Source organism: Actinorhabdospora filicis, assembly GCF_030269765.1.
GTDB lineage: Bacteria > Actinomycetota > Actinomycetes > Mycobacteriales > Micromonosporaceae > Actinorhabdospora > Actinorhabdospora filicis.
In genome coordinates this window covers 455,136-570,478 of sequence record NZ_BSTX01000001.1, presented here as the reverse complement: position 1 = coordinate 570,478, position 115,343 = coordinate 455,136, and the positions used below count along the sequence as shown (strand labels likewise).

The window sequence follows — 115,343 nt, the reverse complement described above, 5'->3', positions numbered from 1 at the left end:
CTGCGAGAACACCTCGCGCATCACCGAGGACGCGATGGGGGTGACCATCATGGCGACGACGAGCCCGGCCAGCAGCGTGGAGCGCGTGTAGACCGTCTCGGAGGCGAGCGGGTCGGCCGGGTCGACGCCGTCCACCGCGAAGGGCCCGTAGCCGATCCAGGTGGCGATCCAGCGGGCCACGCCCAGCACGCTGCCCTCCATGAGGAACGCGCCCCACAGCCCGTAGACCACCGACGGCACCGCCGCCATCAGGTCCACGAGGTTGACCAGGAACCGCTTGAGCCGCGCGGGCGCGTACTCGGAGATGTAGAGGGCCGTGCCGACCGACAGGGGCACGGCGATGGCGATGGCCACGGCGGCGATGAGCAGCGTCCCGGTGAGGACGGCGGCGATCCCGAAGCGGCCGCCCTCGGGCGCCCACTCCTCGGTGGTGAAGAACGACCACCCGGCCACGTCCAGCGCCTCCCGGCCCCGGATCAGCAGGAACCCGCCGACCAGCAGCATCATCAGCAGGACGGTCATGCCCGCCGAGCGCGCCACGCCTCGGAAGACCCGGTCGGCGGGTCCGGCGCGCTGCGTCAGCCGCCGCGGGACGGCTCGCGCGGGCGGTTTCGTGGGCGTCAGGGTCGCGGTCATGCCGCCCGCCCGTTGATCCGCACGACCCGGATCCCGTCGGTCACCTCGGCGACCGGAACCGATTCCAGGAATCGTCCCAGGTTGTAGGAGCATTCCCGGGCACGCAAATAGGAACGGCTCGACTCGGCGACGGCGATGTCATCGAGGACCAGTACCCAGCTCACCCGGCCGGACCTTTCGTCAACGAGATTGGCAGAAGAAAGCCGTGCCAGTCCGGCTTGTAAATAAGCCACGGCGGCACGGCATTCCTGATAGGTGGCATGACTTTCCCGTCCATTGCCGAGACGTCTGTTGTTGGCCGATATCAGCGTCCAGCGCACGGGCGCCCCGCCTAGGCGGGACAAGGGCACCCCGTCGGGACGCGCGGTCTGGAAGACGAAGCGTGCGTGCTGCACTGAGATACCCTCCCGGGCACTGGTCGCGGCACGGAGAACGCGCCTTGCGCACCCCGTCCCGCACGGCGGCGCGCGAGCGCCACCGCGTCGCGTGCGGTATCGCGGTAAGCGTGTTCAGGAGGGGTTACGGCGACCGCAGGCCAACCTTCACGACGGACACGGAACACGTGAACGTGCGGTGTGCGGGAGAATGCGCGGAATGGTTCGGACCGCGCCCGGCCTAATCGTAACGGTAAGGACCGAGTCCCTTGTGGACGGAGTGTGACGGAATGGGGGAGTGGTGCGACTTTCCGGCCGGTAAGCGACCGTCGATACCGGTTTCCCTCCCGGGTGCCCACGCTCCGTGGCCGCCGGTGTGGGAGGGTCGCGCGATGACCTCCGCCGCCGACCTCGTCACCGCCCGCCTGCGGCTCCGCGCGCCCGAACCCGCCGACGTCGCCGCCTACCACCGGCTGTGGACGAGCGCCGACGTCCGCCGCCACCTCGGCGGTCCCGTCGCCGCCGACCGCCTCCCGGCCTACGAGCGGTCCCTGGCCACCACGCCGCACCTGTTCAGCGTGGTCACCGCCGATGACGGCGTCATGATCGGCTCGGTGGTCATCGACCCCGGCTCGCGTTTCGAGGCCCGCCGGGAGCTGTCCTACCAGTTCCTGCCCGAGCACTGGGGGCGCGGCTACGCCCGCGAGGCGGTGCGCGCGCTGCTGGCGTGGGCCTTCACGGCCGTCCCCTCGCCCGATCCGTCGATCATCGCGGTGACCCAGGTGGCCAACACCCGCTCCCGGGGGCTCCTGGAGAGCCTCGGGATGCGGCGGGTGGAGACCTTCGAGGAGTTCGGCGAACCCCAGGCGATGTACGCCCTCACCGCCCCCGACCTGCGCGGCTGATCCTCCTCGCGTCCCGCCGCGACTCGTGCTACGGTTCCCGGCACGGCATCGAAGGAGCCGAGTAACTCCCCGAACCACGGCCGAGAGAGCCACCGGCAGCTGTGAAGGTGGCCCGCTGGGCGGGGAGCGAAGACCCTCCTGAGCCGCGGGAAGAAACGCGCTCCGGCGCGGAGTAGAACCCGCCGCCTGGCCCACGACACGGGCGTCAGTCAAGGCCGCGCGCAGCCGGCGCGCGGTGAAGGTGTGGTGGCACCGCGACTACCCCGTCGCCCACACCTCCGGGGATTCCTAGCGAATCGAGGAGGTGTGAGAACCGATGTCCGTTGAAAAGACCATCGCGCCCGTCCCCGAGGCGACCGCCGACCCCCCGAGGGTCCTGTCGTCCGAACTGGCCGGGCACGTCGGCGAGCGCGTGCGCGTCGCCGGGTGGCTGCATCGCCGCCGGATCCTGAAGTCGGTGGCCTTCGCCATCGTCCGCGACCGCGCGGGCCTGTCCCAGGTCGTCGTCCGCGAGCCGGGCGTACTGGAGGAGCTGACCGAGGAGACCGTCGTGGAGTGGACGGGGACGGTCACCGCCAACCCCGACGCCCCCGGCGGCGTCGAGCTGACCGGGGCGGTCCTGCGGCTGAGCGGCGAGATCGCCGAACCGCCACCCTTCGACCTGTACCGCCCGGAACTGCGCGCGACGCTCCCGACGGCCCTCGACAACGCGCAGGTCGCGCTGCGGCACCCACGCAAGCGCGCGCCCTTCGAGATCCAGGCCGCCGCCGTGCGCGGTTTCCGCGAGGCCCTCGGCGGGGCCGGGTTCACCGAGGTGAACAGCCCCAAGATCGTGGGGACGTCCACCGAGTCCGGCGCGAACGTGTTCGCCATCGACTACTTCGGGCGCCCGGCGTTCCTGGCGCAGAGCCCGCAGTTCTACAAGCAGACCCTGGTGGGCGTCTTCGAGCGCGTCTTCGAGGTCGGGCCGGTCTTCCGCGCCGAACCGCACGACACCGTCCGGCACCTCGCCGAGTACGTGTCCCTCGACGTCGAGCTGGGCTTCATCGACTCCTACCGGGACGTCCAGGCCGTCCTGGAGTCGGCGATCCGCGGCATGCTCGCCTCGGTCACCGCCCACGCCGCGCCCGCCGTGGAACTGCTCGGCGTGGACCTGCCGGTCATGCCCGAGCGGGTCCCGTCGGTCCACTTCAGTCGGGCGCTGGAGATGGTCGGCGAGTCGGCCGGCGCCGACGACCTCGCCCCCGCGCACGAGCGCTTCCTGGGCGAGTGGGCCAAGCGCGAGCACGGCTCCGACTTCGTCTACGTCGTCGGCTACCCGATGAGCAAACGGCCCTTCTACACCCATCCCGACCCCGAGCGTCCCCACTACAGCGCGTCCTTCGACCTGCTGTTCCGGGGCACCGAACTGGTCACCGGCGGGCAGCGTCTCCACCGGTACGGCGACTACCTCGCCGCGCTGGCCGCGCGCGGCGAGTCGCCCGAACCCTACGAGGGCTACCTCGCGGCGTTCAAGCACGGCATGCCCCCGCACGGCGGGTTCGCCATCGGCCTGGAGCGTTTCACCGGACAGCTCACCGGCGCGGCCAACATCCGCGAGGTCACGCTGTTCCCGCGCGACCTGCACCGCCTGACTCCCTAATGGACGGCACGCGCGGGACGGTTCCGGCCGTCCCGCGCGTGCCGTATCGTGAGGAGGGAAACCACCCACAAGGGACAAGCCGGACCCGTCGGCCTTCGCGATGGGCCGTGGCCACGGCGGTCCCGCGCCCTCCCGGAAGGTGGCGCCTCCGCATGGCCAGTGACGTGATCTTCGCGATCTCCCGCACCACCGCCGTCCCCGAACCGGCCCCCACCCGCGTGTTCTCCGTCGAGGGCCAGGAGATGGGCGCCACCGTCCTCGACCTCGGCCCCACCTCCGGCGACCTGGCCACCGCCGTCGACCACTCCACCGGCGACCAGTGGTGGATCACCGGCGACGAGGTCGTCTCCCAGCGCTCCGGCGTCCACGCCGGACTGTCCATCCCCCGCGGCAAACGCGGACTGGCGTTCCGCCGCGACGGGCGCGGCTTCTTCTTCTCCCTCGAATACCCCGGGCGCGTGTTCTTCTTCCACTCCCGCAACCCCGGCGAACCCGACGCCTACCGCGTCGACGCCGACTTCGAACCCGTCGACCTCGCCTTCGACATCACCGGACGCGCCCTCCTGCTCGGCGCCCGCGGCGAACTCGCCGAGATCGCCGACACCGCCGGTCCGGTGTGGACGGTCGCGCGCGCCTGGACCATCGACGGCGAGGCGGAGTCCTTCACCGGCCTGGCCAGCGCCGGGGAGTACCTGTGCGTCAGCGGCGAGGACCGCGAGGGCTCCTTCGTCACCGAGATCATCTTCAGCGGCGACCGCGTCACCCTCGAACCGCCCTTCGACCTGGGCGCCGTCGGATACGTCGCCGACCTCGGCTCACTCCACCTGCCCGACCGCCTCGCCCCCTCCTAGCGCGCCCCCACGAGATCGCCCGGCCGATCTAGGATCGGCCCCCATATGACTCACGAAGAGAACGACACCGAAGAACTCACCATCGAGCGGATCTTCGCCGAGCACGCCGAAGCCGCCTCCGAGACCGCCGCGGTCTACTCCCTCCTCTGCCGGGCCGTCGCCGATGACCCCACCCTCGCGGCCGCCCTCGACGGCGCGCCCGCCGAACGGTGGGCGAAGGCCGACGCGCTCATGACCGCCGTCTCGGCCGTCCTGCGCGAAGACCCCCACCCCCTCGCCCGGCACCTGCCCACCTTCGGCGGCACCCCCGGACCCGGCGCCGAGGTCGTCGCCGACTTCACCGACCTCGTCCGCACCCGCCACGAGGCCCTGGCGCGCAAGACCCCCGAGGGCACCCGCTGGAACGACCCCGCCGCGGCCGCGGTGTTCCACGCCGCCATCACCCGTGTCGCCGCCACCGACGCCCGGCCCCTCGCACTCATCGAACTGGGCTCGGCCGCCGGCCTCACCCTCCGCCCCGACGCGTACGGATACGACTACGGGCACACCGTCGTCGGCGCCGACCGGCCCCTCGTGCTCTCCATCGAACTACGCGGCGAACCGCCCGCCCACCTCACCACCCCCATCCACGTCGGCGCCCGCGTCGGCATCGACCGAGCGCCACTCGACGTCAGCGACCCCGCGCACGCCGCCCTCCTGCGCGCCTCGGTCCGCTTCGACCGCGCCGAACTCCTCGACCGCCTCGACCGGGCCATCCCCCTCACCGCCGCCGACCCGCCCACCCGGCTCACCGGCGACATCGTCGACCTCCTGCCCACCGCGCTCGCCGAAACCCCCGCCCACCTCCTCCCGGTGATCTACGGCGGCAACGTCATGTGCTGCATGAACGACCGCCGCGAGCGAATCCCGCGGATCCTGGCCGACTCCGGCCGCGACGCGGTGTGGATCAGCCAGGAACACGCCCGCAACGCGCTCGCCCTCATCAGTGAGAGTGAAGCCGACGGGTACGACAAGTTGGACATCCTGCTCACCGCGGTGACCTACCGGGCCGGAGAGATCGCCGAGGCCGCCATCCTGGCCACCGTCGGCTGGTACAACGCCTGGCTCGACTGGAACCCGCGTGAGGTGACGCTCACCGCGTGACCCCCGTGCGCAGAACGGCCCGGCAAGGTTAGGCTCACCTAAGCCGATTGGAGGGCCATGCCGGACCGCCTGCACGCCGAAGACCTCGTCCTCGCCTACGACCGCCGCGTCGTCGCCGAGGACCTCTCCGTCACGATCCCCGACGGCTCCTTCACCGTCATCGTCGGCCCCAACGCGTGCGGCAAGTCCACCCTCCTGCGCGCCCTGGCGCGCATGCTCAAACCCAAGGCCGGCACCGTCCACCTCGACGGGCAGCTCATCGGCTCCTACCCGGCCAAAGAAGCCGCCCGCCGCCTCGGCCTGCTCCCGCAGACCGCCACCGCCCCCGACGGCATCACCGTCGCCGACCTCGTCGCCCGCGGCCGCTACCCCCACCAGAGCCTCCTGCGGCAGCGCACCTCACACGACGACCACGTCGTCGCCGAGGCCATGGCCGCCACCGGCGTCGCCGCGCTCGCCGAACGGCCCGTCGACGAACTGTCCGGCGGACAGCGCCAGCGCGTCTGGATCGCCATGGCCCTCGCCCAGGAGACCCCGATCCTGCTGCTGGACGAACCCACGACCTTCCTCGACATCGCCCACCAGGTCGACGTCCTGGACCTGTGCGCCGACCTCAACCGCCGCCAGGGCCGCACCCTCGTCGCCGTCCTCCACGACCTCAACCTCGCCTGCCGCTACGCCACCCACCTCATCGCCATGACCGGCGGCCGCATCGTCGCCGAAGGCGCGCCCGGCGACATCGTCACCGCCGGCCTCATCGAAGAGGTCTTCGGACTGCGCTGCCGCGTCGTCCCCGACCCCGAGACCGGCACCCCCCTCGTCGTGCCCGCCGCCCCCGCCACGCTGAACTCCGCCGCCGCCTGACCTGGCGAAACGGAAACCGCGTACGGGAATGTCGGCCGCGCATGGCACACTTGCCGACCATGCGCGAAGAGCTCAGACAGACCGAAGTCGACCTCGGCGGCCTGGTATCGGTGCTCGCGGCCCACCTCTACTCCACACCCATGGTGGCGCTGCGCGAGCTGGTCCAGAACGGGCACGACTCGGCCACCCGGCGGCGCCTCGAAGACCCCGCCGCGCCCACCGGACGCATCATCGTGCGCGGCGACGCCGACACCACAAAGACCGGCGCCGCCACCGTGTCCGTCACCGACGAGGGCGCCGGGCTCACCGAAGACGAGATCCACTCCTACCTCGCCACCGTCGGCACCGGCTACACCCGCCTCCTGCGCGACGTCACCGGCAGCGAGGACCTCATCGGCGCCTTCGGCCTCGGGTTCCTGTCCGCCTTCGCCGTGGCCGACGAGGTCACCGTCCACACCACCTCGCACCGCGAACCCGGACGCGGCCACCGCTACCACTCCGTCGGCGGCGAGACCTACGCCGTCACCGAGGCCCCCGCCCGCGCGCCCGGCACCGAGGTCACCCTGCGCCTCAAACCCGACTACGCGCACCTCGCCGACACCCAGACCCTCCGCGAGGTCCTCACCCGCTACTGCGCGCTGCTGCCCATCCCCGTCCACGTCGAAGACGACGCCACCCCCGTCAACGACGTCCCACCTCCATGGCGCGACGGCGGCGCCGAACCCATGGTCTTCGCCGCCCGCTTCGCGCAGCGCCTCGCGCCCCTCTGCGCCATCCCCGTCCACCTCGACGGCGACACCGAGGCCACCGGGCTCCTCTGGATCCAGGACGCCGCCACCTACGGCAGCAGCGACAACCGCGACCTCTCGGTGTGCCTGCGCGGCATGATGCTCTCCCACGACGCCCGCGACCTCCTCCCCACCTGGGCCGGATTCATCGGCGGCGTCATCGAATCCACCCGCCTCACCCCCACCGCCAGCCGCGAGGACCTCCAGCGCGACGACCGCTACCGCGACGTCCAAAAAGGACTCACCGAGGCCATCGTCAACGGCATGTTCGAGATCGCCCGCACCCAGCCGGGCACCTGGCAGCGCGTCCTCAACCGCCACGGCAACGAACTCCTCGGCGCCGCACTCGCCGACGACCGCCTCTTCGACCTCCTCGCCGACGACGTCCCCGTCCCCACCTCCAGCGGCGACCGCCTCACCGCCGGCGCCCTCCGCGCCGCCGGAAACGGCACCATCCACATCGCCACCGGCGACAGCGGCGGCTTCACCGAAATGCTCTACCGCGCCATGCAGGTCCCCATCGCACGCGGCGACCACTACGCCGTCCTGCCGTTCCTGCGCCGCTACGCCGTCGCCCGCTCCTGCCCCACCATCGAACTCGGCACCGGCGACGGCGACAAGCGCCTCTTCAAAGACGCCGAACCCCTCCCCACCGCCGAACAGGACTGGCTCACCGCCGTCCTCACCGACGACGGCGAACAACTCGTCCCCGCCCGCTACGCACCCGCCGCGCTGCCCCTCGTCCTCGTCCCCGACGCCGAAGTCGCCCTCAAACGCCGCATCGAAGCCGACGAGACCGCCGCCCGCATCCCCAGCGCCGCCCTCGCGCTCGCCCGCGACTTCACCGCCAAAACCGACGGGACCGTCGCCGCGCGCCTCTACCTCAACCTCGACAACATCGCCGTCCGCCGGCTCCTCCAAGCCCACCGCGACGACCACCCCGGTCGCACCACGGCGGCGGCGCTCCTCCGCTCCATCAAGGTGATCATGGCCGCCACCGCCGGAGACCACCGCGGCGACCTGTCCGCCGCCCTCGTGGGCGTCGGCAGCGCCATCGAACGCCTCGTCACGGGGGACGGGGCATGACCACCGTCGACTACCACCACGAAGGAAGCCGATGACCACCGACATCTGGGCGTGGGTCCACCAGACCCACGCCGACCTCGTCGAAGCCGGCCACTACCGGCTCGCCGAGGCCGTCGCCGAGATCTCCGGGCACGCCGTCAACGGCCGCCCCGACGAGGTCGACGCCATCTTCCCCGAAGCCCTCGCCACCGCCCGCGCCCTCGACCTCCCCTGGGTCGAGGTCTACCTGCGGCACTGGCGCCTCCAGTCCCTGGTCAGCGAACGCCAGCAGGGCGTCAAGGCCCTCTCCGAGGCAACCTCCCTCCTGGAGTTCGCCCACCGCGAGGAAACCCGCGAATGCCCCCAGTCGGTGTGCGTCGTGCAGGACTTCTGCATCTGCCACGCCCGCATCGACGGCCCCGGCTACGTCCGCGAACGCCTCGCCATCCTCGACGAGACCCTCCCGCGCATCGAACCCGAGCGCAACTGCTTCGACTGCCTCACCCGCGAATACTGCGCCGCCCTCGACGACGACGGACGCAAAGAGGACGCCCTCGCCCACCTCCTCGCCGGCGAGGCCAAGCACCGCGCCGCCGGCGGCGACCCGTCCCTGTCGATGCACCTCAAGCACGCCGACCTCCTCGGCGAACTCGGCCGCCCCGCCGAAGGACTCACCGTCCTCGACAAGGCCGAGGCAGCCCAGCGCAAGAAGCCCTACGGCCTCGACGAGGACGACGAGCGCAGCCTCGCCATGCAGCGCGCCGAACTCCACGCCCGCCTCGGCGACGCCGAAGCCGCCCTCGCACAGCTCCTCCACATCGACGAACCCCAGGCGCACGCCGACCTGCGCCTCCAGTGGGCCACCACCGTCGAACTCCTCGTGGCCCTGGGCGCCTTCGAGAACTCCACCGCCATCGGCCGCGCCATGAACACCTGGATCGCCTACCTCGACGAGGTCGGCGCCCACCGCCGCTGCCTCGACCTGCTCGTCATCGCCGGGCGCCTCGCCGTCGCGCGCGGCTCCCGCGCCGTCGCCCTCACCCTCGCCGGATTCGGCGAGCGCAAACTCGCCGACCTGCGCCGCACCGACGGCATCACCGAGGAACTCGCCGCGCTCCGCGCGTCCGCCGAGGCCCTGCCCGCCACGGTCCTGCCCGTCCCCGTCGCCGACATCCCCGGCCACCTGGAGTCCCTGGGCACCCAGAACCCCGACGGCTCCTACCGGCCCGCCGACCCCGAGGCCAACCTCGCCATCCTCGCCGCCGCGCACGAGGCCGAACCCACCGACGACCACGTCGTCGGGCTCCTCTCGCAGTACTACACCGTCCTGGGCCTGCCGGGCGAGGCCGCGCGGCTGCTGTGGACCCGCGTCGAAGCCGACCCCGACGACGACGGCATGGCCTCCGCGCTCGGCGACGTGCTCCTGCGCGCCCGCGACGAAGAGGGCATCGCCCGCCTCGCCGGGCTGCTCGCCGCGAACAACCCGACGCGCTCGCACTGGCTGCGCGGCAACTGGGCGATGTCGCAGGGCGACTGGGCCGAGGCCGCCCGCGAGTGCGCCGAACTGGTCGCCATCGACGACACCGTCCTGAACACGCGCCGCATGTGGGCCGCCGCCGCGCGCCGCATGGGCGACTTCACCACGGCCCAGCGGCTGTGGGCGGAGCTGTTCGAGCGCGCCGACGAGGAGGCCGAGGACCCGGTCCTGCGCGCCCACCCCAGCGACCGCTGGGGCATGATCATCGCCGCGACCGCCAACCGCGACTGGGCCGCCGTCCGCGAGCAGTGCGCGGTCCTGGACATCGACCTCGACGAGCCCGAGGGCCCCATCGAGGAGATGTGGCACCCGGTGGACCTGCGCTACGACGGTCCCCAGGGCGGCATCGCGGTCTACTCGGTGCGGACGGGACCGGCGACGGCCCGGGTCCTCACCGTCACCCAGCGCGACGCGGCCCTCAACTACGGCGACGTCGTCGTCCTCGACCCCGAGTCGCACGACTCCCCGCCGGAGGACGAGGAGGAGCGCGAGGGCTGGTACCCGACGTGCTCGGCGGTGACGCTGCTGGAGCCGGGCGGTTTCCGCTCCTACCTGGTCGACGGCGCCCACCCCGGCGAGGACGAGCTCGGCGCGATCGTCGGCGCCCTCCGCGAACGCGGCTGGGGCGTGTGGGTCTACACCGACGACAGCTACGTGCTGGAGCCGGAGATCGAGGGCCTCGGCGAACTCCAGGGCGTCGCCTTCGGCGTGGCCGTCCCGCCGGCGGTGAGCTCCGCCGACGCCGACACCGTCCTCACCGAACTGACCGCCGGATGGCGGCACCCGATGTCCTGGCTGAAGCTGGCCGAGGACGCCGGAGCCGACACCGCCCGCCACGAGAAGATCACCGCCGACTACAGCCTGTAGCCCACGGACGCGCGAAGGCCCGCCCCCGGCCGGGGGCGGGCCTTCGTCTTCGCCATTTGAGAACGCCGTCCAGGGCAGGTCTTAGGGGATCAGCTTCGGGAGGTGCCGCTCCACGATCGGCAGGACCTCCTCGACACTCACCTCGCGGCCCAGCTCCTTCGACAGCGACGTCACCTCGGCGTCGACGATGCCGCACGGCACGATCGCGTTGAAACCGTCGAAGGAGTTACAGCAGTTCAGCGCGAAGCCGTGCATCGTCACCGCCCACCGCACGCGCACCCCGATCGCGGCGATCTTCCGCGCCGGGCCCCGGTCGTCGGCCGGAACCCACACGCCCGTCCGCTCGGGGATCGGAATGGTGTGGACGCCCAGCTCGGCGCACACGTCGATGAGCACCTGCTCCATCCGCCGCACGTAGGCGACGACGTCGAGGGGCTTGGGGAGCCGCACGATCGGGTAGCCCACGATCTGCCCGGGACCGTGCCAGGTGATCAGCCCGCCCCGGTCGACCTCGACCACCGGCGTCCCGTCGTTGGGACGCTGCCACTCCTCGGTGCGCTTGCCCGCGGTGAACACGCTCGGGTGCTCCAGCAGCAGGACGGTGTCGGGCCGTTCGTCGGCCATCCGCTCGGCGTGCAGGGCGCGTTGCTCGTCCCACGCGGCCTGGTAGCCGACGAGTCCGCGCCGCTGGATCTGTAGCGGTCCGTCACTGTGGCCGGGCCGCGCTGCCGCCGTCTGTGTCACGACGGCAACGGTAGTCCCAACGGGCGGTTATGGCCGAAAAAATGCCACTGGGGTCTCCGTCACACGCTCACCGATTCTCGCTAGGCTCCTCCACATGCTCAAGCCTGCCAAGCTCATCGTCGTGATCCGCTCGCCCTTTTTAAGATCGAGATCATCTCTTCGGCGCCTGCTCATCGTCCTTACGGGCCTGTCACTTCTGTCGGCGGCGGCCTGCGCGGCGCCGACCGAGCCGAAGTCGCAGTCGCCGTCCCGGTACGTGATCGCGCAGGCTCCCGACGACGCGCTCCCGGCCGAGATCGAGAAGATCAAAGAGGTCGGGCGCCTCCTGGTCGGCACGCGCTTCGACCAGCCCCTCACCGGCCTCCGCAACGCCGCCACGGGCCGCATCGACGGCTTCGACGCCGAGGTCGCCCGCATCATCGCCCAGCGCATCTTCGGCACCGTCGAAGAGGGCCGCAACCTGGAGTTCGTGGAGACCCTCGCCAAGAGCCGCACGGAGTACCTGTCCAACGGCGAGGTCGACATGGTCATCGCGACCTTCACCATCACCCAGCAGCGCATGCAGGAGGTCGACTTCGCCGGCCCCTACTTCACCGCCAACCAGGACGTCCTGGTGAAGGAGGGCTCGACCATCAAGACGATGGACGACCTGCAGGGCAAGAAGGTGTGCGCGGCGAAGGGCTCCACGTCGCTCCAGCGCCTCAAGGAGGTCAAGGGCGTCACTCCCGTCGAGCTGAAGGACTACTCCAGCTGCGTCGCCGCCCTCGACGGCGCCGACCCGGTGGACGCGGTCAGCACCGACAACGTGATCCTGCAGGGCTTCCGCGAGTCGACGCCCGGCGCCTACCGCGTCCTGAACGTGTCGCTGGGCCAGGAGCCCTACGGCATCGGCCTGAAGCACGGTTCGCCGGAGCTGCGCAAGTTCATCAACGACACCCTCACCGAGGCCATCTCGAACGGCGACTGGAAGCGCGCCTTCGACGCCACGTTCGGCCACACCGGCATGAAGGTCCCCGACCCGCCGACCGTCGGCACCTGACGGCGGGACCACCACCGCCCGGGGCCTCATGGCTAGCCCCGGAGCGGGGAAACAGGCGGGCGAACAGGGCTGACGCGGCCCGTCCCACACCGGGACGGGCCGCGCTCGTGCGTCCGCGGAAAAACCCCTTGCCCCCATCGTCAAGATCCGCTAATGTCCCTGACCGGAAGTTACGGCGCCGGCCCCGAGGGGTCCGCGCGAGTGAGAGAGAGGAGGCGCCGACGATGACTGCCGCTGCGCGGCCGATGCCGCATGTCCTCCCCGCCCTCCTCACCGAGGGCCGCTAGTCCGCCATAGCGGCGATCCTCCCCGCAGTCCTCTGGTGACGCGGGTCAAGACTTCCTCCTTAGGAGATCCAGCAGTGCGTTCTGACGATTCCTTCGTCCGTATCAAGTCCCGTGGCAAGAAGCAGTCCTCCGAGGACTTCTATTACGCAGAGGCCGAGCGCTTCGACGACGCCGTCGACGGCGACTTCGAGGAGTTCGACCCCGAGAAACCCCCGGTCGGCGACCGCTGGACCACGTGGGACCAGTCCGAGCCGCTCCAGCGCGCCCCGAAGCCGTGGCCGTCGTGGCTCATCACCGACCTGGGCGCCGTCGACCTCGAACACGGCATCCTCAAGACCGGCAAGGAAGCCGACGTCTTCCTGATCGAGCGTTTCGTGCCCGACACCGACCGGACGGTCCTGCTGGCCGCCAAGCGGTACCGCGACGCCGACCACCGCATGTTCAGCCGCAGCTCGGAGTACACCGAGGGCCGCACCGTCCGCAAGTCGCGCGACCAGCGCGCGATGGAGAAGGGCACCAAGGTCGGCCAGGAGATGCTGGCCGGGCAGTGGGCGGCCACCGAGTGGAACGCGCTGGTGCGCATGCACCGCGCGGGCGCCTCGGTCCCGTACCCGGTGCAGATCGTGGGCACCGAGGTGATCATGGAGTTCGTGGGCACCGACAAGCAGGCCGCCCCGCGACTGGAGAACATCCGGCCCGAGCGGGCGGAGCTGGACGATCTGTGGGAGCAGCTCGTCCACAACATGACCATCATGGCCCGCGACGGCTTCGCCCACGGCGACCTGTCGTCGTACAACATCATCGTCCACGAGGGACGGCTGGTGATCATCGACATGCCGCAGATCATCGACGTGGTCGCCAACCCGCGCGGGCGGTTCTTCCTGGAACGCGACGTCCGCAACGTGGGCGCCTGGTTCGTCTCGCGCGGCCTGGACCCCAAGTACGTCGACATGCTGGTCGCCGACCAGTTCGCCGACGCCAGACTCACCTGAGTCACCCGAGGAGGGGCGCCACCTCCTCTCCCAGACGGCGGATCACGGCGCCGGTGACGTCCGGGTCACCGGTGCCCTCCACCATCAGCAGCGCGTGCCGGACGCCGGTGCGCTCCGCGGAGCGCGCCAGCACGCCCGCGCAGTACCCGGGCGGGCCGACCGGGTGCATCCCGATGAGGGATTCGACGTAGGCGTCCGGGTCGCGTGCCGGCCCGGGCGTCCCGTCGACGCGCACGTATCCGGCGGTGCCCTCGGCGATCCAGCCCGGCATCGCCGAACGCAGCGCGGCCGCCGCGCGCCTGCGCGAGTCGTCCACATGGCACAGATGGGCCGCCGCGTGCTCCGCGGCGCCCGGGTCGTGCCCGTGCTCGCCGGCGATCCGGCGCCAGCGGTCCAGCATCGCCGCCTTTTCCTCGTCGCCGATGTGCATGCCCAGGATCAGCGGGATACCGCGCGCCGCGGCGATGTCCACCGTGGACACCGACGTTGCGGCCACCCACATCGGCAGCGGGCCCTCCGGGCGGGGGACCACCCGGACCTCGCGGAACTCGTGGAAGCGGCCCGAAGCCGCCACCCGCGGTTTGCCCGACGTCCAGTCGCACAGGACGTCGAGGGATTCGGCGAAGCCGTGCTCGAAGCGGTCCAGGCCGGTGTCGAAGACCTCCAGGTCCACCCACGGGCCACCGCGCGCCACGCCGAGCCGGAACCGGCCGCCGGACAGCGCGTCCAGCATCACCGCCTCCTCGCCCAGCGCCACCGGCTGCCGGTTCGACAGGACGCACGCCGCCGCGCCGACGGTGATGCGGCTCGTGCCGCCCAGCAGGACGCCCGCCGCGACCGTCGCCGACGGGCACACGCCATAGGAGATGAAATGGTGTTCGGCCAGCCACACGCCCGGCAGGCCCGCCTCCTCGGCGAGCCGACCGAAACCGAGCGTGTTCCGCAGGGCCGTGTGCGCGGGCGTACCGGGAAAGCCCGCGCCCACCAGGAACAGACCTAAGTCCATCGTGGACGCCCCACTCTTCATTTGGGCGCCGGGGACGGCGGTGAAGGCGCCGCCGCCCCCGGCACGTGTCAGCAGTCCCGCAGCTCGGGGGACTGGTTGCGCAGCTGGCCCACGGGCGAGATGAACTTCCGGTAGCGCTCGGAGTCCACCGCCGAGGGGCGGAACGCGGCGACCCGGTGGCAGTTCTGGAACGCCAGCTTGACGCCGAAGTGCCGCTCCAGGCCGCCCCGGATGGCGTCGGAGGCGAGGGCCCGCAGCAGCTGGCCGCGCGCCTTCTCGTCCGGCGGGGGCGTCACGTTGTCGGCGAACGGCTCGTCGGACGTGCCGAGATCACCCACGACCCGGCTGATCGTCTCCCAGGCGAACGGCAGAGAGGTCCGCACGCATTCGACGAACTCGGCGTCGGTGACCTCACCGCGCTCGGCCTTCTCCAGCAGGTCGGGCGATACATCGAGGGACATTGTCGCTCCTTTCGGTCGGTGGCACGTGGTCCAGTTGAGCGCAACCGGCGCGCACGTACTGTCGGGTGGTTGTCACGGATCCGTGATCAACGCAGGACCGGGGCCGTCTCCAGCAGTTGCGGGCCGAGGACGTACTCCGGGTCGATCTGGGCCGACAGGTCGGCGCCGGCGCGCTCGCTGCCCCACGCCTCGGCGTTGCGGCGGTGGAACTCGTGGGCCTGCCGGGTGAACTTGATCCAGTCCTTGCCGGCCGAGTCCAGTAGCGCCTTCGCGGTGTCCAGGACGGTGAGGTTGGCCGGTTCCAGGTCGGTGATGTCGAGGTGTTTGCCCCGCTCACCGGCCTTGACGAAGGCGGAGCGGCCGACCCAGCCGACGAGGGCGTCGCCGACGTGCTCGCGCAGGAAGTCCACATCGGACTCGTCGTCGACCTTGTTGCCGATGACGGCGATGCGCACGTCGAAGTCGGCGGCGTATCCGGCGTACTGCTTGAACACGCCGACGCTGCGGACGGTCGGCTCGCACACCAGGAAGGTGGTGTCGAAACGGGTGAACATGCCCGAGGCGAAGGCCTCCGCCCCGGCGATCATGTCGACGATGACGTACTGGCCGGGCAGGTCGACGATGTGGTTGAGCAGCAGCTCCACCGCGCCGGTCTTGGAGTGGTAGCAGGCCACGCCCAGGTCGTTCTCGGTGAAACCGCCGGTGACGGCGAGCCGGACGCCGCCGATCTCGGTGGTCAGGTCCCGCAGGATCGGGTCCCCGGCGGCGACCCGGACCAGCCGGGAGCCGGGGCCGGGCGGCGTGGTCTTGAGCATCTGCTCCGCCGAGGCGATGCGGGGGTTGTCCCCGCGCAGGTGCTCCTTGATGCGCGGCAGGGCGTCCCCGAGTGTCGGGAGCGCCACCGCGTCCATCTCGGCCATGCCGAGCGCGCACGCCAGGTGCTGGTTGACGTCGGCGTCGATGGCGAAAACGGTGTTGCCCTGCCGGGCGAGACGACGGGCGAACAGGGAGGCCAGTGTCGTCTTGCCACTGCCGCCCTTGCCCACGAACGCGACCTTCACGGTCGATCCTCCTCTAGACGAACTTGGCATTCAGTTTCAATAAGAGCGGGGGGCGAGTCAAGCATTTCGGGGCGTGTCGGGCGCGTCCTTAACGGTGAAAGGGTGAGTTTCCGTTCACCGTTCGCGTGCCGGGGCGAATCGGGCGCGGCAATCTTCGCGACATCTTCACAACTCCCCGGCGGCGTCCCCACAACCCGCGCCTACTGTTGCCCCCATGCCCGGTACAGACCCCCGAGACGCCCGGCGGCGCGTCCTGATCGTCGAGGACGAGCCGATCATCGCCGCCTCCGTCGCCGCCCGCCTCGGCGCCGAGGGATACGACACGCGCGTCGTCCACGACGGCCTCGCCGCCGTCGCGGCCGCCGCCGAGTACCGGCCCGACGCGCTCGTCCTGGACGTCATGCTGCCCGGCATCGACGGCCTGGAGGTGTGCCGCCGCGTGCAGGCCGACTCGCCCGTCGCCGTCCTCATGCTCACCGCCCGCGACGACGAGACCGACCTGCTCGTCGGGCTCGGCGTCGGCGCCGACGACTACCTCACCAAGCCCTTCTCGATGCGCGAGCTCACCGCCCGGCTGGCGGCGCTGCTGCGCCGCGTCGGACGCGGCGCGGCCCCGTCCCGCCCACCGGCCCTGACCATCGGCGGCCTCGCCATCGACCCCGCCGAGCGGCGCGTCCGCGTCGAAGGCGAGGAGGTCCACCTCACCGCCACCGAGTTCGACCTGCTGGCGCACCTGGCCGCGCGGCCCCGCGCCGTCCACACCCGCGAGCAGCTCCTCCAGGCGGTGTGGGGACACGCGGCGGCGTCCGGCGCGCGGACCGTCGACACCCACGTCCGCGCCCTGCGCCGCAAACTCGGCGACGGCGTCATCCGCACCGTCCACGGCGTCGGCTACGCGCTGGAGGCACCCCGATGAAAGTGCCCGCCTTCCTCGACAGCCCCCGCGCCCGCGCCGCCGACACCGGCCCCCTCGGCAAGCTCTGGATCTGGCTTGGCGACGTCGCCCCCCGCCCCCTCGACCCCATCGGCTCCTTCAAGATCAAGATCACCATCCTGCTCGTCGGCTCCGGCTGCTTCGGGCTCCTCGTCTTCTGGGCACTCCTCGGCTTCCTGCCCTGGAAGATGGCCACCATCGCCATCGCCGGAGCCGTGTTCGTCTCCCGCGTCCTCGCCCACGGCATGACCTCACCCCTGCGCGAGATGACCGCCGGAGTCCGCCAGATGGCCCGCGGCGACTACGACGTCCGCGTCCGCGCCACCTCCCAGGACGAGGTCGGCGTCCTCGCCGAGGCCTTCAACCACATGGCCGGGGACCTCGCCACCGTCGACCGCGAACGCCGCGAACTCATCGCCAACGTCTCCCACGAACTGCGCACACCCATCACCGCGCTCCACGCCGTCCTGGAGAACATCGTCGACGGCGTCTCCCAACCCGACCCGGACACCCTCCGCACCGCCCTCGCCCAGACCGAACGCCTCGGCCGCCTCGTCGGCGAACTCCTCGACGTGTCCCGCCTCGACGCCGGAGCCGTCCCCCTCCGCCGCGCCACCTTCGACGTCCGCCCCTTCCTCCGCCAGGTCGCCGCCGAACAGGCCCTCCACACCCATTCCGACATCACCATCGACGTCCAGGCCCCACCCCGCCTCACCGCCCACGCCGACCGCGCCCGCCTCCACCAGGTCGTCGCCAACCTCCTCGACAACGCCGTCCGCCACAGCCCACCCGGCGGCACCATCACCCTCAGCGCGGCCTCCGCCGACCACGACCTCCTCCTCGAAGTCGCCGACCAGGGCCCCGGCATCCCCGCCGGCGACCGCCTCCGCGTCTTCGAACGCTTCACCCGCGGCGGCAACGCCGGACGCAACGACGGCGGCACCGGCCTCGGCCTGTCCATCTCCCGCTGGATCGTCGACCTGCACGGCGGCCGCATCGCCGTCGCCGACACACCGACCGGCTGCCTCATCCGGGTGCGACTGCCCCGCGCCTGACACACCCCACCACCCCCAACCGGACCACCGTCCGGCCCCAGCCGTTACCCCCTGCCCGGGGACCGGTCGCCGCGCCGTGCCCGTGCGCGGCGCCCGGTCCCCACCTCCACCGCAGAGAGGAACCCCCGATGACCGAGCACCAGCAGCCCCCGCCGTGGCACGAGGCAGCCCCCGACCTCCGCGCGAAACTGCCGAAGCCGGGGGAGGAGACCGGAGCGGCCGCCGAGGCTCCCGCCCCGCCCGACGCAGTCCCGTCCGACGCCGCGCCGCGCCCCGACGAGGCCCCCGACACCGTCCCGTCGGCGCCCGGCGGCGCGGCCCCGTCCGCCCCGTCACCCGCCCCGTCCTGGGACGTCGCGCCGCTGCGCCGCACCCACGGCGCGGCCCCGACGGTGCCCCACGGCGCCGCCCCGACGGCGCCCGAGCCGTCCCGCACCGCGCCGCCGAACCCCCGGCGTCCCCGCGCCGCGACGCCGCCCCACGCCGCGCCGATCCCCATGCCGCCGCTCCGCCCCGCGCCACTCCACCCCGCCCTGCCCTACGCCGCCGCCCCGTCGGTACCTCCGCCCACCCCCTGGCCCGCCCCCGAAACCCACTTCGACACCCACATCCCCATCGCCACCGGAACCGCCCCCGTCACCGCGCTCGCCGCCCTCGCCCTCGCCGCCGTCCTCTTCACCGCCGCCGCGACCGCCGGCGGCCTCGGCCTCGGCGTCCCCATCGCCGGAGCGGCCCTCCTCGCCGCCTGCCTCCCCCTCGCCCCGCGCGACCACCGCGCCGCACGCGCCACCGGCGCCGTCCTCGCCATGGCCCTCCTCACCGTCCCCGCCATCCGCGACGCGGGCTGGGTCAGCGTCCTGTGCCTGTTCACCGGCATCGGCGCCATCGCCGCCACCCTCGCCCCGCCCTACCGCCTCACCGGCTTCCTCCTCGGCCCCATCGGCGCGGCGGGCGGCTTCCCCGCCGGCGCCCTCTGGGCCTGGCGCGGCCTCGCCAACATCCCCGGACGCCGCCACACCGGCCGCGTCGCCCGCACCGCCCTCATCGCCACCGCCGTCGTCATCCTCTTCGGCGCGCTCTTCGCCTCCGCCGACGCCGGCTTCGCCCGCGTCGTGTCCTTCGTCATCCCCCAAGACGCCGGCGAGGTCATCGTCCGCGTCCTCGTCTTCCCCCTCGGCGCGCTCCTCGCCCTCGCCCTCGCCCACACCGCCGTCAGCCCACCCCGCTTCGACCTCGTCGGCGCCCGCCCCTCACGCCCCGTCCGCCGCTGGGAATGGGCCGTCCCCGTCCTCCTCCTCGACGCCCTCTTCGCCGCGTTCGTCGCCGTCCAGGCCGTCACCTTCTTCGGCGGCGACTCCTACGTCCAGGCCACCTACGGACTCACCTACGCCGAATACGCCCGCGGCGGCTTCTGGCAACTCTGCTGGATCACCGGGCTCACCCTCGCCCTCATCGCCGTCGTCATGCGCAAGGCACCCCGCCGCGACCGCGGCGACCGCGACCTCATCCGCGTCCTGCTCGGCGTCCTGTGCGCCCTCGGCATGGTCGTCATCGCCTCGGCCCTCTACCGCATGTCCCTCTACGCCGGGGCGTACGGACTCACCCGCCTGCGCGTCTGGATCTTCGCCGTCGAAGTCTGGCTCGGCCTCGTCTACCTGCTCGTCATGCTCGCCGGACTACGCATGCGAGGACGCTGGCTCGCCCGCGCCGTCGCCGCCTCCGGAGCCGCGATGCTCATCGCGCTCGCCACGGTCAACCCCGACGCGCTCATCGCGCGCTGGAACATCCGCCAGTACGCCGAGACCGGCACCCTCGACACGGCCTACCTGGCGTCCCTGTCGGAGGACGCGCTACCCGAGATCGACAAGCTCCCCACCGCCGAGCGCGACCGCGTCCTCGCCCGGCACCACTGCGAGCCCGACGCCGACGGGTTCTTCTCCTGGAACCTGTCCCGCTCCCGGACGCCCGGCTGCTGACCGCCGCTAACCCAGGTCGGAGGGATCGGTGTTCGCCCCGCACAGCACCACCGCGACCCGCTCGTCCTCGCCCGGCAGGTACGCGCCGGACGTGAGCGCCGCCAGCGCGCACGCCGCGCCGTGCTCGACCACGAAGCGGTGCTGCTTCCACAGCCACCGCCGGGCGTCCACGATCGCGCTGTCGGGCACCAGGACACTGTGCACGTCGTGCCGCACCGCCGCGTCGAACGCGATGCCCCCGACGCGGCGCGCGCCCAGCGAGTCCACCGCCACACCCGACACGTGCACATCGACCGGCGCGCCCGCGGCGAGCGCCCGGTTCAGCGTCGGGCAGTCCATCGGCTCCACGGCCACCACACGCGCGTCGGTCGCCGCGGCGATACCCGCCATCAGGCCACCCCCACCGGTGGCGACGACGATGGTGTCGACCTCGCCGATCTGGTCCTCCAGCTCCAGCGCGACGGTCCCCGCCCCGGCGACCACGTCCGGCTGGTCGAAGGCGTGCACGTAAAGCGCGCCGGTGTCCGCGGCGCGCTTCGTGGCGGCCTCGTAGGCCTCGGCGTACTCCCGGCCCCGCAGCATCACCTCCGCGCCGAGCTCCCGCAGCTTCTCGACCTTCACCGCGGGCGCGTTCTCCGGGACGTACACCGTCGCGGCGACCTCCAGCTCACGCGCCGCGTACGCCGCCGCGAGACCGGCGTTCCCCCCGGACGCGGCGACGATCCCCGTCCCCCCGTCGAACTCGCCGCTCTCGAAGGCGGCGAGGATCCGGTTGAACGCCCCCCGCGTCTTGAAGCTGCCGGTGTGCTGGGTGAACTCCAGCTTGAGCCAGCCGATGTCGCTGCGCATGACGGGCGTGCGGCGGGCGCGTCCGAGGACCCGCTCCTGCGCGGCCTCGACGTCGGAACGGGTGACCATGGCGTGACTCTACCCGGCTTCGGAGCAGGTCACATCGCGTGCGCGGGAGCGGAAAGGATCGGTGGGGGTGGGGTGTGGGGGATGGGCTGTGGGGGTGGGGTGCGGAGGTGGGGCCGAGGTCCGGTGAGGTGCTGCGCCGGGGTGGGTCTTCGCGTCGGTGGGGGGTGGACGGGGCGGGCCCGGGGTGGCTTGTTGGCTCCGCCGGGCCGGGCCGGGCCGTGGACGTCGGCCGCGCGCCGTCCGGCCGCACTGTCTCGCTCGCCCCTGCCCCTGCCCCTGCCCCCGCCCCCGCCCCCGCACCGCACTCGCCCCCGTCGCCGTGGCGTGTTGTCCCCCGTGGGTGCGGTTCACGCAGGGGCTGCGGTCCTGGCTTCCCGCCGGGCCTTGGTCGTGGCCGCGCGCCGTCCGGCCGCACCGCCCCTGCCCCCGCCCCGCACCGCCCCTGCCCCCGCGGCGTGCTGTCCCCGTGGGCGCGGTTCACGCAGGGGCTGCGGTCCCGGTTTGCCGCCGGGCCCTGGTCGTGGCCGCGCGCCGTCCGGCCGCACCGTCTCGTCCCGCAGTCGGCGTGGCGTCTTGTCCCCGGTCGGTGCGATCCACACGGGCCTGTGGTCCCGGCTTTCCCGCCGGGCCGTGGTCGTCGGCCGCGCCGTCCGCCGAGTGGTCTCGTTCGGCCCCATCACCGCGGCGTCGTGCCCCGTCAGTGCCGTTCACGGGGCCGGCCGTCGCGGCGTTCCCGATGAGCCGTCGTCGGCCGCACGCCGTTCGGCCGTCCCGCCGCATCTCCGCCTCGTCGCCGCGCCGTCCCGCCCCATCAGCGCCGTCCACGTTGAGGCCGGCCGCGTCCCGCCGTCGCCGCGCCGTCCCGCCCGGCGGTCGGCGCCGTTCGGCCGCACCCTCTCGTCCGCCGCGCTGCTCCGTCCACGCACCGCCCGGCCGTGCCCCCGGCGTCCACCTCTCCCTCGGCGCGCCCCGGGTCCTCAGTGGATCGAGGTCCCCCACGTCCACCCGTGCCCCTCGCAGTGGCGGCACATCCCCAGCACCGGCACCGAGCCGACCTCGCCGGGCTCCAGGTCGATCGCGCGCAGTGGCCCGACCGCCTTGTACTCCCGCCACGTGCGGCCCGTCCCCTGGCACGCCGCGCACGCCGACGGTGCGGCTCCGGGCGGCGGATCGGCCGGGTCGTGGCCCGGGAAGGCGGTGTACTCGTCGGGGGACATCCCGGCAGCCTATCCGGCCGGTGGGCGCTGGCAGCGGGGGCAGAAGTACGACGAGCGGTTCATGAACGCCTCCCGCGCGATCGGCGTCCCGCACCGGCGGCACGGCTCGTCGGCGCGCCCGTAGGCGTTCAGCGAGCGGTCGAAGTACCCCGACTGCCCATTCACGTTCACGTACAGCGCGTCGAAGCTCGTCCCGCCCGCCACCAGCGCCTCGCCGAGGACATCGCGGACGTGCGCGAGCAGCTCACGCGCCTTGGGCCGGGTCAGCTTCTCCGTGGCGCGCCGCCCGTGCAGCCGCGCCCGCCACAGCGCCTCGTCGGCGTAGATGTTCCCGATGCCCGAGACCAGCGTCTGGTCCAGCAGCGCGCGCTTCACCTCGGTGTGCTTGCGCCGCAGCGCCGCGATGAACGCGTCATCGTCGAACGCCGCGTCCACCGGGTCGAGCGCGATGTGCGCGATCTCCCCGGGGAGCTCGGCCCCGCCGTCCGACACCGACAGGCCCCCGAAGGTCCGCTGGTCGACGAACCGCAGCTGCGGGTCCCCGTCGGTGAAGTCGAGGGTCACCCGCAGGTGCTTCTCCGGCTCCGCCGCCGAGGGCTGCACCAGCATCTGCCCCGACATGCCCAGGTGACACAACAACGCGTCACCGGTGTCCAGCGGCAGCCACAGGTACTTGCCGCGCCTGCGCGCGCCGGTGACCGTCGCGTCCCGCAGCGCCTCGGCGAAATGCGCCGCCCCCGGCGTGTGACGGCGGATCGCCCGCGCGTGCGCGACATGGACATCGGCGACGGTACGACCCGCGACCCAGCGCTCCAGGCCCTGCCGCACCGTCTCGACCTCGGGGAGTTCCGGCATGCGCCGGACTATACGGCCGCCGTTAACACCTCCGCCTGCTCGGGCAGCCGCGCCGGCACCAGCCCGTGCCACAGCGAGAACGCGATCGCCGCCAGCCGCGAATGCACATTCAGCTTCCCGAGGACGTTCTGCACGTGGGACCGCACCGTCGTGATCGACACCCCCATGTCCGTGGCCATCGCGCGCGTGTCCTCACCGTGCACGATCCGCTCCAGCACCTCGAACTCCCGCGGCGTCAGGTACGTCGCCAGCCGCCGCGCCGAGGCCGCGTCCATCTCCTGGTCCGGACGCATCGCCGCCCGCAACAGAATCGGGTCGTACCGCGTCCCCCCGTCCCCGACCTCCTCGATCGCCCGCACGACCGCGTCCAGCCGCCGCATCGTCGACGACGCCCCGACCGCGCCCGCGGCCACCAGATCCCGCACCACCCTCGCGTCCCCCCGCCCCGTCAGCGCGAAGACGCTCACCTCCGGATGCCGCGCCGCCAACCCCCGCGCCCGCACCGCGGCGCCGAGCTCCAGCACGCATACACGTGGAGAGTAGGTGTCGATCGCCTGGGTGAGTCCACTGTCGGGAACGGTGATGACATGGTGGCCCCGCGCCGCGAGCACGGAGGCGAGAGCGTCTCCATACGCGCGCTGGGCATCACAGACGACGAGTTCCATCGTGCCTCCATGGGGGAGAACGATCCGTGGGGACGCGGGCCGGATCGGTCACCGGTCGCCGACACATCGTCACCGATGGTTCACGAAAGAGGGAGGCATTAGTCGGATCTGTGACAGTACCCGGTCAAAACCGTACACAGTGGACGGTGGGGTGGGGGTTGGAGCGGGGACGGCATTGACTTCCGGCGTGGGGGGAGTAGGCGGGGACGTGGGGGAGGGGTAGGTCGTGGGGGTGCCCTGGAATCTCAGGGTGGGGAGTTCACCCGTTTGAGTGAGATCGCAGGTGCCAGAATGCGCGACCTGGTCTCGCTGCATGTGTCGTTCTGGGGCGCCCCGGCGTCGCGGCTCTTGTCGTCCCGAGCCAGCCCGAGCCAGCCCGAGCCGTCCCGAGTCGTTCCGAGCCGCCGCAGTTCCGGGCCTGCCCGAGTCGTCCCGAGTCGCCGTGGCTCTGGACCTGCCCGCGCGTCGCCGCCCGTGTCGTACGGCCCCGCCGCACTCTGTGCTCGACCGCGCCGCTCGGCCCCGCGCCGCGGCCTCCGCTCTGCGCCGCACTGTCTCGCCCAACGAATCGCCCTGCGCCGCCGCTCCGCCCTATCCCGTCGCGCCGCCCCATCGCTTGGCCTCGTCACACCTCGCCGCGCCGCTCCATCGCCCGCGCCGCCGCGCGACGGACCTGCACCGCTGCACGACGGAGCCGCGCCGTCGTCCGCTCCGCGCCGATGCGGCGCCGCCCCGTCGCCCGCGCCGCCGCGCGACGGACCTGCACCGCTGCACGACGGAGCCGCGCCGTCGTCCGCTCCGCGCCGATGCGGCGCCGCCCTGTCACCCGTGCCCTGAGCGAGCGTTTCCCCAGGTCGCGCGCGCCGCGCGCCGCGCCGTGGGTCCCGGCCGCGCACACCATTACTCCACGCCGCGTACTACGCGCGGTGCAGTACATGCTCCATGTCGCGTACTACGCGCCGTGGAGTAGTCATTGAGGTGAGCCCGCGACGAGCGAGACCCGGCCGCCCGACCCCACTGTGAGGCTGCGGCCTGAGCCTCGGCGTCCCGGCGTCGCATCGAAGCGCGGGCCACCCGTCGATCCGCTCACGGCGTCCGCGCCATGTCGCCGCCCGTGCACCTCATCTTGGGCCCGCCGCAGATCCGCCGAGACCCCCGCGCGCTACCCCCGTGGTCCAACGGCGCGCGTCGAGGCGTCCGCCGTCACCGGCTCCCGAACATCTGCGTCCAGTACAGCTGCCCGCCGTTGTAGCGGGCCACGCCGAGTCCGATGGCCTTCGCGTCGCAGTTCAGGATGTTCGCGCGGTGCCCCTCGGAGTTCATCCACCCCTCCAGCACCGCCTTCGCCGTCGTGTACCCCGCCGCGATGTTCTCGCCGATCGCGTCGTTGTAGCCCTGCGCGCGCGAGCGGTCCCACGGCGAGCGCCCGTCCTGGGAGGTGTGGTCGAAGTAGTTGTTCCGCGCCATGTCCTCGCTGTGGCCCTGCGCGGCGGCGGTGAGCTTTGCGTTCTCCTCGACCTCGCCGCAGCCGGCCTTGGCGCGCTCGACGTTGGTCAGCCGGATCGCCTCGGCGGCGAGTTTCTGCATCTCGGTGCGCGGCCCGGTGTCCTCGGGCTCGTCCTTCTTCTCCGGCGAGGACGACGGTGACGGCGACGTGGTGGGCTCCTCGCGTCCGCCGCGGCTCGCCTGCTCGCCGGTGGTCTCCGGGCCGCTCGGGTCGACCTGGATCGGCACGTCCGCGGCGCCGTCGTCGGCGGCGGGGGAGTGGCTCAGCGGCAGCGCGCCGGTGAACCAGGCGGTGATCAGGCCCGCGAGGACGAGGACCAGCGCGGCGGCGCCGAGCTTCGCGAGCCATGCCCCGTGCCGGTGGTGCCGGTGCGCTCCGGCGCGGCGCCGCTCGCGGTCGCCATCGTCCGGGGAGATATGCGTCGACATCGATGCCAGACGCTAGTGCGTCCGTCACACGAAAGCGAGCCCACTGCGGCATATCTAGGGGAACACCCGATAAATTCCCGGCGATCCAGGCGTGCACCCCCGCTCAGGTGCGGGTTCAGCGGTATGTCAGGCTTGACGTTTGGCGGCATCCGGCGGAGGATGGGCGGTGTCGCCAGTACAGGTGAACAGCATCGTCGCCAACCACGCGGACACGGGCCGCGCGGCCGCGGCGCCTACTGTATGCGACCAGCTGATTCCGCCGCCGACGGCGGCAACAAACAATCATCGAGCGAAGCCGCGGGTACGCGAGCCAACGTCACCTGCTGCCGCGCGCTCACAAGGAGACACCATGGCCAAGGCCCTGTACGGCCACGTAGGGAACGCGCCCGATCGGCGCATGCTCGACGAGGTCACCAAACTGCGTGCCAGGGTACGGAGCCTCGAATTCGAGGTGGCGCGACTTCGCGCCGACAACGATCGGCTCACCGCTGAGGTGGAGCGTGAGGACCTGGAACGACTGTCCAAGTCGGCCAGTGAACTGATCGCCGTACGCTGACACCCGAGAAGTCAAGAAGCGCGCCGACACGGTCCCTTCGTCGGCGCGCAGCTTAACGTCAGGGATGAGATATCCCAGACGTGCCGGGGGATGAAGAAGGGGCCACACGGGGAACACCGCGACACGACCGGGACGCCAAGGCGCCCCGGGCACTGAGAGGTGCGAAACGGACCGGCCGACGGCGCCGCAAGGCGCCAAGGTCGCCGGTACGGAGTCGCGGCACCGAGGTGGGCCGGGAGAGTTGAGGCCGGAGCGAACCTCCGGCCATTCGGCGTGCCTGCACGCGGTCCGGCGGGAACCCACGAACACCCGGCCCACGCCACCGCCCGAGCTCGCGCCGGACACCGGGCCGCACAAAGCCGGCGGACACACCCAAGCGCATGAGCACCGTCCGCCCGTTCCCATGTACGCGATGGCCCAGGTGACCGGAACCGCGGCATAGCCTCGCGGTCGCCACCCCGCACCGAACCCTCGCACACACGCGCCCCGGATCACACATCTCGCTCGGCGCGCCCTCTTGCCAAACGACACGCCCGAGGCGAGCCTCCATCGTCGCCCCGTCGCCCCGTCGCCCCGTCGCCCCGTCGCCCCGTCGCCCCGTCGCCCCGTCGCCCCGTCGCCCCGTCGCCCCGTCGCCCCGTCGCCCCGTCGCCCCGTCGCCCCGTCGCCCCGTCGCCCCGTCGCTGCACGGAGCCACCCCGCCCAGTCACGTGCCGCTCGGCGCCGTTCGCCACTGCCTCGTACCGGCCGCCTCACACCGCGCTCGACGCGCCGCAACGCGTGGGCCGCGCTGCGCGATCCAGCGCTCCGCCGCCCCGTCCCACCCCGTTCCGCGCGGATACCTCGATGCCGCAGCACGACCTGGCCGCGCCGCCCCTGCGCCGCGCACTCCCGAGCGGCTCCGTGCGTAGCGGCGGCGCGGCCCCGCTGACGTCCGCGCCGCGCCGTGCCGCCGCCACAGAGCCCCGTGCCGTCCGCGAGCTCGTAAGCACGATCAGGCCTGTGGCCGTCCGCGCTACCCCGGCCACCCTGTATCGGGCCGCCGTTCATACGCTCCGGCCTCGCTGACACGGGCCGCGTCGCGCGGGCGCCGCGACGGCGCCGCCCCGTCCGGTTCTCGCGGCGCCGCCCCCGTCGGATGGCTCCGCGCCCTCACGGCGCCGCCCCGTGAGGCCGCGCCGCGCCGTGACGGGGCCGCCCCGTCGTCCGCGCCGCGAGCAGGTGTTTCCCCAGTTCACGCGCACCGTGCGCGCCGTCGCGGCGCGGCCCCGGCGCCGTCCCAAAACGCCGCCGCCCCGCACCTCCCACCCACCGAATCCCGCACGCCCTACAGAAACAGCCTCACCATGCGTCCCCTACAGAGAACGGGGTACACAGTGAGCGCCGTACAGAGTCGTGCGCCGTACACCGCCCCGATTCACCCAATCCACCGCACCCCACCCCCAACCCGCTCATCCCGCCGCCGTCACCGGTTACCCTCCGAGTGGGAGTACGCCCTCCCATCGGTGCGTCCCGGGGGTTATCGGCGCGCCTCGCGCCGGTGAACAGGTAGCCTGCCAGGGCGTAAACCCGCGTCGAACGACCCCGAGCCGCCCGGACTGGAGCCCGCGTGCACCTCAAGAGCCTGACCCTGAAGGGCTTCAAATCCTTCGCCTCGGCCACCACGCTGCGCCTCGAACCGGGCATCACCTGCGTCGTCGGCCCCAACGGCTCGGGCAAGTCCAATGTCGTCGACGCCATCGCCTGGGTCCTCGGCGAGCAGGGCGCCAAAGCCCTCCGCGGCGGCAAGATGGAGGACGTCATCTTCGCCGGGACCTCCGGCCGCTCCCCCCTGGGCCGCGCCGAGGTCACCCTCACCATCGACAACTCCGACGGCGCGCTCCCCATCGACTACACCGAGGTCTCCATCACCCGCCGGATGTTCCGCTCCGGCGAAGGCGAGTACGAGATCAACGGTGACCGCTGCCGCCTCCTCGACATCCAGGAACTCCTCTCCGACTCCGGCATCGGACGCGAGATGCACGTCCTGGTCGGCCAGGGCCGCCTCGACGGCATCCTCCACGCCAAACCCGAGGACCGCCGCGCGTTCATCGAAGAGGCCGCCGGCGTCCTCAAACACCGCAAACGCAAAGAGAAGGCGCTCCGCAAGCTCGACTCGATGTCGGCCAACCTGAACCGCCTCGGCGACCTCACCTCCGAACTGCGCCGCCAGCTCAAACCCCTCGGACGCCAGGCCGACCTCGCCCGCCGCGCCGCGGGCATCCAGGCCGACCTCCGCGACGCCCGCCTGCGCCTCCTCGCCGACGAACTCACCCAACTGCGCGACACCCTCGCCAAAGACGTCGCCGACGAAAGCGCCATGCGCTCCCGCCGCACCGAGGTCGAAGAGACCCACCGGACGGCCAACGAGCAGCTCACCGACCTCGAAACCCGCCTCGCCGCCGACGCGCCCGCGCTCACCCGCGCCCAGGAGACCTGGTACCGCCTCTCCGCCCTCCAGGAACGCCTCCGCTCCACCCACCAGCTCTCCGGCGAGCGCCTCCGCTTCCTGTCCGCCGAAACCGAAGGCGAACGCACCGGACGCGACCCCGAGATCCTCGAAGCCGAAGCCGCGCGCGTCCGCGAGCAGGAAGTCGAACTCCGCGAGGCCCTCTACACCGACCAGGCCAAACTCGCCGCCGCCGTCGAGTCCCGCCAGGAAACCGAACGCGCGCTCTCCGAAGCCGAGAAAGCCCTCGTCGCCGCCGTCAAAGCCGTCGCCGCGCGCCGCGAAGGACTCGCCCGCCTCGCCGGCAAGGTCAACGCGCTGCGCACCCGGTCCCAGGCCGCCGAGGACGAGATCGCGCGCGCCTCGACCGCGCTCGCCGAGTCCCGCGAACGCGCCGAGATCGCCGCCGAAGAACACGCCATCGCCAAAGAGGCCGCCGACGTCGCCGAAACCGGCGACGCCGACCTCCACGCCCGCATCGAAGAAGCCACCGCCGCCGTCGCCGCCGCCAAGGCCCGCGTCCGCGAACTCTCCGACGCCGAACGCGCGGCCGAACGCGACGCCACCCAGTGGAAGGCCCGCGAAGAAGCCCTCGCCATGGGCCTGCGCCGCAAAGACGGCGCCGGAGCCCTCCTCGGCCGCGCCGACGCCGTCCCCGGACTGCTGGGCAGCGTCGCGGCGCTCCTCGCCGTCGACCCCGGCTACGAAGCCGCCCTCGCCGCCGCGCTCGGCGGACTCGCCGACGCCGTCGCCGTCGCGGGCGCCGACGGGGCGCTCGCCGCCCTCGACCTCCTCAAAGCCGACGACGCCGGACGCGCCTCGCTCCTCATCGGCGCCGACGCCGCCGCGCCGCGCCCCGACGTCGCGCTGCCCGACGGCGCGCGCTGGGCCACCGACCTCGTCCGCGCCCCCGACACCCTCATCGGCGCCGTCCGCCACACCCTCGCCGCGACCGCCGTCGTCCCCGACCTCGCCACCGCCCGGACCCTCATCGCCGCCCACCCCGCGCTCACCGCCGTCACCGTCGACGGCGACGTCCTCAGCGCCCACCGCGCCGCGGGCGGCTCCGCGAAGGAACAGAGCTACATCGAGGTCCAGGCCGCCGTCGACGAGGCCCGCGACAACCGCGCCGAAGCCGAACAGCGCACCGAACTCCTCCGCACCCGCCTCACCGCGGCACGCGAGGAGACCACCGCCCGCGAACGCGACCTCCAGGCCGTCACCGCGCTGCGCCGCGAAGCCGACCAGCGCGCCAACGCCGCGTCCCGGCACCTCGCCGAACTCGGCGCCGCCGCCCGCTCGGCGACCGCCGAGGTCGAACGCCTCGTCGCCACCCGCGACAAAGCCGAAGCCGCCCGCGACACTGACCTCGCCGGACTCGCCGAACTCGAAGAGCAACTCCGCCTCGCCGAAGACGAACCCGACGACGAGGACCCCTCGTCCACCGACCGCGACCGGCTCGCCGCGACCGTCCAGCAGGTCCGGCAGAACGAGATGGAGATCCGCCTCGCCGTCCGCACCGCCGAGGAACGCGTCGCCGCCCTCTCCGGACGCGCCGACGCCCTCGCCCGCCAGGCCCGCCAGGAACGCGAGGCCCGCGAACGCGCCGAAGCCCGCCGCCAGGCCCGCAAACGCGGCGCCGAGATCGCCCGCGCCGTCGCCGACGGAGCCGCCGTCGTCCTCGACCGCATCGAAGAATCCCTCACCAAGGCCGCCGCCGAACGCGACGAGGCCCAGCGCGCCAAGAACGCCCGCGAAGCCGCGCTCACCGACGTCCGCAAGACCGTCCGCGAACTCGCCGCCGAACTCGAACGCCTCACCAGCGCCGTCCACCGCGACGAAGTCGCCCGCGCCGAACAGCGCATGCGCATCGAGCAGCTCGAACAGAAAGCCGCCGAGGACTTCGGGCTCGACCTCGACACCCTCATCGACGAATACGGACCCCACCAGCAGGTCCCCCCGACCCCCGCCGACCTCGCCAAAGCCGAAGCCGACGGCGCACCCGAACCTCTCCCCGTCCCCTACGACCGCGCGACGCAGGAGAAGCGCGCCGCGCGCGGCGAACGCGACCTCGCCCTCCTCGGCAAGGTCAACCCCCTCGCCCTGGAAGAATTCGCCGCCCTCGAAGAGCGCTACAAGTTCCTCTCGGAGCAGCTCGACGACCTCAAGAAGACCCGCAAAGACCTCCTCCAGGTCGTCACCGAAGTCGACGAGCGGATCCTCCAGGTCTTCACCGAGGCCTTCCACGACGTCGCCCGCGAATTCGAGCACGTCTTCGCCACGGTCTTCCCCGGCGGCGAGGGACGCCTCTTCCTCACCGACCCCGACGACATGCTCACCACCGGCGTCGAAGTCGAGGCCCGCCCGCCGAACAAGAAGGTCAAGCGCCTCTCCCTGCTCTCCGGCGGCGAGCGCTCGCTGACCGCGCTGGCGATGCTGTGCGCGATCTTCAAGGCCCGCCCCAGCCCGTTCTACCTGATGGACGAGGTCGAGGCTGCCCTCGACGACGTCAACCTCGGGCGGCTACTGAACCTGCTGCGCCAGCTCCAGGAGACCAGCCAGCTGATCGTCATCACGCACCAGAAGCGGACGATGGAGGTCGCCGACGCGCTGTACGGCGTGAGCATGCGCGGCGGTGTGTCGCAGGTGATCAGCCAGCGGCTGCGGGACGTCGAGGAGTAGCGGGGACTGGCGGCTCGGCCGGCTGGCGAGTGGGCGGAGCGGGTTGCCGGGGTTTGGTGCCCGTGTCAGTGCCACCCGGAGTGGTTCCGATGCCCCGCAAGGTATCCGAGCGAGGCCGTGCCCGGGCGGCGGCGCGATGTGGCCGCTCCTACGCTCGTCGCTCCGCCTCGCGGACGCTCAGGACGAGCTGCGCCCTTCGCCGACGCTGCTCCTATCGCCAAGCGGCCAATCGGTGCTGCTCCCCGGCGGCCCACGCACGACGCCCCGCTGCGCAGCGCAGCGCTGCACCGGCACCGGCACCGGCACCGGCACCGCAGCGAGGCCGCACCGCGTGTGCGATTGCCGGAACGGCGCCGCCCGACGTCCGTGGCGCCCTGTCGCTCGCGGGTAGAGGGCGGCAAGTCGCTTTCCCGTGCCGGGTTCGAGGTACACGGTCTCCGCGTCGCCCACGCTCCGCCGTGCGCCGTGCGCCGTGCGACGCCGCGCCGCAGCTTACGGCGCGGCCCCGTTGCGCGCGCCGCGCTGTGGGAGAACAATCCGAGCGCACTTCTGCCGACTGCTCGCCCCATCGCCACCTGGCGCACCGAGCGCAGGGTGGGTAAGACGCCAGGCATGTCGCCGCAGCTGAGCTCGCTCGCCGTCGGTGCCTCCGTAGCCCTCGACCGCGCACGTCGCTCCATGCCACGGCGCCGCGCGAGCTGTGATCTGATCCGAGCGCCGCGCCGCGCTGCTCCGTGGGGCGCTGCCGCGCCGCGCCGTTCCGTGGGGCGCTGCCGCGCCGCAGCGGCCCCGAGCTCCGATACCTCGGCGCTCATCCGTCCGGCCCGCTCCGTCCTACGCCGCACCGCACCGCGCCGCGCTGCGCTGCGCCGTAAGGATCTGCGCCGCCCCGTCATCGGCCCGTACGGGGCGGCGCCGCTCTGTCTCGGGGCCGCGCCGTGGCCCGGCGGTGCGCCGAGTGTTTCCGCAGGTCAGTCGCGACGTAAGCGACTCACGGCGCGGCCCCGTCGCACGCCGCCGCGCCGTGCCGCGAACCCTCCCCGACCGCCGTGAATTCCGCACGCCGTACAGCCCCGAACCCCCGAAATACGCCGTACAGGGAACGTCCTACAGAGTGCGCGCCGTACAGAGCACGCCATCCGGGATTCCCCTCGCCGCCCACCCACCCGCGCGTCCCCCGATTCCGTTGCCCCCGTCCCGGCCCACCACTAGCCTCGAATCGTGATCAATGGCGCGCACGTCATCATTTACACCACCGACGCCGAGGCCGATCGGGCCTTCCTCCGCGATGTCCTCGGCTGGCCGTACGCCGACGCCGGGCACGGCTGGCTCATCTTCGGCACGCCTCCCGCTGAGGTCGCCTGCCATCCCGCCGAGTCCGGGGGAGCGCACGAGCTGATCCTCATGTGCGACGACCTCACCGCCACCATGGCCGACCTGCGGGGCAAGGGCGTCGAGTTCACCCGCCCCGTCGAGGAGCTGAGCTGGGGCGTCATCACCGGGATCCGCCTCCCCGGCGGCGGTGACATCGGCCTGTACGAGCCGCGACACCCGCGTCCCCCCGCCGCCTGACGCGCCGTCGGCACCGCGACGCAGTTCGTGGCGCCCGGGCCGTAAGATCCGGTGCCGGGTGGACCACCCGGTGAGGTACCTCATCGGGCTCGGCGTCGATACCCCGTACGCACTCACGTCTGCGAGGATTCACGCATGGACAACTGGTGGCTCTACGCCGTCGCTGCGGTGGTCGTACTGGCCCTCGCCGCGTTCCTCGTGGTACCCCGGATGCGGAAGGGCTCGCCGACGCCGCCCGAGACGGAGGCGAAGCCCGAACCGGCGCCCGCCGTCGAGGCCGCGGAGCCCGAAGCGCAGGCCGAGCCCGAGGCCGCCCCCGAGCCGGAGCCGGAGCCCCAGGTCGAGGTCGAGGTCCCCGAGCCCACCGTCGGCCGTCTCGTGCGCCTGCGCGCGCGCCTGGCCCGGTCCCAGAACGTCTTCGGGCGCGGACTGCTGAGCCTCCTCGCCAGCGACAAACTCGACGACGACGTGTGGGACGAGATCGAGGGCACGCTCCTCGCCGCCGACGTCGGCGTCCAGCCCACCCAGGTCATCGTCGACCGGCTCCGCGAGCGCACCCGCGTCCTCGGCACCCGCACCGTCAGCGGACTGCGCAAGCTCCTCACCGAGGAGCTCACCATCGCCCTCGACCCCGACATGGACCGCTCGCTGAACACCGAGCCGCGCGACGGCAAGCCCGCCGTCGTCCTCGTCGTCGGCGTCAACGGCGCGGGCAAGACCACCACCTGCGGCAAGATCGCGCGGGTCCTCGTCGCCGACGGCCGCAGCGTCCTGCTCGGCGCCGCCGACACCTTCCGCGCCGCGGCCGTCGACCAGCTCGCCACGTGGGCGTCCCGCGTCGGCGCCGAGGTCGTGCGCGGCACCGAGAAGGCCGACCCGGCGTCCGTAGCGTTCGACGCCGTCAAGCACGGCATCGAGACCGGCGTCGACACCGTCCTCATCGACACCGCCGGCCGCCTCCAGAACAAGGCCGGCCTCATGGACGAGCTCGGCAAGGTCAAGCGCGTCGTCGAGAAGCAGGGCCCCGTCGCCGAGACGCTCCTCGTCCTCGACGCCACCACCGGCCAGAACGGCCTGGAGCAGGCGCGCGTGTTCACCGAGGTCTGCGACGTGACCGGCGTTGTCCTCACCAAACTCGACGGGACCGCGAAGGGCGGCATCGTCATCGCCGTCCAGCGCAGGCTCGGCGTTCCGGTTAAGCTCGTCGGACTCGGCGAAGGCCCCGATGACCTCGCCCCGTTCAACGTCACCGACTTCGTGGACGCGCTGGTCGGCGACGAACGGGACGCGAAGGTCTCGGGCTGACCTGCGAACGGTGGTGGTAGGTGACGCAGCAGGAGGTCCCGCTCCACGGCGGTAACACCAGTACCGTCGTGCGGCTCGGCGACACGGTTCGCCGCAACACCGGCCCCTGGACCCCGGCCGTCCACGCGCTCCTCCGGCACCTGGAGGCGCGCGGATTCACCGGCGCCCCGCGCGCGCTCGGCACCGACGAGCACGGACGGGAGGTCCTCTCATACCTCGACGGCGAGTGCGGCGAGTACCCCCTCGCGCCGCACTGGACGACCGACGAGGCCCTCCAGACCGTCGCCACGATGCTGCGCATGTTCCACGACGCGCAGTACGGCTTCGTGCCCCCACCCGGCGCGGTATGGCGGTCCTTCGGGCCCCCACCGCCCGACACCGAGGTCATCTGCCACCACGACGCCGCCCCGCACAACGTGATCTGGCGCCCCGACGGCACCCTCGCGATGATCGACTTCGACCTCGCCTCACCCGGCGCGCGCATCTACGACGTCGCCTACGCCGCCTGGACGTGGGTGCCGCTGTTCACCGACCGCGACTCCTACACCCTCGGCTGGAAACGCCCCGACCGGCCACGCCGCCTGCGCCTCTTCGCCGACGCGTACGGACTCTCCGCACGCGACCGGGCGCGCTTCATCCGCGTGATCCGCAAACGCATCGTCGACCACGTCGAGGGCATCCGCCGCATGGCCGCCGCCGGCGACCCCGCCTTCATCCGCATCGTCCACAAAGGACACCTCCGGCGCCCCGTACGCGACCTGCGCCTCCTCGACCAGGAACGATTCATCCTCGACCACGCCCTGCGCTGACCACGTCCCACACCACCGGCGCTTGTGCGAAGGAGTTCACACCCCCGAAACGACCCGCGACCAGCGCGTAACACGACGATCCCACCGCCGAAACACCCCTCACCGACGCTGTCCGTACCTCCACACGGACAACGCACGGAAGGAGCCCGGCCATGGAAATCGACGCCGGAAACACCGCCTGGGTGCTCGTCGCCTCGGCCCTCGTCCTCCTCATGGTCCCGGGCCTCGCCCTGTTCTACGGCGGCCTCACCCGCGCCAAGAGCAAGGTCAACATGCTGATGATGAACCTCTCGGCTCTCGCCATCGTCAGCGTCCTCTGGACCGCCTACGGCTACAGCCTCGCCTTCAAAGGCACCGGCACCTGGCTCGGCGACCTCACCGCCGCCGGAATGCGCCACCTCGAAACCGCCGTCACCGGCACCGGACTACCCGAACTCCTCTTCGCCGGCTTCCAGATGATGTTCGCCGCCATCACCGTCGCCCTCATCTCCGGCGCCGTCGCCGAACGCATGAAATTCACCTCCTGGATCGTCTTCGCCGTCATCTGGGCCACCCTCGTCTACTTCCCCGTCGCCCACTGGGTCTGGGGCGGAGGCTGGATCGGCAACCGCGACACCGGACTCGGCGCCCTCGACTTCGCCGGCGGCACCGCCGTCCACGTCAACGCCGGAGCCGCCGCCTTCGGGCTCATCCTCGTCCTCGGCAAACGCCTCGGCTGGCCCCACCGCGACCACAAGCCCCACAACATGTCCCTCGTCCTCCTCGGCACCGGACTCCTCTGGTTCGGCTGGTTCGGCTTCAACGCCGGCTCCGAACTCGCCGCCGACGGCATCGCCGCCCTCGCCTTCACCAACACCCAGATCGCCGCCGCCGCCGGAGCCGTCGCCTGGATGGCCATCGACTGGCTCCGGCTCCGCAAACCCACCCTCCTCGGCTCCTGCGGAGGCGCCGTCGCCGGACTCGTCGCCATCACCCCCGCCTGCGCCTACGTCGAACCCCTCGGCGCGCTCGCCATCGGCGTCCTCGCCGGAGTCGTGTGCCCCTTCGCGATCCTGCTGAAGAACCGCCTCGGCTACGACGACACCCTCGACGTCGTCGGCGTGCACCTGGTCGCCGGAGCCCTCGGCTCGGTACTGATCGGCGTCTTCGCCACCGGCGACCTCGTCCCCGAAGGCGTGACCGCCGGACTCGCCTACGGCGGCGGAGCGGGCCTGCTCGGCAAGCAGACCGCGGCGGTCGCCGCGGTCGCGCTGTTCTCGGCCCTCGTCGCCGCGGGCATCGGACTGGTGCTGAAGCTCACCATCGGCCTGCGCGTCCCCGCCGAAGGCGAAGCCGCCGGGATCGACACACACGAGCACGACGAAGAGGGCTACGTCCTCGCCCACGAAACGGACACCCCGGAAACCCCCGAACCCACCGCCGAGCAGCCGGAACTGGTCGGCGCCGCCAAATGACCACGCGCCACCCGCGCGGCGAGCGCGAGCGGGGCACGCCACGCGGATGACGCGGGGCGCGGACGGTGCACGGCGCGCGGGAGAGAGCCGCGCCGCGCACCGTCGCGTCATGTCCGGCGCCGGGGACGCCCAGCGGCCGGCGGCGCGACGTACTGCGCCGACGGCGCCGCACCCGGCGCATCGGACGGGGCGAAGACGGCGGCGCCGCAGCCCCGTCACCCGATACGGCGCCGCGCCGTGAAGCCGCGCCGCGCGGCTGCGTGTGACAGCCCGGCGCCGCTCCGCGCCGACGAACGTTTTCGCAGGTCGCGCGCGACGTACGCCGCGCAGCGCGAGTCAGCTGTGAGCGCAGCTACCCCACGCCGCGTACTACGCGAGGTGAGGTACGTGGCACGTAGTAGGCGAGCGAGGCGCCATACCGAGTAGGCCGCTGCGGCGTGGCCCGAAACGGCGAAGCGCAGCCTCGCGTCACGGCCCCGCGCCGCGCCGCCACGGAGCGGCCCCGTCGCCGCGCATCGGACCGCGCAGTGACGTCCAGGGAGAACGAGTGTTTCCGCAGGTCGCGCGCGACGTACGGCGCCGACGGCGCGGCCCCGCGAACGCGGCGCGCATCGCGACGCCGCGCCATTGGCCCTCGCACCGCGGCGACGAGTGCGGCAGCACCGAACGGCCCGTCGCGACACGGCGCGGCGATGGGGCCGACGGCGCGGCCCCGTGGGCCAGGTGCGGCCCGCCCCGCCGTTCGGGCATCGCGGTGCCCCGCTCCGCCGCCGCGCGCCGAGAGGAGACAGCGGCTCGGGTCGATCACGCCGCCGCCCCGTCCCCGGCGCAGCGCGGCTCCGCGTCGCCCACGTCACGCTGCCGCGCCGCCCGCCGCCGTCCCCGGCTCCGTCCGCCCAAGCCGCCCCACACCCCGCCCCGCGCCGCGCCGTCCACCGTCCCAACCCGGCGCCACACCCGCCCCGTACCGCCTCTCTCCACGCCGCGCCAGCAGCCGACGTGCCACTCGCCGGTCCGGGCAGATAGGCTCGACGGGACCTTCTTGTAGACAGCGAGGACGACCACCCGTGTTCGACACTCTCTCCGAGCGCCTGTCCGGCATCTTCAACCAGCTGCGCGGCAAAGGGCGACTCACCGACGCCGACATCGACGCGACCGCGCGGCAGATCCGGATGGCCCTGCTGGAGGCCGATGTCGCCCTGCCCGTGGTCAAGACCTTCATCGATCAGGTGAAGCAGCGCTGCCGCGGCGCCGAGGTCTCCAAGGCCCTGAACCCCGCGCAGCAGGTCATCAAGATCGTCAACGAGGAGCTCATCGCGATCCTCGGTGGCGAATCGCGGCGCCTCAGCCTGGCCAAGAACCCGCCGACCGTCATCATGCTCGCCGGCCTCCAGGGCGCCGGTAAGACGACTCTCGCCGGCAAGCTCGCGCTGTGGCTGAAGGGCCAGGGCCACGAGCCGCTCCTCGTCGCCGCCGACCTGCAGCGGCCCAACGCCGTCGAGCAGCTGCGCGTCCTTGGTGAGCGCGCCGGAGTCGAGGTCTACGCGCCCGAGGCCGGGTCCGGCGTCGGCGACCCGATCCAGGTCTCCCGCGACTCCCTCGCGCACGCCACCCGCCACGCGCGCGACATCGTCATCATCGACACCGCCGGACGTCTCGGCATCGACCAGGAGATGATGGCGCAGGCAGCCGCCATCCGCGATGTCACCAACCCCGACGAGGTCCTCTTCGTCATCGACGCGATGATCGGCCAGGACGCCGTCACCACCGCCGAGGCGTTCCGCGACGGCGTCGGCATCACCGGCGTCGTGCTGTCCAAGCTGGACGGCGACGCGCGCGGCGGTGCGGCCCTGTCGGTCCGGCACGTCACCGGACAGCCGATCATGTTCGCCTCCACCGGCGAGAAGCTCACCGACTTCGACGTCTTCCACCCCGACCGGATGGCCTCGCGCATCCTCGGCATGGGCGACGTGCTGACCCTCATCGAGCAGGCCGAAACGGTCTTCGAGGAGGAGCAGAAGGAGCGGATGACCCAGAAGATGCTCGGCGGTGAGAGCTTCACCCTCACCGACTTCCTTGAGCAGCTTCTCGCCGTCCGCAAGATGGGACCCATCGCCAACATCCTCGGCATGATGCCGGGCATGGGCCAGATGAAGGACCAGCTCGCCGACCTCGACGACAAGCACCTCGACAAGGTCACCGCGATCATCCGGTCCATGACGCAGGCCGAGCGGGACGACCCGCGCATCATCAAGGGCTCGCGCCGCCTCCGCATCGCCAACGGCTCCGGGACGACCGTCAACGACGTCAACCAGATCATCACGCGCTTCTTCGACGCGCAGAAGATGATGAAGCAGATGGGCGGCATGATGGGCATGGCCGGTGGCCGCAAGGCCACCAAGTCGCCGACCATCAAGCGCAAGGGCAAGGGCGGCAAGGTCAAGAAGCGCACCGTCCGCTCCGGCGGCATCGCCGGTGGCATGTTCGGCCCGCGCCAGCAGCCGCAGCAGCTGCCCGACGCGTCCGGGCTGCCCGCCGACTTCCAGATGCCCAGCATCGACTTCTCCAAGCTGGGCAAGAAGAAGGACTAGGGCGTGCCGCGAGCGCTGCACGTCCGGGCCGTCCTGCTGCCCGACGACGAGGTCCGCGACCTCTACCTGTACGGCGACACGGTCACGTTCGAGCCGATCCCCGGCGCCGAGACGATCGTCGACGGCGGGTACGTGCTGCCAGGGCTCGTGGACGCGCACTGCCACATCGGCATCATGCGCGGCGCGAAGCCCATCACGTCCATCGAGCAGGCCCGCGCCCTCGGTTTCATCGACCGGGACGCGGGCGTGCTCGCGATCCGCGACGCGGGCTCCCCGTTCCCGTACCCCGAGCTCGACGACGACCCGGACCTGCCGCGCCTCGTCCGCGCCGGACGCCACCTCGCGCCGCCGCGCCGCTACCTGCGCGACATCGCCATCGAGTGCACCGCTGAGGAGCTCCCACAGCGCGCTGCGGAGCAGGCCAAGCTCGGCAACGGCTGGATCAAGCTCGTCGGCGACTGGATCGACCGCGACGCCGGCGACCTCGGCCCGACCTTCGACGCCGGCGTCCTCGCCGCCGCGATCGACGCGGCGCACGCCGCGGGCGCGAAGGTCGCGGTGCACACCTTCAGCGAGGAGGCCGTCGCGGCGGTGGTCCGCGCGGGCGTCGACTCGGTGGAGCACGGGACCGGCCTCTCACTCGACCTGATCGACCTCATGGCGCGCAACGGCACCGCGATCGTCCCGACGATGATCAACATCGCCACCTTCGACGAGATCGCCGCCCAGGCCGACCCGAAGTTCCCCGTCTACGCCGAGCACATGCGCAGCCTCAAGGACGGCTTCCCCGACATCGTCCGCGCCGCCCACGAGGCCGGCGTGCCCATCTACGTCGGCACCGACGCCGGAGGCGGCATCGACCACGGCCTCGCCGCCGAGGAGATGCTGCTCCTCCACGAACAGGCCGGCATCCCCGCGGCAGAGGTGCTCGCCATGGCGAGCTGGCGTGCCCGTGAATGGCTCGGATTCGCCGGACTCACCGAAGGCGGCCTCGCCGACCTGGTCGCCTACGACGACGACCCGCGCGCGGACCTCCGGGTACTGCGCGAGCCGAAGCGCATCGTGCTGCGCGGCCGCGTGGTGAAGTAGCGCGCCGCGAAAGCCCGGCCATACCCGGTATGGAGGGGGCTCGGCGCCGCGCCGCCGCGCCGAACGTTTCCGCAGGTCACGCGCGACGTACGGCGCGCGACGGCGCGGCACACGGGGCGGCTCCGCGCAGGACGGGGCGACGTCGCGGCGCAGCGCCGAGCCAACGCCGCGAAGCCACGGATCGGCGCGGAACAACCAGGTTGTGCCGCGCCGTGTCAGGTCGCTCCGCGCGGTGTCTGCACGGGCGCCGGGCGTTCGTCGCGGCGCGGCGCCGTAGGGACCCGCACCACTCCTCGCAGTTTCGGCGCCGCGGCGCCGCACAGTCCATCGCGGTGGGGCACCGCCCCGCAGAGCTCGACGCCGCGCCGCTGCGTGAGGTCACGGGGCGCAGTTCGCGGCGCGGCGCAGCTCGGCTGTACGGCGCCGTCGTGCGTTTGGCCCGACATGCGTTTTCCCAGGTGAAACGCAACGTACGGCGCGCGCGGCGCGGCCCCGAGACCGCCCTGCCACGTCGCGCCGTGCCGTGCCGTGCCGTGCCGCCCGATGGTGGCGGCGGATCGCGGAGCCAGCCCCGGCCCACCGCGTGCCGAGCTGGCCCTGGCCCGCCGTGTGCCGGGGCGACGTCGGCGCCGCACCGCGCTACACGACCAACGCCGCCCCGCACGCCGCCGCGGCGGCGGGGCGCGACGGGGGCCAGCTCCGTGCCGTCTTCCCCGCGACGCGACACAGCCCCGTACCGCCCCGCCCCGAACCCCGCGCCCCAGCGCACCCGCCCATCACCCCACCACCCGCTTCACCGCGCCCCACCCGGCCAATCCCACCCACCCCATCCGCCCCATATTCACTTCAAGCCCCAAGAACCCGCCCTGTACGCTCACCGAGTGGCGCCCGCCATAGCGGTGCCGCCCTCACCAGCACGAACGATCATGCGAAGGTTCGGTTCTCACCGTGGCACGAGTGCTCACTCCTCAGTCCGAGGATTTCCCCCGTTGGTACCAGGACGTCATCGCCAAGGCCGAGCTGGCCGAGACCGGGCCGGTGCGCGGCTCGCAGGTGATCCGACCGACGGGCTGGGCCATCTGGGAGCGCATGGTGGCCGAAGTCGACCTCCGCATCAAGGACGCCGACGCGGAGAACTGCTCCTTCCCCCTGCTCATCCCCGAGAGCTACCTCAAGCGTGAGGCCGAGCACGTCGAGGGCTTCGCCCCCGAGCTCGCCGTCGTCACCATCGGCGGCGGCAAGGAGCTCGAAGAGCCCGCCGTCATCCGCCCCACCTCCGAGACCGTCATCGGCGAGTTCATGGCGAAGTGGATCCAGTCGTACCGCGACCTCCCCCTTCTGCTGAACCAGTGGGCCAACGTCCTCCGCTGGGAGATGCGCACCCGCCTCTTCCTGCGCTCCGCCGAGTTCCACTGGCAGGAGGGCCACACCGCCCACGCCACCCGCGAGGACGCCCGCGACTACGTCCGCCGCATCCTCCACGACGTGTACGAGGACTTCATGGTGAACATCCTCGCCATCCCCGTCGTCGTCGGACGCAAGACCGTCCGCGAGCGCTTCGCCGGCGCCACCGACACCTACACCCTCGAAGGCCTCATGCGCGACGGGAAGGCCCTCCAGATGGGCACCTCCCACGAGCTCGGCCAGAACTTCGCCAAGGCCTTCGACATCGGCTTCCTCGGCTCCGACGGCAAGCAGCACCACGCGTGGACCACCTCCTGGGGCGTCTCCACCCGCATGGTCGGCGGCATGATCATGGCCCACGGCGACGACAACGGCCTCCGCGTCCCGCCGCGCCTCGCCCCCGTCCAGGCCTACGTGATGGTCGTCAAGGACGGCGAAGGCGTCTCCGAGGCCGCGCAGAGCATCCACAAGGCCCTCAAGGCCGCCGGAGTCCGCGTGAAACTCGACACCCGCACCGACGTGCCCTTCGGCCGCCGCGCCGTCGACGCCGAACTGCGCGGCTACCCCGTCCGCATCGAACTCGGCCCCCGCGACCTCAAAGAGGGCAACGTCACGATCGTGCGCCGCGTCGACGGCTCCAAGGCCGCCGTCTCCGTCGACGCCGCCGCCAAGGCCGTCACCGACGCCCTCGAAGCCGACCAGCAGGCGCTCTACGACTCCGCCCTCGCCTACCGCGAGGCGCACACGTCGGACGCCACCACGCTCGCCGAAGCCCTCGAAGCCGCCCAGGACGGGTTCGTGCGCCTGCCGTGGGACGCGTGCGGCGAGGACGGCGAGACCCAGGCCAACCAGCAGGGCGTCTCCGTCCGCTGCCTGGTCCGCGCCGACGGCTCCGTCCCCGACTCCGGGGACGAACCCGGCCTCATCGCCTACCTGGCTCGCTCCTACTGACGGACACTCCGCTAAGATGGACCGCTGGTAGTGGATCGTGCGCGGCGCCCTCTCATCGACGACGCGCGAGCCAGTCCATCGAGCCGGATAGGCCGCGCAACCCTACGTGGGGCCCGATCGCTCACCCAATATCGCAACAGGAGCTAACACCACTGTGGCCGTAAAGATTCGTCTTCTGCGGATGGGCAAGATCCGTCACCCTCAGTACCGCATCGTCGTCGCCGACTCGCGCACCAAGCGCGACGGCAAGGCGATCGAGTTCGTGGGCCTCTACCACCCGAAGGAGGAGCCCTCGCGCATCGAGGTCAACTCCGAGCGGGTCCAGTACTGGCTCGGCGTGGGCGCCCAGGCCTCCGACCCGGTCAAGGCGATCCTCTCCAAGACCGGTGACTGGCAGAAGTTCAAGGGCCTGCCCGCCCCTGAGGCGCTGAAGGTCGCCGCCCCCAAGGCCGACAAGAACGCCGCCTACGAGGCCGAGGCGCTCGCCGCCGGCGGCGAGGCGAAGGCCGAGGAGAAGCCCAAGAAGAAGGCCCCCGCCAAGAAGGCCGAAGAGCCCAAGGCCGAGGCCGCCGAGGACACCAAGTCGACCGATGAGGAGACTGCCGGTGGGGACGCCGCCGCGGAGTCCTGACGTACTCCGTCCCGCGCTTGAGCACCTGGTCAAGGGCATCGTGGACCACCCGGACGAGGTCCGGGTGCGTCTGGTCAACGGACGCCGCGGCAAGCGGCTGGAGGTCCGGGTCAACCCCGACGACCTCGGCACCGTGATCGGCCGCAGCGGTCGTACGGCCAAGGCCCTGCGCCAGGTGGTCACCGGGATCGGTGGCCGCGGGGTGCGGGTCGAGATCCTCGACTCGTACTGACCGTGCTGCTTTCCGTCGGCCGGATCATCCGGCCTCACGGCGTCCACGGCGAGCTCGTCGTCGAAATTCGCACCGACGAGCCGGACTCGCGGTTCGCCGCCGGGAGGGTGTACACCACCGACCCGGCGGCGGCCGGTCCGCTGACCGCGACCGCGATCCGCGGCCACCAGGGACGCCTACTCATCACCTTCGACGAAGTCGAGGGCCGTACCCGCGCCGATGAGCTGCGCGGTGTCTTCCTGTGCGTCGACTCCGACACGATCGACGCGCCCGACGACCCCGACGAGTTCCGGGACCACGACCTGTGGGGCCTGGACGTCGTCACGGTCGACGGCGAGCGCGTCGGCGAGATCACGCGCATCGAGCACGGACCCGCGCACGACATGCTGGTGGTCAAGCGCGCGGGCCGCACGCCCGCGTACATCCCCTTCATCAAGGCGATGGTGCCGGAGGTCGACGTCCCCGGGCGTCGCGTCGTCGTGGATCCTCCCGAGGGCCTGCTCGACCTGTGACGAACACACCGACCCGGCTCGACGTGGTGACGTTGTTCCCGGAGTACCTGCAGCCCCTCGAACTGTCGCTGATCGGCCGCGCGCGGCAGCGCGGGATGCTCGACGTCCGCGTCCACGAGCTGCGCACGTGGACGCACGACGTGCACCGCACCGTGGACGACAGCCCCTACGGCGGCGGCCCGGGCATGATCATGCGCCCGGAGCCGTGGGGCGAGGCCTTCGACGAGCTCGTCCCCGAGGACGGGCCGCGGCCGCGCCTGATCGTCCCCAGCCCCGCCGGGCGTCCCTTCACGCAGCGCATGGCCACCGAGCTGGCGGCCGAGCCGTGGCTGATGTTCGCGTGCGGCCGCTACGAGGGCATCGACCAGCGCGTCATCGACCACGCGCGGACGCGCATGGAGGTCACCGAGGTCTCGCTGGGCGACTACGTCCTCTTCGGGGGCGAGGTGGCCGTCCTGGTCATCGTGGAGGCCGTGGCGCGGCTCATCCCGGGTGTCCTCGGTAACGCCGCGTCGATCGTCGACGAGTCCCACAGCGACGGGCTGCTCGAAGCGCCGATGTACACCAAGCCCGCCGAATGGCGCGGCCTGGAGGTCCCCGAGATCCTCCTCTCGGGCCACCACGCCCGCATCGTGCGGTGGAAACGCGACCGCGCGCTGTTGCGCACCGCACAGGAACGCCCCGATCTGCTGGCCGCTTTGCCGTCCGAATTCTTCGACGAGTACGATCGATCGGTATTGACCGGGGCCGGGTACGAGGTCGGCTCACGCGATATGGCAGAGTAGTGGGGTTGCTTCGGCTCGACCGGCGCTCACCCTGCCCGCCGCCGACACACGATACGACTCCACCGGCGCTTTTCATGCGCCTTGAACTTCGAGGATTATTCGCCATGAACACGCTGGACCTTCTGGACGCCGCCTCGGTCCGGTCGGACATCCCGTCCTTCCGCGCCGGTGACACGCTCAAGGTGCACGTGCGGGTCGTGGAGGGCAACCGTTCCCGCATCCAGATCTTCCAGGGCGTCGTCATCGCCCGCCAGGGCTCTGGTCTGCGCGAGACCTTCACGGTCCGCAAGGTCAGCTTCGGTGTCGGTGTGGAGCGGACCTTCCCGCTCAACTCCCCGGTGATCGACCGCATCGAGGTTGCCACCCGCGGTGACGTCCGCCGTGCCAAGCTCTACTACCTCCGCGAGCTCCGCGGCAAGAAGGCCAAGATCAAGGAGCTGCGCGAGCGTCCCGCGAACTAGTCTTCGCGCGACCGAAAACGTTCCGAGCCCGTCCTCCCACTGGGAGGCGGGCTCGTTTCGCGTCCACGGCTAAGGTGACTCCAGCCCACCCGGAAGGCCGCCCATGGAAGGCAACGACGCCGAGCGCGTGGTCATCGCCGGCAAACGCGACGCCGCCAACCACAAACGCCGCGAACTCCTCGCGCGCGGCACGCCCGCGCGCCGCGAGACGCCGCTGTGGAAAGAGGTCCCGCTGCTGCTGCTCGTCGCGTTCTGCGTGGCGGTGCTCGTGCGGACCTTCCTGTTCCAGGCCTACGGCATCCCCTCGGCGTCGATGGAGCGCACGCTCACCGAAGGCGACCGCGTCATCGTGTCCAAGATCGTCTACGACGTGCGGACGCCGCAGCGCGGCGAGGTCATCGTGTTCCGCGGCAACGAGCGGTGGGCGCCCGAATTCCAGCAGGACCCCGACTCCGGCCCCCTCGCACGCCTCGGCGCCGCCGTCGCCGACCTCATCGGCATCGGGCAGCCCAGCGAGAAGGACTTCATCAAACGGGTGATCGGCCGCCCCGGCGACACCGTCATGTGCTGCGACGCCGCCGGCCGCGTCACCGTCAACGGCCACGCCCTCGACGAGTCGGAGTACCTGTACGAGGACTCGCCCCTCGGACTCGGCACCGTCGGCGACTGCCGCGCCCGCGAGTTCGGGCCGGTCCGCGTCCCCGAAGGCCAGCTGTTCGTGCTCGGCGACCACCGGTCCCGCTCCCAGGACTCCCGCTGCCAGGGCTTCGTCCCCATGGACGACGTCATCGGCCGCGCCCTCGCCGTCGCCTGGCCCGTCGACCGGTGGCACGTCCTGGCCGTCCCCGCGACCTTCGCCGACGTGCCCTCACCGGCGCCCGGAGCGGGTGGATCCCCGCCCCCGCCGGGCGGTTCCGGCGGCGGCGCCGCGATCGTCGCGGCGGCCGTGTTCCATGCGCCGCGTCACAGGTTCAGTGCGTAGACTCCGCGTGTGATTGAAGAAGAGCAGCCAAAAGCCGAAGCGCCCGCCGAGGCGGAGCCGACTTCCGAGAAGTCCGAAAAGGACCAGAAGAAGAAGGGGTCGTTCTGGAAGGAACTGCCGATCCTCCTCGGTGTCGCCGTGGTGGTCGCGCTGCTCGTCCGCACGTTCGTGATGCAGTCGTTTTGGATCCCGTCCGGATCGATGGAACACACCCTGGACGTCGAGGACCGCGTCCTGGTGAACAAGCTGGTCTACGACTTCCGTGACCCGGAGCGCGGCGAGATCATCGTCTTCACCGCCCCCGAGGAATGGCGCAGCGACCCGAACGAAGAAGACTTCATCAAGCGCGTCATCGGCATCGGCGGCGACCACGTGGTCTGCTGCGACGAGCAGAACCGCATCACGGTCAACGACAAGCCCATCGACGAGACGTCGTACCTGTACACGAACCCGGACGGTGTGCAGGACGCCCCCAGTAACAACCAGTTCGACATCTGGGTCCCCGAAGGACGCCTGTGGGTCATGGGCGACCACCGGTCCGCCTCCGGCGACTCCCGCGAGAACTTCATGCGGTTCAAGGACATCAACCGCTCGACCATCGCCGTCGACGCGGTCATCGGCAAGGCCTTCGTGACCATCTGGCCCGTCGACCGCTGGCGCTGGCTATCGGTGCCGGACACGTTCGACGACATCCCGGAGCCGCCGAAGCGGCCCTGACGACGGGCGATGGCGCGTGGGCGTGGCGGATGCCGCGCCCTTTTGCTTTGGCGGGGTGGGTGGCGCAGCGTGGGGGAGTGGGGGCGCGCCGATGGCGCGCTGTCGCGGCGCGGCGGCGACCCGCACCGCGCCGTCTCGCCCCGCGCCGCGCTACGGCGCGGCCCCGTCAGCCGGCGGCCCCGCTCCGATCCCGCTGCCCCGGGGCGGCACCGTCCGCTCCACGCCGCGCTGTGGACGTGCCCTACGGCGGCCCCGTCGGAGCACCCATTGCCGCGCCCGGCGCCACGCCGCCCCGCAACACGCTCCGACCATTCACTGAGCCGCGCCACAGCCCCGTCGGGCGCCGCCCACCGAGCGGCACGACGCCGCGCGGCACCCGGCCCGTCCGCACTACAGCTCGCCGCAGCGCTCGATATGGCACCCGCGTGTTCCACGGCGCGGCCCCTCAGGTGCGTCCTGTGCAGCACTCAAGGCGTTCAACGGCGGTCCAGCGCGGCGCGCCGCAGCGGCACCACCCAGGGACTCGGCTCGGCACCGCGCCGAGCGCCGCATCGGAGCCAGGCCGCGCCGCACGAAACGCCACCGTCACCTGTGAGGCCCGGCCAGCGTGACCGTGCCACGGCGACAACGGCGCACCACAAGCAGGTTGTACAACGTAGTTGTGAAACCCCGTGAGGTCACTCGGAGCCGCCCTGTAGGACGTCCGGCGCCCCGCCGATAGGGCCGCGCCGCCGCACCCCTCGCCGCGCCGTCACCGGTCCCGTGCCAGCCCGGAACCCCGCGCCGCTCGCTCCGTCGGTGCCGCGCGGTCAGCCCCCCGCGTCGCGCGCGACCTGCGAAAACACTTACTCCACGCGGCGCGCGTGACGGCGCCGCGCCGTCGCTGAAACGGCACGGCGCGGATCGGTCACAACCACCCGGCCCCATCCGTCAGAGAGGCAGAAGAACACATCCGATCGAACCGGGAGCCACCCCCATGAACCCGACGACCGTCACCCCGATCCCGCTGCGCTCGCGGGTCCAGCCGTTCATCCGGCCCGCCGTCTTCTGGCTCCTCAGCCTCCCCGTCCTCGTCGAGTCCGTCGTCGGCGCGTGGTGGGACCTCGACCGCGTCGACTACGTCGTCGAGACCTTCCAGCACCTCGGCTACCCGCTCTACTTCCTCACGATCATGGGTGTCGCGAAGCTCCTGGCCGTCGCGGTCCTGCTCCTGCCCCGCCTGCCCCGCCTCAAGGAATGGGCATACGCCGGCCTGCTCTTCGTCTACGGGGGCGCGTCGGTCTCCCACCTAGCCGTCGGCGACGAAGCCCCCGCCGTCATCTCCCCACTCGGGTTCGCGGCGCTCACCGTCGCGGCGTGGGCACTCCGCACCGCCCGCCCGGCGCGCTGAACGACGCGCCGACGGCGCCGCCCCGCGACGGAGCGGCGCCGCGCCGCCGTACCCGCCGCTGGCCGATCGGCGGGCGGCCACGTAATGTCGATCGGCGTGACGACTCCAGCCGAGGTAAGAGAGCGCCGCGCCGGACGGGTCCTGCTCCTCGACGCCGACGACCGCGTCCTCCTATTCCGTGGTTGCGACCCGGCCGTCCCGGACGACAAGTACTGGTTCACCCCCGGCGGCGGCTTCGACGAGGGCGAGGAGCCCCGCCAGGCCGCGGCGCGCGAGCTCTTCGAGGAAACCGGGCTGCGCCTTCCCGAGACCGAACTGGGCGAGCCGGTGCACGAGGACATCACCGAGTTCAGCTTCGACGGCCGTCGATACCGGCAACGCCAGTGGTTCTATGTGGCGCGAGTCGCCTCGTGGGAGGTCGACACCGCTGGATTCGAACCCATCGAGCGGACCACAATGGATGAGCATCACTGGTGGAGCCTCACCGAACTTGAGGCCACCGGTGAGCGCTACTACCCGGCCAACCTGACCCGCATCCTGCGTGAGGTCCTGTGATCACGATCCCCCGCACCATCGTCCGGCGCGACGGCGACCTCTACACGCTTGAGGACGCGCTCCGTCGCCGCGGATTCGGCACCGTCGCGGGCGCCGATGAGGCCGGACGCGGCGCCTGCGCGGGGCCGCTCGTCGTCGCCGCGGCGATCCTCCCGCCGGGCAAGCGCGGACGAGTCCCGGGGCTCGCCGACTCGAAGCTGCTCACGCCCGCCGTCCGCGACGAGGTCTACACCGAGATCGTGGCGCGCGCGACGGCCTACTCGATCGTGATCATCGGCCAGGACCTGGTCGACGGCCGCGGCCTGCACGTGTGCAACCTCACGGGCATGCGCCGCGCGCTCGCGAAGCTGTCCGTCGCACCCGACTATGTGCTGACGGACGGTTTCGCCGTGGACGGTCTGCCCGTACCCGGGCTGGCCGTGTGGAAGGGTGACCAGGTGGCGGCGTGCATCGCCGCCGCGAGCGTGCTCGCGAAGGTCACCAGGGACAGACTCATGGACGACTGGCACGAGAGGTTCCCGCAGTACGGGTTCGACGCGCACAAGGGCTACGTCACCGCCGTGCACCAAGCGGCGCTGGTGGAGCACGGTCCGTGCGAGGCGCACCGGCGTTCCTACGCGAATGTCAGGAACGCGGGAGTGTCGCGGCGGGCTGCGGCGCCGGGCGAGTCGGTCATGAGTGACAATGACGGGGTGGAGGCCGCGATATGAGCGCTGAGGATCTCGAGAAGTACGAGACCGAGATGGAGCTTCAGCTCTACCGGGAGTACCGCGACATCGTTCGCCAGTTCTCGTACGTGGTGGAGACCGAGCGGCGGTTCTATCTCGCCAATCACGTGGAAATGCACGTGCGGAACACCGACGGTGAGGTGTTCTTCGAGGTCGAGATGCGCGACGCGTGGGTCTGGGACATGTACCGGCCGGCACGCTTCGTGAAGAACGTCCGGGTCATGACGTTCAAGGACGTCAATGTCGAAGAGCTGGACAAACCAGACATCACTCTGCCGTAGCGAGACTGAGAACGTCGCGGCCCGCGCCAACCGGCGCGGGCCGTTTCTCGTGCGGCGGACGCGGCGCCGCTCGCTACGCCGCGCCGCGCCGATGACGGGGCCGCCCCGTGCCACGGCGCCGCGCCTCACGGGGCGAGCACACGACGCCGCCGCGCCGCGCGCCCGCCCCGTTGCGGCTAAGTCGGCGCGCATCCGCCACCTCCCGCCCGCCTCGTCGACGAGTCCGGCCATCAGCAGCTCCGGCAGCGACCGCATGACGTCGCGGGCGTCCAGCCCGGACTGCGCCGCGATCTGATCGGGCAGCGCGCCCGCGCGGCGCGGCACCGCGTCCAGGACCCGCGCCGCGATCGGGCTGAGCCGGTCCCGCGCCCCGTCGGCGGCGCGGAGCGGCTCGGCGAGGTCGTCGCCGAGCCGCCCGACGTCCTCGATGATCTCCTCGGGCCGGGTCACGATGCGCGCACCCCCGGGCTCACGGGCGAGCTGATGGACCCCCGTGCTGTATCGCGAATCGATGCTCGACGGCACGATCATCAGCGGCCGGTCCAGCTCCACCGCGCGCCGCGCCGTGTTGCGCGCCCCGCTGCGCAGCGCCGCCTCCACGACGACGGTGCCGAGCGTCGCGGCGGCGATCAGCCGGTTCCGGACGAGGAACCGGTACTTCTGCGGCACCGACCCCGGCGGCAGCTCCGTGACGAGCAGCCCCCGCTCCGCGATCTCGTCGAAGAGCCTGCTGTTCCGCAGCGGGTAGTACAGGTCGATGCCGGTGGCGAGGACCGCGATCGTCGCGGCGCCGTCCTCGCCGAGCAGCGCGCCCCGATGCGCCGCGGCGTCGATGCCGTCCGCGCCGCCGGACACCACGCCCCAGCCGCGCTCGGCGAGACCGAGCGCGAACCGCCGGGCGATGCCGATCCCGTACTGGCTCGCGGCGCGGGACCCCACGATCGCGACGGAGCGCTCCAGCGTGTCTCTCAAGTGCGCGGGTCCGCGCGCCCAGAGGCAGAACGGGACGCCCTCGTCGCCGCTGCTCTCCGCCGAGGCCGCGAGGTCCCCGAGGCGCTCGTGCCACTCATCGTCGCCGGGGATGATCACGCGCGCGCCGAGGGCGTGCGTCGCGTCCAGCACGGCCTTGCCGAGGCCGAACGGGTCGCGTCCCGCCAGGCGGTTGTTCGCCACCGCCTGGAGCTGCGGCGGCAACCGCCCCTCGCGGAGCCTGCCGAGCAGGTCACCGGGCTCGACCGCGTCCAGCAGCTCGTTGGCCGGCATCAGGCCGCTGGGGAAGAGAGACGCGAAGAGGACACGGATCAGGCGATCGGATTCAGACATGTCTCCCCCTTTCAGAGGTTGTTCCCGAGCCGCAGGCCGGTGGCCTCGGCGAGGTCGTCCTTGTCGGGGCGTTCCCGCCCGGCGAGGTCGCAGATGGACCAGGCGATCCGCAGGATGCGGTGATAGCCGCGCGCCGTGATCCGCCCGGAGTCGAGCATCCAGTCGGCGACACCGGTGACCGCGCGCGGCAGTCGCCACGGATGGCGGCTCAGCCGCGTCCCCGACACCTCCGCGTTCGAGACGGCGCCGAACCCCGCGCCGTCCCACCGCGCCGCCGCGGCGCGGCGCGCCGTGAGCACGCGCCCCGCGACGGCCTCGGAGTGCTCGACACCGTCCGGCTCGTCCAGCAGCGCCGCGCGGGACACCGGCTCCAGCGTCAAGTGGATGTCGATCCGGTCCAGCAACGGCCCTGAGAGCTTCCCGAGGTAGCGGCTGCGCGCGGCTGGCGCGCACTCGCAGTCCATCGCCTGCGCCGCGGCGCAGGGACACGGATTCGCCGCGAGGAGCAGCTGCACCCGCGCCGGGTACCGGACGACGCCCATCGAGCGGTTGATGCTGATCTCGCCGCACTCCAGCGGCTGCCGCAGGGCGTCCAGGACGTCCCGCCGGAACTCCGGGACCTCGTCCAGGAACAGCACCCCGCGATGCGCCAGCGAAAGCGCCCCCGGACGCGCGATGCCGAGCCCACCGCCGACCAGCGCCGCCATCGACGCCGAATGGTGCGGCGCCTGGAACGGCGCGCGCCGCACCAGCCCCTCGTCGTCCCGCAGCGCCCCGGCGATCGAATGGATCGCCGTGACGTCGCGGGCCTCCTCGTCGTTCAAGCGCGGCAGGATCGGCGGGAGCCGCTCCGCGAGCATCGTCTTACCGACCCCCGGCGGCCCTACGAGGAACATGTTGTGACCACCCGCCGCCGCGATCTCCAGCGCGCGCTTCGCCGAATCCTGCCCGACCACATCGGCGATGTCGGGCTCGAAATCGAGCGGGTCGTCCAGCGACGGCGGCACCTCCAGCAGGTCCCCGCCGCCCCCGGCGAGGCCGTCGACCAGCGCACGCAGCGACCTCGCGCCGCGAACCCTGATGCCCTCGACATGGCTGGCCTCCCGGAGGTTCTCCGGCGGGACGACCGCCGTCACCGCGCTCGTCTCCCGCGCCGCCATCAGCGCCGGGAGAACACCCCGCACCGGGCGCAGCTGCCCGTCCAGGCCGAGCTCGCCGATCGGGACCAGCCCCTCGCACAACTCGACCGGGACCTGGCGGCTGGCGACGAGCAGCGCCAACGCGATCGCGATGTCGAAGCTCGACCCGTGCTTCGGGAGCGCGGCCGGGAGCAGGTTGATAGCGATGCGCTGGTCCGGCCACTGGAACCCGGAGTTCACCACCGCCGAGCGGACCCGGTCACGCGCTTGACCGAGCACCGTGTCGGGCAGCCCCGACAGCACGACACGAGGCTGCCCACGATCGATGTGGGCCTCCACCGTGACGTTGTGACCGACGAGGCCGATGAGGCCGACGGCGTGGATCTTCGCGTAACCCATCACAGCACCTCCCGGCGGTGCCGCAGCTGCACCGGACCGTCGGCCGGGACGACGACGCCGATCACGTCGAACCTGAGCCGCTCACCACTGCCCGGATGCTCCTTCAGCCACTCCGCGGCGAGTCTCCGAATGCGCCGCGCCTTCGCCTCGTCCACCGCTTCGAACGGCGTGCCCTGGCGCTCCGTGCGGCGTGTCTTGACCTCGCAGAACACGACTGTGCCGCGCTTCTCGCGGGCGATCAGGTCGAGCTCGCCGTGGCGGCAGCGCCAGTTGCGGTCCAGGACGGTCATGCCGTCCTCGCCGAGGTGGCGTGCGGCGATTTCCTCGCCGAAGCGGCCGAGGCGGTTCTTCTCACGCTGGGTTGACATGATTCCTCCGAATCAGAGCCGGACATGTCGGTACAGCTTGAGCGCTCCGCAAGGGATATTCCAGTCGTAACCTCCCGGACCTGTGGATAACTGGTCGGTTGTGGATAACTCGTGTGCTCGGCGCGACAACTTGACAGAAGCGGTGTCGGCGGACGAAGGTCGATCCCGTGAGTCCAGTGCGACGTTCCGATCTGCAGAAAGCCCATGAGAGCCTGTCCGCGGAGATGCGGGAGGCGGTGGCAGGGTTCGCCGCGCACCTCTCCGACGTGCGCCGACGCTCCGAGCACACCGTCCGCGCCTATACCGGCGACGTCACGTCTCTGCTCGACTACGCGCGCCGCCAGGGCGCGCACACAGTGGGCGACCTCGACCTGGACCTGCTCCGCGGCTGGCTCGGCGAGCTCCGCGCCGCGGGCGTCGCACGCGCCACCGTCGCGCGGCGCGCCGCCGCCGCGCGGACGTTCACCGCGTGGGCGCAGCGCACGGAGATCGCCGAGGAGAACCCCGGCATGCGCCTCGGCGTGCCCCGTGTCAACCGTAAGGTCCCCACGGTGCTGCGCGCGGCGCAGGCGACGGAGCTGGTCGAGGTGGCCACGATCGACGCATCGCCGATCGGCCTGCGCGACCGCGTCGTCCTGGAGCTGCTCTACGCGTCGGGCATCCGCGTCTCGGAGCTGTGCGGCCTCGACGTCGCCGACATCGACGCGTCGCGCCGATTGCTGCGCGTCATCGGCAAGGGTGACAAGGAACGGATGGTGCCTTACGGCGTCCCGGCGCAGGACGCGCTGGACGAGTACCTCGCGCACGGACGCCCGGAGCTGGTCACCGACGCCGACGACCGCGCGTTGCTCCTCGGCGTGCGGGGCGGGCGGCTTCATCCGACGGTGGTGCGCCGCATCGTGCGCGGCGCGGCACTGTCGGCGGGCCTGGCACACACGACGCCGCACGGTATGCGGCACAGCGCGGCGACGCACATGATCGAAGGTGGTGCTGATCTCCGGTCGGTGCAGGAGCTGCTCGGGCATGCCACGATCGGTACGACACAGATCTACACCCATGTGTCGGCCGAACGTCTGCGGGAGGCTTTCACCCAGGCACACCCGCGGGCCTGATCACCGCGCGTCTGGAGTCAGATGTCCCACCCCTCCGTTCCCGAGCCCGTGCCCGGCGGCGCAGTCCTCTTCGACCACGATCCCGCGATCGCCAATCTCAACCACGGCTCCGTCGGCTCGGTGCCCGTGCCCGTCCGCCAGCGCAGGCGCCTCATCACCGATGAGCTAGAGCGCGACCCGCGTGGTTTCTTCAAGGCGCGCGTCGAACGTGTCACCGCCGCCCGGCACGCCGTCGCCGGACTCGTCGGCGCCGACCCCGAGCTCACCGCCTTCGTCACCAACATGACCACCGGCGCGGCGGTCGTCCTCAACTCGCTCGACCTGGCCGCCGGCGACGAGGTCATCACCACCGATCACGGCTACGGGGCGATCGGCTACAACGTCGATGCCCACGTCGCCCGAACGGGAGTCGTCCGCAAGATCGCCGAGATCCCCCTAACCCCGACAGATGACGAAGTCGTCGAAGCGGTGCTCGGGCAGGTCACCGACCGCACCAGGCTCGCGATCGTCGACCACATCACCTCCGCGACCGCGCGCCTGTTCCCGATCGAGCGGCTGGCGCGGGAGCTGCGCTCGCGTGGAGTTCCGCTCCTGGTGGACGCCGCCCACGTTCCCGGCCACATCCCGGCCGACGTGACCGCCCTTGGCGCCGACTTCTGGGTCGGGAACCTGCACAAGTGGGCCTTCGCTCCCCGGGGGACGGCTCTCCTCACCGTCGCTCCCGAGTGGAAGGACCGTATCCGCCCCCTTGTCGCCTCCTGGCAGCACGAGAGTGGATACCCCGTCGCCGTCGAGTACAACGGCACCGACGACTACACCAACTGGCTCGCCAGCCCGTTCGGCGTCGAGCTTCTCCACGACCTCGGCTTCGAGCGGGTCAGCGACCACAACCGCCGACTCGCCCACTATGGACAGTCCGTTCTCGCCAAGGCCCTGAACGTCGAGGTCCCGGACCCCGGTCTGTCCGACCTCGCCATGCGACTGGTGATGCTCCCTCCCGGCGTCGGGGACACCGACGAGAAGGCCGCCGTCATCGAGGACGCGGTCCGGCGCCAGCTCGGTGTGGAGCTCACCGTCAACGCCTTCGGCGGCCAGGGGACGATGCGCATCGCTGCGCAGGTGCACAACCGGTCGGCGCAGTACGAATCGCTCGCGGACCGGCTTCCGGCGCTGCTTCACTCGCTCGGCTGAGGCTCCGCAACGACAGACCCGGACGAGGCGACCGGGACGGGGCAGCAGGCGCACGCGCCCTGTCCCGAGCGCCGACGAAGGGTCGACGTACACGCCGTCGACGAGCAGCCCCCAGTGGAGGCAGGTGATCTCGGCGCAGTGGCCGTGCCCGGACCGCAGGTGCCCGATCACCTCTCCCCGGCGTACCTTCTGACCGGCGTATACGACGGGTGAGATCGACTCGTACGTCGTCCGCACGCGTTCGGAGTGGTCGATGCTCACCACACCCTTGCCCGCCACCGGTCCCGCGTACCTGATGACGCCGTCCGCGGCGGCGAGGACGGCACGCCCCTCCTCCGCCGAAAGATCGACGCCGCGATGTCCTGCGCCCCACGCTGATGACGGCACCTCGAAGCCACGGACCACCCGGAACGGGCGCCGCAAGGGCCATGTAAGACCGGTGACGAGCTCGCCGCCGGGCGCACGCTTCCCGGAATTGGGCGACTGCTCATCCGAGTTCCCGGAGACGCGGTCCTCGCGGTCGGGAGGCCTCGGTCTGTCGCCCAGAGCCGACTTGGACGCGGGGGAGAGCGCGGGCGGCGGGAGTGACCACAGGAGTAGTGCGAGTAGTACGAACACGATCGAAATCAGGAGATATTTGCTCATTAGGGCAGAGTGCGATGGAAGTCAAGCGAACGTCAAGTGACCTCCGAAAAACCTGTGGATTACTGGTCAGTTGTGGATAACTTGGCGTAAATACGCCATCGATTCGAGCGTGCACGCTTCCTAACCGTCTGCGATGTACATACACGCCCATCTGAAGATCGTCGAAAAGATCACGGGCGATATCCGTACATGTCGTATCCGGAACTGGCGTGCGCCGCCGGAGGTGCCCTACTCTCCCGGACCGTGGCCGAACATCAGCGCAACTACCCCGACCCCCACCAACCCTCTGACGGGGGCTCGCTCTGGGAGCCGAACACGGCCGGACGCCGCGCCTCCGAATGGCCCGAGCCGCCCGCGTCGCGGCACGACGCGGAAAACCACCCCGCCCAGGCCGAGCAGTGGCAGCTCGGCGGCGGCGACCACGAGCAGCGGTCCCGTCAGATGCCCGAACCACAGGTCGTGGACCCCGAGCTCGCGGCGCTCGCGGGCGGCGACACCCGCCCCGCACCCGAGCGCGGACCGTTCCCGCCCACCTTCGAGGAGCCGCGCCGCGCGGCGCAGCACGCGTCGCCGCCGCTGCAGGCGGGCCCCACGGAGCAGCTCGCGGGGCCGCCCATGCCGCAGATGGCGCCGCCGCCCACGGTGCGGCAGGCGCCCATCGACCCGCCGACGCAGGCGTACCCCTCCGTGCCGCGCATGCAGGACCGGCGCACGGAGCCGGTCAACCGGCGGCCCGTGCCGCCCGCCGAGGTCGTCGAAGGCGTCTACCGCAAGAAGCGCCCGGCGCTCGCGCTGCTCGTGGCGCTCGTGTCGGCGGTGGCGATCATCCCCGCGCTCGTCCTGCTGGCGCGCTCGCTGTTCGCGGACAACCTCTCTGTGGGCGGTGTCGTGGCGGGCGTCCTGCTGGTCATCGGCATCCCGCTCGTCGGCGCGGGCCTGTCGCCGCTGCTCGGTGCCGGTCCGCGCGTCGGTGGGCGTGAGATGAGCGCGCTGCTGCGCCCGCCCTACGTGTACCTCGTGACCGGACTCGTGCTGGTCGTCGCGGCGGGGCTCGCCGCGGCGTGACGTCGGGGCGGCCCCGTTCGCCCGGTGGGCCGGGTGGCCGGGGCCGCTTCCGGGCAGGTGCCGTACACTTGGCAACCGGCGGTCACCCATGTGGCCGACTTCGCGTGCCTTCTCGCGTTCGCTCCGGTCAACGGCGACGCGGGCGGCGGCCTCCCTGGTCTCGTACTCACATACGGGTCCACCTACGGCCACCGACCGGGCACCAGGCGATGGCCGTAGGTCATCGAACAACCAGGGAGCACGGTCGGTCCGTATACGACCGTGCGTGACGAAAGGGCCCGGCTCATGCCAGCGGTCAACCTCCGCCAGCTGCTCGAAAGCGGCGTGCACTTCGGCCACCAGACGCGTCGCTGGAACCCGAAGATGAAGCGCTACATCCTCACCGAGCGCAACGGCATCTACATCATCGACCTGCGCCAGACGCTCGACTACATCGCCAAGGCGCACGACTTCATCAAGAACACCGTCGCCGAGGGCGGCCACATCCTGTTCGTCGGCACCAAGAAGCAGGCGCAGGAGGCCATCAGCGAGCAGGCCGTGCGCGTCGGGATGCCCTACGTGAACTACCGCTGGCTCGGCGGGATGCTCACCAACTTCCAGACGATCTACAAGCGCACCCAGCGTCTCAAGGAGCTTGAGGCCCTTGAGCAGTCCGGCGAGACGCAGGGCCGCACCAAGCGCGAGCTGCTGACCCTCATGCGTGAGAAGGACAAGCTCTCCCGCACCCTCGGCGGCCTCCGTGACATGGGCAAGCTCCCGTCGGCGATCTGGGTCGTCGACACCAAAAAGGAGCACATCGCGGTCGACGAGGCGCGCAAGCTGGGCATCCCGGTCGTCGCGATCCTCGACACCAACTGCGACCCGGACGAGGTCGACTTCCCGATCCCGGGTAACGACGACGCGATCCGCTCCGCCGCGCTGCTCACCCGCGTCCTGGCCGACGCCGTCGCCGAGGGCCTCATCGCCCGCGCCGGCGCCGCGCGCGGCGAGGAGAAGCCCGAGGGTGGCGCCGCGACCGCCGAGCCGCTGGCCGAGTGGGAGCGCGAGCTGCTCGAAGGCGAGACCAAGACCGAAGAGGCTCCCGCTGCCGTCGCTGAGGCCGCCGTTGAGGCTGCCCCCGCCGAGGCCGCGGCCGAGACCACCGAGTCCTGACGTTCGCACCCCGGGGCGCGGCGCCGCAGTAGCGCGCCCCGGGGCTTCGCCGCGCCGTCGTTTCGACGCGCGGATCCGTGCGGCACAGACCGAGAACTTTCCCCGGGCGCGCGCCACGGCGTCCGGAGGCGACAAGTGGAGAGCAACCATGGCGAACTTCACCATCCAGGACATCAAGAAGCTGCGCGAGATGACCGGCTCGGGCATGACCGACGTCAAGAAGGCCCTGGCCGAGGCCGACGGCGACTTCGACAAGGCCGTCGAGATCCTCCGGATCAAGGGTGCCAAGGACGTCGGCAAGCGCCAGGGCCGCACCGCCGCCAACGGCCTCATCGCGCAGTCCGGCAACGCGCTGCTCGAACTGAACTGTGAGACCGACTTCGTCGCCAAGAACGGCGCGTTCATCGAGCTCGCGCAGTCGCTCATCGAGCACGTCGCCGCCACCAAGCCGGCCGACCTCGACGCGCTGCTCGGCTCCGAGCTGAACGGCAAGCCGGTCGCCGACGTCATCTCCGAGGAGTCGGCCAAGATCGGCGAGAAGATCGTCCTGAGCCGCTTCGCGGTCGTCGCGGGCGACGTCGCGGTCTACATGCACCGCAAGGCCGAGGACCTGCCGCCGCAGGTCGGCGTCCTCGTCTCCTACGAGGGCGGCGACGGCTCCGCGGCGCGCGACGCCGGCATGCAGGTCGCCGCGATGCGCCCGAAGTGGACGCACCGCGACGAGGTCCCGGCCGAGGACGTCGAGAACGAGCGCCGCATCGCCGAGCAGACCGCTCGCGAGGAGGGCAAGCCGGAGCAGGCGATCACCAAGATCGTCGAGGGTCGCGTGAACTCCTTCTTCAAGGACTTCGTGCTGCTGGAGCAGTCCTCCGTGAAGGAGCCCAAGAAGTCCGTCGAGGCCGTCCTCAAGGACCAGGGCGTCACGGTCAAGGGCTTCGTCCGCTTCGAGGTCGGCCAGGCCTGAGGCCCGGCAAGCGAAGCGAGCGCCGAGAAAACAGCCTGAAACGTGGAGGTCGCCGGTGGAAGCACACCCACCGCGGCCTCCACGTTCGCATACCGGCACACCGCCGTCCAGGAGGAGGTCACCACATGACTGACAACGCCGTTCCCCGCTACCGCCGGGTCGTTCTGAAGCTGTCCGGAGAGGTGTTCGGCGGCGGTGCCGTCGGCGTCGACCCCGACGTGGTCGCCGGTATCGCCGGCCAGATCGCCAAGGCCAGCGCGGGTGGAGCGCAGATCGCCGTCGTCATGGGCGGCGGGAACTTCTTCCGGGGCGCCGAGCTTCAGGCGCGCGGCATGGAGCGTGCGCGCGCCGATTACATGGGCATGCTCGGCACCGTCATGAACTGCCTCGCGCTGCAGGACTTCCTTGAGAAGCGCGGCGTCGACACGCGCGTCCAGACCGCCATCACCATGGCGCAGGTCGCCGAGGCCTACATTCCCCGCCGCGCCATCCGGCACCTTGAGAAGGGCCGCGTCGTCATCTTCGGCGCCGGCGCCGGGATGCCCTACTTCTCCACCGACACCGTCTCGGCGCAGCGCGCGCTGGAGATCAAGGCCGACGCGGTGCTCATGAGCAAGAACGGCGTCGACGCCGTCTACACCGCCGACCCGCGCACCGACCCGTCCGCCACGCGCCTGGAGAAGCTCACCTTCGAAGAGGCGCTGCGCCGCGACATCCAGGTGGCCGACGCGGCGGCCTTCAGCCTCTGCAAGGAAAATAACCTTCCGATGGTCGTCTTCGGCGCCGAAGGGGAGGACACCATCGCGCGGGCCCTGAGTGGTGAGAGGATCGGAACGCTCATCACCTCCGAGGGCTGACGCCCACCACAGACCAGAACGGCCCGAACGCCCGCGAGAAGGCACTCCAAGGAGAGGCGACACCACGGTGATTGAAGAGACGCTCCTCGAAGCCGAGGAGAAGATGGAGAAGGCGATCGAGCACGCCAAGGAGGAGTTCGGCGCGATCCGCACCGGACGCGCGAGCGCCGCCATGTTCAGCAAGATCATGATCGACTACTACGGCACCCCCACGCCGCTGCCCCAGATGGCGTCCATCGGTGTGCCGGAGCCGCGCATGGTCATCATCAAGCCGTACGACGCCTCGCAGACTGCCGCGATGGAGCGCGCGCTGCGCGACTCCGACCTTGGTGTCAACCCCAACAACGAGGGCAGCCAGCTCCGCCTCAACCTTCCGCAGATGACGGAGGAGCGGCGCCGCGAGATGACCAAGGTCGCGCGCCACAAGGGCGAGGAGTCCAAGGTCACCATCCGCAACATCCGCCGGAAGGGCAAGGACGAGCTCGACCGCCTCGTCCGCGACGGCGAGACGGGTGAGGACGACGGCCGCCGCGCCGAGAAGGAGCTGGACGACCTCACCGCGCGCTTCGTGAAGCTCATCGACGAGATGGTGCAGCACAAAGAGACCGAGCTTCTCGAAGTCTGATGGGCCAACAGGACCTGTCCGCCTCCGGTGACGGCCACGCGCCTCGTCGGAGGCGGCATCACGGGGCTGAGCCCGAGGGCGCCCCGTACTACGACGGCGACCCCTACGCGTCGCGTGAGACCGACCCGTACGCTCCGCGCGACGCGGAGCGGTACCCGGGCCCGGCCGGTGCGCGGCACGACGCCGACCCGTACGGACCGAACGACGCCGACCGCTACGCGCCGCGCGATGCCGATGGGTACCCGCGGCGCGACGCGGACCGGTACGGGCCGTACGACGGCGACGGGTACGCGCCGCGCGACACCGACCCGTACCCGCCCTACGACGCGGAGCGCTACGCGCCGCGCGACGGCGACGATTACGCCGCGGATGACGCCGACCGCTACGCGCTCCGCACGGACGGCGCCGCGCCGTCCGACGACGCAGCGCCGCCGCCCGCCGCCTCGCCGGGGCGCGCGGGGCGGAACCTGCCCATGGCGATCGCGGTCGGCTGCGGCCTCGGCGCCGTCGTCCTCGCGTCGCTGCTCGTCTACCGGCCCGCGTTCGTGGTCCTGGTCGCCATCGCCGTCGGCGTCGGCCTCTGGGAGCTCGTCCGGGCCATCGGCACGCGCCACAAGGTCCCGTTGATCCCGCTCGTCGCGGGCGGCGCGGGCATGTCGGCGATGGCGTGGTTCGGCGGTGCGGAGAGCCTCGTCCTCGGCCTCGGACTCACCATCGTGGTCGTCATGGCGTGGCGCCTGGCGGACGGACCGGCGAACTACCTGGGCGACATGCTCGCGTCGGTGCTCGCCGCGGTGTGGGTGCCGTTCCTCGCGGGCTTCGCGGTGCTGCTGGCGGTGCCCGAGGACGGGGCTCTGCGGATCATCGTCACGCTCGCCCTCGTCGTCCTCAGCGACACGGGCGGTTACGTGGCCGGTGTCCTGTTCGGCAAGCACCCGATGGCGCCGAAGGTGAGCCCGAAGAAGTCGTGGGAGGGCATGGGCGGCTCCGTGGTCGCCTGCGCCGTCGGCGGCGCACTGATGCTCTACTTCGCGTTCGACGTCGACTGGTGGAAGGGCGCGCTGTTCGGCCTCGCCATCACGATCGTCGCGACGCTCGGTGACCTCACCGAATCCATGATCAAGCGCGACCTCGGCGTCAAGGACATGAGCGGCCTCATCCCCGGTCACGGGGGGCTCATGGACCGCCTGGACTCGATCCTCCTGGCGGCCCCGACGGCCGTGGTGTTGCTGACAGCCTTGGCTCCGCCCGCGTGACGTCCGCCCGCTGGTGCGTACGAAGGCGGGCGGACGTGGGAGACTGGCTGATGATATGACGACCACGCCGCTAACCCTGAAACCGCGCCGCCGCACCGCGCCGCCCCGCCACCTCGCCGACCTCGACATGGCCGCCCGCAAGGAGGCCGTGGCCGAGGCCGGGCAGCCGGCCTTCCGCGCCGCCCAGCTGTCGAACCACTACTTCGGGCGTCAGCTGTCGGACGTCGCGCAGATGAGCGACCTCCCGGCCGCGGCGCGGGAGCGTCTCGGCGCGGAGCTGCTCCCCGCGTTGCTGACCCCCGTCACGGAGGTCGCCTGCGACGACGGGCAGACGCGCAAGACGGTGTGGCGTCTGCACGACGGCTCGCTCGTCGAGAGCGTCCTCATGGGCTACACCGACCGGACGACCGTGTGCGTTTCCTCACAAGCGGGCTGCGGCATGGCGTGCCCGTTCTGCGCGACGGGGCAGGCCGGGCTCACCCGGAACCTGTCGACGGCCGAGATCGTCGACCAGGTCGTCTCCGCGGCGCGCACGTCGCGCGAGACGGGGCTGGGACGGCTGTCGCACGTGGTGTTCATGGGCATGGGCGAGCCGCTGGCCAACTACGACCGGGTGCTCCGCGCGCTGCGCCGCCTGACCGACCCCGCGCCGGACGGCCTCGGCCTATCCCAGCGGCACATCACCGTCTCGACGGTGGGTCTGGTTCCGGCCATTCGGCGCTTGACCGCCGAGGAGCTTTCGGTAACGCTCGCCTTGTCGCTGCACGCGCCGGACGATGAGCTGCGGGACGAGCTGGTCCCGGTGAACAACCGCTGGAAGGTTGACGAGGTGCTTGACGCGGCGTGGGAGTATGCAAGCCGCACAGGGCGACGGGTGTCGATTGAATACGCGATGATACGAGACGTGAACGATCAGCCGTGGCGGGCCGATCTTCTCGGCCGGTTGCTGGCCGGGAAACTCGTGCACGTTAATCTCATCCCGCTCAACCCGACCCCGGGGAGTCGCTGGGATGCGAGCCCGAAGGCGGTAGAGAGGGAGTTCGTCCGACGGCTGCGCGCCGCGGGCGTGGCGACCACAGTGCGCGACACGCGTGGACGTGAGATCGATGGTGCGTGCGGGCAGCTCGCCGCCTCCCAAGGGACGGCGGATGCGCGCATGCAGGCGGAGGTGGCCGAGTGACGAGTCAGGGTGAACGGTTCCGGCGCAGGGCCCTGCGCCGTGGCTACAAGGTGGACGAGGTGGACGCCTTCCTCGACCGCGTTGAAGCCACTCTGGAGGGCCAGCCGATCGGTCCACCTGTGGCTTCGCAGGAAGTCGACGACGTCGTCTTCCGCGTGCGCTTCGGCGGGTACGACGAGTGGCAGGTCGACGTCTACCTCGACCGCGTCGCGCGGCAGCTCTCGGAGCTGGAGGAGCGCGGCGTCCTCGGACGCGCCCCCGCGCCGGACTTCGAAGGGCGCGGCGCGCGTGGCGGTGCGCGGGACACGCACGACCCGCGTGACCCCCGCGACGTCCACGAGCACCGCGGCGTCCGCGAGATGCACGATCCGCGCGACCGCGACCCGCGTGAGCTGCACGACCCCCGCGACGCGCGCGACCCGCGCGGCATGGACCCCCGCGGCGTCGACGCGCGTATGGGCGGCATGGACCCGCGCGACCGCCAGCCGGACCCCCGCGACATGCGGCACCCGCGCGACATGCACGACCCCCGCGACCGGGACATGCACGATCCGCGTGAGATGCACGATCCCCGGGACATGCACGACCCGCGTGAGATCCATGACCCTCGCGAGATGCACGACCCGCGCGACCGCGACATGCACGACCCTCGCGGCCGTCCGCCCGAGCCGCGCGGCGCCGCGCCCGCCGGGCGGGACCGCTTCGCGGCGCCGCCGCCCCCGCCGCCCGCCGCTCCTCCGTCGGCGCCCTCGGCGCCGGACCCCGAGGGCTTCGGGCACCTGGCCGGTGGCGACGATGAGGGCTTCGGCCACCTCGCGCCCCGCGATGACTTCGACGCGCGCCCCACGACGGGGCGCCGCAGCGGCGGCCTCTACAGCGGGCTGAGCGAGCTGGCCGGCGACGGACCGCCGCCGCCCGCTCCCGCGCCGCAGGCCGCGCCGTCCGCCGCCGCGGAGGACCGCTTCGCGCCGCCGCCCGCCAACCGCTTCGACCGCCCCGACGACCGTTTCGGGCCGCCTCCGGCGGCGCCGGAGCCGCCGCGCTTCGGGGGCGCGCCGGACGACCGCTACGGCCCCCCGCCGATCGACCGCGCCGCGCCGCCGTCGGCCGCCGACCGCTACGGTCCGCCCGCCGAGGACCGCTTCGCGCCGCCGCCCACGGCGCCGCCCCGTGAGCCCGCGTACGGCGGCGTGCCGCCCCGCGACGAGCGCCGCCCCGCGTCGCCGAGCGACCGCTTCGCGGCGCCGGGCCTCGCCGACGCGACGCAGATCCAGCCGGCCGTCCCGCCGATGACGCCGCCCGCGCCGCCGCGTCCCTCGGGGCCGCCGCCGGGGCGTGCGCCGTACGGCGAGCCGCCGGAGTCGCCCTATGGGCGCGACCGGGGTGCCTTCCCGGAGCCGGGGCGTCACGGCCGTCCGGAGATGACGACCGAGATGCGCGCGCCCGACTCGCCGTTCACGACGGACGACATCGCGCGCCTGGACTCGATCCGGCGTTCGTTCCAGCCGCGCCGTTTCGGCAGCGGCTACGACCCCTCGCAGGTCGACCGGCTGTTCGACGCGGTGTCGGCGACGATGACGGGGCGCGCCGCGGTGCCGCTGTCCGACGCGGAGCTCGACACGTCGCAGTTCAGCCTGGTGCAGGGCGGGTACTTCGAGGCCGAGGTCGACGCGGCGCTCCGGGAGATCCGGGACACGTTCGCGCGCCGTGGGCTGATGAGGTTAGACCCGTACGGACGTCCTGATGGAGGCCGCTACCGCTAGGTGGCGGCCTCCGCCGCGTCCCGGGACCGGGGGAGCGGGGAGACGGGGCCGCCTCGTGAGGGGGCTGCGTCGCGGCGCCGGCAGAGTGCCGGAGCGGCGCCGTCGGGGGCTTCGGGGCGCCGTTGGAACGGCGCGGGGCCGCGCCGTCCGGGGAGAGTGTTTTCGCAGGTGGTGCGCGACGCGGCGCGGGTTGACGGCGCGGCTCGCGGGGCATTGGGACGGGGCGACGGCGCGGGTTGACGGCGCGGCGCCGTGGGGGTGACGGGGCCACGTGGTTCGGCGCGCGCCGCAGGGTGACGGCGCTGTGCGGCGCGGTGGTCGCTCCGGGTTCCGGACAGAGTGACGCCCCGCGCGGGAGGGTGCGCGGGGCGGGTATGTGGTGCTCGTCCGCCGCTGGGCGGATCGGGCGCTGCCGGCGCCCTGGTGTTGCCGGGAGCTAGTCCTTCAGGCCGTTCTTGCGAAGGAGCCAGTCACCGGCGATCATCAGGGCGATGACGAGGGCGCTGCCCACGAGCCACAGGTCCTCGACGCGTCCCTCGTGGTTGCCGATCGTGTAGAGCAGCAGGACCACGATGGAGATGATGCCACCGGTGTAGGCGAGCTTCCGGTTGGTGGGCTTGTGCTGGTCCGGTGACGTCACCGGTTCGTTGCCGCCTGCCACTGCGCGACACCTTCCGTCGAGGTAGTTGATCGTGATGCGGTTCAGCCCTCAGTTTCCCATGACCACCGGAGGGCGCGGAGGGTGGTCCGTGTAGCGTCATTGCCCGGGTAGTGACCTTAGATCTACGAAGGGACCGAACCTCTCGTGCGCATCACCGGTACCGGACACGCGAGCATGTTCATCGAGACGGCGGCGGGGAGCATCCTCACCGACCCCTGGGTGAACCCGGCTTACTTCGCCTCGTGGTTCCCGTTCCCGGACAACTCGCGGCTCGACTGGGACCGGCTCGGCCAGTGCGACTACCTCTACGTCTCGCACCTGCACCGCGACCACTTCGACGAGCAGCACCTTCGCGAGAAGATCTCGAAGAAGACCACGGTGCTGCTGCCGGAGTACCCGACCTCCGAGCTTGAGGACGAGCTGCGCGAGCTGGGCTTCCGGAACTTCATCCGCACCGTCAGCGGCGAGATCACCGAGCTCGACGGCGGCGTGAAGGTCATGATCCAGGCGCTCACCTCGCCCACGGACGGCCCGATCGGCGACTCGTCGCTGTGGATCGAGGACGCCGACGGCGTGCGCCTGCTCAACCAGAACGACGCCCGTCCGACCGACCTGTCCGAGTTCACCAAGCTCGGGCACATCCACGCGCACCTGCTGCAGTTCTCCGGCGCGATCTGGTACCCGATGGTCTACGAGCTGCCGGACGCCGCCAAGCGCGCCTTCGGCAAGCAGAAGCGCGACCGGCAGATGGACCGCTCGCTGCGCTACATCGACGACGCGAAGGCGAGCTGGATCTTCCCGATCGCGGGACCGCCGTGCTTCCTCGACGACGCGCTGTGGCAGTTCAACGACATCCACGGCGACGAGGGGAACATCTTCCCCGACCAGCAGGTCTACCTCGACTACCTCGCCGAGAACGGCCGCGACAACGGCGTCATCCTGCTGCCCGGGACGGTGTCGACCGTCACGGAGGACACCTGCGTCTCCGAGCACCCGGTGCCCGACGTCCGCGAGTTCTTCGCGAACAAGGAGCAGCACCTCGTCGAGTACCGCGAGCGGCAGCGTCCGGTCATCGAGGCCGCGAAGAAGTCGTGGGAGCACCCGGAGATCGACCTCCTGGCCGAGCTGAAGACCCGGATCGAGCCGCTGATGGCCGAGGCGGAGATCATGTCCGCCGGGATCAACGGGCCGGTCCGCTTCGACCTCACCGCGCCCGACTCCGAGGAGGTCGTGGAGCGGATCGTGTTCGACTTCCCGACGGGTGAGGTCCGGCACGACGCGGGCGAGAAGGTCCGCTACCGCTTCAAGACCGAGCGTCGCCTCATCGAGCACCTGCTGCACATCGACGAGATCGACTGGGTCAACTCGCTGTTCCTGTCCTGCCGCTTCTCCGCGCGCCGGATCGGCCAGTACAACGAGTTCGTCTACACGTTCTTCAAGTGCCTCTCCGAGGAGCGCCTCAACTACGCCGAGGGCTGGTTCAGCGAGCGCGATGAGGGCGGCGAGGACATCGCCCTCGACGGCTGGACGGTGCAGCGGCGCTGCCCGCACCTGAAGGCCGACCTCACCCGCTTCGGGAAGATCGAGGACGGTGTCCTGACGTGCCAGATGCACGGGTGGAAGTGGAACCTGGCGACCGGCCGCTGCATCACCAGCGTCGGCAACGACATCCGGGCCGAGCGGCGCGGCGAGTAGGTTCCCGGATTCACGAGGCCGTCCCTGGCGGTTGCGCGGCGCGGCGGCCCGGGTGAGGGTGGCGCCATGACCGTACTGCTGAACCGTTCGGCCGTGTCGTCGCTGCTGGATCCCGGCGCGGTGCTGCACGCGCTGCGCGAGGGCTTCGTCGCCGAGTCGCCGGTGCCGCCACTGCGCGCACGGACCGACCTGCCGGGGCCGGGGACCGCCGTGGCGCAGCTCCCGGGCCTCGTCGCGGGCGTCCCGGCGTACACCGTCAAGGTCAACGCGAAGTTCCCCGCCGCCGCGCCGGCGCTGCGCGGCGTCGTGTGCCTGCACGACCTCGCCGACGGCGCGCTGCTGGCGCTGCTGGACTCCGCCGCCGTCACCGCGTGGCGCACGGGACTCGCCGCGGCGCTCGCTACGGACGTCCTCGCCGCGCCGGGGGCGGGCTCCGTGGCGGTGATCGGGGCGGGCGCGCAGGCGCGTGTCGTGCTGCAGGGGCTGAGCCGGTTGCGGACGCTGACGCGGCTGACGGTGTGCGACGTGGACCGCTCGCGCGCGATGGCGTTCGCGCTGGAGCACGAGACGCTGCTCGGCGTGCCCGTGGAGGTCGCCGACACGCCCGCCAAGGCCGCGACGCTGGCGTCGGTGGTGATCACCGCGACGTGGTCGCGCGAGCCGTTCCTCGACGCCGACGACCTGCGGCCCGGCATGCACGTCACGGCGCTCGGGGCCGACGAGCCGGGCAAGTCGGAGCTGACCGCCGACGCGCTCACGGCGGGGCGGACGTTCGTGGACGACCTCGGCCTGGCGGTGGCGACCGGCGCGCTCGGCAACGCCGGGCTCGGGGCGGGCGCCGCGGCGGCGACGATCGGGCAGGTGCTGCGCGGCGACCGCGCGGGGCGGGTCACGCCGATCGACGTGACCGTCTACGCGCCGGTGGGGTTGCCGTGGCAGGACCTGGCGCTGGCGTGGCCGGTGTACCGCGCGGCGCTGGGGGCGGGGCGGTACCCGGAGGTCGACTTCCTGGCTTAGACGGCGCGGCGCCGCGGGGGCGGTGCGCGGCGCGGCGGTGCCGCGCCGTGGCTCGGTGCGGGGCCGTGCGGGGCGGCGTCGTGGCTGGTACGGGGCGGCGTGGCCGGTGCACGGCGCGGGCCGTGGCGAGTGGGACGGGGCGGGGCAGCGGGTGGCGCGAGGCGGCTCGGCGCCGCGCCGTGCGGGGCGGACGGGGCCGCTCCGGGCGGGCGACGGAGCGGGCTCGGCGGGTGGGCGCCGCGACTTGGCGCGGCGCCGTACGGCGCGGGTGCGGGGCGGGGTGGGGCGGCACACGGCGCGGGGTGCGGGGTGCTTCGGCGCGGGCGCCGCGCCGCCGGTGCGGGCGGCATTTTTGGGGGGAGGGGGCTGCGGGGCCGCGCCGTGTCGCGGGGCTGCGCGGCGCGGTGCGTTGCGGGGCGCCGTGGGTGGGACGGGGCGGCTCCGCGCCGCGCGTTACGGGGCGGCGTGCGGCGCGGCGGCGCCGCCGGCGTCACCCGCGCTCTCGGAGCCCGCGGCGTCCTCGGCGCCGGTCCGCGCGGCGCCGCCGCCGTCGCCCTCGCCGTCGGGGCCCAGCCACGAGCCGATGTCGACGGTCAGCTGCGAGGCCATCTCGATCAGGAGCGCGTCGAAGAGCTCGGTGGAGCTGTGGATGATCGGGAGCTGCCCGTAGACCTCCATGGCCACCAGGCCGTAGAGGCGGATCCAGTAGCTCAGGAACAGGAACGCGAACTCCACCGGGACGTCGGCGCCGATGTGGCGGGAGCAGGTGAGCAGCTCGTCGCGCAGGGCGGGGGAGAGCGGGGGGATCTGGGGGGTGGGGAGGGGGAAGCCGCGTTCGGTGTCGTCCTGGACGTACAGGGCGCGGAAGAGGCGCCCGAAGACCGTCGAGAAGCGCAGGTGGGAGGCGAAGGGCTCGACGTCGTGGGGGAGCGAGTGGTCGGCGGCGCCGGGGGAGACGCTGGCGAACATGAGGGTGAACTCCGCGCGGTGGCCGACCGCCCAGGTGCGGAAGGCGCGGGCCGCGGTGAGCAGGCGGCCGACGTAGTCGGTGGGCGCGTGGGTGTCGCAGGCGGCCTGCATGTACTCGCGGAGCTCGTCGTAGAGGTCGACGTTGAGGGCCGTCATCAGGGCGTCGAGGCTCGGGAAGTACCGGTACAGCGCGGGCGCGCCCATGCCCATCTCGCGCGCGATGGCGCGCAGTGAGATCGCGTCGGGGCCGCCTGCGGTGAGCTGGCGGCGCGCGACGGCCTTGATCTCGGCGAGTGTCGCGGCGTGGACGCGCTCACGGCGGGTGGGCGGTTTGGGTGTGACCGGCTCCACGCTTCTCCTTCTCGATTCGCCCGCTTTGCGCGTTGACAAACGCGAACGGCATTGCTGATAGTGAACGGTGTTCACGCTAGTGAGTGCTGTTCAAGCTTAGTGGCTCGCGCGTCGCCAGTCGATCAACTGTGGGCTTGGCGACGGCGCGACCCTGTCCCGGGAGGACGGTTCGAAAATGTTCGCATGGTGGGGACGGGTGGTCGCCCGGGCGCGCTGGGCCGTGCTCGGCGTCGGCGTGCTCGTCGCCGTGATCGGGGCGCTGTGGGGGACCGGCGTCTTCGGGGCCGTCTCCGACGGCGGGTTCTACGATCCCGACAGCCCCAGCTCGCAGGCCGCCGAGCGCATCGCCGACACCTACGGGCGCCAGGCCACCGACGTGGTCGCCCTCTACTCGTCCCCGGACAAGACCGTGGACGACGAGGCCTTCAAGCGGGCGGTGGAGTCCACGCTCGCGGGACTCGCCTCGCGCACCGAGATCGCCGACGTGAAGTCGCTCTACACCCCGGGCCTGCCGCCGCAGGTCGCGGAGAACTTCATCGCGGAGGACCGGCACTCGACCTACGCGCTGATCCGGCTCGCCGGTGACGACGAGGGCGCGCGGTCCAAGCAGTTCAAGGACGTGCGGGACCTCCTGAACGCGCCCGGCCTCACCACCGAGCTGGGCGGCCCCGCCGCGATCTTCTCCGACGTGAACACGCAGACGCAGGACGACATCGTCAAGGCCGAGACGGTCTCGATGCCGATCCTCCTGCTGCTCCTGGTCGTCATCTTCGGCAGCGTCATCGCCGCGCTCACGCCGCTGATGGTGGGCGTCCTGGCGATCCTCGGCGCGTTCACCGTCACGCGGCTGCTGACCTACGTCACCGACGTGTCGGTGTTCGCGATCAACATCATCACCATCATCGGCCTGGGTCTGGCCATCGACTACGCGCTGTTCGTGGTCAACCGCTTCCGCGAGGAGCTGCACGCCGGCCACGACCGCGAGACCGCCGTCTCGCGCACGATGGCCACCGCCGGGCGGACGGTGACGGTCTCGGCCGTCATCATCATGCTGTCGCTGGCGGGGCTGCTGCTGTTCCCGCTGCCCTTCCTGAAGGCGATGGCCTACGGCGGCATCTCCGCCGTCGCGGTCGCGATGCTGGGCTCCCTGACGGTCCTCCCGGCGCTGCTGAGCGTCCTGGGCCCGAAGGTGGACTCCTGGCGCATCCCGTTCCGCCGCGTGGCCACCGGGCCCAGCGAGAGCCGCTTCTGGGGCCGCGTCGGGCAGGGCGTCATGAAGCGTCCCGCGCTGTTCATCATCGGCGTCCTGGCGCTGCTGGCCCTGGTCGCCAGCCCGTTCCTGCACGCCAACTTCGGCGGCGTCGACGAGCGCGTCCTGCCGCCCGGGTCGGAGAGCCGCGTCGTCACCGAGAAGATGCGCGAGGACTTCCCCGGCGCCGGACTGGCGAAGCTGGACGTCCTCGTCGAGGGCGACGCCGCGGCCGTGCAGGCCATGGCGCAGCGCATCGACGACGTGACCAACGTCGACGCGGTGTCCGTCAAGGTCCCCGCCGACGGGAAGGCCGCCCTCCTGGGCGTCCACTTCGCCATCGACCCCGAGAGCGGGGACGCGCGGGCGATCGTCCGCGACATCCGCGACCTCGGCCCGTCGGTGCACGTCACCGGGCAGACGGCGATCCTGGAGGACCAGCTCACCGGCCTCACCGACCGGCTGCCATGGATGGCGCTGCTCGTCGCCGGGGTCACCCTCATCCTGCTGTTCCTGGCCTTCGGCTCGGTGCTGCTGCCGATCAAGGCCGTCCTGATGAACGTGGTGTCGATCGGCGCGTCCTTCGGGGTGATCGTGTGGATCTTCCAGGACGGGCACCTGGCGGACCTGCTCGGCTTCACACCCCTCAGCGGGCTCGAACCCACCAACCTGCTGCTGATGCTGGTCCTGCTGTTCGGGCTGTCCACCGACTACGAGGTGTTCCTGCTGTCGCGCGTCCGCGAGGAATGGGACGCCGGCAAGGACAACACCACCGCCGTGGTCACCGGGCTGCGCCGCACCGGCGGGATCATCACCTCCGCCGCGCTCCTGCTCATCGTCGTCGTCGCCGGATTCGCCTCCGGCGGGATCGTGTTCATCAAGATGATCGGCATCGGCATGATCGTGGCGATCCTCGTCGACGCGACACTCGTGCGCGGCCTCCTCGTCCCCGCCACGATGCGCGTCCTGGGCCGCGCGAACTGGTGGTCGCCGCGGTTCCTGCGCGGCCTCTACGCCCGCTACGGCGTGAGCGAGGCCGAGCCCGCCGCGCCGTCCCGCGAGCCCGTCGAGGTGCCGTGACCAGCATGTGACGCCGGGTACCGGGTGGGGGTCCCCGCCCGGTACCCGGCGTTTACGATGCCAACGGTGAGCGGTGAGTACATCCTGATCCTGTCCTGCCCCGACCGCGTCGGCATCGTGCACGCCGTCGCCGGATTCCTCGCCGAGCGCGGCGGGAACATCAAGCACTCCAACCAGTTCTCCGACCCCGGCAGCGGGCGCTTCTTCATGCGCGTCCAGTTCACCTGCGACACCTCAGTGGCGGGACTGCGCGTGGACTTCGCCGCCGTCGGCGCCGCCTTCGGCATGGAGTGGGAACTGCACGACACCACCGCCCGGCAGCGCGTGCTGGTCCTGGTGTCCAAGCAGGACCACTGCCTCAACGACCTCCTGTACCGCTTCCGCACCGGCGCCATCCCCGGCGAGCTGACCGCGGTCGTCTCCAACCACCCCGACGCGCGCGTCCTCACCGACGCCGCGGGCGTGCCCTTCCACCACCTGCCCGTCACCACCGGGACGAAGGCCGAGCAGGAGGGCCGGATCCTCGAACTCGTCGAGTTCTACCGCGCCGATGTCGTCGTCCTCGCCCGCTACATGCAGGTCCTCTCCGACGACTTCTGCGCCAAGCTGTCGGGACGCATCATCAACATCCACCACTCCTTCCTGCCCAGCTTCAAGGGCGCCAGGCCCTACCACCAGGCCTACGACCGCGGCGTGAAGATCATCGGCGCCACCACCCACTACGTGACCGCCGACCTCGACGAGGGACCGATCATCGAGCAGGAGATCGCCCGCGTCGACCACGCCATGAGCCCGTCCGAACTCGTCGCCGTCGGCCGCGACCTCGAATCCCTCGTGCTGGCCCGCGGCCTCACCTGGCACCTCGAACACCGCGTCGTCATGAACGGCGGCCGGACGGTCGTCTTCCGCTAGCCGGCCGCGATCGCCGGGGCCGCGCCCGTCCCGGCGACCGCTCAAGAACCTCCCAGTGTCGTGCGCGACAATGATCGGGTGAGTCCACGCGAGATCGTCATCCTCGGCTCGACCGGGTCCATCGGCACGCAGGCCATCGACGTCATCGAACGGAACCCCGGGCGGTTCCGCGTCGTCGCCCTCGGCGCCGGGGGCGGCAACCCCGCCCAGCTCGCCGCGCAGGCCCTCGCGCTCGGCGCCGAGGTCGTCGGCGTCGCCAAGGCCAGCGCCGCGCAGGACCTCCAGCTCGCCTTCTACGCGGTGGCCAAGGAGCGCGGCTACTCCTCGGGCGACTTCCGCGTCCCCCGCATCGTCGCCGGGCCCACCGCCATGACGGAGCTGGCCGCTCTGCCCTGCGACCTCGTGCTGAACGGGATGACCGGGTCCATCGGCCTCGGGCCGACCCTGGCGGCGCTGAAGGCGGGCCGCGTCCTCGCGCTGGCCAACAAGGAGTCCCTGGTCGCCGGGGGCGAGCTGGTGCGCTCGCTGGCCGCGCCGGGGCAGATCGTGCCGGTCGACTCCGAGCACTCCGCGCTGGCCCAGTGCCTGCGCAGCGGGCGCGCCGAGGAGGTCCGGCGGCTCATCCTCACCGCGAGCGGCGGGGCCTTCCGCGGGCGCAAGCGCGAGGAGCTGACCGAGGTCACGCCCGCGCAGGCGCTGGCGCACCCGACCTGGAACATGGGCCCGGTCGTCACCATCAACACCGCGACGATGGTGAACAAGGCCCTTGAGGTCATCGAGGCCCACGAGCTGTTCGGCGTGCCCTACGACGACATCCGGGTGATGGTGCATCCCCAGTCCGTCATCCACTCCATGGTCGAGTTCACCGACGGGTCGACGATCGCGCAGGCGAGCCCGCCGGACATGCGGCTCCCGATCGCCCTCGCGCTCGGCTGGCCCGACCGGGTGGCCGACGCCGCCCCCGCGGTCGACTGGACGGCGTCCCACACCTGGGAGTTCGCGCCGCTGGACGACGACGCGTTCCCGGCCGTGCGGCTGGCCATGCACGCCGGGCGGACCGGCCGGTGCCTCCCGGCGGTGTACAACGCGGCCAACGAGGAACTCGTGGACGCCTTCGCCGCCGGCCGCCTCCCGTTCCTGGGCATCGTGGACACGCTGGAGCGGGTCCTCGCCGAGGCGCCCGATTTCGGGCGACCGGGTACCGTCGAGCAGGTGCACGCGGCCGAGGAGTGGGCGCGAGCGCGGGCAACGGAGCTTGTGCACGACCACGTACGCGCCTAGTCGGCGACCGTCTTTCGAAGGGGAGTTCCAACTCAGATGATCTTCGCGCTCGGTGTCGTGCTGTTCGCCCTGGGCATCCTCATCTCGGTGGCCTTCCACGAGGCGGGCCACATGTGGTCCGCGCGTGCGTTCGGGATGAAGGTCACCCGCTACTTCATCGGTTTCGGGCCGACGATCTTCTCCTTCCGGCACAAGGAGACCGAGTACGGGCTCAAGGCCATCCCGGCCGGCGCGTTCGTGAAGATCATCGGGATGACCCCCCTTGAGGACGAGGAGGAGGTCGCGCCCGAGGACAAGAACCGGGTGTTCTGGCGCAAGCCGCTGTGGCAGCGCACGATCGTCCTCGCCGCCGGCTCCATCAGCCACTTCATCCTCGGCCTGCTGATCCTGTGGGTGCTGGTGTCGTTCGTCGGCGTCGGCAACCCCGCGCAGCGCGACTTCTACGACAACTCCGTCGCGCACGCCGTGGTGAACGTCTCGAACGCGTGCACGCCCCCGGCCGACGCGACCACCGCCTACGCGTGCAAGGACACCGACGCGGCCGGACCGGCGAAGCTGGCCGGCCTTCAGGACGGCGACCAGGTCGTCAAGGTCGGCGCCACCGCCGTGGCGAGCTGGAAGGAGATGGCCACCGCGATCCAGGCCCTCACCCCCGGCCAGCCGGTGACGGTGACGGTCCTGCGCGGCGGGCAGAACGTCGACCTGAGCGTCACCCCCTACGCCGGGCCGCTGGTCGACAAGGCGGGCAACGTCACCAAGACCGTCGCCAAGATCGGCGTCGAGCCCTACATCGACCCCGCGATCCCCTCGACGGTCACCTACGGCGCCATCGACGGCATCGGCGCGACCTTCCGCTACACCGGCGACATGGCCGTCCAGATCGGCCAGTCGATGATGCGGATCCCCGAGAAGGTCCCGGCCCTGTGGAACTCCCTCACCGGCGGCGAGCGCGATCCCGACACCCCCGTGTCGGTCGTCGGCGCCAGCCGCATCGGCGGTGAGCTGGTCGAACGCAGTGAATGGCAGATGTTCTGGGTGCTGCTGGCCTCGCTGAACTTCTTCATCGGCGTGTTCAACCTGCTGCCGCTGCTGCCGCTGGACGGCGGGCACATCGCGATCGCGTGGTTCGAGAAGGTCCGCAGCTGGATCTACGCCCGGATGAAGAAGCCCGACCCCGGACGGGTGGATTACCTGAAGCTGCTTCCGGTCACATACGTGGTGATTGTTATCTTTGCGGGGTTCACCCTGCTCACGGTGGCCGCCGACATCATCAACCCGATCCAGATATTCAAATAGCCTTCCCCGGCGGGCGACCCCGCCCGCCGGGTGTACCGAAAACCCCCGCCCCCGCGGGACAGGTCCGGAGGGACTCTTGAGCACTGTCAGTCTCGGTATGCCGTCGCTGCCTCCCCCGCCGATCGCCACGCGGCGCCAGACCCGCCAGCTGAACGTCGGTGGCGTCCTCGTCGGCGGCGGCGCCCCGGTCAGCGTCCAGTCCATGACGACGACCCTGACCTCGGATGTGAACGCGACGCTGCAGCAGATCGCCGAGCTCACCGCGTCGGGCTGCCAGATCGTGCGCGTGGCCGTCCCGAGCGCCGACGACGCCGAGGCGCTGCCGATCATCGCGCGGAAGTCGCAGATCCCGGTGATCGCCGACATCCACTTCCAGCCCAAGTACGTGTTCGCCGCGATCGAGGCGGGCTGCGCGGCGGTCCGGGTGAACCCGGGCAACATCAAGAAGTTCGACGACAAGGTCGGCGAGATCGCGCGCGCCGCGAAGAACGCCGGGACGCCGATCCGCATCGGCGTCAACGCCGGGTCCCTCGACCCGCGCCTGCTCGCCAAGTACGGCAAGGCCACCGCCGAGGCCCTCGTGGAGTCGGCGCTGTGGGAGTGCTCGCTGTTCGAGGAGCACGACTTCCGCGACATCAAGATCTCGGTCAAGCACCACGACCCGGTCGTGATGATCCGCGCCTACCGGCTGCTGTCGGAGCAGTGCGACTACCCGCTGCACCTCGGCGTGACCGAGGCCGGCCCGCAGTTCCAGGGCACGATCAAGTCCTCCGTGGCCTTCGGCGCGCTGCTGGCCGAGGGCATCGGTGACACCATCCGGGTGTCGCTGTCGGCGCCTCCGGTGGAGGAGGTCAAGGTCGGCAACGCGATCCTGGAGTCCCTGGGGCTGAAGGAACGCGGCCTGGAGATCGTGTCGTGCCCGTCGTGCGGGCGCGCGCAGGTCGACGTGTACAAGCTCGCCGAGGAGGTCACCGCCGGTCTGGACGGGCTCCCGGTGCCGCTGCGCGTGGCCGTCATGGGCTGCGTCGTGAACGGCCCCGGTGAGGCCCGCGAGGCCGACCTGGGTGTGGCCTCCGGCAACGGCAAGGGCCAGATCTTCGTGAAGGGGCAGGTCGTGAAGACCGTTCCCGAGGCGCAGATCGTGGAGACCCTCATCGAGGAGGCCCTGCGCCTGGCCGATGAGATGGGCGCCGACATCCCCGAGGAGCTGCGCGAACTCGTCAAACCCGTCGTCGAGGTGCACTGACCGCGCGAGGCTGGCAGGCTAGGGGCGTGGAAGTCACGCTTCCGGTGCGGCTGCTCGCCGCCCAGGATCACGCCGCGGTCACCCGGCTGCTGGACGCACGTCCGGCGGCCGGGGCCTTCGTCGCCGACCGTCTCGACCATTACGGCTGGCACCGGGGTGCCGGGCGGCTGTACGGGTACAGCCGCGGCGGCGAACTGGTCGCGGTGTGCCTGTCGGGGGCGAACCTCGTGCCGGTCGGCACCGACGCCGACGCCATGGACGCGTTCACCGGGATGGTGCGGCGCGAGGGCCGCCAGTGCTCCTCGATCGTCGGGGACGCCGAGGCGGTCCTGCGCCTGTGGAGCGGGCTGCGCCCGTACTGGGGCGCGGCGCGCGCGGTGCGCGAGCGCCAGCCGCTGCTGTGGGCCGACCGTCCCGCCGCGATCGCGCCGGACCCGTTCGTGCGGCGCTGCCGCCCGAAGGACATCACGGCGGTGTTCCCGGCCGCGGTGGCGATGTACACCGAGGAGGTCGGGGTCTCGCCGCTGCACGACCGGTCGAGCGCGGCCGCCTACCGCGACCGGCTGTCCTCGCTCATCGCCGCGGGACGCTCCTACGCGCGCATCGACGACGGCCGTGTGGTGTTCAAGGCCGAGATCGCGGTTCTCACCAGGCACACCGCGCAGATCCAGGGCGTGTGGGTCGCGCCGGAGTTCCGTGGCCAGGGACTGGCGGCGCCGTGCGTCGCCGCGGTCATCAACGACGCCCTCGGACGGCACGCGCCCTCGGTGAGCCTTTACGTGAATGACTTCAACATCCCCGCGACGCGCGCGTACGAGCGATGCGGGATGCGGCAGGTGGGGGAGCTGGCGACCGTCCTGTTCTGAGTTCGCACGGTAGCAATGCAGATGCAGGATGAGGACTCTGTCGGCATTTTCGTGCTGACGGGTAGCCGACTCATCACTCCCACTCGCCAGTGATTTGCAGCAAGGTGGTTGGTGTACCCGAGCGGGCTGCCCCACCCGAGAACCTTAGTGTCAGATACCAGACAGAATCGGTCGCCAAGGTCTCAAATAGGACCAATCGGATTTCAGCGAACACGGGACAGCTCAGGCGGCCACCGAAAATAATGACCCCTGTACGGCTAGTAACGAGCCGCAGGGCGTTCAGTGACGATCGATGAGGTGAGGACCCCATGGGGAGGATCGTTCGACAGGTCTCGGACGGGGTGACCAAGCACTACTGGTATCCCGGCGAGAAAGCCGACTGGATCAAGGCAGGCATCGCGGTCGGCGCGGGCGCGGTCACCTTCGCGCTCGTGGCGATCGTTCTCAAGGACATGCTCGTCGCGGCCGTCCTGGGCACGTCGGTGACGACCGGCATCGGTGGCGTGAACCTCGGCCGCCGTGACGTCACCGCGCTTCAGGGCTTCCCCGACGTCACCGCGGCCCGCAAGGCCGCCGTCGCGCACGCCAGCCGTGCGTGCTGGCGCGGGCTGCTCTACGGATTCACCGCCGCCGCGGCCGCGGTGTTCATCGTCAACATGCCGCACACCGGCTTCGTGGCCGACTGGCTGCTTCCCGTCGTCCCGGCCATCGTCGGCGCCATCGCCCACCAGGCGGGCATGGTCTACGAGCGCATGGGCCAGGTGGCCCCCGCCGAGGCCGAGGCCGCCGAGGACCCGAAGGAACTGGAGCCCGCGGGCTGAGGTCTCTCGTCCGGACCCCCGGTTCCCGCATGGGGCCGGGGGTTCGCCGTGCGTGGTGGGAGGTGAGCCGGCGCGGGGCGGCTGCCGCTGGTCCGCGTTGGGGTCGGACCGGGCGCTCGACCGTGTCGGGTGTGTCGGACGGGAGCGGGCCCCGCGCCGGCTCGGATCCCGCCGCCGGAGGAACTCCGGCGATGCTGAGATCCGCTCTGCTGTCGATCGGTTCGCAGACCGGGTCAACGTGTCCGGGGTGCCCCGGGACGCAGATCTGGTTCCCTTACCACGTCCCACATACTGCCGTGGCCGGCCGTGCGGGGCAAGGGCATTTCAGGGCGTGGAGCGTGCTGGGGCGGCGCCTCGTTAACCTTGCCGGTATGACAACTCGCGCTCCGATCACGCCCGGCGTCCTGTCGGGCCACCGGGACGTCCCCCGCTCCATCCCCCGGCCCGAGTACGTGGGCAAGAAGGGCCCCGCGCGGTTCACCGGCTCCGAGGTGAAGACCCCCGAGCTGATCGAGCGCATGCGCGTCGCGTGCCGCCTGGCGGCCGACGCGCTGGTGCTGGCCGGGGAGCACGTGAAGCCCGGCGTCACCACCGACCACGTCGACCAGGTCGTCCACGAGTACCTGTGCGATCACGGCGCCTACCCGTCGACCCTGGGGTACCGGAGCTTCCCGAAGTCGTGCTGCACGTCCCTGAACGAGGTGATCTGCCACGGCATCCCCGACTCGACGGTCATCGAGGACGGCGACATCGTCAACGTGGACATCACCGCCTTCATCGAGGGCGTCCACGGTGACAACAACGCGACCTTCCTCGCCGGTGAGGTGTCGGAGGAGGCGCGGCTGCTGGTCGAGCGCACCTACACCGCGACGATGCGCGGCATCAAGGCCGTCGCGCCGGGCCGCATGCTCAACACCGTCGGCCGCGTGATCGAGGCCTACGCGAAGCGGTTCGGCTACGGCGTCGTCCGCGACTTCACCGGGCACGGCATCGGCGAGTCCTTCCACTCGGGGCTGTACGTGCCGCACTACGACAAGCCCGACCTGGACGTGGTGATGGAACCCGGCATGACCTTCACCATCGAGCCGATGATCGACCTGGGCACCTACGAGTACGACATCTGGGACGACACGTGGACGGTGGTGACCAAGGACCGGAAGTGGTCGGCGCAGTTCGAGCACACCGTCCTGGTCACCGACTCGGGCGTGGAGATCCTGACGATGCCGACCGAGGGGCCTTCGGCGGGCACCCCCGAGTCGGCGCGCTAGAACGCGAGAGAGCCCCGGACCCGCACGGGTCCGGGGCTCACGCGTGCGCGCTCAGCCCGCGCGCCGCTCCACCGGCAGCCGGGACCGGGTGAACAGTCCCGCCCCGAGGATCGCGATCAAGGGGATGGCGACCAGGGCCACGCCCAGGACCAGCCACGGCATCGTCAGCGGGTACGGGGCCATGCGGGGATACATCTTCCCGTAGCCGATGTTCAGCGTGACCACGATCGCCAGCGACGCGCCGAGACCCGCCAGGGTGCCCAGGATCGCGCCCAGCAGCGAGATCACCCCCGACTGGGACAGCGCCAGCCTGCGCCGCACCCCCGGCGAGGCGCCGACCGCGCCGAGCGTGGCGAGGTCGCGGCGTCCCTCCGCGGCGGCGAGCCCCGTGGCCATCGCCGTCGCGCCGAGCGCGACGACACCGGCGATACCGGCCAGAATCCACGTCATGATCGTCGTCTCGTCGATGCCGCTGCGGGGACGGGCGAACTCGACGTTGACGCTGACCTCGCCGTTCTTCATCGCGCTCGCGCTGCCGATGCCGGCCGCGGCGAGGTCGGCGTTGAACTTCTTCTCCGCCGCGACGTCCGGCACGCTCTTCATGGACGCCACGATCAGGTCGACCTTCACGTCCAGCTTCAGCCGCTGCGCCAGCGACGGCGCGACGAACTGCGTGCCGCGCGGCAGCTTCGTGCCGGTCAGCGCGGCCCCGGGGGCGGTGACACTGTCGACCGTCGTCCGCTTCTCCTCCACGCCGGTCCACTCGACGCTCACCGTCTGGACGGTCGCCTTGCCGCCGTCGAGCAGGTCCTCGTCCAGGACGACGATCCCGCCCTCGTCGAGGACCTTCTGCGCGGCGGCCAGCTCGGGACCCGTCGCGCCGGTCACCGCGGCCAGGAGCTTCCCGTCGGCGACGATCGTCCCCGGCCGGAACGACGCCATGATCCAGCCGTCGTTCCCCTGCTTGCAGTAGGGGTTCTTGACGGCCTCGGCCTGGTCCTCCTTGGAGAGCATGCCCATACTCGCCTGCGCGTCATAAGGGCACGTGCGGGCCGGGGGAGTGACGACCTCGACCATGCAGCCCTTCGACGTGTCGGCGCTCTTGCACTCGCCGTAGGACACCTCGATGACGTCGGCGACCGGGAGGCCGGCGCGCAGCAACTCGATCGCCTTCGCCTGGGCGGCGGTCATCCGCTGAGGCGCGTCCGGGGGAAGCGGGATCAGCGCGTTGGTGCTCTGGTCGTAGTCCTGGTACTGGTACAGGCTCATCACGACCGTGCCCTCGGGGAGAGGCGACGCGTTGATGTCGTCATTGCGCTGCCTCTCGGCGACCGCGAACGCGCTGACCGCGATCGCGCCCGCCACCACCGCCATGACCGCCGAGATCGCCGGGGCCGTGGACGCGCGGTTGCGCCCCGCGTCCCGCAGCGCGATGCGCGGCGCCAGCGACAGGAACCGGCCGATCTTGGAGATGCCGCCCAGGAACGCCGGGGTGCACAGCACGAACCCGAACTGCGCGGCGGCCGCCGCGGCGACCAGCAGCGTCAGCTCCGACGTCACCGCTCCGGCGACGCCGACGAGCGCGCCGATGACCACCAGAGAGACACCGAGGATGAGCCACCGCTTGCGCGACCGCGTCACGCCGCGCCGCCCCGTCAGCGCCGCGATGACGTTCTGCCGCGCCACCGTGAACGCCGGGACCAGCGCCGAGAGGAGACCCGTCAGCACGGCCAGCAGAGCCAGCGGCCCCGTGAACGCGATCAGGAACCGCACACCGCCGGCCCGGTACCCGAGATAGGGCTCGATGAACGGGATCGCCACCGTCGCCAGCAGACAGCCCAGCAGCACGCCCACGACCGCCGCGACCGCGCCGAGGACGACGCCGCTCGCCAGCACCGTCCGCCGCACCTGCGCCGGGGTCGCGCCGTTCGCCGCGAGGAGCGCGTACTCCCGCGACCTGCGCTTGGCGCTGATGGCGAACGCCGGTCCGGCCAGCAGGACCAGCTCCAGGACCACCATGCCGCCGATCATGCCGAGCATGCCGATCGTCGCGGCGTCCGGCCCGCTACTCCCGTCGGAGCTCTGGCCGTAGACCGCCTCGAACGGGTCGTAGTCCGGGGGATCGATCGAGACCGACTTCGAGTAGGCGACGATGCCCTTCTTGTTCAGGCCCTGGATCTGCTCCCACGTCAGCGGGTTCGGCGAGTCGAACAGGTACCGCGAGGGCACGGCGCCCGGGAACGCCTTCGCCGAGCCCACCGCGAACGCCTCGCGAAGCTCGCTCGGGTTCTCCACGATCCCGACGACCTTCAGCTTCATGGCCGGTTCGCGCAGCTCCAGGGTGTCCCCGATGCCCAGCTTGAGCCACGAGGCGGCCTCGGGGTTGATCGCGATCTCGTCGGCACCCTGCGGCGCCTTCCCGTCGAGGAGCTCGTAGGCTCCCTCGAACACCTTGTCGTTCAGGTCCATGACCGCATAGGGCAGGTCCTGGAGCTTGTTGTCCACCGCGACCCGCGAGGTGCCCTCCGCGAGCCCGACGAGACGCCCACCGGGCGGCATCTGCGCGAGCAGCTCGCCCATCGGGTCCGCGCCCGCGACGTGAGGGGTGCCCTGCACGAAGCTCTTCCCGTCGGGGGAGAGCACGTACCCGTTCATGTACGAGTTGTCGGGCTCCTGGAGCAACGGGGAGTCGGCCTGCCACGCGACCGCGGCCTGCGCCGCGCCCAGGGCGCGCTCCGTCGTCTCCTCCGGGGTGAGCTGGAACCGGTCCAGCAGCGTCGCGCCCAGCGCGATCGCCACCACCGGGAAGGCCAGCAGGCACAGGATCAGGACCGAACGGCCCTTCGTGCGCTGCGCGTCGCGGCGCGCGATGCGCAGCGCGAGCCGGATGCCGGACAGGCTCACTGAGCGGCCTCCAGCAGGTCCTCGGCCTCCGGCAGCGGACCCGAGGCGTCGACGACGAGACCGTCCCGCAGGAAGATCACCCGGTCGGCCCAGCCCGCGTGGCGCGCGTCGTGCGTGACGAGCACACCCGCCGCGCCCGCGTCGCACCGCGCGCGCAGCAGCCGCAGCACCGACTCGCCGGTCTGCGAGTCCAGCGCGCCCGTCGGCTCGTCGGCCAGCACCAGACGGCGCTCGCCGACGACGGCGCGGGCGATGGCGACGCGCTGCTGCTGGCCGCCGGACATCTCGTCCGGGAACCGCGCGGCCAGCTCGGGGATGGCGACATCCTCAAGGGCCTTCGCGGCGACGGCGCGCGCCTTGCGCACCGAGACGCCGTCCAGCTCCAGCGGCAGCGCGACGTTCTCGATCGCGGTGAGGCTGGGGAGCAGGTTCAGGTCCTGGAAGACGTAGCCGATGGCGCGGCGCCGCAGGGCGGCGAGGCTGCGCCGGCTGAGCTGGGAGATGGCGGTGCCTTCGACGAAGACCTCGCCGGTGGACGGGGCGTCGAGGCCGCCGGCCAGGTTGAGCAGTGTGGACTTGCCGGACCCCGAGGGGCCCATCACCGCGACCAGCTCGCCGGGCTGCACCGCGATGCTCACGCCGCGCAGGGCGTGAACCGCGGCTTCGCCGGAGCCATGTGTCCGGTGGACGTCTCTGAGTTCGAGGACGGTCATGTCGTCTCCCCGGTCGGGACGGTCTCTCGCGCCTCTTCGGGCGCGGTGACCGTCGACGTATTGGTCGCATTCCGCTGGTGCCGCATCAATGACGCCTCGCAGTGGTCGAGCCACCGCACCTCCGCCTCGACGCGGAAGATCATGGCGTCGATGATCAGCAGCCATGAGATGTCGGCCTCCCCGGTCGCCCGGGACTTGAGGCGCGTGTACTCCTGGAGCGCCCGCACGCTCGCCGTGCGCTGCGTCTGCACGACGGCGCGGACGTCGATGCCCGGCGTGCACAGCGCGAGGGCGAGCTTGATGGCCAGCTCGTCACGGGGCCGCTCCGCGCCGCTCACCGGCGTGGCGAACCACGCGACGAGCGCGCCGCGTCCCGCGTCGGTGATCTCGTAGGGCCGCTGGCCCTGCGGGTTCTCGCCGAGCGGGCGCACCAGGCCGTCACGTTCGAGGCGGTTCAGGGTCGTGTAGACCTGACCGATGTTCAGGGGCCAGGCCGCCCCCGTGGACTCCTCGAACGCCGCGCGCAGCTGGTAGCCGTAGGCCTCACCGCGTTCGAGCAGAGCGAGCAAGCCGTACTTGATGCTCACGTTGTCTCTCCTCCTCGTCAGTCGGCGGATGCATACGACGTATGGCCTCACGCCTTGAGAGTATGTATACCGGGTATGCGCAAGGGCAATGGGGAGGGCTCCCCGGTTTGTGGGGTGGCGTGTCGCGGAGGTGGCGGAGGGTGGGGTGGTTTGTGACGGGGAGTGGAGGGTCGGGCTTGTGGGGCACGCGGCGTGGAGGGGTGCGTGCGGGGCGGGGCGGGGTTGGCGGACGGCGCGGCGGCGTGCCGTCCGCGGCGCCGCGGCGAGAGCACGGCGCTGCCCCGTCACGGCGCTGCCCCGTCACGGCGCAGCCCCGTCGTGCGATACGTCGCGCGCGACCTGCGGAAACGCTCGCCGCGGGAGTGTGCGGTGCGGCGCCTGCATACCGAGTATGCGCCTCGTGTGGAGTCGCTCCGCAGCTCGCGACGGGGCGGCTCCGCAGGCCCGACGGGGCACCACCGACGCCGCCGCGCCGCGCTCCTCCACGGGGCGGCCCCGTTGACGACGGCGCGGCCCCGTGGTGCGCCGCGCAGCGGGGTCGTTTGTCGCGACGGCGCGGCGCCGCGCCGTCCGGCCTCGCGTCGCGGCACTCGGTGGGCCGGGAGCACGGTGCCGGGTGAGGACGCCGGAGTACCGCCGCCCGGCCTGCGCGGCGGCGAGGCGCTCCACGGCGCCGCGGCGGGTTCGGCTCCGGCGCCGGTCAGTCGACCGCCAGGCGGTAGCCGCGTTTGACGACCGTCTGGACGCAACCGCGCAGCTTCAGTCCGTCGCGGAGCCGCGTCACCGCCATCTCGACCGCGTGGCCGTCCGCGCCGCGCGGGAGGTGCCCGAGCAGCTCGGCGCGGGACAGGACGCGTCCGCGCGCCGCGCAGAGCGCGCGGAGCACCGCCATCGGCGCCGGGGGGAGCGTCCGCGCGGTGCCGTCGACGACGACCAGGTGGCCCCGCACTTCCATGTCGTGCCCCGACGTGAGGCGGACGCGGCGCGCTCGCGCCGGGAGGGCGACCGCGACGGTGCGGGCCAGCGCCGTGAGGCGCGCACGGGGCGGCTGCGTCGCGGGGATGCCGAGGCGGCGCAGCGCCGTCGCGGACACGGGGCCGACCGCCGCGGCGAGGACGTCGCCGCGCAGCGCCGCGACGAGCGCGGCCGCCTCGTCGTCCGCGACGCGTAGCAGCGCCGCAACGGCGGGGGCGCTGGTGAAGGTCACGGCGTCGACGCGGCGCGCGCCGATCGCGTCGACGAGGCGCTGCGCAGGGGCGAGGTCGGGCGGCAGCGTCCACCGGTGCACCTCGATGGGGTGCACCGCCGCGCCGTGGCGACGTCGCAGCGCGGCCAGGACATCCTCGCGCGCGGCGCCGTGGATCACCGCCGCCAGGCGCTGGCCACGGGGCGGTTCGGTGCCGTCGTCGCTCGTGGCCTGGAACCCTGCGACGCGGAGCGCGGCGAGGGCGCGCGGGGCCGCGGCGTGGAGCTCCCAGCGGGCGAGCGCGGCGCGGAGCCGCGCGCCGAGTCCCCAGCCGTCGACGGCGGCGAGCCAGCTCGTCAGGGCCGCGCCGGAGGTGACGATCAGCGTGCCGGGCGATTCGCGGAGCAGCTCGATCGTCGCGGCGCGGAGCATGTGGTCGTCGGGCGGCGCGACGGTGCGGAGCGGGGCTGCGGAGACGACGCGCGCGCCGCGGTGTTCGAGGAGCGCGGCGAGCTCCGCTCCGCGCCGCCAGGCCGTGACCGCGACGGTGAAGCCCGACAAGGGGCCGGTGAGGAGAGAGTCGTCGGGTTCTGCCATGAGGACGAGCGTGTTGGGCGCGCGTTTCGGGTCGTTGGCGGCGATGTTTCGGTCTTGCTACGGGAGAGATGTTCAGGAGTCGATCGGCACGTGTCGCTTTAGGACGCCGCTCGCGAGACGCGCGCCACGTCCCACTCGAACCGGGTTGACTTCAAGTCCACTTGAAGTTGCAGTCTCATCCCGTGACCACGACATCCGAGCCCCCCGCACTCGCCGCCCCGGACGACCCGAACGCCCCGGCGGACGACTCGGCGCCCGCCCCCGCGGCGCCGGTCCGGATCTTCGCGCGCCCCTACCGCTCCCTCAGCATCGGCTCGATCGCGCTGGCCGCGCTCGTCGCCTACGAGGCGCTCGCCGTCAGCACCGCCATGCCGAGCGTCGCGCGGAGCCTCGACGGCGTCGCGCTCTACGCCCTCGCCTTCGGCGGCACGATGGCCGCCAGCGTCGTCGGGATGGCGATCGGCGGCGTGTGGAACGACCGGCGCGGCCCGGTGCGGCCGATGTGGATCGGCCTCGCGCTGTTCCTCGTCGGCCTGCTCATCGCCGGGGCGGCGACGAACATGTGGTCGCTGATCGGGGGCCGCGTCGTGCAGGGGCTCGGCGGCGGGGTCTTCAACGTGTCGCTGTACGTCCTGGTCGGACGCGCCTTCCCGGAGGCGATGCGGCCGAAGATGTTCGCGGCGTTCGCCGCGGCGTGGGTCGTCCCGTCCATCGTCGGGCCGGCGATCACCGGAGTGATCGTCGAGCACGCGAGCTGGCGGCTGGTGTTCCTCGGCATGCCGCTGCTGGCGATCCCGGCGTCGCTCCTGATCCGGCAGGGCCTGCGTGGCACCGACACCGACGTGCCCGGCGAGGTATCGCGGCGGGACGCGGCGCGGCGCATCGGCTGGGCGCTCGCGGCGGGCACCGGAGCGGCGCTGCTCCAGTACGGCGGGCAGCTGCGCGGCGTCCTGGCCGTCGTGACGCTCGTCGCGGCGCTCGGCGTCATCGCGGCGGCGGTCCCGCGGCTGCTGCCGCGCGGGACGGTGCGGTTCGGACGGGGGCTGCCGACGGTCGTCGCGATGCGCGGGGTGGCGGCGTCGGCCTTCGCCGCGGCGGACGTGTTCGTGCCGCTGATGCTCTCGAAGGAGCGCGGGCTGTCGCCGTCGCTCGCCGGGCTGACGCTGACCGTGGGCGCGGTGTTCTGGTCGACGGGATCGTGGCTGCAGGCGCGTCCCAACCTCCGGCTCGGGCGTCCCGCCCTGATGCGGCTCGGGATGATCTCGCTGACCGTGGGGATCGCCATCGTCGCGCTCGCCCTGGTGCCCGCCGTGCCGGTCGTGGTCGCGATGGCCGGATGGTCGTTCGCCGGGCTGGGGATGGGGCTGGTGTACCCGCTGTTCTCGGTGCTGACCCTGGAGATGTCGCCGACGTCGGAGCAGGGCGCCAACAGCGCCGCGCTGCAGCTGGCGGACGCGGTCGGGACCGCGTCGCTGCTGGCGGTGACCGGCTCGGTGTTCGCCGCGCTGCTGTCGCACGGGACGATCGCGTTCGTGCCGATCTACGCCGTCGCGGCGGGACTGGCGCTCATCGGAGCGCTCGGCGCGCACCGGATCGTGCCCAAGGCGGCGTGACGGGGCGGGAGTCGTGGTCGGCCGGGGAGTCGCTCCCCGGCCGTTTCGTTTCGGTGCGGCTTGGAGGCCGCGGCGCGGCGCCGACGGAGCGGCGCAGTGTGGACGGTGCGGCGCGGCTCACGGGGCGGCGGCGCCGCGTCGACGGGGCCGCGCCGATGGGGGCGAAGGCGGTGCGTGGGGTGGTCTTGTACGGCGTGCTCTGTACGGGCCTCACTGTGGACGCCCTTCGCTGTACCGCGTCCACAATGAGCGGCCGATTCTGTAGCCCGCACGGAATGGGCGCGATGGGACAGGCTGCCACAGCCGTTCACGGGGCTGCGCCGTGACGGCGCATACGGCGCGCGTGAACTGGGAAAACGCTCGTTCTGCGGGAGGTGGCGACGGCGCTGCGGCGCGGTTTGACGGGGCCGCGCCGTGGCTTCGACGGGGCCGCGCCGTGGGGCGGCGCGGTGGGGCGGCGCGGTGGGTTCGGGGACGGGGCGGCGCCGCGTGGTTCTTCACGGGGCCGCCCCGCGCCCCGGGCGCCGGTCGACCGCGCCGCATCGGTGCTGCGCTGCGCCGCACGGCGCAGCGCGATGCGGCGGGGCGGGGATGCCGGTGGTTCCGGTGTCCCCGCCCCTTGTCTGTTCTCGTCTCTGTTCTCGTCGATTCCGATCACCGCTGCGGCGCCGCCGGGGCTCCACCGTCGGCGGCGCCGCAGCGATTCGTCGACGGCGCCGCGGCCCGCCCGCCCGCGGGCGGGCCACGCCACGCCCAGGCCGTCCGCGGCGCGGGGCCGTCTCGTGCCGGCCTAGAACTCCTCGTCCAGGCTCACCGTTCCCGATACCGCCACCTGGTAGGCCGAGACCCGCCGCTCGAAGAAGTTCGTCAGCTCCTGCACGTCCTGCAGGGCCATGAAGTCGAACGGGTTCGCCGAGCCGAAGCGGGTCGGCATGCCCAGGCGGGCCAGGCGCTGGTCGGCGACGTACTCCAGGTAGCGGCGCATGTCGGCGGTGTTCATGCCGGAGAGCCCGTCGCCGCAGACGTCCTCGGCGAAGGCGGCTTCGGCGTCGACGGCCTCTTCCAGCATGCGGGTGACCTGGGCGGTCAGTTCGTCGTCGAAGAGTTCGGGTTCTTCCTTGCGGACCGTCTCGATCACGGAGAACGCGAAGCTCATGTGCATCGACTCGTCGCGGAACACCCAGTTCGTGCCGGTGGCGAGGCCGTCGAGGAGGCCGCGGGAACGCAGCCAGTAGACGTAGGCGAAGGCGCCGTAGAAGAACAGCCCCTCGATGCAGGCGGCGAAGCAGATCAGGTTCAGCAGGAACGACCGCCGGTCGGCGGGGGTGCGCAGCTCGTCCAGGGAGTCGATCGAGTCGATCCAGCGGAAGCAGAAGTCGCCCTTCTGCTTGATCGACGGGATGCGCTCGATCGCGGCGAAGGCCTCGGTGCGGTCGTCGTGGTCGGGGAGGTAGGTGTCCAGCAGCGTCAGATAGAACTGGACGTGCACGGCCTCCTCGAACAGCTGACGCGACAGGTACAGGCGCGCCTCGGGGGCGTTGACGTGCTTGTACAGGTTCAGCACGAGGTTGTTGGCGACGATGGTGTCACCGGTGGCGAAGAACGCCACGAGGCGCTTCACCAGGTGGTACTCGCCGGGGGTGAGCTTGGCGAGGTCAGCGACGTCGGCGGCGAGGTCGACCTCCTCGACGGTCCAGGTGTTGCGGATGGCGGCCCGGTACTGCTCGTAGAAGTCCGGGTAGCGCATGGGACGCAGGGTCAGGTCCATGCCCGGGTCGAGCAGCATCTGGCGGTCGCGCTGGCGGGGGACGGTCACTGGCAGGCCTCGCAGATCTCGGGGTTCTCAAGGGAGCACGCCACGGCGTCGGCTTCGCTGGGAAGCGTCACCGCGACGGTGGTCTGCGCGATCCGCGTCGCCGGGCGGGAGCGCAGGTAGTAGGTCGTCTTCAGGCCCTGACGCCACGCGTAGGCGTACATCGACGAGAGCTTGCCGATGGTGGGGGCGGCCATGAAGAGGTTGAGCGACTGGGACTGGTCGATGAACGGCATGCGCGCCGCGGCGAGGTCGATCAGCGCGCGCTGCGGGAGCTCCCACGCGGTGCGGTACAGCGTCCGCAGCTCCTCGGGGAGCCAGCCGAAGTCCTGCACCGAGCCCTCCGACGACAGCAGCGCCGCGCGGGTGGCGTCGTCCCAGCGGCCCAGGCGCTTCAGGTCCTCGATGAGGTACGGGTTGACCTGGAGGAACTCACCGGACAGCGTCTCGCGCTTGAAGACGTTCGACACGACCGGCTCGATGCACTCGGCGCAACCGGCGATCGCGGCGATCGTCGCGGTCGGCGCGATCGCGATCAGCAGCGAGTTCCGCAGCCCCGTCTCTGCGACGCGGGCGCGCAGTGCCGCCCACCGCTCCGCCTGCCACGTCGGGGTGCCGGGGAAGTGGTCGACGTGCAGGACACCGTCGAACGCGCGCGTCTCGAAGTAGTTCGGGTGACGGCCCAGCGACGCGGCCAGCTCCGCCGACGTCTCGTAGGCCGACAGCGCGATCTCCTCGGCGACGCGCGTCGACAGCTCCTTCGCCTCGGGCGAGTCGAAGGCGAGGCGCAGCTTGAAGAACACGTCCGCCAGGCCCATGACGCCCAGGCCGACCGGACGCCACTTCGCGTTGCTCGCCTTCGCGGCGTCCGTCGGGTAGTAGCTGCGGTCGATCGTGCGGTCCAGGAACCGCACCGCGGTGCGCACGGTGCGCGACAGCGCCGCGAAGTCCACGCCCGTCGCGGTGACGTGCGCCCCGAGGTTCACCGAGCCCAGGTTGCACACCGCCGTCGTCTCATCGTCGGTGACTTCGAGGATCTCGGTGCACAGGTTCGACAGGTGCACCACGTTCCCCTCGCGCGCGGTCTGGTTGCACGCGCGGTTGGAGGCGTCCTTGAACGTCATCCACCCGTTGCCGGTCTGCGCGAGGGTGCGCATCATGCGCGCGTAGAGCGTCCGCGCCGGGACGGTGCGCCGCGCCAGGCCCGCCGCCTCCGCCGCGGCGTAGGCGGCGTCGAAGCGCTCGCCCCACAGGTCGGTGAGGTGCGGGACCTCCTTCGGGTCGAACAGCGACCAGTCGGCGTTGGCCTCCACGCGGCGCATGAACTCGTCGGGGACCCACACCGCGAGGTTCAGGTTGTGGGTGCGCTGCGCCTCGTCGCCGGTGTTGTCGCGCAGTTCGAGGAACTCCTCGACGTCGGCGTGCCACGGCTCCAGGTAGACGCACGCCGCGCCCTTGCGGCGCCCGCCCTGGTTGACCGCCGCGACGCTGGCGTCGAGGGTCCGCAGCCACGGGACGATGCCGTTCGAGTTGCCGTTCGTGCCCTTGATCAGCGAGCCCCGGGAGCGGACGCGCGTCCAGGAGACGCCGATGCCGCCGGCGAACTTCGACAGGCGCGCGATGTCGGTGTAGCGGCCGTAGATGGCCTCAAGCTCGTCGCGGGGGGAGTCGAGGAGGAAGCACGACGACAGCTGCGGGTGCGCCGTCCCGGAGTTGAACAGCGTCGGCGAGCTGGGCAGGTACGAGAGGCGGCTGGTGAGGTCGTAGAGCTCGCGGGCCTCGTCCACGGTCTCGGCGAGGCCGGCGGCGACGCGGAGGAGGAACCACTGCGGCGTCTCGATGACCAGGCGGGTGACGGGGTGGCGCAGCAGGTAGCGGTCGTAGACGGTGCGGAGGCCGAAGTAGCCGAAGCGGTCATCCTCGGCGTCGTCGGCGATGGCGTCGAGCGCGGCGGCGTTGGACGCGGTGAACGCGGCGAGCGCCGCGGAGTGGACGCCCTGGCGGTGGCCCTCGGCGACGGACTCGCTGAACGCGGTGAGGCCCTGACCGGCGACCTCGGCGTGGATGAGGCGCGCGAGGAGCCGCGCGGCGAGGCGCGAGTACTGCGGGTCGGCGCCGATGAGGGCGGCGGCGGAGCGCACCGCGAGCTCCAGGTCCTCGGCGTGGCTCGCGCCCGGGGCGCGGCCGGATTCCACGGCGCGCGCGACGCGCTCGGCGTCGACGTCGGGAAGGCCCTCGGCGGCGCGTGTGATGAGCGAGTCCAGATCGGGACTGCTCAGTGTGGTGATTGCCATGACGAGACGGCCTCCTCGCGTACGTCAACCCGGTGTCCCCGGAGCGTGGGACGGGCGGGCGGACGCGGGCGGCGGGCATGGCGCGCGTTCGCTGCGGCCTTGTCCACGAGACCGGGGAGCGGCGCGCGCCGGCGGCGCGCGCGCCTACGGCAGGTGTCCGGACTCGCGGCGTGGCCGCTCACCGTTGCGGGACAGTCCCGGATTCGCACCGGGTTCCCTGTTGTCTCACGGGAGGTGTGTGCCTCCTGTGAACCGTTGGCTGGGACAGACTACATGTGGGGGTTGGGGGATTTGCAGACCCCAAGATGTTCGGGCGTGGCGGGGATGGGGTAGGGCGGGATTGTGGGTGGGGCGGGGGGTTTGGGGGTGGGGTGGGCGGGTCTGCGGGGTGGCGGAGCGGGGTGCCGGGCGGTGTGGGTGGTGGCGCGGCGTGGGCTGACGGGGCGGGGGAGTGGGGTGGATGTGCGGGTGGATGGGGGCGGGGCGGCGGCGTTGTCGCGCGGGGCGGCGCCGTGGGGTCGGTGGGGCGGCGCGGGTGCGCCGTACGTCGCGCGTGAGCTGAGGAAACGTCATGGCGGCGCGACGGCGTGCGGCGCGGTGTGACGGGGCGGCGCCGCGCCGCTTCGGGGCGCCGTCGTGCGAGGTATACCGGGTATGGCATGGCCGTGCTAAAAACGGCCGGGCCTGATGTTTTCGCAGGTCGCGCGCGACGTCGGCGCGATACGGCGCGGCGCCGTGGTGACGCGGAGCCGCGCCGTGGTTGTACGGGGCGGACCTGGTGCGGGGCGGCGTCGGTTTGGGGAGGCCGACGGGGCTTGGGAGGGGTTGGGTGTCGCGCCGGTGGGGTGGCGTGGTGGCGGCGGGATGTTGGTGCGGTGGGGCACGGCGGGTGTGAGGGAAGTCGCGGGATCCGTGCGGCGTTTGTGGCTGTGGGGTGGTTCATGGTGGAGGCGACCGCAGGACCGCAGGACTGTAGGAGCGGCTGGCTGACCGGCCGCTCGCCTGATCGGCCGGTCGACGGCGCGGGTGGCGGGGCGGGCGTGGCAGTGGGCGGGGGAGCTGGCGGTGCGGTGCGGCGCGGCGTGACGGCGGGCTGGGGAATCAACGGCGCGGCGCGGCTTGGACGGGGCGGCGCCGTGTGCCGCCACGGGGCCGCCCCGTGGGCTCCGTGCGTCGCGCGTGAGCTGGGAAAACATCGCGGGGCGGCGCCGGGGGTGTTCGGGCGGGCGACCCTACTGCGGGGCGGGGCGGGGCAGGCGCCGGTGCGGGGTGCACGGCACGGTGCGGCGTCGGCGTCGGCGTCGGCGGGGGTTGGGGTTGGCCTGGGCGGATCCAGAGGGGGATTGCGGGGCGTCACCGTCGGGGTCGATGACCTGGTCGCGGCGCGGCGCGGCGTGAGTGTGACGGCGCGGTGTCGCAGTACGGGGCGGCCGCGCCGGGCGTGCGGCGTGGCCCGGACCGTGCTGCCGCTCCGCAGCGGGGCCCACTGGGCCGCGCCGTGCGGAGCTCACGGGGCGGCGGGTGCCTCAGGGGCCGCGTCGCGTCGCGTCACCGTGCGCCGCGTCACGCCGCGGCGCCTCGCTCGCGGCCCGGCCAGCCCTTGCCCGCCCGCCCCGTCCAGCCGGCCTCGCCCCTCAAGCCCCCGGGAACGGTGCCGTCGTCTTGTCGCCGCGGATGGCGCGCCAGCGGGCGGCTTGGGTGGCGGCGTTCGCGAGGGCTGCGACGCAGCGGCGGCGGTCGTCGGGGCCGGATACGCCGGTGGCGGTGCGCCAGATGGTGGTGGCGGCGGTTTCGAGGCCGGCGAGGAGGGCGGTGGCCTCGTCTTCGTTGGTCACCGGGGTGGGGAGGGTGTAGCCGGCTTCGGCGGAGGGGGGTTCGACGCCGACGGCGGAGAGGTGCTCGGTGAGGGCGTCGCGGAGGTCGCGGTGGGACTGCTCGGCGGTGGCGGCGAGGGAGCGGGCGCTCTTGTCGCGGATCTGGGCGCCGGCGACGCCGTAGGCGTAGATGAGGGCGTGCTCGGCGGCGAGGCCGGCGGCGATTCCGGTGAGCTCAGCCACTGAGCACCGCCGCGTGGACGGCGCGGTTGGCCGCGATGGAGGCGAGGAGGCGGGCGTGCTGGGGGTTGGCGGCGCCCGAGCACTGGGTGAGGGCCTCGTCGTAAGCGGCGGTCTCGGCGTCGTGGAGGGTGTCCGTGGTGTCGTCCTCGGTGTGGGGGGCGGCGGTTATGGCGTCGGCGCCGGGGCCGATGTAGCGGGCCAGCCGTTCGGCGTGGGCGCGGTGGTCGTCGCGGATGGCGGTGAGGCGCTCGGCCTTGGGGCCGCTGACCTTGGTCAGCATCGTCTCGTAGCGGGCGAGGAGGCCGCGGGATGTGGCGAGGGCCTCGTCGAGCCCGTGCTCGATGATGTCGGCGCGCGGTGGCGAGCAGGCCACGGTGGCGGCGGCGAGCGCTGCTAGGCCGCCGAGGAGGACTACCCGGCGGGTGTGTCGGGGTTCTGGCACCCGATCAGTTTCGCAGACGGATCGGTGCGGCAGGCACCGTGACGAGGTCGGCCTATGGGGGCAAGTTAGGCTGCTGAACGGATGATGACCATAGTCTGAGAACCGCCGCCCGGAACGGGGTGAACGGTCGAGCGGACGCAACAGCGGAGTGGGAGGTGTCGCGTGGGGGAGTCGACTGCCGTGCGCATCGAGTCCGTCATCGCGCCGGTGATCGCGGGCGCGGGGTACGACCTGGAGGAGCTGAAGGTCTCCCAGGCGGGACGGCGGAGCCTGGTGCGGGTCCTGGTGGACCGGCAGGGCGGCATCAACCTCGACGCGGTCGCCGAGGTCTCGCGGCTCATCTCCAACGCGCTGGACGCGGAGGAGGAGGCCCACGGGGCGTTCGTCCAGGGCACTTACACGCTTGAGGTCGGTTCGCCCGGCACCGAGCGCCCGCTGACGCTTCCCCGGCACTGGCGCCAGAAGGTCGGGCGCCTCGTCGAGGCGCGCGTGGGCGAGGACACCGTGACGGGGCGCATCGTGGAGGCCGACGATCGGGGTGTCACCCTCGACGTGTCCGGCGAGACGACCACGGTGCCGTACGGTGAGCTTGGCGCCGGCCGGATCCAGCTTGAGTTCTCCCGGTCCGACGCGGCCGAGGATGAGAAGGAGTAACGCTGTGCACATCGACCTCGCCGCACTTCGGTCGCTGGAGCGGGAGCGGGACATCTCCTTCGATACGATCCTCGGGGCGATCGAGACCGCGTTGCTCACCGCCTACCGTCACACCGAGGGCGCGCAGTCGCACGCGCGTGTCGACATCGACCGCAAGAGCGGCGCCGCGAGTGTGATCGCGCAGGAGATCGGCCCGGAGGGCACGGTCGTGCGCGAGTGGGACGACACCCCGCACGACTTCGGCCGCATCGCCGCGATGACGGCCAAGCAGGTGATCCTGCAGCGGCTGCGCGAGGCCACCGACGAGGTGAACTTCGGCGAGTACGCCGGCAAGGACGGCGACCTGGTCACGGGTGTGATCCAGGCCCACGAGGCGCGTGCCGAGAAGGGCATCGTGGTCGTGGACCTCGGCAAGATCGAGGCGCTGCTGCCGCCGACGGAGCAGGTGCCGGGCGAGCCGTACGAGCACGGGACGCGCATCCGCTGCGTCGTGGTGCACGTCTCGCGTGGTTTCCGTGGGCCGCAGATCACGTTGTCGCGTTCGCACCCGAACCTGGTGCGGCGGCTGTTCGCGATGGAGGTCCCCGAGATCGCCGACGGCTCGGTGGAGATCGCCGCCGTGGCGCGCGAGGCGGGGCACCGGACGAAGATCGCGGTGCGCTCGACCGTGGAGGGCCTCAACGCGAAGGGTGCCTGCATCGGCCCGATGGGCTCGCGGGTCCGCGCGGTGATGAGCGAACTGAACGGCGAGAAGATCGACATCATCGACTGGGCGGCCGATCCGGCGGAGTTCGTCGGGAACGCGCTGTCGCCGGCGAAGGCGCTGCGGGTGGAGATCCTCGACGAGGACACCCGGACCGCGCGCGTGATCGTTCCGGACTTCCAGCTGTCGCTGGCGATCGGCCGGGAGGGCCAGAACGCGCGGCTCGCCGCCCGGCTGACGGGCTGGCGCATCGACATCCGGCCGGACGTGGTGCCGGACGGTCAGGCCGAGCGGGCCTGAGACGACGTCGCCCCCGGGTCCGCGAGGCTCCGAGGGGCGTCGCGTGGAGTGAGATCTCGCTCACGAAACGCGTGCACGGTGAAGAAGACGGCGTCCGTCGTGGTTGACACGGGCGCACTGTGCGGGGCCGACTCCCGCCGATGTGGTGAGGAACGGTAGACTTTCCTGTGGTCCGACGCGCTCCGGTCATTCGCACTTGTGTGGGGTGCCGTTCTCGCGCGCGGTCCATTGAGTTGCTGCGGGTCACCGCGGTCGACGCGCCCACCGGTCAGCGGTTGGCGGTCGATCCCGCTCGCAGATTGCCGGGCCGGGGAGCGCACGTGCATCCCGATCCGGCGTGTCTAGCACTGGCCGAACGCCGCCGCGCCTTCGTGCGCGCGCTGCGCTTGACCGGTCTCGTGGACACCGCGCCCGTCGCGGAGTTCATCGAGCGGACCCGGGCGGCGACTCCGGCCACCGAAGACGGACGCGGTTCGCGGACGTCCTCAACGACCAAAGGTTAGGCAGACCGACATGAGCACACGATGAAGTCGCTGAAATGACCAGGCTTCAAGTGCACAAGTGAGGTCGCGCGGGCAGCCCCCGTACGACCTCAAGATGAGGAGTGCAGTGGCAGGCAAGGCCCGCGTACATGAACTCGCCAAGGAGTTCGGCGTCTCCAGCAAGGACGTTCTCGACAAGTTGAAAGACTTGGGCGAGTTCGTCAAGACGGCGTCGAGCACCGTCGAGGCCCCCGTGGCCCGGCGGTTGCGTGAGGTGTACGTATCCGAACAGACCCATGGGTCTCCGGCACCGGTGGCGTCCGCCCCGGCCGTGGAGTCCCCCAAGACGACGACCGCGCCCGCCGCGGTCCGGCCGGGACCCCGTCCCGGTCCGCGCACGCCGGCGAAGCCGGTGGCCGAGGCCTCCGAGCCGGCGCCGGTGACGGCGCCCGAGCCCGTGGCCGAGAAGGCCGCCGAGTCAGCGTCCCCCGTCGCGCCGGCGCGTAAGCCCGGCCCGCGTCCGGGGCCGCGCCCCGCTCCGGCGCCCGCGGCCAAGCCCGCCAGCGCCCACGACATCGAGGTCGCCGCCGCCGAGGCGCGCGCGGCGAAGCTGAAGCAGGAGCAGGAGGCCGCGGTCAAGGCCGCGCAGGAGGCCGCCAAGCGCAAGAAGGACGACGAGGGCAACCGTCCTCCGGCTCCTCCCGCCGCGCCCGGCGGCGGCGCGGTCCGTCCCGGCCCGCGTCCCGGCCCCCGCAACCCGTTCGGCGTCGGCGGCCAGCAGGCCTCCCCGGCTCCGCGTCCCGGCCCGAAGCCGCAGGCCGCGGCCCCCGGTGGTGGCGGTGACCGTCCCGGCGGTCCGCGTCCCAGCCCGTCGATGATGCCCCCGCGTCCCAGCCCGTCGATGATGCCGTCCCGTCCCGCCCCCGGCGGTCGTGGCGGTCCCGGCGGTGCCGGTGGACGCGGCCGTCCCGGCGCGCCCGGTCAGGGCGCTCCCGGCCGTGGCGGCCCCGGCGGTGCCGGTGGCGGCGGTAACTACCGCGGCGGCGGCGCCGGTGGCGGTGGCGGTGGCTTCCGTCCCGGTGGCGGCGGTGGCGGCGGCGGTTTCCGTCCCGGTGGCGGCGGTGGCGCCGGTGCCGGTGCCGGTGGCGCCGGAGCTCCCGGTGGCGGCGGTGGCTTCCGTCCCGGTGGCGGCGGTGGCCGTCCCGGTGGTGGCGGCCGTGGCCGCGGTGGCGGCACGGCGGGTGCCTTCGGGCGTCCCGGTGGCCGTCCGTCGCGTGGCCGCAAGTCGAAGAAGCAGAGGCGTCAGGAGTTCGACAACCTGTCGGCCCCGACGATGAGCTCGGGCGCCCCGAAGGGACAGGGTCAGACGATCCGGCTCCCGCGCGGCGCCTCCCTCGCCGACTTCGCCGACAAGGTCAACGCCAACCCGGGCACCCTCGTCCAGGAGATGTTCAACCTGGGCGAGATGGTGACCGCGACGCAGTCGTGCACCGACGAGACGCTCCAGCTTCTCGGCGAGCACCTCGGCTTCGTCGTCCAGATCGTCAGCCCCGAGGAAGAGGACCGCGACCTGCTGTCGCGCTTCGGCATCGAGCTGGCCGACGACGAGGACGACTCCGACGAGCCGCAGCGCCCGCCGGTCGTGACCGTCATGGGTCACGTCGACCACGGTAAGACGAAGCTGCTCGACGCCATCCGCCGCGCGAACGTGGTGGCGGGCGAGGCCGGCGGCATCACCCAGCACATCGGCGCCTACCAGGTGCAGGTGGAGCACGAGGGTGAAGAGCGCGCGATGACCTTCATCGACACCCCCGGTCACGAGGCGTTCACCGCCATGCGTGCCCGTGGTGCCCAGGTGACCGACATCGTCGTGCTCGTGGTCGCCGCCAACGACGGCGTCATGCCGCAGACGATCGAGGCCCTGAACCACGCTCAGGCGGCGGGCGTCCCGATCGTCGTGGCGGTCAACAAGATCGACCTGCCCGACGCCAACCCGGCCAAGGTGCGCCAGCAGCTCACCGAGTACGGCCTGGTGGCCGAGGAGTACGGCGGCGACACGATGTTCGTCGACGTCGCGGCCAAGCCCGGTATCGGCATCGACAAGCTCCTTGAGGGCGTCCTGCTGACCACCGACGCCGCGCTCGACCTGCGGGCGCCCGTCGACGGCCAGGCCCAGGGTGTCGCCATCGAGGCGCACCTCGACAAGGGACGCGGTCCCGTCGCGACGGTCCTCGTGCAGCGAGGCACCCTCAAGGTCGGCGACTCGATCGTCGCCGGCGACGCGCACGGCCGCATCCGCGCGATGCTGGACGAGCACGGCAACACCGTCGCCGAGGCCGGTCCTTCGCGTCCGGTGCTCGTCCTCGGTCTCACCTCGGTGCCCGGCGCCGGTGACATGTTCCTCGTCGTCGACGAGGACCGCGTCGCCCGCCAGATCGCCGAGCAGCGCCAGGCCCGCGTCCGCGCGGCCCAGCAGGCGGCGAGCCGTGGCCGTCCGACCCTTGAGAACTTCATGGAGAAGATCAAGGAGGGCGAGCGCACGACGCTCTCGCTCATCCTCAAGGGTGACGTGTCCGGTTCCGTCGAGGCCCTGGAAGACGCCCTCACGAAGATCGAGATCTCGGACGAGGTCCAGCTGCGGATCATCCACCGCGGCGTGGGCGCCATCACCGAGAACGACGTCAACCTCGCCCGTACCGGCGACTCGACGATCATCATCGGTTTCAACGTGCGGGCCGACAACCGGGCGCGCGAGATGGCCGACCGCGAGCACGTGGAGATCCGGTACTACACGGTCATCTACCACGCGATCGAGGAGATCGAGGCGGCCCTCAAGGGCATGCTCAAGCCGATCTACGAGGAGGTCGAGCTCGGCTCGGCGGAGGTCCGCGAGGTCTTCCGTTCGTCCAAGTTCGGCAACATCGCCGGCACGATCGTCCGCGAGGGCGTCATCAAGCGGAACGCCAAGGCGCGTCTGCTGCGCGATGGCGCGATCGTGGCCGACAACCTGTCGATCGCCTCGCTCCGCCGGTTCAAGGACGACGCGACCGAGGTCCGCGAGGGCTTCGAGTGCGGTATCACCTTGAGCAACTACAACAATGTCGAGGTCGGCGACGTGATCGAGACCTTCGAGATGCGGGAGAAGGCGCGCGCGTAGTGCGCTGAGTCTCTTGGACGCCGCCCGGGCTTTTGCCCGGGCGGCGTTTTTCGTGCTCAGAACACCGAGACGCTCTCCGGGGCGCGTTCACGCCGGGTGAGGGCGCGCAGGAGGGCGAGGTCGCCGTGCCGGTCGCGGTCGCCAGGACGCGGTCCATGGCCTCCGGCGGGAACGTGGGGGTGGGCGCGGCGACGCTGACGGCGAGGTCGTCGGAGTGGACGACGAGTTCCACCAGCCGCGTGGTCAGCAGCGTGTCCAGGGTGACGGCGTGGTTGCCGAAGATGTCGACCCAGCGGGCGGGGTCCTCGGCGGGAACGTGGCGGTCGAGGGCGATGAGGGCCTCGGAGACTTCGGCGGCGAGCGCGGCGGGTCCGTTCGCGGCGTGCTCGGCGGCGCGGGCGCGGATGGCGCGGTGGGTCGCGGAGTCGAGGGGCTGGTCGCTCTTGCCGCCGGCGCCGTCGCGGAACCATGTGGCGAGGTCCATGCGGGGGGTGTCCGGGGACAGGGGGACGTCGAGGAAGCGCCCCAGGTTGAGGATCTGGCGGCCGAGGTGGCCGGCGAGGGCGCCGACGGTGAGTTCGGGGAGCGCGGCGGGGGCGTCCCAGGCGGCGGCGACGGGCGCGGAGGCGATGAGGTCGCGGGCGGTGCGGGCGGTGGCGTGGAAGAGCGGCCAGGGGGTGGACATGCGGCTCCCGGGGGTGGGGTGGATGGCCGGACAGTGTGGCACGGGGGAGGAGCGCGTGGGGGCACGGTGCGGGCGGCGCCGCGGCGCCGTCGCCGATGGCGCGCCGTCGCCCCGTACGTCGCGCGTGACCTGGGCTTTTGTTTTCGCACGGCGCGGCTCCGTGCCGCATCGCGCCGCCCCGTGACGGGGCCGCCCCGCGCCGCGCCGTCGAGCCGCGCCGTCGCGCCGCAACCCTTCGCGCCGCGCCGGTGTTCGTGATCGCGGGACCGCCCGCTTCCGGTGGGAAGCCGCGCGCCCCTGATACCGTTCTACTGTTCGACTAATTACGTACCGAGTGGCCCGGAGGCCGTCATGACCACCCCGCAGTCCTCCTCTCCGTCCGGCGCAGGTCCTGTCGCCGATGCCGACGTCCTCGTGGTGGGCGGTGGTCCCGTCGGGATGCTGCTCGCCGGTGAGCTCGGGATGCAGGGGGTGCGGGTGCTCGTCCTGGAGAAGCTGCTGGAGCCGTCGATCGAGTCGAAGGCGGGGACGCTCCACTACCGCACGGCGCAGACGCTGGCGCGGCGCGGGCTGCTCGAAGCGGTGCAGCCGGGGCCGGGGCTGGCGCGGACGGCGCCGGGGCGGCCGGTGCGGTTCCACTTCGCGGGGATGTTCGACCTGGACCTGTCGCGGGTGGTGGACGAGGGCCCGGCGCTGGTGGGCAGTCCGCAGGCCTACACGGAGCGGGTCTTCGAGCGGCGCGCGGCGGGTTTCGGCGTGCGGGTGGAGCGGGGCGCGGAGGTGGTGGCCCTGGACCAGGGCGGCGACGGTGTGCGGGTGACCACCGGCGACGGGCGGGTGTTCACCGCGGGGTGGGTGGTGGGCGCCGACGGCGCGCGCAGCGCCGTGCGCAAGCTCGCGGGGATCGCGTTCACGGGCACCGCGCCGACGCTGTCGGCGATCATGGGTGAGGTGCGGCTGCTGGACCTCCACAATGCGCCGCAGGGCTGGGAGCGGACGCCGCGCGGCTGGACGATGGTGTGGCCCAACCCGTACGGGCACAGCCGGGTCGCCACTTACCGCTTCGAGGGCCCGCACCCGGACCGGAACTCACCCGTGGCCCTCGATGAGCTGCGCGCCGAGCTGGAGCGCATCAGCGGCGGGCCGGTGCCGATGGACTCGCCGCGCTGGCTGACGCGGTTCACCGACGCCGCGCTGCAGGCCGAGACGTACCGCTCGGGGCGGGTGCTGGTGGCGGGGGACGCCGCGCACGTGCACTTCCCGGCGGGCGGGCAGGGCTTGAACCTGGGCTTGCAGGACGCGGTCAACCTCGGCTGGAAGCTCGCCGGGGTGGTGAAGGGGCGCGTTCCCGCGTCGGTGCTGGACAGCTACCACGACGAGCGCCATCCGGTCGCCGCCCGTGTCCTGTACAACGTGCGGGCGCAGGTCGCGCTGATGAACCCCGACCCTTCGGTGGACTCGCTGCGGGAGTTGTTCCGCGAGCTGATGCACCTCGACGAGGTCAACGCGTTCCTCAGCGGCATGGTCAGTGGCGCCGACGTCGCCTACGCGGGGGTGCCGGGCGACCCGTTCGCGGGCGTCTTCGCGCCGGACCTGGGCCTGAAGACCGGTGACGGCGAGGAGCGCCTGGCCGGGCTGCTGTCGGCGGGACGGGCGGTGTTCGCCGATCTCGGCGACCGGCCCGAGCTGCGCGCGATCGCCGCCGAGTGGGCGGGGGCGGTCGACGTGGTCCACGCCGCGCCGGTGGAGCGGGTCGCGGCCGAGGCGCTGCTGGTGCGGCCCGACGGGTACCTGGCGTTCAGCGGGCGCGGGGAAGACGGAGAGGCCGCGCGGTTGCGCGCGGCCCTCCGGACGTGGTTCGGGGAACCCGCCTAGATCTCGTCGTCGTCCTCGGCGGTCCGGTACGGGTTGGCGTCGCCGGCGTACCGGGCCCCCGCCGCCTGGCGGTGGACCTCGGCGTCGGCGCTGCGCGCCTTCTCCAGCAGCTCGTCGATGTGCGCGACGTGCTCGGGCACCGAGTCCAGGGCGAAGGTCAGGGACGGCGTGTGCCGCAGCCCCAGGGCGCGCCCGACGCTGGTGCGGATGAGGCCCTTGGCGCTCTCCAGCGCGGCGGTGCTGGCCTTCTGCTCCTCGGGGTCGCCGAGGACGGTGTAGAAGACCGTGGCCTCGCGCAGGTCGGCGGTCAGCCGCGCGTCGGTGATGGTCACCATGCCCAGGCGCGGGTCCTTGACCTGCTTGCGCAACGCAGCGGCGGTCAGCTCCTGCACCCGCCCGGCGAGCCGTCGCACTCGTGCCTCGCTCATGAAAATCACACCTTCCGCGTTAGTCCTCGGCGCCGTACAGACGGCGTCGCACGGACAGCAGCTCGATCTCGGGCCTCCCCGCGACGGTGCGTTCGCACGCGTCGAGGACCGCCGACACATGACTCGGATCGTCCGCGACCGCGGCGACGCCGATGGCGGCGCGCCCGTGCAGGTCTTGTTCACCGACCTCCGCGACGGCCACCTCAAGCTTTCGCAGAACGGCGATGATCGGGCGGACGTAGGACCGCTTCGCCTTCAGCGACCGGGAGTCCCCGGGGAGGAGCAGGTCGAAGATCGCCGTACCGGTGAACACCGCGTCAGCTTACGCCCAGGGCCCGCCGGCTCACCAGCCAGATAACGGCGAGCCGCCGCGGAGGGACGTGTCACAGCCCACGTCCGGTAACTAGTCAGAGTGTGTTGACCAGTTACCGATCTCGGGGGAGGATGGCCCCGTGACCCTCGCCCGCACCCGCCCCGTGACCTTCCGGCGCATCGCCGCGCTGGCGCTGCCCGCGCTGGTCGTCCTGGCCGCCGAACCGGTCTACATCCTCGTCGACACCGTCGTCGTCGGGCACCTCGGACGCGTCCCGCTCGCCGCCCTCGCCCTCGGCGGCGGTGTGATGAGCACCGCCGTCTTCCTCGGCAACGTCCTCGCCTACGGCGGCACCGGCCGCGCCGCCCGCCACTTCGGCGCCGGGGACCGCCGCGCCGCCGTCGCCGAGGGCGTCCAGGTCACCTGGCTCGCCGTGCTCGGCGGCGTCGCGCTGACGCTCCTCGTCCAGGTGTTCGCCGGGCCGCTCACGCGCGCGCTGGCCGGGAACGGCCCCGACTCCGCCGAGATCGCCGCGCAGGCCGAGACGTGGCTGCGGGTGGCCGTCCTCGGCGCGCCGTTCATCCTCATCGCGCTGGCCGGGCAGGGCTGGATGCGCGGCGTCCAGGAGACCCGCCGTCCCATGTACTACGTGCTCGGCGCGAACCTGCTGTCCGCCGCGCTCGTGCCGGTCCTGGTCAACGTCGCCGGGCTCGGGCTGATCGGCTCGGCCATCGCCAACGTCGCCGCGCAGGCGGTGTCCGGCGCGATGTTCCTGCGCGCCATCGTCGCCGAGCGCGTCCCCGTCCGGCCCGACCCGGCGATGCTGCGCCGCCAGCTGTCGCTGAGCCGCGACCTCGTCGCGCGCGGCGCCGCCTTCCAGATCTGCTTCCTGTCGGCGGCCACCGTCGCCGCCCGCTTCGGCGCCGCCTCCCTCGCCGCCCACCAGATCGGGCTCCAGCTGTGGATGTTCTGCGCGCTGGCCCTGGACGCCGTGGCCATCGCCGCGCAGGCCCTCATCGGCGCCGACCTCGGCGGCGGGGACGCCCACCGCGCCCGCGCCACCGCCCGGCGCGTCGCCTGGATGGGCCTCATCTCCGGCGGCGGCTTCGCCGTCGTCATCGCCGCCGGGGCGTCCTTCCTGCCCGGCTGGTTCTCCTCCGACGCCGCCGTCCACGAGCAGGCGCGCGTGCTGTGGCCGTGGTTCGTGGCCATGCTGCCCTTCGCCGGGCTCGTCTTCGCCCTCGACGGGGTGTTCATGGGCGCCGGGGACGTGGCGTTCCTGCGCAACATGATCCTGGTCGCCTCCGGCGCGTTCCTGCCCGTCATCTGGCTCGCCTACGCCCTCGACCTCGGCCTCGGCGGCGTGTGGGCCGGGCTCACCCTGTTCATCCTCATCCGGCTCGCCGCGCTCGTCGCCCGCCTGCGAGGGGGACGATGGGCCGTGACCGGGACCGCGACCTAGGCTGAACCCTCGTGACCGAGACACCAGCCGGATTCGTCGTCGTCGACAAGCAGGGCGGCATGACCTCCCATGACGTCGTGGCGCGCATGCGCCGCCTCGCCCAGACCCGCAAGGTCGGGCACGGCGGCACCCTCGACCCGATGGCCACCGGCGTCCTCGTCCTGGCCGTCGGGCGCGCCACCCGCCTGCTCACCTACGTCTCGGGCAGCGACAAGTCCTACGACGCCACCATCCGGCTCGGGCAGGCCACCGTCACCGACGACGCCGAAGGCGACGTGACCGCCACCGCCGACGCCTCCAACGTGGACCGCGCCGACATCGAGCGGATCCTGGCCGCGATGACCGGCGAGATCGACCAGGTCCCCAGCGCCGTCAGCGCCGTCAAGATCGACGGGAAGCGCTCCTACGCCCGCGTCCGCGCCGGCGAGGAGGTCGCGCTCAAGGCCCGCCGGGTGACCATCTCCCGGCTGGACGTCCTCGGCGTCCGCGCCGGTGACGGCGTCACCGACGTCGACGTCAGCGTCACCTGCTCCTCCGGCACCTACATCCGCGCCATCGCCCGCGACCTCGGCGCCGCCCTCGCCGTCGGCGGCCACCTCACCGCCCTGCGCCGCACCCGCGTCGGCGGCTTCACCCTCACCGAGGCCCGCACCCTCGACGAGCTCGCCGAACTCGACTCGCCCGTCAACCAGAGCCTCGCCCAGGCCGCCGGGCGCCTCCTGCCCCGCCGCGACGTCGGCGAGGAGGAGGCGGCGACCCTGTCCCACGGCGGATCCCTCCCGGTCAGCGGCGCCGACGGCCCGCACGCCGTCTTCGGCCCCGGCGGCGACGTCATCGCCGTGGTACGCGACGAACGGGGACGGGCACGACCCGAAGTCGTGCTCGCCCCCGCCGGTTAGCCTCAGACCCGGGTGCCCCGGGTCGCCTTCAGCACGATCACCAGGACGCCCCCGGCCACGGCCAGCGCGCCGCTGATCGCGAAGGTCGTCTCGATGCTCGTCGCGGCGACCAGGACGCCCGTCGCGGCGACCGCCAGGGGGCTCAGGCCCAGGTTGGCGAACATCGACACGCTCGACACGCGGCCCCGGTAGGCGTCATCGGTGACGGTGCTGATCACGGTCCCGATCGTGACGCCCATCAGCCCGCCGCTCATGCCGGCGATCAGCGTGCACGCCACACCCAGGACCAGCGAGGACACCAGGCCCAGCGCGATCAGCGACACCCCCTGCGCGGTGGCGGCCACCGCGATGACCCAGCCGACCCGGCCGCGCGGCTTGACCTTCAGCAGGACCAGCGCGGCCAGCGCGGCGCCGACGCCGAAGCCCGCCAGCAGCCAGCCGATGCCCTTCGAACCCCAGCCGCGCTCCTCGGAGACCAGCGCCAGGCCGACGTTCATGGGGCCGACGAAGCCGAGGTTCACCAGCAGCGCCACGGCCAGCAGCCCGGCGACGACGGGAGTGCGGCGCAGGTAGGCGAAACCGTCGCGCAGCGCCGTGAGGGTCTTGGTGGGGGCGGCCGACTCCGACTCGACCGGGCGGGGACGCACCGTCCACAGCGCCGCCAGCGACACCGCGAACGTGACCGCGTTGACCGCGGCGGCCAGCGGCAGGCCACCGGTGACGACCAGCGCGCCGCCGAGCGGTGCGCCGATGGTGAGGGCCGCGCGCCCGGCGAGTTCGCGCAGCGCCGAGCCGGAGGCGTACTGCTCCTTCTCCAGCAGCCGCGGCGCCATCGCGCCGGAGGCGGGCATGAACAGCGCGTCGGCGGCGCCGAAGACCAGCGCGACGATGACGAGCAGGACGATGCTGGGGCTCCACAGCGCGATCGCGGAGGCGGCCAGCATGGTCACACCGCAGATGACGTTGGTGCTCATCATGATCCGGCGCGGGCCGAAGCGGTCGACGAAGACGCCGCCGAACAGCATCAGCAGGATCCTGGGGACCGCCGAGACCGAGAGGATCACCCCGGCCACGCCCGGGCTGGCCAGCTGGACGGCCGCCCAGGACAGGGCCACGTACCAGACCTGGTCGCCGACGATGGAGACCGCCTGGCCGGTGACGTAGCGCAGGTAGGAGGGGGAGCGGTAGGCCGGGGCGGGGGCTTCGGCGGGGGCGGCGGTGGTCGCCATGAGGGGCTCCAGGGTGGGGTGGTGGGGTGGATTCGGGCGCAGAGGGGTTCGGGCGCAGAGGGGCCCGGCACCGGGGCGTGCGGGCTCCGGCGCTGGAAGGGCTATGGGGTCAGGGGAGGGTCAGCCGTGTTCGGGGAACGAGTGGGTGAAGTGGAAGACGCGCTCGCGGCCCTCGGTGTCACCGGCGTCGCGGGCGTCCCGGGTGAGCTGGCCCCACTTGAGGTAGACCGCTTGCAGCTCGGCCTCGAAGTCCTGCAGCTCCCGGGGCGTCATCACGAAGTGCGACTGGACCGAGGTCGCCACGTCCCGCCACTCCGCCGGCCACTCGTCGCGATCGCGCTCCCAGGCCAGGGCGCGCTCGAACTCGTCGGAGATGAGCTCGGACTTCAGGGCGTCCACGATCACGCGGTCCTCGTCGGCGAAGGACGACCGGGACCACGACAGCACGCCGTCGGGACGGCGGTAGACGCGCTCGCGGCGGTCGCGGGCGAGCTCGGGGGCCTCCTCGATGAGGTCGAGCTTGGCCAGCGCGCGCAGGTGGTAGCTGATCTGACCGGGGTCGGCGTCGACCTTCTTGGCGAGGGTGCCGACGGTGCTCGGGCCGAGGTGGGCGAGCAGCCGGAACAGGCGGCGGCGGATGGGCTGGGTGAGGGCCTTGAGGACCTCGGCTTCGGTGATGACGCGCTTCTCGGTCATGGCAGAAGCGTAGATCCAGTAGAAGTTTTCTGCAATAGAAGTTCCGGAATAAATTTACTGGATCTTGGTGACGGCCCCGCCGTGCACGTGTCCTTGCGCACAGCCGCCCCGGCCCACCGCGACGGCGGGCGGGCGCGCGTCCCGGGACTTCGCTGATGCGGGGCGCGCGGCGCGATCATGGCGGGCGTCGCCCATCGTCACTGCGTTCGCGGGGACGGAGCGGGGACGTGAAAAGATGGCGATCATGCAGCGATGGCGTGGTGTTGAGGCGACCCCGGGGGACTGGGGGCGCTCGGTGGTGACGATCGGCGTGTTCGACGGGGTCCACCGCGGCCACCGGGAGATCATCAAGCGCGCCGTGGACGCGGCGCGGGCGCGCGGCCTGCGCAGCGTTGTGCTGACCTTCGACCCGCACCCGGCCGCCGTCGTGCGGCCCGGCAGCCACCCGGCGATCCTCACCGGCCTCGACGAGAAGGCCGCGCTGCTCGCCGGCCTCGGCGTCGACGGGATGTGCGTCGTCCCCTTCACCCACGAGTTCTCCCAGGTGCTCCCCGACGCCTTCGTGCACGACGTGCTCGTCGAGCACCTGCACGCCGCCGAGGTCGTCGTGGGCGAGAACTTCCGCTTCGGCCACAAGGCCGCCGGGGACGTCGCGCGGCTCACCGAGCTCGGCGCGGCCTTCGGCTTCACCGTGGACGCCGTCCCGCTCGCCTCCTCGGCCGAGGGCGAGACGGTCGCCTACAGCTCCACCTACGTGCGCTCGCTCGTCGCCGCCGGGGACGTGGAGGCCGCCGCCGTCGCGCTGGGCCGCCCGCACCGCGTGGCGGGCCTGGTCGTGCGCGGCGCCAACCGCGGCGGCAGCCAGCTCGGCTTCCCCACCGCGAACCTGCACCACGCCGCCGAGGCCGCGATCCCCGCCGACGGCATCTACGCCGGGTGGCTCACCCGGGCCGTGGACGGCGTGCCCATCCCGGCCGCCATCAGCGTGGGCACCAACCCCACCTTCCACGGGCGCGAGCGGACCGTGGAGGCGCACCTCCTCGACTTCTCCGGCGACCTCTACGGCGAGCAGGTCGCCCTCGACTTCACCGACCGGCTGCGAGAGATGCGCGCCTACGACAGCATCGACCCGCTCATCGCCCAGATCACCGAGGACGTGGCCCAGACGCGCAAAATCCTCGGCCTGTTAGGCTAGTGACCAGTCCGTCTCGTGCGGACCGTTTCCCCGTGCCTGCTCGACGCCGCGGACACGTGCGGAAAGTTCCTTTGTTCCACCACAACCCTTAAGGGAGATCATGGCGCTCGATAACGCCGTCAAGGCCGAGATCATGACCCAGTACGCCACCGCTGAGGGCGACACCGGGTCCCCCGAGGTGCAGGTCGCCGTCCTGTCCAAGCGGATCGCCGACCTGACCGAGCACCTCAAGTTCCACAAGCACGACCACCACAGCCGCCGCGGCCTCCTGCTGCTGGTCGGCCGTCGCCGTCGCCTGCTGAAGTACCTGCAGAAGACCGACATCACCCGTTACCGCTCGCTGATCGAGCGTCTCGGTCTTCGGCGCTAAGACCATCATCGGGGGAGCGACACGAGGTCGCTCCCCCGATTCATACGGTCACCCGGTGTACATCCCGGGTACCGTGCACTAGAGAAGAGCGGCACGTCGCAGCCGTCGGCGTACCGGTCCTCGGTAGTGGCGTCCGGGCGAGAACAGCCCGTGCGCTTCGATCGAAGACCGGCCGCGGACAGCTCCAGAAGAGACGACGTGCCCAGACACGAAGGAGCTGTAGACACACATGTCCGCAGAATCGACCCCCGAGGTCGTGGAGCTCGGCACCGACACGGCGACCGCCGTGATCGACAACGGAGCGTTCGGGACCCGGGAGATCACCTTCTCCACCGGCCGTCTCGCCCGCCAGGCCGGTGGCTCCGTCCTCGCCCAGCTCGGTGACACCGTCGTCCTGTCGACGACCACCGCGAGCAAGACCCCCAAGGAGCACTTCGACTTCTTCCCCCTGACGGTGGACGTCGAGGAGCGCATGTACGCCGCCGGGCGCATCCCCGGCTCGTTCTTCCGCCGCGAGGGACGCCCCAGCGAGGACGCCGTCCTCACCTGCCGCCTCATCGACCGCCCCCTGCGCCCCAGCTTCGTCAAGGGCCTGCGCAACGAGGTCCAGGTCGTCGAGACGGTCCTGGCCCTCGACCCGGCGCACCCGTACGACGTCGTGGCCATCAACGCCGCCTCGGCGTCCACGAAGCTGTCCGGCCTGCCCTTCTCCGGCCCGATCGGCGCGACCCGCGTCGCCAACATCGACGGCACCTGGGTCGCGTTCCCGACCCACGCCGAGCTGGAGCGCGCGACCTTCGACATGGTCGTCGCCGGCCGCGTCACCGACGCCGGTGAGGTCGCGATCATGATGGTCGAGGCCGAGGCCACCGACAAGACCATCGCGCTCGTCGCCGAGGGCGCCACCGCCCCGACCGAAGAGGTCGTCGCCGCCGGGCTGGAGGCCTCCAAGGTCGCCATCCGCGAGCTGTGCCGCGCGCAGGCCGACCTGGCCTCCCGCGCCGCGAAGGCCGTCATCGAGTTCCCGGTGTTCCTGGACTACCAGGACGACGTGTTCGCCGCGGTCGAGGCCGCCGTGTCCACCGAGCTCGCCGAGGCGCTCACCGTCGCCGACAAGCAGGACCGCGAGACCCGCCTCGACGCCATCAAGGAGGTCGCCTTCGAGAAGATCGGCGCCGACTTCCCCGAGCGCGACAAGGAGATCTCGGCGGCAATCCGCTCGCTGACCAAGAAGCTGGTCCGCCAGCGCGTCCTGCGCGAGAAGGTCCGCATCGACGGCCGCGGCACCCGCGACATCCGCTCGCTGAACGCCGAGGCGAAGATCCTCCCGCGCGTGCACGGCTCGGCCCTGTTCGAGCGCGGCGAGACCCAGATCCTGGGTGTCACCACGCTGAACATGCTGCGCCTGGAGCAGTCGCTGGACACCCTTTCGCCGGTGACCAGCAAGCGCTACATGCACAACTACAACTTCCCGCCCTACTCCACCGGTGAGACCGGCCGCGTGGGTTCGCCCAAGCGCCGCGAGATCGGCCACGGCGCCCTCGCCGAGCGCGCCATCGTCCCGGTCCTGCCGGCCCGCGAGGAGTTCCCCTACGCGATCCGCCAGGTCTCCGAGGCCCTCGGCTCCAACGGCTCCACCTCGATGGGCTCGGTCTGCGCGTCCTCGATGTCGCTGATGGCCGCCGGTGTGCCGCTGAAGGCGCCGGTCGCCGGTATCGCCATGGGCCTCATCTCCGACGAGGTCGACGGCAAGACCGAGTACGTGACGCTGACCGACATCCTCGGTGCCGAGGACGCCTTCGGCGACATGGACTTCAAGGTCGCCGGAACGCGCGAGTTCGTGACCGCGCTGCAGCTGGACACCAAGCTCGACGGCATCCCGTCGGACGTGCTGGCCGCCGCGCTGCAGCAGGCCAACGAGGCCCGCCACGCGATCCTCGACGTCATGGCCGAGGCCGTCCCGGCCGTCGGCGACATGGCCGACTCGGCTCCCCGCGTCACCACGGTCAAGATCCCCGTCGACAAGATCGGCATGGTCATCGGCCCGAAGGGCCAGACCATCAACGGGATCACCGAGGAGACCGGCGCCGACATCTCCATCGAGGACGACGGCACCATCTACGTCGGCGCGACCAACGGTCCCGCCGCCGAGAAGGCCGTCGCCATCATCAACGGCATCGCCAACCCGACGCTGCCGGAGGTCGGGGACAAGTTCCTCGGCACCGTGGTGAAGACCGCCGCCTTCGGCGCCTTCGTCTCCCTGGTGCCCGGCCGCGACGGCCTGCTGCACATCTCCAAGATCGGCGACGGCAAGCGCATCGAGAAGGTCGAGGACGTGCTGAACGTCGGCGACAAGATCGAGGTGCAGATCGCCGACGTGGACGCGCGCGGCAAGATCTACCTGGACAAGGTGTACCCGGAGGGCCAGGAGCCCCCGAAGCGTCCCGCGGGACGCCCCGAGGGCGAGCGCGGCGCGGGTGACCGTCCGCGCCGTCGTGAGGGCGGCGACGACCGTCCGCGCGGCGACCGTCCCCGCCGGGACGGCGACGCCCCTCCGCGCCGCGAAGGCGGCGAGGGCGGCGATGACGGCCCGCGCCGGGAACGCCGTCGGCACCGTTAAACCGGTTCCCACAATCGCATGAGCGACGCTCAGACGCGCACAGTCGCGGACGACCCGCTGGGCGGCACGGTACTGCGTACCGTGCTGCCCGGCGGGCTGCGCATCATCACCGAGTCGATCCCCGCCATGCGCAGCGCCTCCATCGGGGTGTGGGTCGGCATCGGCTCCCGTGACGAGTCCGAGGAGTTCTCCGGGGCCTCGCACTTCCTGGAGCACCTGCTGTTCAAGGGCACCGAGCGGCGCGACGCCCTGGACATCACCGCCGAGATCGAGGCGGTCGGCGGCGACACCAACGCGTTCACCGCCAAAGACCACACGTGCTTCTACGCGCGCGTCCTCGATGAGGACCTGCCGCTGGCCGTGGACGTCCTGGGCGACATCATCTGCGACTCCCTCCTCGACGAGGAGGACGTGGAGACCGAGCGCGGGGTGATCCTCGAAGAGATCGCCATGCACGACGACGAGCCCGACGACGCCGTGCACGACATGCTGGCCACGGCCGTGTTCGGCGACCACCCGCTGGGGCGGGAGATCTCCGGGACGGTGCAGACGATCACGGTCATGACGCGCGGGCGCGTCAACGACTTCTACCGGGAGCGCTACACCGCCCCGAACATGGTCATCGCGGCCGCCGGGAACCTCGGGCACCAGCACGTGGTGGACCTGGTGGAGCGCGCGTTCGCGCCGCTGCTGAAGCAGGACGCCGATCCGGCGCCGATCCGCTCGGCCTTCGACCCGGTCGCCGACCTGGGCCCGGTGGTGAACGTGGTCCGCAAGGACACCGAGCAGGCGCACCTGGTGCTGGGCTGCCGGGCGCTGCCGCGCCGCGACGAGCGGCGTTTCGCGCTGGAGGTCCTCACGCAGGTCCTCGGCGGCGGCATGTCGAGCCTGCTGTTCCAGCGGATCCGCGAGGAGCGGGGCCTGGCCTACTCGGTCTACGCCTACACCGCCGCCTACGCCGAGACGGGCCTGTTCGGCGTGTACGCCGGGTGTGCGCCGGGCAAGGCGCGGGAGGTCCTGGAGCTGATCCGCCAGACCCTCGACGAGGTCGCCGGCGGCGGCTGCGACGCCGAGCAGGTGGCGCGCGCCAAGGGCGCCCTGAAGGGCTCGATGGTGCTGGCGATGGAGGACACCAGTTCGCGGATGAGCCGCCTGGGTAAGGGCGAGCTGCTGTTCGGGGACCTGCTGAGCCTGGACGAGCTGCTGGCGCGCGTGGACGCCGTCACGGTCGCCGACGTGTGCGCGGTGGCGGGGGAGGTCCTCGGGCGTCCCCGGTCCCTGGCCGCGATCGGTCCCTTCGACGACGCCTTCTTCGACGGGAGCGACGTGTGATCAGGGTCGGTGTGATCGGGGCGCGGGGCCGGATGGGCTCGGAGGCCGTGCGGGCCGTCGAGGCGGCCCCCGACCTGGAGCTGGTGGCGGCGATCGGTTCCGGTGACGCGCTGGACGCCCTCGACGGCGCCGACGTGGCGGTGGACCTGACCCGTCCCGACGTGGTCATGGACAACGTGAAGTGGTGCCTGGACCGGGAGATCCACGTCGTGGCGGGCACCTCCGGGTTCACGCCCGAGCGGGTTGCGGCCGTGCGCGGGTGGCTGGCGAAGGCGCCGGGGACCGGGGTGGTCATCGCCCCCAACTTCGGCATCGGCGCGGTGCTGATGATGCAGTTCGCGGCGCGCGCGGCCCGGTTCTTCGAGTCGGTGGAGGTCATCGAGCTGCACCACCCGAAGAAGGTGGACGCCCCCAGCGGCACCGCCGCGCGGACCGCGGAGCTGATCGCGGCGGCGCGGGCGGAGGCGGGTCTGGGCGCGATGCCGGACGCGACGGCCGAGGAGCTGGACGGCGCGCGCGGCGCGGACGTGGCCGGCGTGCGGGTCCATTCGGTGCGTTCGGCGGGTTACGTGGCCTCGCAGGAGGTCCTGTTCGGCGGGCCGGGGGAGCGGATGTCGATCCGGCACGATTCCCTGGACCGCGAGTCGTTCATGCCGGGTGTGCTGCTGTCGATCCGCGAGGTCGTGAAGCGGCCGGGCCTGACGCACGGCCTGGACGCCCTCCTCGGCTGAGGAACGTTCTGTGCGATGGCCGCCACCCGCGAGGGGGGCGGCCATCGGCGTTTCAGGCCAGTCGCGCGGGCAGCGGGGCCAGGTCGAAGTTGGCCCAGATGTAGTTGTCCATTTGGTGCTGGTCGCCGGAGAGGTTGATGACGCGGTCGATGCGCCCTTCGGCGTCGAAGTGCCAGACGAGGGCCCAGGTGGTGTCGACGGTGCCGGTGCCTTCGGTGGTCCAGCCGCGGTGGATGTCGACGACGTATTCGTCGTTGGCTTCGAGGAAGACGGGTTCGGCCTGGAATCCGGCGCGGCCGAGGGCGTCGAAGAAGGCGCGGACTTCGTCGAGGCCGTGTTTGGTGCCGGACAGGGGGTGGCGTCCGGGGATGGTCCAGGCGATGTCGGGGGAGAGGGTGGCGGCCATGCCGTCGGTGTCCTTGGCGGCGTAGGCGGCGAAGAAGCGGGTGATGGTCTCGATCTTCGGGTCGGTCATGCCGCCGAATGTAAATCACGTGGCAAAGGTTTGTAAAGATCGGCTTTTCAGGTAGGGTTTCTCTCCGTGGACATCGACGCGAACGTGGGCCACCGGATCCGCGAGGCTCGTACCGCCGCGGGCCGCTCGCAGAGCGAGCTGACCTCGCCGGGGCTGCTCTCGGCGGCGCACCTGTCGCTCATCGAGTCCGGCAAGCGCCGCCCGTCCCAGGGGGTCCTCGCCCATCTGGCCGGCGCGCTCGGCACCACCGCCGGGTTCCTGGCGAGCGGGCGGGAACCCGACGACGTGCGCGAGGCCGAGCGACGCCTCGCCTTCGCCGGGATCGCCCTCCACAACGGCTCGCACGCCGAGGCCCTCGCCGAGTTCGAGAACCTGCTGGACGAGGCGCGCGTCCGCGACCGCGCCGCCCTGGGCCGCGCGCAGGCCCTGGAACTGCTCGGCCGCCACGCCGAGGCCGCCTCGGCCTTCGAGGCGCTGATGAACATCGCCGAGGAGGGCGGCGCGACCTGGGCCGAACGCGCCGTGGACGTCATGCGCTGCTACCGCGAGCTGGGCGATCCCGCCTACGCCGCCGATCTCGGCGAGCGGGCCCTGCGCGCCTTCGAGCGGCTCGGGCTGGGCTGGTCGGACGCGTCGGTGCGGCTGGGCGTGACCCTGGCGGGGGTCTACCAGGACCGCGGGGACGCGCACCGCGCCTCGGTGATCGTGCACCGCATGATCGGCGTGGCCGAGGAGCTGGGCAGTCCGCTGGCGCGCGCCTCGGCCTACTGGAACGCCGCCAACGGCGCCTACGGGCGCGGCGACCTGGACGGCGCGCTGAGCCTGGCGGAGCGGTCGCTGGCGTTGTTCGGGGAGACCGACCGGTTGCGCAACCTCTCGCAGCTGCGGCTGCTGGTGGGGATCCTGTCGCTGCGGGTGGAGCCCGCGCGGGCGCGGGAGGTGTTCCTGGCGGTGCGGGCCGAGTCGGCCGAGTTCGGCGGCGTGGTGGACGTGGCGCGCGCCGAGATCTGGCTGGCCGAGGCCGCGCTGCGGCTCGGTGAGCCGGGCGAGGCGGTGGCCTACGCGACGGAGGCCCGCGACCGGCTGGCGGAGGCGGGCTCGACGGTGGTCCTGTGGGCCGACATCGCCCTGGGCGAGGCGGCCCTGGCGCGCGGTGACCGGGCGGGCGCGCTGGAGCGGGCGCGCGCGGCCGGTGCGGTGCTGGACGGCGAGTCCGGCATCCCGCAGGCGATCCCGGCCCGGACGCGGCTGGCGGCGCTCTACGAGGCCGCGGGGGACGCCGCGGCGGCGATGGCCGCCTACCGGGCGGCGCTGGCCGCCACGGGCAACCCGGTACCGTCCACTGTGGAATCAGGCAGCGCCAGAAGGAGCAGTGGAGTTTGATGCGCATCCGCCCCGTCGCCCCCGCCGACGTCCCCGCCCTGGCCGCGTTGCACGTGCGCTGCTGGCGCGGCGCCTACGAGGGCCTGGTGCCCGCCGAGGCGCTGGCGCGCTTCGACCCGGACGAGCACGCCGCGAGGTGGGCGGCGCGGCTGGCCGAGCGGCGTCCCGGGCGCACCGAGCTGCTCGCCGAGGACGGCGGCGGCCCGGTCGGCTTCGTCAACTACGGCGACCAGCGGGGCGAGGGCGGCGGGGGAGAGATCTACGCCATTTACGTCGACCCGGAGCGCTGGGGCACCGGCGCGGGGCACGCGCTGATGACGCGGGCGCTGGAGGACCTGCGCGGGCGCGGGGTGTCGCCGGTGCGGCTGTGGGCCCTCGACGGCAACGAGCGCGCCCGCCGCTTCT

94 protein-coding genes, 4 pseudogenes and 1 riboswitch (2 of these 99 cut by a window edge) are annotated in these 115,343 nt (G+C 72.2%); of the genes and pseudogenes, 67 read left to right on the top strand and 31 right to left on the bottom strand.

Annotation, left to right across the window (positions count from 1 at the left end):
* Both pstC and QSK10_RS02560 read right to left on the bottom strand, forming a co-directional pair.
* Nucleotides 1–636: the 5' portion of a phosphate ABC transporter permease subunit PstC gene (gene pstC, locus QSK10_RS02565; protein ID WP_285660937.1), read on the bottom strand. It extends 375 nt beyond the left edge of the window; the window shows 636 of its 1,011 coding nt (coding positions 1–636); its start codon is at nucleotides 634–636; its stop codon lies off the left edge, out of view.
* On the bottom strand, nucleotides 633–800 hold the full coding sequence (locus QSK10_RS02560; protein WP_285660936.1) for a hypothetical protein: 168 nt from the start codon (nucleotides 798–800) through the stop codon (nucleotides 633–635). Before QSK10_RS02560 ends, pstC begins: the two co-directional genes overlap by 4 nt.
* A gap of 602 nt (nucleotides 801–1,402) precedes the next feature.
* Between QSK10_RS02560 and QSK10_RS02555 the strand changes: the two genes are divergently transcribed.
* The 7 genes from QSK10_RS02555 (at nucleotide 1,403) to QSK10_RS02525 (ending at nucleotide 10,672) form a co-directional block, all read left to right on the top strand.
* A complete protein-coding gene (locus QSK10_RS02555) occupies nucleotides 1,403–1,915 on the top strand; it encodes a GNAT family N-acetyltransferase (RefSeq protein ID WP_285660935.1) in 513 nt (170 codons plus the stop codon).
* A 316-nt stretch (nucleotides 1,916–2,231) separates the two neighbouring features.
* On the top strand, nucleotides 2,232–3,557 hold the full coding sequence (gene aspS / locus QSK10_RS02550) for an aspartate--tRNA(Asn) ligase (RefSeq protein ID WP_285660934.1): 1,326 nt from the start codon (nucleotides 2,232–2,234) through the stop codon (nucleotides 3,555–3,557).
* Between the two features lie 152 nt (nucleotides 3,558–3,709).
* Nucleotides 3,710–4,408 carry a hypothetical protein gene (locus QSK10_RS02545; RefSeq protein WP_285660933.1) on the top strand — a complete coding sequence of 233 codons (699 nt, stop codon included), beginning with the start codon at nucleotides 3,710–3,712 and terminating at the stop codon, nucleotides 4,406–4,408.
* A 45-nt stretch (nucleotides 4,409–4,453) separates the two neighbouring features.
* Nucleotides 4,454–5,551, top strand: coding sequence for a DUF2332 family protein (locus QSK10_RS02540; RefSeq protein ID WP_285660932.1), 1,098 nt, complete (start codon nucleotides 4,454–4,456; stop codon nucleotides 5,549–5,551).
* 57 nt (nucleotides 5,552–5,608) lie between these two features.
* The gene (locus tag QSK10_RS02535; protein WP_285660931.1) at nucleotides 5,609–6,415 is read left to right on the top strand and encodes an ABC transporter ATP-binding protein; all 807 of its coding nucleotides are present in this window, start codon (nucleotides 5,609–5,611) and stop codon (nucleotides 6,413–6,415) included.
* Between the two features lie 59 nt (nucleotides 6,416–6,474).
* On the top strand, nucleotides 6,475–8,289 hold the full coding sequence (locus QSK10_RS02530) for an ATP-binding protein (RefSeq protein ID WP_285660930.1): 1,815 nt from the start codon (nucleotides 6,475–6,477) through the stop codon (nucleotides 8,287–8,289).
* Nucleotides 8,290–8,320: 31 nt separating this feature from the next.
* On the top strand, nucleotides 8,321–10,672 hold the full coding sequence (locus tag QSK10_RS02525) for a hypothetical protein (protein ID WP_285660929.1): 2,352 nt from the start codon (nucleotides 8,321–8,323) through the stop codon (nucleotides 10,670–10,672).
* Between the two features lie 81 nt (nucleotides 10,673–10,753).
* Here the strand turns inward: QSK10_RS02525 and lipB are convergent, their stop codons facing one another.
* Nucleotides 10,754–11,416, bottom strand: a complete 663-nt coding sequence (lipB, locus tag QSK10_RS02520; protein ID WP_285660928.1) for a lipoyl(octanoyl) transferase LipB — start codon at nucleotides 11,414–11,416, stop codon at nucleotides 10,754–10,756.
* Between the two features lie 94 nt (nucleotides 11,417–11,510).
* Between lipB and QSK10_RS02515 the strand changes: the two genes are divergently transcribed.
* Nucleotides 11,511–12,455 (top strand): glutamate ABC transporter substrate-binding protein, encoded by a 945-nt coding sequence (locus tag QSK10_RS02515; RefSeq protein ID WP_285660927.1) that lies wholly within the window; start codon nucleotides 11,511–11,513, stop codon nucleotides 12,453–12,455.
* 361 nt (nucleotides 12,456–12,816) lie between these two features.
* Nucleotides 12,817–13,734: a serine protein kinase RIO gene (locus QSK10_RS02510; RefSeq protein ID WP_285660926.1), complete on the top strand. Its 918-nt coding sequence runs from the start codon at nucleotides 12,817–12,819 to the stop codon at nucleotides 13,732–13,734.
* Between the two features lies 1 nt (nucleotide 13,735).
* On the opposite strand, the gene QSK10_RS02505 is transcribed toward QSK10_RS02510, so the two are convergent.
* The 3 genes from QSK10_RS02505 to QSK10_RS02495 all read right to left on the bottom strand — a co-directional run bounded on the left by QSK10_RS02505 (nucleotide 13,736) and on the right by QSK10_RS02495 (nucleotide 16,262).
* Nucleotides 13,736–14,740 (bottom strand): LLM class flavin-dependent oxidoreductase, encoded by a 1,005-nt coding sequence (locus QSK10_RS02505; protein WP_285660925.1) that lies wholly within the window; start codon nucleotides 14,738–14,740, stop codon nucleotides 13,736–13,738.
* Between the two features lie 68 nt (nucleotides 14,741–14,808).
* Nucleotides 14,809–15,201 carry an SCO5389 family protein gene (locus tag QSK10_RS02500; protein WP_285660924.1) on the bottom strand — a complete coding sequence of 131 codons (393 nt, stop codon included), beginning with the start codon at nucleotides 15,199–15,201 and terminating at the stop codon, nucleotides 14,809–14,811.
* 86 nt (nucleotides 15,202–15,287) lie between these two features.
* Nucleotides 15,288–16,262 (bottom strand): ATP-binding protein, encoded by a 975-nt coding sequence (locus tag QSK10_RS02495; protein WP_285660923.1) that lies wholly within the window; start codon nucleotides 16,260–16,262, stop codon nucleotides 15,288–15,290.
* Between the two features lie 214 nt (nucleotides 16,263–16,476).
* Between QSK10_RS02495 and QSK10_RS02490 the strand changes: the two genes are divergently transcribed.
* From QSK10_RS02490 to QSK10_RS02480, 3 genes are all read left to right on the top strand, one after another.
* Nucleotides 16,477–17,178 carry a response regulator transcription factor gene (locus QSK10_RS02490; RefSeq protein ID WP_285660922.1) on the top strand — a complete coding sequence of 234 codons (702 nt, stop codon included), beginning with the start codon at nucleotides 16,477–16,479 and terminating at the stop codon, nucleotides 17,176–17,178.
* Entirely contained in the window at nucleotides 17,175–18,251 is a 1,077-nt protein-coding gene (locus tag QSK10_RS02485) for a HAMP domain-containing sensor histidine kinase (RefSeq protein ID WP_285660921.1), read from the top strand. Before QSK10_RS02490 ends, QSK10_RS02485 begins: the two co-directional genes overlap by 4 nt.
* Nucleotides 18,252–18,379: 128 nt before the next feature.
* The gene (locus QSK10_RS02480; RefSeq protein WP_285660920.1) at nucleotides 18,380–20,227 is read left to right on the top strand and encodes a DUF4153 domain-containing protein; all 1,848 of its coding nucleotides are present in this window, start codon (nucleotides 18,380–18,382) and stop codon (nucleotides 20,225–20,227) included.
* Between the two features lie 6 nt (nucleotides 20,228–20,233).
* Here QSK10_RS02480 and QSK10_RS02475 read toward each other — a convergent pair whose 3' ends face one another.
* From QSK10_RS02475 to QSK10_RS02455, 5 genes are all read right to left on the bottom strand, one after another.
* The gene (locus tag QSK10_RS02475; RefSeq protein ID WP_285660919.1) at nucleotides 20,234–21,145 is read right to left on the bottom strand and encodes a threonine/serine dehydratase; all 912 of its coding nucleotides are present in this window, start codon (nucleotides 21,143–21,145) and stop codon (nucleotides 20,234–20,236) included.
* A 977-nt stretch (nucleotides 21,146–22,122) separates the two neighbouring features.
* Nucleotides 22,123–22,362: a hypothetical protein gene (locus QSK10_RS02470; RefSeq protein ID WP_285660918.1), complete on the bottom strand. Its 240-nt coding sequence runs from the start codon at nucleotides 22,360–22,362 to the stop codon at nucleotides 22,123–22,125.
* Between the two features lie 9 nt (nucleotides 22,363–22,371).
* Nucleotides 22,372–23,217, bottom strand: coding sequence for a bifunctional DNA-formamidopyrimidine glycosylase/DNA-(apurinic or apyrimidinic site) lyase (mutM, locus tag QSK10_RS02465; protein ID WP_285660917.1), 846 nt, complete (start codon nucleotides 23,215–23,217; stop codon nucleotides 22,372–22,374).
* Nucleotides 23,218–23,225: 8 nt separating this feature from the next.
* Entirely contained in the window at nucleotides 23,226–23,882 is a 657-nt protein-coding gene (locus QSK10_RS02460; protein ID WP_285660916.1) for a response regulator transcription factor, read from the bottom strand.
* Between the two features lie 1,203 nt (nucleotides 23,883–25,085).
* Nucleotides 25,086–25,817, bottom strand: coding sequence for a CAP domain-containing protein (locus QSK10_RS02455; RefSeq protein WP_285660915.1), 732 nt, complete (start codon nucleotides 25,815–25,817; stop codon nucleotides 25,086–25,088).
* Nucleotides 25,818–26,166: 349 nt separating this feature from the next.
* Here QSK10_RS02455 and QSK10_RS02450 point away from each other — a divergent pair, with 349 nt between their 5' ends.
* From QSK10_RS02450 to QSK10_RS02355, 20 genes and pseudogenes are all read left to right on the top strand, one after another.
* Complete coding sequence (locus QSK10_RS02450; RefSeq protein WP_285660914.1) at nucleotides 26,167–26,373, top strand: hypothetical protein; 207 nt, start codon at nucleotides 26,167–26,169, stop codon at nucleotides 26,371–26,373.
* A gap of 1,609 nt (nucleotides 26,374–27,982) precedes the next feature.
* Nucleotides 27,983–31,543, top strand: a complete 3,561-nt coding sequence (gene smc / locus QSK10_RS02445; protein ID WP_285660913.1) for a chromosome segregation protein SMC — start codon at nucleotides 27,983–27,985, stop codon at nucleotides 31,541–31,543.
* A gap of 1,221 nt (nucleotides 31,544–32,764) precedes the next feature.
* Nucleotides 32,765–33,115 (top strand): VOC family protein, encoded by a 351-nt coding sequence (locus QSK10_RS02440; protein WP_285660912.1) that lies wholly within the window; start codon nucleotides 32,765–32,767, stop codon nucleotides 33,113–33,115.
* Nucleotides 33,116–33,250: 135 nt separating this feature from the next.
* Nucleotides 33,251–34,420, top strand: coding sequence for a signal recognition particle-docking protein FtsY (gene ftsY, locus QSK10_RS02435; RefSeq protein WP_285660911.1), 1,170 nt, complete (start codon nucleotides 33,251–33,253; stop codon nucleotides 34,418–34,420).
* Between the two features lie 20 nt (nucleotides 34,421–34,440).
* Nucleotides 34,441–35,229, top strand: a complete 789-nt coding sequence (locus QSK10_RS02430) for an aminoglycoside phosphotransferase family protein (RefSeq protein WP_285660910.1) — start codon at nucleotides 34,441–34,443, stop codon at nucleotides 35,227–35,229.
* Nucleotides 35,230–35,381: 152 nt separating this feature from the next.
* Nucleotides 35,382–36,683 carry an ammonium transporter gene (locus QSK10_RS02425; RefSeq protein ID WP_285660909.1) on the top strand — a complete coding sequence of 434 codons (1,302 nt, stop codon included), beginning with the start codon at nucleotides 35,382–35,384 and terminating at the stop codon, nucleotides 36,681–36,683.
* Between the two features lie 1,067 nt (nucleotides 36,684–37,750).
* Nucleotides 37,751–39,274 carry a signal recognition particle protein gene (gene ffh, locus QSK10_RS02420; RefSeq protein ID WP_285660908.1) on the top strand — a complete coding sequence of 508 codons (1,524 nt, stop codon included), beginning with the start codon at nucleotides 37,751–37,753 and terminating at the stop codon, nucleotides 39,272–39,274.
* 3 nt (nucleotides 39,275–39,277) lie between these two features.
* Nucleotides 39,278–40,363 carry an amidohydrolase family protein gene (locus QSK10_RS02415; protein WP_285660907.1) on the top strand — a complete coding sequence of 362 codons (1,086 nt, stop codon included), beginning with the start codon at nucleotides 39,278–39,280 and terminating at the stop codon, nucleotides 40,361–40,363.
* Between the two features lie 948 nt (nucleotides 40,364–41,311).
* Nucleotides 41,312–42,718 (top strand): proline--tRNA ligase, encoded by a 1,407-nt coding sequence (gene proS / locus QSK10_RS02410; protein ID WP_285660906.1) that lies wholly within the window; start codon nucleotides 41,312–41,314, stop codon nucleotides 42,716–42,718.
* A gap of 154 nt (nucleotides 42,719–42,872) precedes the next feature.
* Nucleotides 42,873–43,349 (top strand): 30S ribosomal protein S16, encoded by a 477-nt coding sequence (gene rpsP, locus QSK10_RS02405; protein WP_285660905.1) that lies wholly within the window; start codon nucleotides 42,873–42,875, stop codon nucleotides 43,347–43,349.
* Nucleotides 43,309–43,581 carry an RNA-binding protein gene (locus tag QSK10_RS02400; RefSeq protein WP_285660904.1) on the top strand — a complete coding sequence of 91 codons (273 nt, stop codon included), beginning with the start codon at nucleotides 43,309–43,311 and terminating at the stop codon, nucleotides 43,579–43,581. The genes rpsP and QSK10_RS02400 overlap by 41 nt, the downstream gene beginning before the upstream one ends.
* Nucleotides 43,582–43,586: 5 nt before the next feature.
* On the top strand, nucleotides 43,587–44,093 hold the full coding sequence (gene rimM / locus QSK10_RS02395; protein ID WP_285662899.1) for a ribosome maturation factor RimM: 507 nt from the start codon (nucleotides 43,587–43,589) through the stop codon (nucleotides 44,091–44,093).
* Complete coding sequence (gene trmD / locus QSK10_RS02390) at nucleotides 44,090–44,878, top strand: tRNA (guanosine(37)-N1)-methyltransferase TrmD (RefSeq protein ID WP_285660903.1); 789 nt, start codon at nucleotides 44,090–44,092, stop codon at nucleotides 44,876–44,878. Before rimM ends, trmD begins: the two co-directional genes overlap by 4 nt.
* Before the next feature lie 104 nt (nucleotides 44,879–44,982).
* Nucleotides 44,983–45,339, top strand: coding sequence for a 50S ribosomal protein L19 (rplS, locus tag QSK10_RS02385; protein WP_285660902.1), 357 nt, complete (start codon nucleotides 44,983–44,985; stop codon nucleotides 45,337–45,339).
* A gap of 103 nt (nucleotides 45,340–45,442) precedes the next feature.
* A complete protein-coding gene (lepB, locus tag QSK10_RS02380) occupies nucleotides 45,443–46,321 on the top strand; it encodes a signal peptidase I (protein ID WP_285660901.1) in 879 nt (292 codons plus the stop codon).
* A 114-nt stretch (nucleotides 46,322–46,435) separates the two neighbouring features.
* The gene (gene lepB, locus QSK10_RS02375) at nucleotides 46,436–47,038 is read left to right on the top strand and encodes a signal peptidase I (protein ID WP_285662898.1); all 603 of its coding nucleotides are present in this window, start codon (nucleotides 46,436–46,438) and stop codon (nucleotides 47,036–47,038) included.
* Nucleotides 47,039–48,014: 976 nt separating this feature from the next.
* Nucleotides 48,015–48,428: a DoxX family protein gene (locus QSK10_RS02370; RefSeq protein WP_285660900.1), complete on the top strand. Its 414-nt coding sequence runs from the start codon at nucleotides 48,015–48,017 to the stop codon at nucleotides 48,426–48,428.
* A 96-nt stretch (nucleotides 48,429–48,524) separates the two neighbouring features.
* Nucleotides 48,525–48,983 carry an NUDIX hydrolase gene (locus QSK10_RS02365; protein ID WP_285660899.1) on the top strand — a complete coding sequence of 153 codons (459 nt, stop codon included), beginning with the start codon at nucleotides 48,525–48,527 and terminating at the stop codon, nucleotides 48,981–48,983.
* Nucleotides 48,980–49,645, top strand: a pseudogene (locus QSK10_RS02360) (ribonuclease HII); the annotation flags it as partial. The gene QSK10_RS02365 and the pseudogene QSK10_RS02360, both read left to right, overlap by 4 nt.
* A gap of 44 nt (nucleotides 49,646–49,689) precedes the next feature.
* Nucleotides 49,690–49,992, top strand: coding sequence for a DUF2469 domain-containing protein (locus QSK10_RS02355; RefSeq protein ID WP_184785387.1), 303 nt, complete (start codon nucleotides 49,690–49,692; stop codon nucleotides 49,990–49,992).
* A 429-nt stretch (nucleotides 49,993–50,421) separates the two neighbouring features.
* Here QSK10_RS02355 and QSK10_RS02350 read toward each other — a convergent pair.
* The 3 genes and pseudogenes from QSK10_RS02350 to QSK10_RS02340 all read right to left on the bottom strand — a co-directional run.
* Nucleotides 50,422–51,255, bottom strand: a pseudogene (locus tag QSK10_RS02350) (DNA-processing protein DprA); the annotation flags it as partial.
* A 71-nt stretch (nucleotides 51,256–51,326) separates the two neighbouring features.
* Nucleotides 51,327–52,853, bottom strand: a complete 1,527-nt coding sequence (locus tag QSK10_RS02345; protein WP_285660898.1) for a YifB family Mg chelatase-like AAA ATPase — start codon at nucleotides 52,851–52,853, stop codon at nucleotides 51,327–51,329.
* A complete protein-coding gene (locus QSK10_RS02340) occupies nucleotides 52,853–53,221 on the bottom strand; it encodes a YraN family protein (RefSeq protein ID WP_285660897.1) in 369 nt (122 codons plus the stop codon). The genes QSK10_RS02345 and QSK10_RS02340 overlap by 1 nt, the downstream gene beginning before the upstream one ends.
* A gap of 176 nt (nucleotides 53,222–53,397) precedes the next feature.
* Between QSK10_RS02340 and QSK10_RS02335 the strand changes: the two genes are divergently transcribed.
* Both QSK10_RS02335 and QSK10_RS02330 read left to right on the top strand, forming a co-directional pair.
* On the top strand, nucleotides 53,398–54,333 hold the full coding sequence (locus QSK10_RS02335) for a tyrosine recombinase XerC (RefSeq protein ID WP_285660896.1): 936 nt from the start codon (nucleotides 53,398–53,400) through the stop codon (nucleotides 54,331–54,333).
* Nucleotides 54,334–54,354: 21 nt separating this feature from the next.
* A complete protein-coding gene (locus QSK10_RS02330; RefSeq protein WP_285660895.1) occupies nucleotides 54,355–55,524 on the top strand; it encodes an aminotransferase class V-fold PLP-dependent enzyme in 1,170 nt (389 codons plus the stop codon).
* A 90-nt stretch (nucleotides 55,525–55,614) separates the two neighbouring features.
* On the opposite strand, the pseudogene QSK10_RS34230 reads toward QSK10_RS02330, so the two are convergent.
* Nucleotides 55,615–56,169: pseudogene (locus QSK10_RS34230) on the bottom strand (M23 family metallopeptidase); the annotation flags it as partial.
* Between the two features lie 243 nt (nucleotides 56,170–56,412).
* Here QSK10_RS34230 and QSK10_RS02325 point away from each other — a divergent pair.
* From QSK10_RS02325 to QSK10_RS34225, 8 genes and pseudogenes are all read left to right on the top strand, one after another.
* Nucleotides 56,413–57,234: a hypothetical protein gene (locus QSK10_RS02325; protein WP_285660894.1), complete on the top strand. Its 822-nt coding sequence runs from the start codon at nucleotides 56,413–56,415 to the stop codon at nucleotides 57,232–57,234.
* Nucleotides 57,235–57,519: 285 nt separating this feature from the next.
* Nucleotides 57,520–58,386, top strand: a complete 867-nt coding sequence (gene rpsB / locus QSK10_RS02320; RefSeq protein WP_285660893.1) for a 30S ribosomal protein S2 — start codon at nucleotides 57,520–57,522, stop codon at nucleotides 58,384–58,386.
* A 148-nt stretch (nucleotides 58,387–58,534) separates the two neighbouring features.
* On the top strand, nucleotides 58,535–59,350 hold the full coding sequence (tsf, locus tag QSK10_RS02315) for a translation elongation factor Ts (protein ID WP_285660892.1): 816 nt from the start codon (nucleotides 58,535–58,537) through the stop codon (nucleotides 59,348–59,350).
* Between the two features lie 125 nt (nucleotides 59,351–59,475).
* Nucleotides 59,476–60,207, top strand: coding sequence for a UMP kinase (gene pyrH / locus QSK10_RS02310; protein WP_285660891.1), 732 nt, complete (start codon nucleotides 59,476–59,478; stop codon nucleotides 60,205–60,207).
* A 67-nt stretch (nucleotides 60,208–60,274) separates the two neighbouring features.
* Nucleotides 60,275–60,832, top strand: coding sequence for a ribosome recycling factor (gene frr, locus QSK10_RS02305; protein ID WP_285660890.1), 558 nt, complete (start codon nucleotides 60,275–60,277; stop codon nucleotides 60,830–60,832).
* A complete protein-coding gene (locus QSK10_RS02300) occupies nucleotides 60,832–62,088 on the top strand; it encodes a phosphatidate cytidylyltransferase (protein ID WP_285660889.1) in 1,257 nt (418 codons plus the stop codon). The genes frr and QSK10_RS02300 overlap by 1 nt, the downstream gene beginning before the upstream one ends.
* A gap of 55 nt (nucleotides 62,089–62,143) precedes the next feature.
* Nucleotides 62,144–63,268 carry a dual-specificity RNA methyltransferase RlmN gene (rlmN, locus tag QSK10_RS02295; protein ID WP_285660888.1) on the top strand — a complete coding sequence of 375 codons (1,125 nt, stop codon included), beginning with the start codon at nucleotides 62,144–62,146 and terminating at the stop codon, nucleotides 63,266–63,268.
* Nucleotides 63,265–63,537: pseudogene (locus QSK10_RS34225) on the top strand (DivIVA domain-containing protein); the annotation flags it as partial. The gene rlmN and the pseudogene QSK10_RS34225, both read left to right, overlap by 4 nt.
* A gap of 1,930 nt (nucleotides 63,538–65,467) precedes the next feature.
* Here the strand turns inward: QSK10_RS34225 and QSK10_RS02285 are convergent.
* Entirely contained in the window at nucleotides 65,468–65,692 is a 225-nt protein-coding gene (locus QSK10_RS02285) for a DUF2631 domain-containing protein (protein ID WP_285660886.1), read from the bottom strand.
* A 144-nt stretch (nucleotides 65,693–65,836) separates the two neighbouring features.
* On the opposite strand from QSK10_RS02285, the gene QSK10_RS02280 reads away from it, so the two are divergent.
* Both QSK10_RS02280 and QSK10_RS02275 read left to right on the top strand, forming a co-directional pair.
* Entirely contained in the window at nucleotides 65,837–67,387 is a 1,551-nt protein-coding gene (locus QSK10_RS02280) for a Rieske 2Fe-2S domain-containing protein (protein WP_285660885.1), read from the top strand.
* A 66-nt stretch (nucleotides 67,388–67,453) separates the two neighbouring features.
* Nucleotides 67,454–68,404 carry an ornithine cyclodeaminase family protein gene (locus tag QSK10_RS02275; RefSeq protein ID WP_285660884.1) on the top strand — a complete coding sequence of 317 codons (951 nt, stop codon included), beginning with the start codon at nucleotides 67,454–67,456 and terminating at the stop codon, nucleotides 68,402–68,404.
* 453 nt (nucleotides 68,405–68,857) lie between these two features.
* Here the strand turns inward: QSK10_RS02275 and QSK10_RS02270 are convergent, their stop codons facing one another.
* Nucleotides 68,858–69,724 carry a TetR/AcrR family transcriptional regulator gene (locus tag QSK10_RS02270; RefSeq protein WP_285660883.1) on the bottom strand — a complete coding sequence of 289 codons (867 nt, stop codon included), beginning with the start codon at nucleotides 69,722–69,724 and terminating at the stop codon, nucleotides 68,858–68,860.
* A gap of 175 nt (nucleotides 69,725–69,899) precedes the next feature.
* Between QSK10_RS02270 and QSK10_RS02265 the strand changes: the two genes are divergently transcribed.
* The 8 genes from QSK10_RS02265 (at nucleotide 69,900) to map (ending at nucleotide 79,743) form a co-directional block, all read left to right on the top strand.
* A complete protein-coding gene (locus QSK10_RS02265; RefSeq protein WP_285660882.1) occupies nucleotides 69,900–72,053 on the top strand; it encodes an MMPL family transporter in 2,154 nt (717 codons plus the stop codon).
* Between the two features lie 66 nt (nucleotides 72,054–72,119).
* Complete coding sequence (gene purU / locus QSK10_RS02260; protein WP_285660881.1) at nucleotides 72,120–72,965, top strand: formyltetrahydrofolate deformylase; 846 nt, start codon at nucleotides 72,120–72,122, stop codon at nucleotides 72,963–72,965.
* Nucleotides 72,966–73,058: 93 nt separating this feature from the next.
* On the top strand, nucleotides 73,059–74,246 hold the full coding sequence (dxr, locus tag QSK10_RS02255) for a 1-deoxy-D-xylulose-5-phosphate reductoisomerase (protein WP_285662897.1): 1,188 nt from the start codon (nucleotides 73,059–73,061) through the stop codon (nucleotides 74,244–74,246).
* Between the two features lie 36 nt (nucleotides 74,247–74,282).
* The gene (locus QSK10_RS02250) at nucleotides 74,283–75,542 is read left to right on the top strand and encodes a M50 family metallopeptidase (RefSeq protein ID WP_285660880.1); all 1,260 of its coding nucleotides are present in this window, start codon (nucleotides 74,283–74,285) and stop codon (nucleotides 75,540–75,542) included.
* A gap of 76 nt (nucleotides 75,543–75,618) precedes the next feature.
* A complete protein-coding gene (ispG, locus tag QSK10_RS02245) occupies nucleotides 75,619–76,788 on the top strand; it encodes a flavodoxin-dependent (E)-4-hydroxy-3-methylbut-2-enyl-diphosphate synthase (protein WP_285660879.1) in 1,170 nt (389 codons plus the stop codon).
* 26 nt (nucleotides 76,789–76,814) lie between these two features.
* The gene (locus QSK10_RS02240) at nucleotides 76,815–77,654 is read left to right on the top strand and encodes a GNAT family N-acetyltransferase (RefSeq protein ID WP_285660878.1); all 840 of its coding nucleotides are present in this window, start codon (nucleotides 76,815–76,817) and stop codon (nucleotides 77,652–77,654) included.
* A 308-nt stretch (nucleotides 77,655–77,962) separates the two neighbouring features.
* The gene (locus QSK10_RS02235; RefSeq protein ID WP_285660877.1) at nucleotides 77,963–78,475 is read left to right on the top strand and encodes a hypothetical protein; all 513 of its coding nucleotides are present in this window, start codon (nucleotides 77,963–77,965) and stop codon (nucleotides 78,473–78,475) included.
* Between the two features lie 371 nt (nucleotides 78,476–78,846).
* Nucleotides 78,847–79,743, top strand: coding sequence for a type I methionyl aminopeptidase (gene map, locus QSK10_RS02230; RefSeq protein WP_285660876.1), 897 nt, complete (start codon nucleotides 78,847–78,849; stop codon nucleotides 79,741–79,743).
* 51 nt (nucleotides 79,744–79,794) lie between these two features.
* Here map and QSK10_RS02225 read toward each other — a convergent pair whose 3' ends face one another.
* From QSK10_RS02225 to QSK10_RS02210, 4 genes are all read right to left on the bottom strand, one after another.
* Nucleotides 79,795–82,647 (bottom strand): FtsX-like permease family protein, encoded by a 2,853-nt coding sequence (locus QSK10_RS02225; RefSeq protein ID WP_285660875.1) that lies wholly within the window; start codon nucleotides 82,645–82,647, stop codon nucleotides 79,795–79,797.
* Nucleotides 82,644–83,360 (bottom strand): ABC transporter ATP-binding protein, encoded by a 717-nt coding sequence (locus tag QSK10_RS02220; protein WP_285660874.1) that lies wholly within the window; start codon nucleotides 83,358–83,360, stop codon nucleotides 82,644–82,646. Before QSK10_RS02220 ends, QSK10_RS02225 begins: the two co-directional genes overlap by 4 nt.
* On the bottom strand, nucleotides 83,357–83,947 hold the full coding sequence (locus QSK10_RS02215; protein ID WP_285660873.1) for a PadR family transcriptional regulator: 591 nt from the start codon (nucleotides 83,945–83,947) through the stop codon (nucleotides 83,357–83,359). Before QSK10_RS02215 ends, QSK10_RS02220 begins: the two co-directional genes overlap by 4 nt.
* A 700-nt stretch (nucleotides 83,948–84,647) precedes the next feature.
* Nucleotides 84,648–85,730 (bottom strand): uroporphyrinogen-III synthase, encoded by a 1,083-nt coding sequence (locus QSK10_RS02210; RefSeq protein ID WP_285660872.1) that lies wholly within the window; start codon nucleotides 85,728–85,730, stop codon nucleotides 84,648–84,650.
* Between the two features lie 182 nt (nucleotides 85,731–85,912).
* On the opposite strand from QSK10_RS02210, the gene QSK10_RS02205 reads away from it, so the two are divergent.
* Nucleotides 85,913–87,343, top strand: a complete 1,431-nt coding sequence (locus tag QSK10_RS02205) for an MFS transporter (protein WP_285660871.1) — start codon at nucleotides 85,913–85,915, stop codon at nucleotides 87,341–87,343.
* Nucleotides 87,344–88,133: 790 nt separating this feature from the next.
* On the opposite strand, the gene QSK10_RS02200 is transcribed toward QSK10_RS02205, so the two are convergent.
* The 4 genes from QSK10_RS02200 to QSK10_RS02185 all read right to left on the bottom strand — a co-directional run bounded on the left by QSK10_RS02200 (nucleotide 88,134) and on the right by QSK10_RS02185 (nucleotide 93,949).
* On the bottom strand, nucleotides 88,134–89,129 hold the full coding sequence (locus QSK10_RS02200) for a ribonucleotide-diphosphate reductase subunit beta (protein WP_285662896.1): 996 nt from the start codon (nucleotides 89,127–89,129) through the stop codon (nucleotides 88,134–88,136).
* Between the two features lie 26 nt (nucleotides 89,130–89,155).
* Nucleotides 89,156–91,450, bottom strand: a complete 2,295-nt coding sequence (locus tag QSK10_RS02195) for a ribonucleoside-diphosphate reductase subunit alpha (protein ID WP_285660870.1) — start codon at nucleotides 91,448–91,450, stop codon at nucleotides 89,156–89,158.
* A gap of 131 nt (nucleotides 91,451–91,581) precedes the next feature.
* A riboswitch (cobalamin riboswitch) is annotated at nucleotides 91,582–91,722 on the bottom strand.
* 1,362 nt (nucleotides 91,723–93,084) lie between these two features.
* On the bottom strand, nucleotides 93,085–93,507 hold the full coding sequence (locus QSK10_RS02190; RefSeq protein ID WP_285660869.1) for a ferritin-like domain-containing protein: 423 nt from the start codon (nucleotides 93,505–93,507) through the stop codon (nucleotides 93,085–93,087).
* Nucleotides 93,500–93,949, bottom strand: a complete 450-nt coding sequence (locus tag QSK10_RS02185) for a ferritin-like domain-containing protein (protein WP_285660868.1) — start codon at nucleotides 93,947–93,949, stop codon at nucleotides 93,500–93,502. Before QSK10_RS02185 ends, QSK10_RS02190 begins: the two co-directional genes overlap by 8 nt.
* Nucleotides 93,950–94,129: 180 nt before the next feature.
* On the opposite strand from QSK10_RS02185, the gene rimP reads away from it, so the two are divergent.
* From rimP to infB, 4 genes are all read left to right on the top strand, one after another.
* Nucleotides 94,130–94,603 carry a ribosome maturation factor RimP gene (rimP, locus tag QSK10_RS02180; protein WP_285660867.1) on the top strand — a complete coding sequence of 158 codons (474 nt, stop codon included), beginning with the start codon at nucleotides 94,130–94,132 and terminating at the stop codon, nucleotides 94,601–94,603.
* Between the two features lie 4 nt (nucleotides 94,604–94,607).
* Nucleotides 94,608–95,606 (top strand): transcription termination factor NusA, encoded by a 999-nt coding sequence (nusA, locus tag QSK10_RS02175; protein WP_285660866.1) that lies wholly within the window; start codon nucleotides 94,608–94,610, stop codon nucleotides 95,604–95,606.
* A 167-nt stretch (nucleotides 95,607–95,773) separates the two neighbouring features.
* Nucleotides 95,774–96,109: a YlxR family protein gene (locus QSK10_RS02170; RefSeq protein WP_349497670.1), complete on the top strand. Its 336-nt coding sequence runs from the start codon at nucleotides 95,774–95,776 to the stop codon at nucleotides 96,107–96,109.
* Nucleotides 96,110–96,215: 106 nt separating this feature from the next.
* Nucleotides 96,216–99,245, top strand: coding sequence for a translation initiation factor IF-2 (gene infB / locus QSK10_RS02165; RefSeq protein ID WP_285660865.1), 3,030 nt, complete (start codon nucleotides 96,216–96,218; stop codon nucleotides 99,243–99,245).
* On the opposite strand, the gene QSK10_RS02160 is transcribed toward infB, so the two are convergent.
* The gene (locus QSK10_RS02160) at nucleotides 99,166–99,930 is read right to left on the bottom strand and encodes a maleylpyruvate isomerase N-terminal domain-containing protein (protein ID WP_285660864.1); all 765 of its coding nucleotides are present in this window, start codon (nucleotides 99,928–99,930) and stop codon (nucleotides 99,166–99,168) included. The genes infB and QSK10_RS02160 overlap by 80 nt on opposite strands.
* Nucleotides 99,931–100,281: 351 nt before the next feature.
* Between QSK10_RS02160 and QSK10_RS02155 the strand changes: the two genes are divergently transcribed.
* The gene (locus QSK10_RS02155; protein ID WP_285660863.1) at nucleotides 100,282–101,805 is read left to right on the top strand and encodes an FAD-dependent monooxygenase; all 1,524 of its coding nucleotides are present in this window, start codon (nucleotides 100,282–100,284) and stop codon (nucleotides 101,803–101,805) included.
* Here the strand turns inward: QSK10_RS02155 and rbfA are convergent.
* A complete protein-coding gene (gene rbfA / locus QSK10_RS02150) occupies nucleotides 101,802–102,233 on the bottom strand; it encodes a 30S ribosome-binding factor RbfA (protein ID WP_285660862.1) in 432 nt (143 codons plus the stop codon). The two genes, QSK10_RS02155 and rbfA, sit on opposite strands and share 4 nt — an antisense overlap.
* A 19-nt stretch (nucleotides 102,234–102,252) precedes the next feature.
* Entirely contained in the window at nucleotides 102,253–102,546 is a 294-nt protein-coding gene (locus tag QSK10_RS02145; protein WP_285660861.1) for a DUF503 domain-containing protein, read from the bottom strand.
* Nucleotides 102,547–102,685: 139 nt separating this feature from the next.
* Here QSK10_RS02145 and QSK10_RS02140 point away from each other — a divergent pair, with 139 nt between their 5' ends.
* Together QSK10_RS02140 and truB are read left to right on the top strand one after the other, a co-directional pair.
* Nucleotides 102,686–104,008, top strand: coding sequence for an MATE family efflux transporter (locus tag QSK10_RS02140; protein WP_285660860.1), 1,323 nt, complete (start codon nucleotides 102,686–102,688; stop codon nucleotides 104,006–104,008).
* A gap of 59 nt (nucleotides 104,009–104,067) precedes the next feature.
* Nucleotides 104,068–104,907: a tRNA pseudouridine(55) synthase TruB gene (gene truB / locus QSK10_RS02135; RefSeq protein WP_285662894.1), complete on the top strand. Its 840-nt coding sequence runs from the start codon at nucleotides 104,068–104,070 to the stop codon at nucleotides 104,905–104,907.
* 2 nt (nucleotides 104,908–104,909) lie between these two features.
* Here the strand turns inward: truB and QSK10_RS02130 are convergent, their stop codons facing one another.
* Both QSK10_RS02130 and QSK10_RS02125 read right to left on the bottom strand, forming a co-directional pair.
* A complete protein-coding gene (locus QSK10_RS02130) occupies nucleotides 104,910–106,136 on the bottom strand; it encodes an MFS transporter (protein WP_285660859.1) in 1,227 nt (408 codons plus the stop codon).
* Between the two features lie 120 nt (nucleotides 106,137–106,256).
* Nucleotides 106,257–106,832, bottom strand: coding sequence for an ArsR/SmtB family transcription factor (locus QSK10_RS02125; RefSeq protein WP_285660858.1), 576 nt, complete (start codon nucleotides 106,830–106,832; stop codon nucleotides 106,257–106,259).
* A 244-nt stretch (nucleotides 106,833–107,076) separates the two neighbouring features.
* On the opposite strand from QSK10_RS02125, the gene QSK10_RS02120 reads away from it, so the two are divergent.
* The 5 genes from QSK10_RS02120 (at nucleotide 107,077) to dapB (ending at nucleotide 113,080) form a co-directional block, all read left to right on the top strand.
* Nucleotides 107,077–108,027, top strand: a complete 951-nt coding sequence (locus tag QSK10_RS02120; protein ID WP_285660857.1) for a bifunctional riboflavin kinase/FAD synthetase — start codon at nucleotides 107,077–107,079, stop codon at nucleotides 108,025–108,027.
* 100 nt (nucleotides 108,028–108,127) lie between these two features.
* The gene (gene rpsO, locus QSK10_RS02115) at nucleotides 108,128–108,397 is read left to right on the top strand and encodes a 30S ribosomal protein S15 (protein ID WP_285660856.1); all 270 of its coding nucleotides are present in this window, start codon (nucleotides 108,128–108,130) and stop codon (nucleotides 108,395–108,397) included.
* Nucleotides 108,398–108,626: 229 nt separating this feature from the next.
* Complete coding sequence (locus QSK10_RS02110; RefSeq protein WP_285660855.1) at nucleotides 108,627–111,017, top strand: polyribonucleotide nucleotidyltransferase; 2,391 nt, start codon at nucleotides 108,627–108,629, stop codon at nucleotides 111,015–111,017.
* Between the two features lie 18 nt (nucleotides 111,018–111,035).
* Nucleotides 111,036–112,349, top strand: a complete 1,314-nt coding sequence (locus QSK10_RS02105; RefSeq protein WP_285660854.1) for a M16 family metallopeptidase — start codon at nucleotides 111,036–111,038, stop codon at nucleotides 112,347–112,349.
* Complete coding sequence (gene dapB / locus QSK10_RS02100) at nucleotides 112,346–113,080, top strand: 4-hydroxy-tetrahydrodipicolinate reductase (RefSeq protein ID WP_285660853.1); 735 nt, start codon at nucleotides 112,346–112,348, stop codon at nucleotides 113,078–113,080. Before QSK10_RS02105 ends, dapB begins: the two co-directional genes overlap by 4 nt.
* Before the next feature lie 52 nt (nucleotides 113,081–113,132).
* Here the strand turns inward: dapB and QSK10_RS02095 are convergent, their stop codons facing one another.
* Nucleotides 113,133–113,555 (bottom strand): nuclear transport factor 2 family protein, encoded by a 423-nt coding sequence (locus tag QSK10_RS02095; protein ID WP_285660852.1) that lies wholly within the window; start codon nucleotides 113,553–113,555, stop codon nucleotides 113,133–113,135.
* Between the two features lie 66 nt (nucleotides 113,556–113,621).
* Here QSK10_RS02095 and QSK10_RS02090 point away from each other — a divergent pair, with 66 nt between their 5' ends.
* Together QSK10_RS02090 and QSK10_RS02085 are read left to right on the top strand one after the other, a co-directional pair.
* The gene (locus QSK10_RS02090) at nucleotides 113,622–114,938 is read left to right on the top strand and encodes a helix-turn-helix domain-containing protein (RefSeq protein WP_285660851.1); all 1,317 of its coding nucleotides are present in this window, start codon (nucleotides 113,622–113,624) and stop codon (nucleotides 114,936–114,938) included.
* Nucleotides 114,938–115,343 carry the 5' portion of a GNAT family N-acetyltransferase gene (locus QSK10_RS02085; protein WP_285660850.1) on the top strand. It continues 95 nt past the right edge of the window, so 406 of the gene's 501 nt are visible here — the first part of the coding sequence; the start codon lies at nucleotides 114,938–114,940; its stop codon lies beyond the right edge, outside the window. The genes QSK10_RS02090 and QSK10_RS02085 overlap by 1 nt, the downstream gene beginning before the upstream one ends.

Bases quoted from the DNA above. Each gene is read 5' to 3' on its own strand.
- QSK10_RS02300 (WP_285660889.1), top strand. From the start codon at position 60,832: ATGGGCCAACAGGACCTGTCCGCCTCCGGTGACGGCCACGCGCCTCGT.
- QSK10_RS02220 (WP_285660874.1), bottom strand. From the start codon at position 83,360: ATGACCGTCCTCGAACTCAGAGACGTCCACCGGACACATGGCTCCGGC.
- QSK10_RS02210 (WP_285660872.1), bottom strand. From the start codon at position 85,730: ATGGCAGAACCCGACGACTCTCTCCTCACCGGCCCCTTGTCGGGCTTC.
- QSK10_RS02110 (WP_285660855.1), top strand. From the start codon at position 108,627: ATGTCCGCAGAATCGACCCCCGAGGTCGTGGAGCTCGGCACCGACACG.
- QSK10_RS02490 (WP_285660922.1), top strand. From the start codon at position 16,477: ATGCCCGGTACAGACCCCCGAGACGCCCGGCGGCGCGTCCTGATCGTC.
- aspS (WP_285660934.1), top strand. From the start codon at position 2,232: ATGTCCGTTGAAAAGACCATCGCGCCCGTCCCCGAGGCGACCGCCGAC.
- map (WP_285660876.1), top strand. From the start codon at position 78,847: ATGACAACTCGCGCTCCGATCACGCCCGGCGTCCTGTCGGGCCACCGG.
- QSK10_RS02475 (WP_285660919.1), bottom strand. From the start codon at position 21,145: ATGGTCACCCGTTCCGACGTCGAGGCCGCGCAGGAGCGGGTCCTCGGA.
- QSK10_RS02460 (WP_285660916.1), bottom strand. From the start codon at position 23,882: ATGGAACTCGTCGTCTGTGATGCCCAGCGCGCGTATGGAGACGCTCTC.
- QSK10_RS02265 (WP_285660882.1), top strand. From the start codon at position 69,900: ATGTTCGCATGGTGGGGACGGGTGGTCGCCCGGGCGCGCTGGGCCGTG.
- rpsO (WP_285660856.1), top strand. From the start codon at position 108,128: ATGGCGCTCGATAACGCCGTCAAGGCCGAGATCATGACCCAGTACGCC.
- QSK10_RS02540 (WP_285660932.1), top strand. From the start codon at position 4,454: ATGACTCACGAAGAGAACGACACCGAAGAACTCACCATCGAGCGGATC.
- truB (WP_285662894.1), top strand. From the start codon at position 104,068: ATGACCTCCCATGACGTCGTGGCGCGCATGCGCCGCCTCGCCCAGACC.
- rplS (WP_285660902.1), top strand. From the start codon at position 44,983: ATGAACACGCTGGACCTTCTGGACGCCGCCTCGGTCCGGTCGGACATC.
- rpsB (WP_285660893.1), top strand. From the start codon at position 57,520: ATGCCAGCGGTCAACCTCCGCCAGCTGCTCGAAAGCGGCGTGCACTTC.
- QSK10_RS02370 (WP_285660900.1), top strand. From the start codon at position 48,015: ATGAACCCGACGACCGTCACCCCGATCCCGCTGCGCTCGCGGGTCCAG.
- QSK10_RS02525 (WP_285660929.1), top strand. From the start codon at position 8,321: ATGACCACCGACATCTGGGCGTGGGTCCACCAGACCCACGCCGACCTC.
- ftsY (WP_285660911.1), top strand. From the start codon at position 33,251: ATGGACAACTGGTGGCTCTACGCCGTCGCTGCGGTGGTCGTACTGGCC.
- QSK10_RS02195 (WP_285660870.1), bottom strand. From the start codon at position 91,450: ATGGCAATCACCACACTGAGCAGTCCCGATCTGGACTCGCTCATCACA.
- QSK10_RS02250 (WP_285660880.1), top strand. From the start codon at position 74,283: ATGATCTTCGCGCTCGGTGTCGTGCTGTTCGCCCTGGGCATCCTCATC.
- QSK10_RS02275 (WP_285660884.1), top strand. From the start codon at position 67,454: ATGACCGTACTGCTGAACCGTTCGGCCGTGTCGTCGCTGCTGGATCCC.
- rbfA (WP_285660862.1), bottom strand. From the start codon at position 102,233: ATGAGCGAGGCACGAGTGCGACGGCTCGCCGGGCGGGTGCAGGAGCTG.
- QSK10_RS02160 (WP_285660864.1), bottom strand. From the start codon at position 99,930: ATGTCCACCCCCTGGCCGCTCTTCCACGCCACCGCCCGCACCGCCCGC.
- lepB (WP_285660901.1), top strand. From the start codon at position 45,443: ATGGAAGGCAACGACGCCGAGCGCGTGGTCATCGCCGGCAAACGCGAC.
- QSK10_RS02155 (WP_285660863.1), top strand. From the start codon at position 100,282: ATGACCACCCCGCAGTCCTCCTCTCCGTCCGGCGCAGGTCCTGTCGCC.
- QSK10_RS02125 (WP_285660858.1), bottom strand. From the start codon at position 106,832: ATGACCGAGAAGCGCGTCATCACCGAAGCCGAGGTCCTCAAGGCCCTC.
- QSK10_RS02545 (WP_285660933.1), top strand. From the start codon at position 3,710: ATGGCCAGTGACGTGATCTTCGCGATCTCCCGCACCACCGCCGTCCCC.
- QSK10_RS02555 (WP_285660935.1), top strand. From the start codon at position 1,403: ATGACCTCCGCCGCCGACCTCGTCACCGCCCGCCTGCGGCTCCGCGCG.
- QSK10_RS02340 (WP_285660897.1), bottom strand. From the start codon at position 53,221: ATGTCAACCCAGCGTGAGAAGAACCGCCTCGGCCGCTTCGGCGAGGAA.
- rlmN (WP_285660888.1), top strand. From the start codon at position 62,144: ATGACGACCACGCCGCTAACCCTGAAACCGCGCCGCCGCACCGCGCCG.
- QSK10_RS02095 (WP_285660852.1), bottom strand. From the start codon at position 113,555: ATGACCGACCCGAAGATCGAGACCATCACCCGCTTCTTCGCCGCCTAC.
- tsf (WP_285660892.1), top strand. From the start codon at position 58,535: ATGGCGAACTTCACCATCCAGGACATCAAGAAGCTGCGCGAGATGACC.
- QSK10_RS02470 (WP_285660918.1), bottom strand. From the start codon at position 22,362: ATGTCCCCCGACGAGTACACCGCCTTCCCGGGCCACGACCCGGCCGAT.
- QSK10_RS02480 (WP_285660920.1), top strand. From the start codon at position 18,380: ATGACCGAGCACCAGCAGCCCCCGCCGTGGCACGAGGCAGCCCCCGAC.
- QSK10_RS02535 (WP_285660931.1), top strand. From the start codon at position 5,609: ATGCCGGACCGCCTGCACGCCGAAGACCTCGTCCTCGCCTACGACCGC.
- QSK10_RS02330 (WP_285660895.1), top strand. From the start codon at position 54,355: ATGTCCCACCCCTCCGTTCCCGAGCCCGTGCCCGGCGGCGCAGTCCTC.
- QSK10_RS02485 (WP_285660921.1), top strand. From the start codon at position 17,175: ATGAAAGTGCCCGCCTTCCTCGACAGCCCCCGCGCCCGCGCCGCCGAC.
- QSK10_RS02530 (WP_285660930.1), top strand. From the start codon at position 6,475: ATGCGCGAAGAGCTCAGACAGACCGAAGTCGACCTCGGCGGCCTGGTA.
- QSK10_RS02345 (WP_285660898.1), bottom strand. From the start codon at position 52,853: ATGGGTTACGCGAAGATCCACGCCGTCGGCCTCATCGGCCTCGTCGGT.
- QSK10_RS02450 (WP_285660914.1), top strand. From the start codon at position 26,167: ATGGCCAAGGCCCTGTACGGCCACGTAGGGAACGCGCCCGATCGGCGC.
- QSK10_RS02355 (WP_184785387.1), top strand. From the start codon at position 49,690: ATGAGCGCTGAGGATCTCGAGAAGTACGAGACCGAGATGGAGCTTCAG.
- QSK10_RS02505 (WP_285660925.1), bottom strand. From the start codon at position 14,740: ATGGACTTAGGTCTGTTCCTGGTGGGCGCGGGCTTTCCCGGTACGCCC.
- mutM (WP_285660917.1), bottom strand. From the start codon at position 23,217: ATGCCGGAACTCCCCGAGGTCGAGACGGTGCGGCAGGGCCTGGAGCGC.
- QSK10_RS02200 (WP_285662896.1), bottom strand. From the start codon at position 89,129: ATGCTGCTCGACCCGGGCATGGACCTGACCCTGCGTCCCATGCGCTAC.
- QSK10_RS02425 (WP_285660909.1), top strand. From the start codon at position 35,382: ATGGAAATCGACGCCGGAAACACCGCCTGGGTGCTCGTCGCCTCGGCC.
- QSK10_RS02515 (WP_285660927.1), top strand. From the start codon at position 11,511: ATGCTCAAGCCTGCCAAGCTCATCGTCGTGATCCGCTCGCCCTTTTTA.
- QSK10_RS02400 (WP_285660904.1), top strand. From the start codon at position 43,309: ATGAGGAGACTGCCGGTGGGGACGCCGCCGCGGAGTCCTGACGTACTC.
- QSK10_RS02235 (WP_285660877.1), top strand. From the start codon at position 77,963: ATGGGGAGGATCGTTCGACAGGTCTCGGACGGGGTGACCAAGCACTAC.
- QSK10_RS02500 (WP_285660924.1), bottom strand. From the start codon at position 15,201: ATGTCCCTCGATGTATCGCCCGACCTGCTGGAGAAGGCCGAGCGCGGT.
- QSK10_RS02130 (WP_285660859.1), bottom strand. From the start codon at position 106,136: ATGGCGACCACCGCCGCCCCCGCCGAAGCCCCCGCCCCGGCCTACCGC.
- QSK10_RS02455 (WP_285660915.1), bottom strand. From the start codon at position 25,817: ATGTCGACGCATATCTCCCCGGACGATGGCGACCGCGAGCGGCGCCGC.
- QSK10_RS02120 (WP_285660857.1), top strand. From the start codon at position 107,077: ATGCAGCGATGGCGTGGTGTTGAGGCGACCCCGGGGGACTGGGGGCGC.
- pyrH (WP_285660891.1), top strand. From the start codon at position 59,476: ATGACTGACAACGCCGTTCCCCGCTACCGCCGGGTCGTTCTGAAGCTG.
- QSK10_RS02105 (WP_285660854.1), top strand. From the start codon at position 111,036: ATGAGCGACGCTCAGACGCGCACAGTCGCGGACGACCCGCTGGGCGGC.